This is a genomic window from Acidovorax sp. LjRoot74, from assembly GCF_964254355.1.
In the GTDB taxonomy this organism is placed as follows: domain Bacteria; phylum Pseudomonadota; class Gammaproteobacteria; order Burkholderiales; family Burkholderiaceae_C; genus Acidovorax.
Map to the genome: position 1 here is coordinate 3294775 of NZ_CAXUTI020000001.1, position 112414 is coordinate 3407188.

The window sequence follows — 112414 nt, forward strand, 5'->3', positions numbered from 1 at the left end:
GCCGCCGACCCGCGCTGCTCGGTGTTCATCACCATGGGCAAGACCGACCCCGAAGCGCCTCGTCACTCGCAGCAGAGCATGGTGCTGGTGCCAGCTGACGCCAAGGGCATCACCATCATCCGCCCGCTGAACGTGCTGGGCTATGACGACGCACCGCACGGCCACGTCGAGATGACCTTCGAGAACGTGCGCGTGCCCGTCTCCAACATCCTGCTGGGCGAAGGCCGTGGCTTCGAGATCGCACAAGGGCGCCTTGGCCCCGGCCGCATCCACCACTGCATGCGCCTCATCGGCCTGGCCGAACGCGCGCTGGAACTGATGTGCAAGCGCGCCTCCTCGCGCACCGCCTTCGGCAAGACCGTGGCCCAGCAAACCGTAACGCAAGAGCGCATCGCTGAAGCCCGCTGCAAGATTGACATGGCCCGCTTGCTCACGCTCAAGGCCGCCTGGCTGATGGACGTGGCCGGCAACAAGGTCGCCAAGACCGAGATCGCCATGATCAAGGTGGTGGCGCCCAGCATGGCCTGCCAGGTGATCGACTGGGCCATGCAGGTACATGGCGGCGGCGGCATGAGCGACGACTTCCCGCTGGCCTACGCCTACGCCGGCGCGCGCACCCTGCGCTTTGCCGACGGCCCGGACGAAGTGCACCGCAACGCAATCGCCAAGTGGGAGCTGGGCAAGTACGGCACCTACGGCCGCGATGCGGGTGTGCCTATCACGCGCGGGGCTTGATCAGAGGCACTCTCTGCCTGAGGCCCTGCGGGCCTCCCTTCCCCGCTCTTGCGTCACCACGCGCTGCGAGCGGGGAACGCCGCCCTCGCTGCTGGGCGGCTTTTGCTCGGTGGCGCTGGCAGAAGTCGCGTGAGGTTCCAACGGTGTGTTGCCGCAATACACCGTGAATTTCCGCTTGGGGCCCGAAGCAGACGCCCCACGGCAGGCTCTGAGGTCTCGATCAAATCTTCTTGAGAGCTTCATTTCTCCGCGAAATAGCCACCTCGTAGGCCCCCCAGAGCGTGAGCACCAAGCCAATCAAACCGAAGCCGACTGCGACCCCGTGGGGGCCCAAGTGCGCGTACATAAACTCTTTGAGCCAGCCCCATCTACCCGTGAAAGGCCCCACGGACGGCTGGAGGTATTCAAGCCAGGCCAACAAACCTGCGCACATGCCCAATCCAACCTCTACCCAGCCTCTCTCCTTAGCGCTGAAGGGCCGCTGCAGGTGCTTACTCACCAGATCGTTGTCAGCACTCATCTAGGCCCTTTCTAAGTGGCTGCTCTTGGCCGGATTCTGCCCCATGGCGAGGGGCGCTAGCGGGCTGAGGGCTATCCTTCAGCCAAGGCACGAAAGCAGTTTTATGATGAGCTAAGAACCATGCGATGGCCCAACTCCGTGCGCAAGCTATGGTGTTTGTAACGAATTCGCTCACGGACTTGATCCAGTACCAGATATGGCGTGCGGGTTGGTGCCGTCTAAATTACCTTCAGTGTCATGAGTCTTGGCCTTTGGACTGCTTTGTGGGTGCTCAATACATGCTTTACATGGTGGGTCGTGTGGGGTGGAGGCGCGTCTTGGTTTGAGGGTTGGCGCGCATGGCTGATCATCGATTGGTTCTTGGCTAATTGGTGGATTGCCGAGCAGATCGCGCTCTACACGCTCATCTGCTGGGTTGGTCACACAATTTGGTTTCTTGTTGGGTTGTTTGTGCCGGAAGCGCGAGGGTTCCATTGGTAACGGCTCGAGCTAATGTGCCTTGCGCAAGCCGTGTACGTTGAGCGTCCGCTTCACCCAAACATCACTGGCTGGTTATGGCCGAGAGCAGATATGGTCTTTTCGAATCTGCGATCAGCCTGCAACCTTAGACGAGGACTGCAAAGTCCAGTCGTTGCTAAGTCTGTTGCTTCACCCCCCTACCGCTCCACATTCGGCAAATCATCCGGCCCCGCCACCGACATGGGCGGCAGGTTCTGCATGGCGGCCTGGGCGCCTATCAGCAGCATCTGGGTGGCGTGTGCGATCTCGGGCAGGCTGCGCTGTGTGTGCTCCATGCGCAGGTAGACCTTGCCGCGCACCAGCATCAGCACCAGGGGGGACTGCGCACTGGCAGCGCTGTGTTCGCCTTCCAGAAAGTTGAGCAGCTGCGACACCACGGGCGCGTGGATCCAGCGCTGGGCAACTTCGATGCGCTCGGCAATAACCGCGAAATGCTGGCAGAAGGATGCGGGCAGGCCGGGCCAGGTCATCTCTTCGTACATGGCCAGCCAGCGCATCTCTTCGGGCAAGTTGGCGTTCACCGTGGTCTGCAGCGTGTCGGTGATCGCGTTGTAGGCGCTGCCCTCCAGGGCCTCATGCAAGGAGCGGTTGAGCACCATCACGGCGGCATCCGGGTCGGCGCCTACGTCGGCGCGACCGCGCAGCTCCAGGCCACGCACGTAGTCGCGTGTGGGGGCGCCGCATTCCAGCCGCCAGGGGTGGCCGCCCACATCGCCGCCGAGGTCGAAGTGCCCCTCGGTGGCGGACGGCACGATGGCCAGCTGCTGCGAGGCAGCCCAGCGGGCCACCTCCTTGTTGGTGATGGGCCGGGTGGCGGAGCCGCCGGACGGACTGAAGGCTTTGCGCAGGCGATCGAACATGGCCAGGGGGGAAGCGAATGCTTCGCAAGAGTCGCGGGTACAGGCATTATTGGGGGCATTGGCTGCTGGAGATAGCCCCCGAGGGTCAAAAGCCCCCTGAGTTGCCCGCAGAGCCTTACCCCGAAGGGGGGGCACGCACTAGGCGGCCTGGCGAAGCCAGATTCACGGGTGCGCTGGCCCTGCGCAGCGCCGGTTTTGTCAGCTTTGGGGGCGCAGCATTTTGCCAATTTGCATGTTTTCGCAATGAACCGCCGCCTTGTCCTTTCTGCCCTGGGTTGCACTCTGGCCTTCGCTCCACTGGCCGCCCTTGCGCTGCCCGCCGATGCCTCGGCCACGGCCCGCCAGCTGGTGCGCTGGGCCACGGCCACGGGCGACCACCAGGGGCTGCCTTTTGCGGTGATCGATAAGCCCTGGGCCCGCATCCATGTGTTTTCAGCCCAGGGGCAGTGGCTGGGCAGCGCGCCGGTGCTGCTGGGCGCGGCGCGGGGCGACCGGTCGGCGCCCGACCTGGGCACGCGCCCACTGGCGCAGATCCGGCCGGAGGAGCGCACCACCCCCGCAGGCCGCTTTGTGGCCGAGCCAGGCCGCAACCTGCGCGGGGAAGACATTGTGTGGATCGACTACGACTCGGCCGTGTCGCTGCACCGGGTGCGCAGCGTCAGCGCCTCAGAGCGCCGCCACCAGCGCCTGGCCAGCGGCAGCGCGCGCGACAAGCGCATCAGCTATGGCTGTGTGAATGCGCCCGAAGCGTTCTACAACCAGTTCATCGCCCCGCTGTTCGGGCAGGGCCCCGGGGTGATCTATGTGCTACCGGACACGGAGCCACTTGCTACATTTTTCATAGCTGCCAGCGCTTATCCATAGCGCGGAGACGGCACTTTTTATTCAAATTTTCCGCCTGAGAAGACCCTGGCGGCTCAGCCCGCCCGTTGCAGCCGGAACACCGCACGGCGCCCACCCACCGCGAGCCCCCGGGCGTTGACGATGTGCGCCGAGCGCCGCCGCGCCAGCGCCTCGCGCTGGCCAGCGTCCAGCCAGCCGAGCTGGTCCATCACCTCGACGGCGGCAGCCACCTGGGCCACCATGTTGCCGTCCATGATCTTGAGCGCAAAGGCCTCGCCCCGGCTGCGGCTGCCCACCACCTGCACGCCGTCGGCGCCGGTCTTGGACACCCAGTCGCCCTGCCCCACCTGCATGAAGTCCAGGTCGTGCCGACCCGTGCCCGAGCCCAGCTCGGGCCGCGCCACCATGGCGTCGGCCAGTGTGGTCAGGCTTTCGTACAGGTCGGTGTCAGGCGCGCCACCGGCCAGCCGGGCATAGCCCCGGGCCAGGTGCGCAAGCGGCATGGCGTAGTTGGGCGCCGAGCAGCCGTCGATGCCCATGGCCAGCTGATCGGGGGCAAGCCCCACCGCCTGCGCCACATGGTTGCGGATGGCCACCTGCAGCGGGTGGGCTGGATCGAGGTGGCCCTCCAGCGGCAGCCCCTGCCGCGCGCAATGCGCCACAAAACCCGCGTGTTTGCCGCTGCAGTTGTTGTGGCGTTCGTCGGGCACAAAACTCTGGGGCAGCGTGCCCAGGCCCAGCTCGGCAAACAAGGGACGGTGGCAGCCGCAGCGCAGCGCGCGGTAGTCTTGCCCCACGCTGGCCAACATGCGGTCGGCCTGCTCCACATGCATGGGCTCGCCGTTGTGGCTGGCGCACAGCAGCGCCAACTCGCCCTGCCCCCAGCCCAGCGCGCGTGCACCGCCCGACTGCATGAAAGGCAGCGCCTGGAACGCCTTGATGGTGGAGCGGGTGAAGGTGACGGTGTACGGGTCGCCCACCTGCGCCAGCACCTGCCCCTGGCGGTTGGCAACGGCCACCGCGCCCCAGTGCTGGCACTCGGGCAGGCCACCCCGGGTGACTTCGATCAACGGTACAAAACCCATGGCGATGCGTCCTTGCAGCGGCCTCAGCGCGCGGTGGTGGGAAGGGTTGCAGGGGCCAGCGTGAGGCTGTGCACCCAGCGCGCGGGCTGGCGCTGCAGGGCGCGGTAGCCGGTGTCGGCCCAGGTGGTGCTCATGTCGCGGTAGCGCGGCGAAAACACCAGGCCGCTCTGGCCCGTCTGGTAGATGAAGCGCGACTGTTCCAGGTCGGCCAGGTCGTATACCGCGCGCAGCGAGGCGGCATGGCGGTTCACATACGGGCCCTTGGCCTCGCCCGCGTTGTACTGGCCCACGTTCACGGTGTACGAGTCTCCGTGCGATGGCACGCTCACGTCAAAGAAACGCGCCAGCGCGGGCACATTGCCAAAGGGCCGGTGCACGCTGAGCGCAGGGTGCGCGGTGCCCCAGCGCCACTGCGCGGGGTCTGCACCGTATGCAGCCTGCAGGCGATCGAGCGCGCGGCCCAAAGCGGCGGCGGATTGCTCCGCGCAGGTCGCAGGCTGGCACCACCAGGTGTCGTCGCGCTCCAGGATGCCCTCCAGCGCCGCACGGTAGTCGCGCTTGCCGTAGGTGGCCTTGAAGCGGTCGTCACCAATCCGCGGGGTGATGAGGCCACGCGCCAGTTCGTCCGTCCAGGCCACGAAGATCAACGGAGCAGCCCGGCCCGCGTCCATCACGCCGTCAAAGCCCTGCAGCTCTTTCTGCGCAGCGGCGGCCAGCGTGTGCGTGGACTGCGCCTGCTGCAGGTGCGGCAACAAGCGCCGCGTGGCGAGCGAGGCCACGTCGCGGTGGATGGCCTGCATGCTGGCTGCGTCGTGCTTGGGGGTCGCCTCGATGAGCTGAGCGATACGGTCGTAGCGGTAGGGCAAGGCCCAGTCCTGCGTGAGGAAATGCGGGTAGCCAGGGGCCGTCACGCGTTGGTTGGCAGTAGCCACCCAGCCCTTGCCACCATCGTCCTGCGGGGTTTGTTCATAGGGCAGCCAGCCCTTCCAGTCGTAGCGCGCATCCCAGCCGGGCGATGGCGCCACGCCCCGAATGTCGTTGGCCGCATCGCGCACCGGCACCCGGCCAGCGGCCTTGAAGCGGATGTTGCCTTGATCGTCGGCGGCCACCACGCTCTGCATGGGCGAATGGTAGTGGGCCAGCCCCGCAAAGAGTTCATCCACGCTCTGGGACTGGTTGGTCTGGAAGCCCGCCAGCACGGTCTGGTTATCGTCATCCAGCGCGCTCCAGCGCAGCGCCAGCACGTATTTGCCCAGGTCCAGCACCTCGGCGTGCGACTTCTGCACATCGCTCAGCACCGGCCCGTGGCGGGTGCTGCGCAGCTGCAGCACCACGTCGGCGGCGCCCTTGACGCGGATGGTCTCCTTGCGCACGGTGAACGGCGCCCAGCCCTCGGGCGTGCGGTACTGCGTGGCGTCGGCGGGGTTGATCTGCTCCAGGTACAGGTCCTGCACATCCGGGCCGGTGTTGGTGAAGCCCCAGGCCACCTTGTCGGTGCGGCCCAGCACCACAAAGGGCAGGCCCGGCAAGGTGGCGCCCACCGCGTCGATGGCAGCGATGGGCGTGCCGTCCGAGGCCTGCCCTGCGGGCGCCTGCAGCCCGGCAAAGTACCAGATGGCCGGGGCCGACAGGCCCAGGTGCGGGTCGTTGGCAAGCAATGGTTTGCCGCTCACGGTGCGCGAGCCCGCCAGCACCCAGTTGTTGCTGCCCTTGCCTTCGTTGGTGCCCGCGTTGCGGGTCAACTCGTCGGCCCAGGCCAGCATGCCAGCGCTGATCTGGCGCGCCAGCGGGCCGCCTGCTGCATGGTTGGAGGCTTGGGCCGTGCGGTCTTGCGCTGCTGCGGTGGAGCCCGCATCTGCAGCGCGGTACACACCCAGTTGCCGGTACAGCGCTGCCAGGTCGGCCGACGCCGCAGGCTTTTCGCCCGGATAGGGTGGCATCAGCTGCCAGAGGCGATCGGTATCGAGCGTGCGCGCCACCGACAGGCGCGCAAACTCGGTACCCCAGTTGCCGCCCAGGTCCAGCGCCATCATCAGCGCCCAGCCCACGCTGTCTTCGGGCTCCCACACCGCCCCCTGCGCGCCGCCAGGCTGCACGCCCAGCACATGGAATTCGGGCGGCAGCGCCTGTGGGCGATTTTTATGGAAGGCGTGGATGCCCTGGCTGTAGGCCTGCAGCGCGTCCTTGGCGTACTGGGGCAGGCCTGCGTACTGGCGTTTGGCCACGCCTGCGATGTCGAGCGCGCGCATGAGCTTGTCAGTTTCGACTGTGGCGGAACCAAACACCTCGGACAGCTCGCCATGCATGACGCGGCGGTTGAATTCCAACTGCCAGGTGCGTTCTTGGGCATGCACATAGCCCATGGCAAACCAGGCGTCCTGCGGGGTCTGTGCGCGCAGATGGGTCACGTCCGACGGATCGCGCTGCACATGCACGGCGCCGCGCAGCCCAGCTACCTGCAGCGTGCCATCCACCACCGCAAAGCTGCGCTGCACATACACCGCCGCCCCCGCGCCCGCCAGCAAGGCCGCCACCACCAGCCCAACGGCCGTCCGCTTCATCCACGCCATGTGTTGTGTCTCCTGTAAATGTGTTGACTGCCAGGGGGACCCGGTGCGCAGCACGCGCGGGCTGCGGCACACCGCTTGCGCCCCCTTGTACCCCCTTATGCCCGGCGTTCAGCCCAGGTGCACGCTGGTGCCCACCACCTGGAAGCTCATGACCGGCGCGCTGGGCTCGGTGAAAGGTACCCCCAGCGCTATCTGCCCCGTGCCGTGCAGGATGCAGGCATCACGGCGCAGCCGCACGGGCGAGGCGCTGCCTTCAAAACGCACCCAGGTGCCAAAGCTGCTCATGTCGGTGAGCACAAAACCGCTGTTACGCCAGTCGATGCGCGCATGCAGGCGTGACACCCGGGGGTCGTTGATGCACAGCTGCGCGTGGTTGGCGCGCCCCACATGCACCGGGGCGTCCGACGAGGTAAACGACATGCTCACGCCATGCCACGAGAACTGGATCTGCCCCAGGATCGAATCCACCGGGGCAAAGCTGCTGACCAGCGCGGCCTGCATGGTGAGGGAGTCTGGCGCCTCGTCCTCGCGCCACTCGACGTGGTAGAGCATGAGCGCCTCGGCCTTGCCACGGATTTCCATGAGGCCCAGCTTGCGGTACCAGGCATCGGGGGCGGTGCCTGCGAGCAGCACCGTGGTCTCGGTGGCCCAGATCTCGGCGGGCCCGGCCCGTTCGCAGAGGCGGGAGGCCACGTTGACGGCATCTCCATAGCAGTCGCCATCCACATCCAGCACCTCTCCACTGGCCACACCCACGCGGATGTCCATACGCAGCGGCTGTGGCCAGCGGCCCAGCCGCTCGTTGTGCTGGCGAAGCATGGTGGAGGTGGCCGATACCGCAGCGGCTGCATCGCCAAAAATGCACAACACGCCATCCCCCAGCTTTTTGACGACCCGACCGCCATGGGTTTCTATGGTGTCGGCAATCCACTGGGTGACCTGGGTCACGGCTTCCGTGGCGCGCTCGTTGCCCAGCGTTTCATACAACGAGGTGCTGCCCGAGATGTCCGCGAAGACCACCGTTGACAGCACACTCATGAACGATGGCCTATTAGTAACATCATGTGAATCAGTTTAGTGCAAGCTCAACGAAGACGCACCCACCGAAGCGTTAACAATCCTGCACAGCTTGTTGTGACCCTGCCCAGGCATCCCAGCCCACCAGCGACCAGACAGACACCAAGCAGCCGGACACGAATGCAACCCGCCTGGTGGCCTCCCCGTCCAGTCAAAACACAGGCGTCGCCATGCGGCGTCAGGGAGCTGCAAGCCATCGCGCCAAATACGTAAAAATTCGCAACAAACAGGACTGACGTGTTGTCTTTATGCAAAAACAGGAGCACGACCCTTGCGTCAATCCTCGCCCCCGCTTAACTTGACCGACCCTGTTACAAAAACCGTTGTGCGCCCTGCCCATGCGCTGGAACAAACCCAATCTCCGCAACAACCTGCACGACCTGCTGGGCCGTGACAAGCCGTCTTCGACGGCCTGGGTGCGCGACCAGGGGCTGGAGGAAGTCCGCCAGGCCATGCTGCAGGGCCTGATGGGTTTGTCGGGCTGCGAGGTGGCCCGCATGAACATGCGGCTGCGGTATGCAGGCGACATCGAGGCGTTGTGGTATCTGCGCACCGACCTGTTTGAAACCCTCGTGCCCTTGCGGGGGCAGGCCGTTGCACAAAAGGTGCTGGACCACATCACCCCCTTCTTCCAGGGGCAACTGCCCCTGTCCCTGCGCACACCCCAGGTGCCGCAGGAGCCGCGCTTCCGCAACTACTAAGCCCGGCCGTCAGGTGACCCTGCAGCGCAGCAGGGCTCAACCCCCAGTCTCAGTGCTGGTGTCCCCAGTAGATCAGCGCATCCCGCGCCTCGACCGACAGCGACACCGTTGCCCCCACCGGCAGCAGCACCTTGGTCTCGACATGCCCGAACGGCAGGTTGGTCAGCACCGGGGCCTTGATCTGGCTGCGCAGCCAGTCCACCACCGACTGCAGCTTGTAGCCCTTGTCGTGCGGCGCCAGCTTGAAGTTGGTGAACTGCCCCAGCACCACGGCCTTTTGCTGGGCCAGCACACCGGCGTGCAGCAGCTGGGTGAGCATGCGCTCGATGCGGTAGGGATGCTCGTGCACGTCCTCCAAGAACAGCAGCCCGCCCTTGATCTGCGGCAGATACGGCGTGCCCACCAGCGAGGCCAGCACCGACAGGTTGCCGCCCCACAGGGTGGCGCTTTTCACGTACATGTTGGGCACGGCGGGCTTGCCCGTGGTGGCGTGGGGCTTCTCGTTGTGCATGCGCCAGCCCGTGCCTTCACCGTGGCCGGTGAGCAGGTCGTCAAAGCAGGCTTCCATGATGTCGTCGGGCTCGCCCGCCACGCCAAAATCCGCCCCCAGCGAGGGGCCCGCCCAGGTGGTGGCGCCGGTCTTGGCCAGCACTGCCAGCTGAAAGGCGGTGAAGTCGCTCACACCCACAAAGTGCGTGCCCTTTTCGATGGCTTTGGCCACCGCCTTGTAGCGGATGCCTGGCAGGATGCGCGTGAGGCCATAGCCCCCACGCGAGATCAGCGCCACATCGGCACCACTGGTAGCAGCGCGGTGGATGGCCGCCAGCCGCGTCTCGTCGTCGCCCGCAAAACGCGTGTGGGTGGCCAGCGCATCGGTGTCCACCTCGACCTCATGGCCCAGGGCCTTCAGGCGGGCCAGGCCGCGCTTGAAAGCCGCTTTGTCGCGCACGGCGCTGGAGGGTGAATAGATGTAGATGTGCTTGGGACCGTGGTCGTGGTGGCACTGCGAATGGTCGTGATCGTGGTCGTGCAAAGCGCTCAGGCCCGCCGGGGGCCTGCTCCGTCAAAAAAAGGGGGCCGGTGCCATGTCAGCCGCTGAGGCGGCTGGCACCGGGAAACGAGAAGTATTCCACAGCCCGTGCAGCGATCGCCTCGCCGTGCTCCTGCACAAAGTGCCCCGCATCTGGCAGCACCACGGGTTCAGGACAGCCCTGGATGGTTTGCTGCAGAGCGCGCATGGTGGACAGGCCCAGCACCGGGTCTTGGGCGCCCACCACCATCAGGCTCTGGCCCCGCCATTGGTGTTGCCAGAATTCGCGGGCCGTGCGCGACAGGGCTGCGCCCGGATCTTCGGTGGCGGCGGGTACGCGCTCCGGGAACGCGCGCAGCGCAGCGCGGTAGCCTTTGTCGGGAAACGGTGCGTCGTAGGCCGCACATTCGGCAGACGTCAGGTGCGGGTTGCCACGCGCCAGCAGGCGCCCTACCCCATACAGCGGCTTGTCGCGGCACATCGCACGCCAGTCCACAAAACCCTTGGGCAGGGGCACGTCGCCCGTGGCCAGCAAGGTGTTCATCACCAGCAAACCGCTGAACCGCTCGGGCATCGCCATGGGCAGGGTCAGGCCCAGAATGCCGCCCCAGTCCTGCACCACCAGCACCACATTGCGCAGGTCCAGCCGCTCCACCAGCTCCATCAGCACCTGGCGGTGCCATTCGAACTGGTGGGCGCCCTCTTTCTTGGGTTTGTCGCTTTTGCCAAAGCCGATCAGGTCGGGCGCCACCACGCGGTCGCCTGCAGCCAGAAAGGCAGGCAGCATGCGGCGGTACAGGTAACTCCAGGCCGGGTTGCCATGCAGGCACAGCCAGGTGCGGGGCGCAATCATCGGGTCTGGCGGGCCCTCGTCCAGATAGTGCAAACGCAGGCCCGCCAGGCTGGGCAGGTCGCTGACATATTGCGGCGCCCAGGGGTAGCCCGGCAAGTCTGCAAACGCCGCATCGGGCGTGCGCAGGGCATCGTCGCGCAGCGGGTGGCGGGCCAGCGCTTCGGTGCGCCGCTGGCGGCGGCGCTGCACAAAAAAGCTGCTGAGCAGGCCGCCACATTCTTCGGCCAGCACGCCGCCCAGCACCTCGGTCTGGTGGTTGATCTCGGCATGGCCAAACAGGTTGAGCACCGAGCCCGCCGCACCCGTCTTGGGCTCTGTGGCGCCATACACCACCCGCGCCAGGCGCGCATGCAGCATGGCGCCGCTGCACATGGCGCAGGGCTCCAGCGTCACATACAAACTGCAGCCGTCCAGGCGGTAATTGGCGAGGCGCTGGGCCGCTGCGCGCATTGCCACGATCTCGGCGTGGGCCGTGGGGTCGTGGCCCTGCACGGGGGCATTGCGACCCGTGGCGATCACCTGGCCGTCCTTCACCACGATGGCGCCCACAGGCACCTCGCCCGCCTGCGCGGCTGCCTGCGCCTCGGCCAGGGCCAGGCGCATCCAGTGGGTGTCGTCGGGTTTTTCGCCCATCATTTCAATATTGATAGCAATAAAATGAATACAGCCGAGCGGAAGCGGCCATTTTTATTCATTATTTGGCGGCGTCCTCGGGCATGGGGCGGGCCTGCTGCATCAGGCTTTCCATTTGCTGCTTGACCTGTTGCTGCACCTGCTGGCTTTGCTCGCGCACGGTGGCCGGGGGTGCCGATGCGGGAGCGGCCCCGGGCGCCACGGTCTGCAGCGCGGGCACCGGCGCACGCGTGGCAGACAACTGCTTCTTGGCCAGCAGGCCCACGATGGCCAGCACCACGACCAGCCCGACCAATCCAAACACTGCACGCATAAGCCTGCTCCTTGTTGGGCAACAACAGCCCCTTTGCTACGCGCCCGACTGTAAAGGCAAACCCCGCACGCAAAAAAGGCCGCTCGCGGCGGCCGTCAGGTGCAGCGCAAAGGCCGCAGAGGGAGTGAACTTTTGTAGCGAGCGGCTGCCAGGCCAGGCGGACGGAGCGCAGGAACCGGAGCGTACTGCCTGTACGTGAGGATTCCGAGCACCGCCCAACGACGCATGGCGGCCTCGCAGTAGAAAGGTCTCCCCCTCTCAGTTCAGCGCCACGCGGCTGCCGTCCTTAAAGGTGTAGAGCGTCACGGCGGGTGTCGTCAACTCGCCCTTGCTGGTGAACGCGATGTTGGCAGTCACGCCCTTGTATTCGGTCTTGGCCAGGAACGGTGTGAACACCTTGGGGTCCACCGAGTTGGCGCGCTTCATCGCGTCGGCCAGCACCATGGCGGCGTCATACGCGTAGGGGCTGTAGATCTGGAACTGGCCAGGGAACTTGGCATCGTAGCGCTTCTTCCAGTCCGAACCGCCCTGCATCTTGTCCACCGATGCACCTCCGGTGGCGCAGGTCACGTTCTTCAGGGCCGGGGTCTTGCCCGACAGCTCGGGCAGCTTTTCGGTGCACAGCGCGTCGCCACCAAAGTACTTCACGTTGCCCAGGCCCAGCTGCTCCATCTGGCGCAGCATGGGGCCGGCCTGGGCGTCCAGGCCACCGTAGAAGATCGCGTCGGGCTTCTTGTTCTTGATGGCGGTGAGGATGGCCATGAAGTCGGTGGCCTTGTCGTTGGTGAACTCCTCGGCCACCACTTTCAGGCCCTTTTGTTGCGCCGTGGCTTTGAAGACCGAGGCCACGCCCTGGCCGTAGGCCGTGCGGTCGTCGATGATGGCCACGCTCTTGAGCTTCTGGTGGTCTGCGCCAAACAGCGCCAGCGCTGCGCCCAGCGCGTTGTCGTTGGCGATCAGGCGGAAGGTGGTCTTGTGGCCGGGCTTGGTCAGGTCGGGGTTGGAAGCCGAGGCCGTGATGTGCGGCAGATCGCACTTGGCGTAGACGGCCGATGCAGGAATGGACGTGCCCGACTGCAGGTGGCCCACCACGCCTGCGACCTTCTGGTCGCACAGCTTCTGCGCCACGGCAGTGGCCTGGCGCGGGTCGCCCGCGTCGTCTTCGGCCGCAATTTCAAACTTGATCTTCTTGCCGCCGATGACGAGGTTCTGGGCGTTCAGGTCGTCAATGGCCAGACGCACACCGTTTTCGGTGTCTTTGCCGATGTGGGCAATGCCGCCCGACACGGGGCCCGCGTGGGCGATCTTGACGGTTTGCACGTCCTGAGCAGAAGCCAAGTTGGCGGCCAGCGCGATGGCGGTCAGCGCAGAAATGCGGAACAGGGGCGAGGAAGCAAAAGCAGGACGAAGCACGGTACGAGGTCTCCAGAATCAGTCAAAGCAGGCATGTTGTGCACCGATCTTGTACACAACAAGTCCAGCATCCTAGCCATGCCAGCGGTCATTCGCTGCACTTGCTATGCAAACTTAGCAATTTGCTCCGGCATTAACCACGCTAATGGGCAGACCTCCCCCAGGCATATTGCGGGGCACGCTGGGATAATCACGCCCCATGTCTCTCCTGCCCCACCAGCTCGAACTGCTCTCCCCCGCCCGCGATGCCGACATTGGCATCGAAGCCATCAACCACGGCGCCGATGCCGTCTACATCGGCGGCCCGGCCTTTGGCGCACGCGCGAGCGCGGGTAACGACATCCGGGACATCGAGCGCCTGGTGAAACACGCGCACCGCTTCAACAGCCGCATCTTCATCACACTCAACACCATCCTGCGCGACGATGAACTGGAGGCCGCGCGCCAGATGGCCTGGCAGGTGTACGAGGCGGGCGCTGACGCACTGATCATCCAGGACATGGGCCTGCTCGAAATCGACCTGCCCCCCATCCAGCTGCACGCGAGCACCCAGACCGATATCCGCACGCCCGAAAAGGCCCGCTTTCTGCAGGACGCAGGCCTGTCGCAGATCGTGCTGGCGCGCGAGTTGACGGTGCAGCAAATTGCGGCCGTGCACAAGGCCCTAGGCCCAGTGGATGCGCCCGGCCGCGCCAACATCGAGTTCTTCATCCACGGCGCGCTGTGCGTGGCCTACAGCGGCCAGTGCAACATCAGCCATGCGCAAACCGGCCGCAGCGCCAACCGCGGCGACTGCAGCCAGGCCTGCCGCCTGCCCTACCAGGTGACCGACGCGCAGGGCCGCTTCATTGCGCACGACAAGCATGTGCTCTCGATGAAGGACAACAACCAGAGCGACAACCTGCGCGCCCTCATCGACGCGGGCGTGCGCAGCTTCAAGATCGAGGGGCGCTACAAGGACATGGGCTATGTGAAGAACATCACCGCCCACTACCGCACGCTGATCGACGAGATCCTGGAAGAGCGCGAGAGCGCCGGCCGTCCGCTGTCGCGCTCGTCCAGCGGCGCCACCACCTTCACCTTCACGCCCGACCCGCTGCAGAACTTCAACCGCGAGTTCACTGACTACTTCGTGACCGGCCGCAAGGAAGACATCGGCGCCTTCGACACCCCCAAGAACCCCGGCCAGGCCATCGGCTGGGTGACCAAGGTGGGCCCCGACTTTGTGGAGCTGGAAGTGAGCGACCCCGCCACCGTGCTGCACAACGGCGACGGCCTGTGCTACTACGACCTGCACAAGGAACTGGTGGGCATGGCCATCAACGTGGCCGAGCCCGTGTCGGCACGGTCCGTGGGCCAGTGGCGCGTGTACCCCAAGGACCCGATGGACGGCTTCAGGGACCTGCGCAAGGGCACCGAAGTCAACCGGAACCGCGACATGGATTGGGTGCGCACGCTGGAGAAAAAATCCAGCGACCGCCGCATCGGCCTGTGGGCGCACCTGAGCGAAACGCCTTCGGGTTTCAGCCTGATGCTGACCGACGAGGACGGCAACGTGGGCTGTGCCGACGTGCAGCAGCCCCACCAGCCAGCCACCGATACCGGCAAGGCCGAGGCCAGCCTGCGCGAGCAACTGGGCCGCTTTGGCGCAACGGTGTTTGCGGTGCACGACATTGCGCTGCAGCTCTCGCAGCCCTGGTTTGTGCCCGCATCGGTGCTCAACGCCCTGCGCCGCGATGCGGTGGCCGACCTGGAGGCGAACCGTGCCCGCAACTTTGCCCGCCTGCCGCGTGCCACACCGGTGGAGCCCCCTGCGCCCTACCCTGAGGACACGCTCTCGTTTCTCGGCAACGTGTTCAACCACAAGGCGCATGACTTTTACGTGCGCCACGGCGTGAAGGTGATCGATGCGGCCTACGAGGCGCACGAAGAGGAAGGCGAAGTCAGCCTCATGATCACCAAGCACTGCGTGCGCTTCAGCATGAGCCTGTGCCCCAAGCAGGCCAAGGGCGTGACCGGCGTGCAGGGCACCGTCAAGGCCGAGCCGCTGATGCTCATCAACGGCAAAGAAAAGCTCACACTGCGCTTTGACTGCAAGCCCTGCGAGATGCACGTGGTGGGCAAGATGAAGAAATCGGTGCTCAACCAGCACGCCAAGGAGACGGAGGCGCTGGCCGTGCCGCTGCAGTTCTACCGCACACGGCCTGACTCCACAGCAGTATCAAAGGCGTAGCTGTTTGCGCTTGTTGCATAAGCGCCAGAGGCCAAAAAGACCCCGAATGCGCGTGCAGGCGCCGCGCATAAGCTCATAGCCAACGATTCGACCCACGCGCACCGCTCCGGTGCAAGAATGGCTGCCGCCGCCCTGCCACGCAGGCAGAGGCGGTCCCGCACAGCGCCCGCTGTCCCCCATTCTTGCCACCAGGAGAAACGTCCGCATGAAGATCGAAACCCTTGCCGTCCACGCTGGCTACAGCCCCGACCCCACCACCAAGGCCGTGGCCGTGCCGATCTACCAGACGGTGGCTTACGCGTTTGACAGCGCCCAGCATGGCGCGGACTTGTTCGATCTGAAGGTGCCGGGCAACATCTACACCCGCATCATGAACCCCACGACCGACGTGCTCGAAAAGCGTGTCGCGGCGCTCGAAGGCGGCATCGCCGCGCTGGCCGTGGCCTCGGGCATGGCGGCCATCACCTACGCCATCCAGACTATTGCCGAGGCGGGCGACAACATCGTGTCGGCCAGCACGCTGTATGGCGGCACCTACAACCTGTTTGCCCACACCCTGCCGCAGCAAGGCATCATCACCCGGTTTGCCGACCCGCGCGATCCGGCCAGCTTCGCGCAGCACATCGACGCGCGCACCAAGGCTATCTTTATCGAGTCCATCGGCAACCCGCTGGGCAACGTGACCGACATCCGCGCGCTGGCCGATGTGGCCCATGCGCACGGCATCCCGCTGATTGTGGACAACACGGTGCCCAGCCCCTACCTGCTGCGCCCCATCGAGCACGGCGCCGACATCGTGGTGCATTCGCTCACCAAGTACCTGGGCGGCCACGGCAACAGCGTGGGCGGCGCCATCGTGGACAGCGGCAAGTTCCCGTGGGCCGAACACAAGGCCCGCTTCCCGCGCCTGAACGAGCCCGACGTGAGCTACCACGGCGTGGTCTACACCGAGGCACTGGGCCCCGCCGCCTTCATCGGCCGCGCGCGCGTGGTGCCGCTGCGCAACACGGGTGCGGCGCTGTCGCCGCAAAGTGCATTCCTGATCCTGCAAGGCATTGAGACCCTGGCCCTGCGCATGGACCGCATCTGCGACAACACACTGGCGCTCGCAAAGTACCTGCAAAGCCACCCCAAGGTGGAATGGGTGCGCTACGCGGGCCTGCCCGACCACCCGGACCACGCGCTGGTGCAGCGGCAGTCGGGCGGCAAGGCATCGGGCATTTTGAGCTTTGGCCTCAAGAGCTCTGATGCGAACCCGCGCGCAGCCGGGGCGCGCTTCCTCGATGCGCTGCAGCTCTTCACGCGCTTGGTGAACATCGGCGATGCGAAGTCGCTGGCGACGCACCCGGCGTCCACCACCCACCGCCAGCTCAACCCCGAAGAGCTGGCCAAGGCGGGCGTGAGCGAAAGCATGGTGCGCCTGTCGGTGGGCATTGAGCACATCGATGACCTGCAGGCTGACCTGGTGCAGGCACTCGACGCTGTCTGAACCATCGGCAACCGCCGACCCCGGTTGCGGGATACTGGAGGGCCTGCCCCGCAGATCGCGGGGTGCCCTGATTCAAGATCGCCATGTCCCACCTATCCCCTCTTGCACCGATCACTCTCGGCCTGCTGCTACTGACCGGCTGCAGCTCCACCCCATCCATTCCGCCGCGCGGAGCGGATGTGACCGATTCCCACGTCGCCAGTTTCCGCCAGAAGCAAGACGAGCAACTGTTGCAAAAGCAGGTGTCGCCTCCGCTGGATGCGCCTTTGACGCTGCTGGAGGCGCCGCCACCGCGCTACCCGTCCTTCCTGCTGAATGACACCTCGCTCCAAGCACGCGGCGATGTGACGGTGTCGTTCGAAATCATGCCCAGCGGGCTGGTCGGCACTGTTCGCGTGCTGTCGGGCACGGGGGATGATGCCCTGCACAAGCCAGCGATCGACGCGGTGCGCCGCTGGAAATTTGCCCCACTGCTACGCAACGGGGAACCTGCCCGTCTCATCCTGCAGCACACCTTCCGCATGGACCCTGAGCGCGTCAGATAGCGCGGTAACGCCACTCATGCGTCACACGTCACGCGCAAGGCGCAGGCCACTGTATTGCCAGCGTGCCGTGGCAGGGAAGAAATTGCGGTAGGTGCCGCGTGCGTGCCCCGGCGGCGTGGCGCAGGAGCTGCCGCGCAGCACGTACTGGTTGACCATGAACTTGCCGTTGTACTCGCCCACGGCGCCGTCGGCCGCGCGAAAGCCGGGGTAGGCGGCGTAGCTCGACTGCGTCCATTGCCAGGCGCTGCCGAAGAGCTGCTCCAGGGCCTGCCCATCTGCGCCATCCACCCCACCGGCCCCGCAGGCTTGCACCGCGTGCTCCCATTCGGCTTCGGTGGGCAAGCGTGCACCCACCCAGCGCGCATAGGCGTCCGCCTCGTAGTAAGACAGATGGACTGCCGGCAGCCCACCGTCCAAGGGCTGCAAACCGGCCAGGGTGAACTGGTGCCAGACGCCATCGCCCGACCGGTGCCAGTACAAGGGTTGGTCCAGGCCCCGCGCCACACGCCAGTCCCAGCCTTCGGCCAGCCAATGGACAGGGTTGCCATAGCCCCCGCCCTCCACGAACGCCATCCATTCCGCGTTGGTCACCAGCCGCGAAGCCAGCGCGTACGGGGCCAGGTAGGTGCGGTGGCGGGGCGCTTCGTTGTCGAAGGCAAAGCCATCACCGCGATGGCCGATGTCCACCAATCCGCCCTCCAGCATCAACCACCCAAAAGGTGCTTGCGCTGGCGCCAGGGTAAGGTCCCCGGCCTTGTCGGCATCGGTTCCGTACGCCGGATGTGTGGGGTTGCACGACAGCAGGTGCTTGATGTCCGTCACCAGCAGTTCCTGGTGCTGCTGCTCGTGCTGCAGGCCCAGCTCGATCAGCGCGCACAGCGCTGCGTTGTCCAGCACGGAGGGCAGCAGACGCCCCATGCGCTGGTCCACGTCGGCACGGTAGGCCAGCACTTCATCCAGTAGAGGGCGGGTGAGCAGCCCCCGGTGCGGGCGCGGGTGCTTGGCACCCACACCGTTGTAGTAGGAGTTGAACAGCACGCGGAAAGCCGGGTTGAACGGCGCAAAGCCCGGCTCGTTGGGCTCCAGCACAAAGGTCTCGAAGAACCAGGTGGTGTGCGCGAGGTGCCATTTGGCGGGGCTGGCGTCCGGCATGGACTGCGCACCGCAGTCCTCGGCCGACAGGGGCGCGACCAGCGCGCGGGTGTGCCCCCGCACGGCGGCATAGCGCGACAGCAGCACGGTGAGCGAGGCGCCAAAATCCATATTAGTCATACAAAAAACCTTCAGGGCCTAGCGTGCACCACCGCAAACCAGCCACGGTCGTCGGTCCACGCCTGGGCTTGCGAGAACCCAGCGCGCTCCAGCATGTCTGTGAATACGCGCAAGGGGTACTTGTAGCTGTTCTCGGTGTGGATGCGCTCGCCCTGGTCAAACCGGCGGCCCCCACCGGGCCAGCGCACCTCAAAGTCCGCCATGGCCTCCAGGTGCATCTCGATGCGCGACTCGCCCTGATTGAAGAAAGCGCGGTGCTGCCACTGCTCTACATCGAAGTTGCTGCCGATGAGCCGGTTCACATGCCGAAGCACGTTGCGGTTGAAGGCTGCCGTCACGCCCGCCGCGTCATCGTACGCGGCTTCCAGCACGTCCACGTCCTTGGGCAGGTCGATGCCAATCAGCAGGCCGCCGTCGTCGTCGATCAGCTCGCGCATGTGGGCCAGCAGGTCCAGCGCATGGGGCGGGTCAAAGTTGCCGATGGACGAGCCCGGGTAAAACACCAGCCGCCCGGTGCGCGGAATGTCGTCAGGCAGGGCCACGCCCTGCGTCATGTCGCCGCCCACGGCCCGCGCATCGAGGCCAGGGAAGTCGTCGCGCAGGCCCTGCACCGCCGCCTGCAGAAAGTCGGCCGAAATGTCCACCCCCACAAAACAGGCGGGCTGCACCAGCCGGCACAGCGTGCGGGCCTTCTGGCAGTTGCCCGCGCCCAGCTCGACCAGCGTGCGCCCCACGCCCACGGCGCGGGCGATGTCGGCCGCGTGCTGCTGCATGAGCGCGGTTTCGGTGCGGGTGGGGTAGTACTCGGGCAGGCGGGTGATTTCCTCGAACAAGCGGGAGCCATGCTGGTCGTAGAAATACTTGGGCGAAATGCTCGCGGGCCGCTGGTTCAGGCCACGTGTGATGTCGTCTGTGGGGCTGGGCAAAGGCATGGGTTGTGTCGAGGTGTCTCGCGCGGCGCATATGCACCGCTGGTTCATCCAACGGGACCGCCCTGGAGCCCTGTGCGCTCGCCCGCAGACCATCCCGCACCCGGGCGGGGGCATGCAACAACCCTACCGCCAGTCGGCCATTGTGCGCCGCCTCCATGACATTGTGTGCACACCATAAGCGGGCAGCGCCCGCGCGCCAGTCGGCAAGGCCAGGCGCTGCACCCCACAATGGACCAGCAAATGGGCAAATGGCCGGGCACTTTCGCCCGGCGCCTTGCTCCAACGCCGCTGTGTCTCCCCCTCAGCAGGAGTGCCCCATGCCTATCCGCCCGAGTCTCTGGTCATCCAGCCCGCTTTCTGCCCCCGCGACACACGCTGGCCGGGCCACAGGGCCCACGCGGCGGCGCCTGCTGCGGCAGGGACTGTGGGGCAGTGCCCTGGTGGTGGCCCCGGCCCTGGTGCCTGCGGCCATGGCGCAAGGGGCCCTGGCCCCCACGCCCCGCCAGACCGAGGGGCCGTACTACCCGGTCCGGCTCCCTGCGGACAGCGACGGCGACCTGCTGCGCAACGGCCTGATGCGCTATGTGGACGGCCAGCCCGTGTGGGTGGAAGGCCGGGTCACCGACACGCAGGGCGTGCCCCTGGCAGGTGGCACGGTCGAGATCTGGCAGTGCGATGCAGACGGCCACTACCACCACCCCGGCGATGGCAACAAGGCCGCCCCCGCATTCCAGGGCTTTGGCCGCGTGGTGCTGGGCCGCGACGGGCGCTACCGCTTTCGCACCATCCGGCCCGCGCCCTACACGGGGCGCACGCCCCACATCCACTTCAAGGTGCGCCTGCCCGAACGCGAGTTGCTGACCACACAGATGTATGTGGCGGGCGAGCCAGGCAATGCCAGCGACTTCCTCTGGCGCCGCTTGAGCGCAGCAGAGCGTGCGGCACTGACGGTACCGTTCGCCCCGTCGGCCGATGGCATGCGGGCCGAGTTTGCGCTGGTGGTGCAGGCCTGATCGGCTGCCAACCACCACAATCCAGAACCCCTTCTGTTCAACCCGCTCCACCGCATGGACTCCGTCACCCAACTTGTCCTGGGCTCTGCTGTCAGCATCGCCACCCTGGGCCGCCGTACCGCCGTGTGGAAGGCCGCGCTCTGGGGCGGCATTGCCGGCACGCTGCCCGACCTGGACGCGCTCATCGACCATGGCGACGCCATTCTCAACATGGTGCTGCACCGCTCGGAAAGCCATGCCCTGCTGTACCTCACCTTGCTGTCCGCGCCGCTGGCCTGGCTGGTGTCGCGCCTGCACCGGGAGCCCAGCCTCTTCACCCGCTGGTGGCTGGCGTTGTGGCTGGCGCTGGTCACCCACCCCTTGCTCGACTGGATGACGGTGTACGGTACACAGCTGCTGCTGCCCTTGACCAGCACGCCCTATGCCGTGGGCAGCGTTTTCATCATCGACCCGCTGTACACCCTGCCGCTGCTATTGGGCGTGCTGCTGGCGCTGCTGATGCGCCACGGGCGCGGCATTGCCTGGGCGCGCATGGGGCTGGTGCTGAGCACGGCCTACCTGGGCTGGAGTGTGGCTGCACAGCAGATGGCTACCCAGCGCTTCATAGCGGCCGCCCCCGTGCCACAGCTGGCGCCTGGGCGGTTGCTTGTCACGCCCGCGCCCTTCAACACCCTGCTGTGGCGCGCCGTGGCCGTAACGCCCTCGCACTACTACGAGGGCTACTACGGGCTGCTGGACGGCGACCGCCCCGTGCGCTGGACGGCCCATGAACGGGGCGCAGATCTGTATGCGCGCTACCAGGGCAACGCCCTGGTGGACCGTATCGCCCGGTTCAGCCACGGTTTCTTCAAGATGAGCGAGGCCGGGGGCGAAGTCTTCATCACCGACCTGCGCATGGGCAACGAGCCCACCTACACCTTTCACTTCAACCTGGGCACCCCTGCAGAGATGGCGGGCGGCCAGCGCCCCACCACCCAGCAGTGGCAACGGCCCGACCTGGCCGCCGCCCTGCCCTGGCTGTGGGCGCGCACGTGGGGGGCCGATGTGGTGCTGGCACCGCCGCAGGCAGCGCGCGGGCAGCCGTAGGAGCCCGCGCACTCAAGCACAGGTGTACTGCCCAAAGCAGCGGCATCTGTGCCTTGTGAAGAGGCTGCCTGCAGCCTACGCTGGACCTCTTCGCTATCGCAAAACCACGCCATGCCCCACCACCGCACAGGCTTCCATAAGAATCGACCGCCCAATGCCGCCGAAGCAATGATCAGCGCCGTAGCGCCACAGCCCTGCCAAGGCAGTGGGGTGGCCGTATGACACCCACCACCCTGCTGGTGTTCTCGTTGGTGGCGCTGGTGGCCATTGCCACGCCGGGCCCTACGGTGCTGCTGGCGCTGGCCAATGGCGCGCGCTATGGCGTGCGCCGCGCCTTGCCGGGCATGCTCGGCGCGGTGGTGTCCGACTTCGTGCTCGTGGGCGCCGTGGCGCTGGGGCTGGGCGCGTTGCTGGCCGCGTCGGAGTTCTGGTTCTCGGTGGTGAAGTGGCTGGGCGCTGCCTATCTGGCCTGGCTGGGGTGGCGGCTGCTGCGCTCCCAAGGCGGCCTGGACCTTGCATCCGCAGGGGACTCCCCGGGCGCCGCAGGGGCGGTAGCCACGCCGGGCGGCATCTTCCTGCGCTCGTTTCTGGTGGCGGTCACCAATCCCAAGGGCTATCTTTTCTGCTCGGCGCTGTTGCCGCAGTTCATCAATGCCAACGCACCACAGTGGCCACAGTACGCGGCCATTGCGGTGGTGTTTGCCAGCCTCGACTGTGTGGTGATGCTGGCCTATGCGCTGATCGGAGCGCGTGCCATCCGGCTGCTGCAACGCCGTGCAGTGCGGTGGCTGGACCGCTGCTGCGGGGGCGCGTTGCTGGCACTGGCCGCCTCACTGGCGTTGTACCGCCGCAGTGTGGGCTGACCAGCGCCGCCGCAAAGGCGCTTGCCGGGCGATGCCCGCCACCACCGGGGTGATGGCGAACGGCGCCTCAGAAGCGCCAACCCAGACCCACGCCCACCAGAACAGGGTCTACCTTGAAGGTGCCCAGCTTGGCACCACCCGCAGTCACATCGGTTTTGATGAAAACCTTCTTCACGTCAAAGTTGAGGTACAGGTTCTTGGCCAGCGGGATGTCCACGCCCACTTGCAGGGCGGGGCCGAAGCTGTTGCGGTCGATGTCCACACCGGCGGGCAGGTTCACGCTGGAGAAGCGCGTGTAGTTGAGGCCCGCACCCACATAAGGCTTGAAGCCAGAGACATCAAAGTGGTACTGCGCCAGCAGTGTCGGAGGCAGGTGCTTGAGCGTGCCGATGGCTGCGCCACCCGCGCTGAGCGTGTGCTTTTGCGGCACCGTGAGGATCAGCTCTGCCGCGATGTTCTTGTTGAAGAAGTACGTGATATCGACTTCAGGAATCGCCCTGTTGTTGACCGTGAGGCCCAGGGGCGTGCTGTCCTTGTTGGCGCTGTCCAGGTGCACCGCACGTGCACGGACCATCCAGGGGCCTTCAGCCTGTTGCGCCAGGGCAGCGCCAGAGGACAGGACACACAAGGCAGCTACAGCCAGCAGGTTCTTTTTCATGGTGATTTCGCATCGGTTAGACGGGGACGACCCCCGTGCATGTATTGAACCGCTGCACCTGCTCACCGGCCTTGCCCTAACTCAAGACCTCCGTACTAACCCTTAGACTTACATCAAGGCATACCCATTTTCACGCTGTGGACTTGCCGCGCAGGCGCTGCACCAGCATCACCCCGGCCAGCACCAGGCCACCGGCCACAATGCCCACCACCGCGTTGAGCAGGTTCTCTGCCACCACCTTCCACACCGCACCTGCGGGCCATTGGCCTGCAGCAGCAGCGGCGGCCTCGACGGCATGGTGAAGTGCGGGCACGCCGTGCACCAGAATGCCGCCGCCCACCAGGAACATCGCCGCCGTGCCCGCCACAGACAGGCCCTTCATCAACCAGGGCGCTGCACGCAGAATGCCCCTGCCCACGGCGCGCGCAGCGCTGCTGGCCTTGTTGCTGAGCCACAGGCCCAGGTCATCCAGCTTGACGATGCCCGCTACCAGGCCATACACGCCGATGGTCATGATCACCGCGATGCCCGACAGCACGGCCACCTGCTGCGCAAAGGGTGCAGCAGCCACGGTGCCGAGCGTGATGGCAATGATTTCGGCGGACAGGATGAAGTCAGTGCGCACCGCGCCCTTGATCTTGTCTTTTTCGAACGCCACCAGGTCCACCGCCGGGTTGGCATTGGCCTTGGCATGGCTTTCGTGTTCGGCAGCGTCCTCATGCTCAGCATGCAGCAGCTTGTGGGCCACCTTTTCAAAGCCCTCAAAACACAAGAATGCCCCGCCAACCATGAGCAGCGGGGTCACGGCCCAGGGCGCAAATGCGCTGATGAGCAGCGCGGCAGGCACCAGGATGATCTTGTTGATCATCGAACCCTTGGCAACGGCCCACACCACCGGAATCTCACGCTCGGCGCGCACCCCGGTCACCTGCTGGGCATTGAGCGCCAGATCATCCCCTAGCACCCCCGCCGTCTTTTGCGCAGCCACCTTGGTCATCACAGACACATCGTCTGCCATGGCCGCACTCTTCTTGGCCGCCACTTTGGTCATCACGGCCACGTCGTCCAGAATCGTGGCGATATCGTCAAGCAGGGCAAGCAGGCTGCCAGAGGCCATGGGAGGTCCTTGGAATGGATGAAAAGCGCCGACTATAGCAATGACCCACATCAATCCTGCGGATATCAACGCCCCATGAAAAACGGGGCCGCAGCCCCGTTCCCAATCACGCTTTCTGCCTCAACGGCAGGCGGGGTCAGCCTACCCACTTGCGCGCATTGCGCCAGATGCGCATCCAGCCGCTGTACTCGGCCTTGTCCTCGCTGGTCCAGCTCGTCTGCACGTTGCGGAACACACGCTCGGGGTGCGGCATCATGGCTGTAAAGCGGCCGTCGGCCGTGGTCACGGCCGTGAGACCGCCCGCGCTGCCGTTGGGGTTGAACGGGTACTGCTCGGTGGCGCGGCCGTGGTTGTCCACGTAGCGCATGGCGGCGATGGCCTTGCCGGCGCTGCCCCGGTACTTGAAGTTGGCATAGCCCTCGCCGTGCGCCACCGCAATCGGCAGGCGGCTGCCCGCCATGCCTTGCAGGAACAGGCTGGGCGATTCGAGCACCTCCACCAGCGACAGACGAGCCTCGAAGCGCTCGCTCTGGTTGGTGGTGAAGCGCGGCCAGTCTTGCGCGCCGGGGATGATGTCGGCCAGCTCGGCAAACATCTGGCAGCCGTTGCACACACCCAGGCCGAAGGTGTCCGCGCGGCCGAAGAAGCCCTGGAACTGTGCAGCCAACACCGGGTTGAACGTGATGGAGCGCGCCCAGCCAATGCCCGCGCCCAGCGTGTCGCCATAGCTGAAGCCGCCGCAGGCCACCACGCCCTTGAAGTCTTCGAGCTTGACGCGGCCAGTCTGCAGGTCGGTCATGTGCACGTCGTAGGCCTCGAAGCCCGCTTCGGTGAAGGCATAGGCCATTTCGATGTGCGAGTTCACGCCCTGCTCGCGCAGGATGGCGACCTTGGGCTTGGCGAGGTTCAGGTACGGCGCGGCCACGTTGTCGGCGGCATCGAAGGTGAGGTGCACATGCAAACCCGGGTCGGTGGGCTCGCCCGCTGCGGCGTGCTCGGCATCGGCATTGGCAGGGTTGTCGCGCTGCTGGCAGATCTTCCAGCTCACGGCGTCCCACACCTGGTGCAAATCGGCCAGCTTGGCGCTGAACACGGCCTTGGCATCGCGCCAGACCTGCAGTTCGCCCTTGCCGGCGTCGATTTCTGACGATACGGGGCGCGTCTTGCCGACGAAGTGGCTGAACTTGGACAGGCCATGCTCACGCAGGGTCTGCATCACGTCATTGCGCTCGCTGGTCTTGACCTGCAGCAGCACCCCCAGTTCTTCATTGAACAGCGCCTTGAGCGTGAGTTCTTCGCGGCGCGCGCTCACCTGCTGTGCCCAGTTCTTGGCGTCGCCGGTTTCCATACGGCTGTCGCTGATGCCGTCACCTTCAGTGACCAGCAGGTCCACGTTCAGCGCCACACCCACATGGCCCGCAAAGGCCATTTCGGCGGCTGCCGCCAACAGGCCGCCATCGCTGCGGTCGTGGTACGCCAGAATCTGGCCCTTGGCGCGCAGCGCGTTCACGGCGTTGACCAGGTTGACCAGGTCTTTGGGGTCGTCCACATCGGGCACCACGTCGCCGCTTTGGTCCAGAGTCTGGCCCAGGATGCTGCCGCCCATGCGGTTCTGGCCCTTGCCCAGGTCGATCAGCACCAGCGTGGTGTCGGCCTCGGTGGCGTCGAGCTGGGGGGTGAGCGTGCCGCGCACGTCGGACAGCGAGGCGAAGGCGCTCACGATCAGGCTGACGGGCGAGGTGACCTTCTTCTTGTCCGAACCTTCGCTCCACTGCGTGCGCATGGACAGGCTGTCCTTGCCCACAGGGATGGAGACGCCCAGCGCGGGGCACAGCTCCATGCCCACGGCCTTCACGGTTTCGTACAGCGCGGCGTCTTCGCCGGGCTCGCCGCAGGCAGCCATCCAGTTGGCCGACAGCTTCACGCGCGGCAGCTCGATGGGCGCGGCCAGCAAGTTGGTGATGGCTTCGGCCACCGCCATGCGGCCCGAGGCGGGCGCGTTGATGGCGGCCAGCGGCGTGCGCTCGCCCATGCTCATCGCCTCACCCGCAAAGCCCTTGTAATCGGCCAGCGTCACAGCGCAATCGGCCACGGGCACCTGCCAGGGGCCGACCATCTGATCACGGTGGCTGAGGCCGCCCACGGTGCGATCGCCAATGGTGATGAGGAAGCGCTTGGACGCCACCGTGGGGTGGGCCAGCACGTCGATGACGGCTTTTTGCAGCGGCACGCCGGTCAGGTCCATCGGTGCGAATTCGCGCTCCACGGTGGTCACGTCGCGGTGCATCTTGGGCGGCTTGCCCAAGAGCACGTTCATGGGCATGTCCACGGGCAGTTTTTGGTCATCGGCTGTGGCGGCGGGGTCGTGCAGCACCAGCTGGCGCTCTTCGGTGGCGGTGCCGATCACGGCGAATGGGCAACGCTCACGTTCGCAGAAGGCTTTGAACTGTTCCAGCGACTCGGGCGCAATCGCCAGCACGTAGCGCTCTTGCGACTCGTTGCTCCAGATTTCCTTGGGCGCCATGCCGGACTCTTCGAGCTGCACGGCGCGCAAATCGAAACGTGCGCCACGGCCTGCGTCGTTGGTCAGCTCGGGGAACGCGTTGGACAAGCCACCCGCGCCCACGTCGTGGATGGCCAGGATGGGATTGGCCGCGCCCTGCGCCCAGCAATGGTTGATGACCTCTTGCGCACGGCGCTCAATCTCGGGGTTGCCGCGCTGCACGGAGTCAAAATCCAGCTCGGCGGCGTTGGTGCCGGTGGCCATGGAGCTGGCAGCACTGCCGCCCATGCCGATGCGCATGCCAGGGCCACCCAGCTGGATCAGCAGCGAACCGGCGGGGAATTCGATTTTCTTGGTCAGCTCGGCGTCGATCACGCCCACGCCGCCCGCGATCATGATGGGCTTGTGGTAGCCGCGCTGCACACCGCCAACGTTCTGCTCGTACTCGCGGAAGTAGCCGTTCAGGTTGGGGCGGCCGAATTCATTGTTGAACGCCGCGCCGCCCAAGGGCCCTTCGACCATGATCTGCAGCGGGCTGGCAATGTGCTCGGGCTTGCCCACGGCGCTGCCCCAGAGCTTGGACACGGTGAAACCCGTGAGGCCCGCCTTGGGCTTGGAGCCCCGGCCGGTGGCGCCTTCGTCGCGGATCTCGCCGCCCGCGCCGGTGGATGCGCCCGGGAAGGGCGAGATGGCCGTGGGGTGGTTGTGGGTTTCCACCTTCATCAGCACATGCTGGGTAACGCTACTCTTTTGATAGCTATTAGCGCTTGATGGTTGCGCGGCAGCGGCCATTTTTGCCACAAATCGCTCGACCTGATGGCCTTCCATGACCGAGGCGTTGTCCGAATACGCAATCACCGTGTGCTGGGGTGCCAGCTGGTGGGTGTTGCGGATCATGCCGAACAGGCTCTTGTCCTGCGCCACGCCATCGATGGTGAACTGGGCGTTGAAGATCTTGTGGCGGCAGTGCTCGCTGTTGGCCTGCGCGAACATCATCAGCTCCACGTCGGTGGGGTTGCGCTTCAGCCCATTGAAGGCGTTGACGAGGTAGTCGATTTCATCGTCGGCCAGGGCCAAGCCAAAGCGGGTGTTGGCGGCTTCGAGTGCAACGCGGCCACCGGCCAGCACGTCCACATGCTCCATGGGTGCGGGCTGCAGTTCGGTGAACAGCGCGGCGGCGGCGCTGCGGTCGGCCACCACCGATTCGGTCATGCGGTCGTGCAGCAAGGCGGCGACTTGGCCCAGTTGCTCGGCGGTCAGCTCGGGCGTCTTGCCCAGCAGGCCCGATTTCAGGCTGATGCGGTATTCGGTGATGCGCTCCACGCGGCGGATGGCGATGCCGCAGTTGCGCGCAATGTCGGTGGCCTTGGAGGCCCAGGGCGAGAGCGTGCCCAGGCGGGGCGTGACGATGAGGGCGGCGCCGTCCTCGGGGCCTGCGTAAGGGTCGCCGTAGGTCAGCAGCGCAGCCAGACGTTCTTGTTCAGCGGGCGTGGGGGCCGCATCGGTGGCGACCAGGTGCACGAAACGCGCTGCAATGCCACTGATCTTGGGGTGGATCGCCTCCAGGGCGGGTTGAAGTTGCTGGGCGCGGAAGGAGCTGAGGGCGTTGCCGCCCGCCAGCGTGGTCATGTGCAAGGTCACGGTAGCGGCCTGTTGGGGGGTGTCAGGGGTAGAGGGTGGCTCCGGGCGCCAGCGTGCAACCAGCACCGGAGCCCTCCATTTTACCGGGCATGGCCCGCCCGCCTGCGCAGCCGAGGGGCGAATGGGATAATCGGGGGATGAGCATCACCATCAAAAGCGCCGAGGACATCGAGGGCATGCGTCTGGCCTGCCGCCTGGCCTCCGAAGTGCTGGACTACATCGCCCCCCACATCAAGCCCGGCATCACCACCAAGGAAATCGACCGCCTGGGTGCCGAATGCATGGCACAGCAGGGCACCATCTCGGCCACCGTGGGTTACCAGCCCCCCGGCTACCCGCCCTACCCGGCTTCGCTGTGCACTTCGGTCAACCATGTGGTGTGCCACGGCATCCCCAACGACAAGCCGCTCAAGAAGGGCGATATCGTCAACGTGGACGTGACCGTGATCACCAAGGATGGCTGGTACGGCGACAACAGCCGCATGTACATGATCGGCGAGTGCTCGATTGCCGCCAAGCGGCTCACCGCCATCACGTTCGATGCCATGTGGCACGGCATCGTGCAGGTCAAGCCCGGCGCCCACCTGGGCGATATCGGCCACGCGATCCAGAAGTTCGCAGAAGCGCAGGGCTTCTCCATCGTGCGCGAGTTCTGCGGCCATGGCATCGGCAAGAAGTTCCACGAAGAACCCCAGGTGCTGCACTACGGCCGCCCCGGCACACTCGAAAAGCTGGAGCCCGGCATGGTCTTCACCATCGAGCCCATGATCAACGCGGGCCGCCGCGAGGTGAAGGAACACGGCAACGACGGCTGGACCATCGTGACCAAGGACCACAGCCTGTCGGCCCAGTGGGAGCACACGGTGCTGGTCACGGAGACGGGGTACGAGGTGATGACGCTGTCAGCGGGCTCGCCCCCGCTGCCACCCTTTGTGACAGCCACCAAGACCTGAGGCGACTGCGGGGCCCCCCGCTCCCGCGCACCAGGCAGCCGCTTGCATAACTCTTGCATGGCTTTTTCATGGCCTCCCACGATACTTACCGACCATGACTGAACTCCATGCCCTGCGCGACGCCTACCGCAGCGACAAGGCCGCCCTGCTGGCGGCCATGAAAGCCACCGGCGCATCGACACGCGGCATCCGCGTGCTGCTGCGCAAGCTGTCATCACTGGCGGGCAACCTGCTGCAGACCCTGTGGCAACGCGCCCAGCTCCCCGACGACATGGCCCTGGTGGCAGTGGGCGGCTTTGGGCGCGACCAGCTGTTCCCCTATTCCGATGTCGATGTCCTGCTGCTGCTGCCCGACGGCGCGGCGCCCGAGGCCGGCAGCGCCTTGCGTGCAAAGCTGGAAGGCTTCATTGGCAGTTGCTGGGACACGGGCCTGGAGATCGGGTCGAGCGTGCGCACGGTGGCCGAGTGCCTGGCCGAAAGCGCGGGCGATGTCACCGTACAGACCTCGCTGCTCGAATCTCGGCTGGTGTGCGGCAATGCTGCGCTGTTTGCCGAATTCCAGCGCCAGTACCGCGCGCAAATGAACCCCCAGGCCTTCCTGGTCGCCAAGACCCTGGAAATGCGCCAGCGCCACAACAAATACGAGAACACGCCCTACTCGCTGGAGCCCAACTGCAAGGAGTCGCCCGGCGGACTGCGCGACCTGCAGATGATCCTGTGGGTGGCACAGGGCGCGGGGCTGGGTCGCAACTGGAAGGAACTGGCCGCCAGCGGCATGGCCACCGCCTTTGAAGTGCGCCAGATCGAGCGCAACGAGGCGCTGCTGTGCCTGATCCGGGCCCGCCTGCATGCGGCGGCCGGGAGGCACGAAGACCGCCTGGTGTTCGACCTGCAGACGGCCGTGGCCGAATCGTTCGGCTACCGCTCGCAGGCGCCCGATGGCTCGCGCCTGCCCATGCGGGCCAGCGAAAGCCTGATGCGCCGCTATTACTGGGCGGCCAAGGCCGTATCGCAGCTCAGCCAGATCCTGCTGCTGAACATCGAAGAGCGCCTGAACCCATCGACGCACGAGCCGCGCCCCATCAACGAGAGATTCTTCGAGAAGGCGGGCCTCATCGAAGTGGCCAGCGACGACCTGTATACCCGCGACCCGCACACGATCCTGGAGACCTTCCTGCTCTACCAGACCACCGTGGGGCTCAAGGACCTGTCGGCGCGCACCTTGCGTGCGCTGTACAACGCACGCGGCGTGATGGACAGCGCCTTCCGCCGCGACCCGGTCAACCGCGATGCCTTCATGCGCATCCTGCAGCAGCCCTCGGGCATCACCCACGCCATGCGGCTGATGAACCAGACCTCGGTGCTGGGGCGCTACCTGTGGCCGTTCCGCCGCATCGTGGGGCAGATGCAGCACGACTTGTTCCACGTCTACACGGTGGACCAGCACATCCTGATGGTGCTGCGCAATGTGCGTCGTTTCTTCATGGCCGAGCATGCGCACGAGTACCCGTTCTGCTCGCAGCTGGCTGCAGGCTGGGACAAGCCCTGGATCCTGTATGTAGCGGCGCTGTTCCATGACATTGGCAAGGGGCGCGGCGGCGACCATTCGCAGATCGGCGCCGAAGAAGTGCGGCGCTTTTGCCGCCAGCATGGTGTGGACCGCGAAGACGCCCGGCTCATCGAGTTTCTGGTGCGCGAACACCTGACCATGAGCACCGTAGCGCAAAAGCAGGACCTGAGCGACCCGGATGTGATCGCCGCATTTGCACGCCGCGTGGGCAATGAGCGCAACCTCACAGCCATGTACCTGCTCACCGTGGCGGACATCCGAGGCACCAGCCCCAAGGTCTGGAACGCCTGGAAGGGCAAGCTGCTGGAAGACCTGTACCGCGCCACGCTGCGCACCCTGGGCGGCCGCGCCCCCGATGCAGCCGCCGAGATCGAGGCCCGCAAGCGCGAGGCATTGGTGCTGCTGGCGCTCAACGCGCTGCCGTTCGAGGCCCACAAGGCCCTGTGGGCAACGCTCGACGTGAGCTACTTCATGCGCCACGACGCGGCCGACATTGCCTGGCACACACGCCATCTGTCGCGCCACGTGGGCACCGCCAAACCAGTGGTGCGCGCCCGCCAGTCGCTGGCAGGTGACGGGCTGCAGGTGATGGTCTACGCCGCCGACCAGGCCGACCTGTTTGCACGCATCTGTGGCTACTTCGACCGCGTGGGCTTCAGCATCCTCGATGCACGCGTGCACACCGCCAACAACGGCTATGCGCTGGACACCTTCCAGGTCGTGGCCTCTTCCGCGTCTGAACAGCCCGGGCACTACCGCGAGCTGACCCACATGGTCGAGAGCGACCTGATGCGTGTGATCGAGGAAGGCGGACCGCTGCCGGAGCCCGCGCGCAAGCGGGTCTCGCGCCGGGTCAAGAGCTTCCCGGTCGCCCCCCGCGTGACCCTGCGGCCCGACGAAAAAGCGCAGCGCTGGCTGCTGGCCATCTCGGCCAGCGACCGGGCGGGCCTGCTGTATCTGGTGGCACGCATCCTGGCGCAGCACCACCTGAGCGTGCAATTGGCCAAGGTCAGCACCTTGGGTGAGCGGGTGGAGGACACCTTCCTTATCCAGGGCCCCGAGCTGCAGAACAACGCGCGCCAGATCCAGATCGAGACCGAACTGCTGCGCGAGCTATCGTCCTGACGGACTCCATGGGTGCCACTGTCCGCTGACGCGCGGCACCGCACAGCCGGTCGCGTCAGTCGTCCTCTGCGGCGCCAATGTCGGGAAACAGCACCTCGGTGAACCCGAACTGCGCGAAGTCCCGCACCCGCATCGGGTACAGCTTGCCGGTGAGGTGGTCGCATTCATGCTGCACCACGCGGGCATGGAAACCTTCCACCGTGCGGTCGATGGGGTCTCCATAGGGGTCAAAGCCTGTGTAGCGGATACGTGACCAGCGCGGTACCTTGCCACGCAGACCCGGCACGGACAGGCAGCCTTCCCAGTCCTCCTCCTCTTCATCACCCAAAGGGGTGATGACAGGGTTCAGCAGCACGGTCGGGGGCACCAGTGGCCGGTCCGGGTAGCGCGGATTGCGGTCATTGGAGCCAAAAATCACCAGCTGCAAGTCCACACCAATCTGGGGCGCCGCCAGGCCTGCCCCGTTGACGGATCGCATGGTGTCGAACATGTCCCGCACGAGAAGATGCAGGGCGTCGGTGTCAAACTCGGTCACGGGCTGGGCAATGCGCAGTAAGCGCGGGTCGCCCATCTTCAGGATGGTGTGGATGGTCATCGGATGAAAAATCTCTGCAAAAGCGGGCGCGCAGATGCGCGCTGGCGTATAGGGCGCATGCAGCATAGCGCGCGGGCGGCCATTGCGCAGCAGGGCAACCTGCAAGCCCGTTCACAATATGCCCATGGCTACGACGCCTCCTGAAGATCCCTTGGTCGAGCCCCCCGAACCCTCGCCACGCCCCCTGCCCTGGCCCGTGCGCTGGCTGCTACAGGCCTTCGCCGTGTTGTGCCTGGTGATGGGGGCCATCGGCGTGGTTGTTCCCGGCCTGCCCACCACCGTGTTCATCCTCATGGCGGCATGGGCGGCTGCCCGCAGCTCGCCACGGCTGTACCGCTGGCTCTGGCACCACCGGCTGTTTGGCCCACTGCTGCGCAACTGGGCCCAGGGTGGCAAGGTCAGCCGCCGCGCCAAGTGGAGCGCAGCCCTCATGATGTCCTTGAGTGCCGTGGTCCTGCTGCTCACGGTGTCACGCCCATGGATCGTGGCAATGGCCATCGGGTGCATGGCCTGCGTGCTGGCATGGCTGTGGCGCCGGCCCGAGCCATCATGAAAGAACAAGGGTCGTACCCGCGCCGCGCGACAAAGAAAATCAGGCCGATTACACAAACCCACTGCAAACGAGTTTTGAGCTGATTTTTGTGTATATAATCTAAGTCTTGTTCCTCGATAGCTCAGTCGGTAGAGCGCCGGACTGTTAATCCGTAGGTCCCTGGTTCGAGCCCAGGTCGAGGAGCCAAGAATTTGCAGGCCCTGCATGAGTGAAGCGGGGCCTTTTACATACCGAGTTTACGTACCGATTATTCCTCGATAGCTCAGTCGGTAGAGCGCCGGACTGTTAATCCGTAGGTCCCTGGTTCGAGCCCAGGTCGAGGAGCCACTCAAAAATCCCTGCACCGCCATCCGGTGCAGGGATTTTTTTTGCCCTCGGCACCCCAGTTCATCGCCGATCACATGCCAGACAATGGTGTCTTTGCGTTTTGCCACCATGCCCCCGCAATTGCCCTGGCTGGAAACCGAAGACTCCTTCCCTGCACCGGCCACCGCCTGGGGGCCTGATGACCCCGCGCCCGGCCTGCTGGCCGCTGGGGGCTCCCTGGATGTCCTCCGCCTGCGCGCCGCATACGCACAAGGCACCTTTCCCTGGTACGGACCGGGGCAACCCATCCTGTGGTGGGCACCAGATCCGCGCATGGTGCTGCCTGTCTCGGAGTTCCGGCTGCACCGATCCCTGCGCAAGACACTGCAGGCCTTCCGCACACAAGACCACTGCGAAATCCGGTTGGACCACGCATTCAAGGAGGTCATCACCGCATGCGCAACTAAGGAGCGCGAAGGGCAAGCAGGGACCTGGATCGTGCCGGAGATGGTCGAGGCCTACACCCGGTTGCATGCAGCAGGCTATGCCCATAGTGTTGAGACCTGGATCCATGGCGAGCTGGTCGGCGGCCTGTATTGCGTGGCGCTGGGCCGGGCTGTGTTTGGCGAATCCATGTTTGCCCACGCCACCGATGCATCCAAGATCGCCCTCTCCGCCCTGGTGGCGCTGTGCCGCCACCACGGTGTGAGCATGATCGATTGCCAGCAAAACACCGGGCACCTGGCATTCCTCGGAGGGCGCGAAATCGCCCGCACCGAGTTCCTTGCACACGTCGAGAGGGCTCGTAACGAACCCCCTCTTACCTGGGCATTCGACCCCGTATACTGGAACGCGCTGCTGCCCACTCTGGCCCCCAAGGCATGACGCAACTCAACGACCTCCCACTGCAAACCCTGCAGTTCTACGCGACAGCCCCTTACCCCTGCAGTTACCTGCCGGACAGGCAGGCGCGATCGCAGGTCGCCACACCCAGCCACCTGATCCAGAGCGACCTGTACTCTGACCTGGTCGCCAAGGGCTTTCGCCGCAGCGGGATGTTTACCTACCGGCCCTACTGCGACGGGTGCCAGGCCTGCACGCCGCTGCGGGTGGTGGCTGACGAATTCACACCCGATCGCAGCCAACGGCGTGCCGCCGCCCGCCATGCGAAATTGCAAGCCCGCGTGCTGCGTCTGTGTTTCGTGCCAGAGCACTACCAGCTCTACCTGCGCTATCAGAATGGGCGCCATGCAGGCGGGGGCATGGACCATGACAGCATCGACCAGTACACCCAGTTTCTCCTGCAAAGCCGCGTCAACTCGCGGCTGGTGGAGTTTCGGGAGACCGACGCGTCAGGGGAGCCCGGCGCACTGAAGATGGTCTCCATCCTGGATGTGCTCGATGACGGTTTGTCTGCGGTCTACACCTTCTATGAGCCCGAGCCTCATTGCAGCTACGGCACCTACAACGTTCTCTGGCAAATCGAACAGGCGCGTTCGCTGGGCCTGCCCCATGTGTACCTGGGCTACTGGATCGAGGCCAGCCCCAAAATGAACTACAAGGCCCGCTTTCATCCGCACGAGATCCGCACGGAGGGCCAGTGGCACCGCACAGATGCGCCCCCACCCCGCAGCGCCTGAACACCTGGCAACATTTCACAAGGTAAGATGCAGCGGCTTTTGCTTCACTGCCGCCCATGAAAAAAATCGATCCCAGCATTCCCGTCAAACCCAGCGTCCAGGTGCTGGAGCGTATGTTTACGCTGATCGATGTGCTGGCTTCCCGTGAAGATGCAATCTCACTGAAAGAGATCAGTGAAAAGACAGGCCTGCATCCGTCCACCACCCACCGCATCCTGAACGACCTGACCATCGGGCGGTTCGTAGACCGCCCGGAGTCAGGCAGCTACCGGCTGGGCATGCGGCTGCTGGAGCTGGGCAACCTGGTCAAGGCGCGGCTGAGCGTGCGCGATGCGGCCCTGACCCCCATGCGCAACCTGCACAAGCTGATCCAGCAGCCCGTCAACCTGAGCATGCGCCAAGGGGACGAGATTGTGTATGTAGAGCGCGCCTACAGCGAACGCTCGGGCATGCAGGTGGTGCGCGCCATCGGGGGCCGAGCCCCTTTGCACCTCACATCCACCGGCAAGCTTTTTCTGGCGCTGGACGACCCCCAGCGTGTTCGCGCCTATGCCACGCGCACCGGCCTGGCGGGCCACACCCGCAACAGCATCACCCAGTTGCCGGTTCTGGAGCGAGAACTGGCCAAAGCACGCCAGTACGGCATTGCCCGAGACAACGAAGAGCTGGAGCTTGGAGTGCGCTGCATGGCTGCAGGGGTGTATGACGACCAGGGCAAGCTCGTGGCCGGCTTGTCCATTTCCGCCCCCGCTGATCGGCTGGACGAAGGCTGGATGCCCAAGCTGCAGGCCACCGCCAACGAAATATCCCTGGCACTGGGGCATGTGTCCGCTGCCGACACCAGCCATGATGCGGCAAGCAGTGGCGGTCAAACCGACTTCCGCTAGTCTTCGCGGTTTGAAGGCAGCCGCTCCACCCGCTGGAGCCAAAACAAAAAACACCCGATAAGCCGTTCGTCTATCGGGTGTTTTTTCAAGCTTGGGGGCTCGCCAGATTTTCAGCCGTTACCACCCCGGGCAGAATGCAAGGGCGCAGCCAGTGTCGGTGTGGACTCGACCCATTGGCGCACACGTTCTGCGTCTCCCAACCGGCTGAACTTGCCTGCCGAATCCAGGAACACCATGATCAGCTTGCGCCCAGCCACCTGGGCCTGCATGACAAGGCAACGCCCCGCCTCGGAGATATAGCCGGTTTTTTGCAGGCCAATATCCCAGGTGGGATTCTTCACAAGACCGTTGGTGTTGTTGTATTGCAGAGTTTTGCGCCCCACAGCCACCTCATAACCCGGAGAAGTGGATAGCTCCCGCAGCAAGGGGTCGCCGTGGGCCACGTTCACCAAGGTTGCCAGATCGCGCGCGCTGGACTGGTTGCGGCTGGACAAACCGGTGGGCTCCACATACCGCGTATCAGTCATTCCCAGCAGACGGGCCTTGGCATTCATCTGAGCGACAAAAACCTCCAGCCCGCCCGGATACGTGCGGCCCAACGCATGCGCCGCGCGGTTCTCGCTGGACATGAGTGCCAGGTGCAGCATTTCACCGCGCGTGAGGGTGGTCCCGACCGTCAAGCGAGAACGGCTGCCTTTTTCAGTATCCACATCATCCTGGGTGATCGTCAAAGGCTCATCCATGGGCAACTTGGCCTGGGAAATGAGCATGCCGGTCATGAGCTTGGTCAGGGATGCAATGGGCAACACGGCATGGTCGTTTTTGCTGAGCAAAACCTCGTGCGTGTCCTGATCCATCACCAGCGCCACGCTGGATTTGAGATCCAGCGGGTCATTGACTTCATGCAGGCCCGCGATTTGGCCAAACGACTGCTTGGCTGGCACAAACGCGACCCGGGTGGGTGCCTTTGCCGTCTTGGCGGTAACCCGCACGGCCTTGGCATTGGTGCTGGCCGCTACCTTGCGTGGCGCCACCGCACGCTTGGTGTTTGCCGAACTCACCTGCTGCTTTTTAGGTACAGCCTTTTTCTGCTCACCCGCATGTACGAGGGGGCTGACGAGGGCCGCACTCACAACGGCAAAGCCCAAAAACTGGAAAAAACGGGTCACTGCAGAGCGGTGGCGATGGTGCATCAAAGTGCTCCAAACGGTAATAAGTGTTGAGCAGTGTACAGAATCAAAAAAAGTCGCGCAAGATCAATACCTTGCGCGACTTTCCCAGAAAGTGAGTGAAATTATAAATCGATCACTCAGCCCTGGGCGGCCACCCGGTCGGCTTTACTTTGTAACTTGTTCAGGGCGCTCAGGTAGGCCTTGGCGGAAGCGACAACGATATCAGGATCTGCTCCCACGCCATTCACAACCCGGCCGCTGTTCTGCAAGCGCACCGTCACCTCGCCCTGGCTCTCGGTCGAGCCGCTGATCGCATTCACCGAATAGAGCACCATCTCGGCACCGCTCTTGACATGCGACTCGATGGCCTTGAGCGAAGCATCCACAGGACCATTGCCCTCGGATTCGCTGCGCACCTCTTGCCCATCGACGGTGAAAACAATCCGTGCACGGGGCTGCTCGCCGGTTTCGCTCTGCTGGAACAGCGAGACAAAGCCGTACTGCTCTTTTTCGGCCGTCACGCTCTCATCGCTGACCAGGGCCAGGATGTCCTCATCAAAAATCTCGCTCTTGCGATCGGCCAGCTCCTTGAACTTGGCGAAGGCGACGTTGATTTCGGTTTCGCTGTCGAGCTGCACACCCAGCTCCTGCAGACGCTGCTTGAAGGCGTTGCGGCCGCTGAGCTTGCCCAGCACGATCTTGTTGGCACTCCAGCCCACATCCTCGGCGCGCATGATCTCGTAGGTATCGCGGGCCTTGAGCACGCCATCCTGGTGAATGCCGCTGGCATGCGCAAACGCATTGGCGCCCACCACGGCCTTGTTGGGCTGCACCACAAAACCCGTGGTCTGGCTCACCATGCGGCTGGCGGCAACAATGTGCTGGGTCTCGATACCCAGATCGAGGCCAAAATAATCCTTCCGGGTCTTCACGGCCATCACGATCTCTTCAAGCGAGCAGTTGCCAGCGCGCTCGCCCAGGCCGTTGATCGTGCATTCCACTTGGCGCGCACCGCCGATCTTCACACCCGCCAGCGAGTTCGCCACGGCCATGCCCAAGTCGTTGTGGCAATGCACGGACCAGATCGCCTTGTCGCTGTTAGGAATGCGTTCGCGCAGCGTCTTGATGAAGTTGCCGTACAGCTCGGGCACGGCATAGCCCACGGTGTCAGGCACATTGATGGTAGTGGCGCCTTCAGCGATCACGGCTTCCAGCACGCGGCAGAGGAAGTCCGGGTCGCTGCGGTAGCCGTCTTCGGGGCTGAACTCGATGTCGGCCACAAGATTGCGCGCAAAACGCACAGATTGTTTGGCCTGCTCCAGCACCTGCTCGGGCGTCATGCGCAGCTTCTTTTCCATGTGCAACGCGCTGGTGGCGATGAACGTGTGGATGCGCGCGCTGTTGGCGCCCTTGAGTGCTTCAGCCGCACGCGAGATGTCGCGGTCGTTGGCGCGTGAGAGCGAGCAGATGGTCGAGTCCTTGATGGCGTTGGCAATGGCTTGCACCGCCTCGAAATCGCCGTTGGAGCTGGCGGCAAAACCGGCCTCGATCACATCCACCTTCAGGCGTTCGAGCTGACGCGCGATGCGCAGCTTCTCGTCCTTGGTCATCGAAGCGCCGGGGGACTGCTCACCATCGCGCAAGGTGGTATCAAAAATGATCAGTTTGTCAGCCATGTTGTTCTCCTGGTATCAGTGGGTGGGGCCCGCAACGTCAAAAATCTGGCGCCCAAAACAAAAGGCCCGTTGCGGGTGCATACGGGCCTTTGTGGAAAAAGTGTGCGCGTGCGCCTACCGTCTCCGCCCGTGGGGAGGTAGCAGTAGAGCCAGCGCAAACGTGTTCATGCAACGCAATGTAGCACAACTGCGCCGCAGCGGCGGCGATGCTCACTTGTGCAACCCGCGTTCGTCGGGCTCATCCGTGGAGGTGCTGATCACGCTGCTGTGCTGGCCCTTGGCCTTGCGCCAGGCATACACCGCGTAGCCAGACAGGCCATAAAAAACGAACACGCCAAACAGCACGATGGGCGGGTGGATGTTGATGACGGCAATGCCCAGCGCAATCAGCACGATGGCGGCAAAGGGCACGCTCTTTTTCATCTGCACATCTTTGAAGCTGTAGAACGGCACATTGGTGACCATGGTCAACCCCGAATACAGCGTGAAGGCGAACATGATCCACGTGATTTGCGACCAGGTGAGCCAAGAATCCTCACCTGGGCGCACGCCCAGCTCCGTCATCAGCCAGATGAAGCCAGCCACCAGTGCAGCGGCTGCAGGCGAAGGCAGGCCCTGAAAGTAGCGCTTGTCCACCACGCCGGTGTTCACATTGAAGCGTGCCAGTCGCAGCGCCGCGCAAGCACAGTACACAAAAGCGGCAATCCAGCCCCAGCGCCCAAGGCCTTGCAGCGACCACTCGTAGGCAATCAGTGCGGGCGCGGCACCAAACGACACCATGTCGGACAACGAGTCCATCTGCTCACCAAACGCACTTTGGGTGTTGGTCATGCGGGCCACTCGCCCGTCGAGGCTGTCGAGCACCATCGCACAGAACACACCCACCGCCGCCATGTCGAAACGGCCATTCATGGCCATGACGATGGAATAAAACCCCCCGAACAAGGCCGCCAGCGTGAACAGGTTGGGCAGGATGTAGATGCCCTTGCGCCGTTTGCGCACCATCACACCAGGGTTCTCGGTGGATTCATTGCCGTCATGCATCAAAAAAGACCTCCAGCGCTCGCCCATCAAGCGCAAGCCGCTACTGAATTTATAGTATGCCCCGTCAGCCTGCGGCGCACAAAGGCCCCCACACGCACACAAGGCGAAGGCCGCAGTGTAGCGCCTGCACACCGGCGCACCCGGCAACAAAAAAGGCCACCGAAGTGGCCTTGGGGATGCTTCGCTCGGAAGTATCAGTTGCGGGTCTGGTCCACCAGCTTGTTCTTGGCGATCCAGGGCATCATGGCGCGCAGCTGGCTGCCCACCTTCTCGATGCTATGGTCGGCCGTGTTGCGGCGGCGGGCCGTCATCGATGGGTAGTTCAGGCGGCCTTCCTGGATGAACATCTTGGCGTAGTCACCGTTCTGGATGCGCTTCAGGGCGTTGCGCATGGCGGCGCGCGACTGCTCGTTGATCACCTCAGGGCCCGTCACGTACTCGCCGTACTCGGCGTTGTTCGAGATCGAGTAGTTCATGTTGGCAATGCCGCCTTCGTAGATCAGGTCCACGATGAGCTTGAGCTCGTGCAAGCACTCGAAATAAGCCATTTCAGGAGCGTAGCCAGCTTCGACCAGGGTTTCGTAACCCATCTTGATCAGCTCGACGGCACCGCCGCAAAGCACGGCTTGTTCGCCGAACAGGTCGGTCTCGGTTTCTTCCTTGAAGTTGGTCTCGATGATGCCAGCCTTGCCGCCGCCGTTGGCAGCCGCGTAGCTCAAGGCCAGGTCACGGGCCTTGCCGGACTTGTCCTGGTGCACAGCGACCAGGTGGGGCACGCCTCCGCCCTGGGTGTAGGTGTTGCGCACGGTGTGGCCTGGGGCCTTGGGGGCAACCATCCACACGTCCAGGTCAGCGCGGGGCACGACCTGGTTGTAGTGCACGTTGAAGCCGTGGGCAAAGGCCAGCGAAGCGCCTTGCTTGATGTTGGGTTCCACGTTGTTCTTGTACACCGCTGCGATGTCTTCATCAGGCAGCAGGATCATGACCACGTCGGCGGCCTTCACCGCATCGTTGACTTCCAGCACGTTCAGGCCGGCCTTGCCAACCTTGTCCCACGATGCACCGCCCTTGCGCAGGCCGACCACGACCTTCACGCCGCTGTCGTTCAGGTTTTGTGCGTGGGCATGGCCCTGCGAGCCGTAGCCGATGATGGCCACGGTCTTGCCCTTGATCAGGCTCAGGTCGGTGTCTTTGTCGTAGAAAACTTTCATGGGTCGCTCCGGTTGAAATGCGTTGTTGGGGGGTTGAAATAGGAAAAACGGGGTGAATTGTCTTACACGCGCAAAATGCGCTCGCCGCGGCCGATGCCGCTGGCACCCGTGCGCACGGTTTCCAGAATGGCCGTGCGGTCAATAGCTTGCAGGAACGCATCGTTCTTGGACTGGTCGCCCGTGAGCTCGATGGTGTAGCTCTTCTCGGTCACGTCGATGATGCGGCCACGGAAGATGTCGGCCATGCGCTTCATCTCCTCGCGCTCCTTGCCCACAGCGCGCACCTTCACCATCATGAGCTCGCGCTCGGTGTAGGCGCCTTCGGTAAGGTCCACCACTTTCACGACCTCGATGAGGCGGTTCAGGTGCTTGGTGATCTGTTCGATCACGTCGTCGGAGCCCGTGGTTTGGATGGTCATGCGCGACAGCGATGCATCCTCGGTGGGCGCCACGGTGAGCGATTCGATGTTGTAGCCACGGGCAGAGAACAGGCCCACGACACGGGAAAGAGCACCAGGCTCGTTTTCCAGCAAGACAGCAATGATGTGTTTCATGATGAAGAGATTCCTCTTTTCGCTGCCCTCCCCTGCGCACGGTAATGCGCAAGCTTGGCAGGCAATAGATTCGTCAAAAAGTGAAAGCTACCAAATTGATAGCTACCAGCGCTTGATAGACAGGCGCAGAAGGCCGATTTAGCTTGTCAAAGGTCTTCCGACCCCAGCAACATTTCGGTGATGCCCTTGCCGGCCTGCACCATCGGGAACACGTTCTCGGTGGGGTCGGTGCGGAAGTCCATGAACACCGTGCGGTCCTTGAGCTTGCGGGCCTCGCGCAGCGCGGGCTCCACATCCTGAGGACGCTCGATCAGCATGCCCACATGGCCATAGGCCTCGGCCAGCTTCACGAAGTTGGGCAAAGCGTCCATGTAGCTGTGGCTGTATCGGCCGGAGTACTCGATCTCCTGCCACTGGCGCACCATGCCCAGGTAGCGGTTGTTCAGCGAGCAGATCTTGATCGGCGTGTTGTACTGCAGACAGGTGGACAGTTCCTGGATATTCATCTGCACAGAGCCTTCGCCGGTGATGCAGAACACCTCGGACTGCGGCTTGGCCAGCTTGATGCCCATGGCGTAGGGGATGCCCACGCCCATGGTGCCCAAGCCACCGGAGTTGATCCAGCGGCGCGGCTCGTCAAAACGGTAGTACTGCGCGGCCCACATCTGGTGCTGGCCCACGTCGGACGTGATGTAGGTGTCAGCGTCCTTGGTCATGTTCCACAGCGTTTCGACCACGTACTGGGGCTTGATGACGTCGGGGCTGCCCATGCTGTACTTCAGGCACTCACGCTTGCGCCAGCCTTCGATGGTGTCCCACCAAGCGGCCAGAGCGCCCGAATCGGGCTTTGTGCTGCTCTCGCGGATCATGGAGATCAGCTCGGTGAGCACGTCCTTCACGTCGCCGACGATCGGGATGTCCACCTTCACGCGCTTGGAGATGCTCGACGGGTCGATATCGACGTGGATGATCTTGCGGTCGTTCTGTGCAAAGTGCTTGGGGTTGCCGATCACGCGGTCGTCAAACCGAGCGCCCACGGCCAGCAGCACGTCGCAGTTCTGCATCGCGTTGTTGGCTTCGATGGTGCCGTGCATGCCCAGCATGCCCAGGAACTTGCGGTCCGACGCGGGGTAGGCACCCAGGCCCATCAGCGTGTTGGTGACCGGATAGCCCAGCATGTCCACCAGCGTGCGCAGCTCGTTGGTAGCGTTGCCCAGCAATACGCCGCCACCGGTGTAGATATAGGGACGCTTGGCCGCCAGCAGCAACTGCAGTGCCTTGCGGATCTGGCCACCATGGCCCTTGCGCACCGGGTTGTACGAGCGCATTTCCACACTCGTGGGGTAGCCGGTGTAAGGCACTTTCTTGAAAGACACGTCCTTGGGCACATCCACCACCACGGGACCGGGGCGGCCGGTGCGGGCAATGTGGAAGGCCTTTTTCATCGTCGCGGCCAGATCACGCGGATCCTTGACGAGGAAGTTGTGCTTGACGATGGGGCGGGTGATACCGACCGTATCGCACTCCTGGAAGGCATCTAGCCCGATCGCAGGCGTAGGCACCTGGCCGGAAATGATCACCATCGGAATGCTGTCCATGTACGCCGTGGCAATGCCCGTCACCGCGTTGGTGAGGCCTGGGCCAGACGTGACAAGCGCAACACCCACTTCACCCGTGGCGCGTGCGTAGCCGTCGGCAGCGTGCACGGCGGCCTGTTCGTGACGCACCAGCACGTGTTGAATGGTGTCTTGCTTGTAGAGCGCGTCGTAGATGTAGAGAACGGCGCCACCAGGGTAGCCCCAAATGTACTGGACGTTCTCGGCCTGGAGCGACTTGATGAGGATCTCAGACCCCATGAGGTCTTGCGAGCCGGAAGCGTGGGATGTGTTGCCCTGCGTTGCAGCGGCTGCGGAGCTGAGCTCAGCCTTGGAGATTTCCATGATCGATGAACCTTTGTGAATTTCTCTGACGAAAAACCTTGGGTGCTCCTCGCACGCGCTCTTGTGAAGCCAGCTTGGAACTTGAGGCCAAGGACATGAGCGAGATGAGTGCCCGCCGGACCGTGACCCGTTTGCCTTTTGAATTGCAACGCTCATTATCGCACTGCAACACACTCGAAAGCCACCCCAGCCCAAAAAAACCCCTGCAGATGCGATAATCACAGGCTTTACGGTGCCAGACAGCCACAATTTGCGGCGTTTCCTGCACCCCCACCCCGGACCGCCCCGTCTCTTGGCCACCGAACAAGAACTCTCCGACTTCCTCAAAAGTGTAGAAAAGCGCGCCTTCAAGCGCTCGCTCTACCATGTTCGCAATGAGGAAGCGGCGCTGGACATCGTGCAGGACAGCATGCTCAAGCTGGCCGAGCACTACGGGGACAAGCCTGCGGCCGAGCTGCCCATGCTGTACCAGCGCATACTGTCTAACTGCACGCTGGACTGGTTTCGGCGCCAGAAGACACGCAATGCACTGTTTTCGAGCATGAGTGACTTCGAAGGGCCGGGCGAAGATGGCATGGATTTTGATTTGCTGGAAGCCTATTCCGGCCCAGATGACGGAGACAGGGCCGAAAGTGCTGAAGACCTCACCCGCAGGGCCCAGATATTTCATGGGATCGAAGCCGAAATCGCCGAATTGCCGCCACGTCAACGGGAAGCATTCCTCATGCGTTACTGGGAAGAAATGGATGTAGCAGAAACGGCAGCCGCCATGGGCTGCTCGGAGGGCAGTGTCAAAACACATTGCTTTCGCGCCATCCAAACCCTCAGCAAGGCACTGAAGGCCAAAGGAATCGAGCCATGAAAAACACCACACAGCAACCAACGACCTCCGCCGAAGCAGCCGCCGAGCGTTTTGCGCTGCGCGTGACGGCCCGCTTGTCCAGCGGCACGGCCGAATTGCCCTACGACATCACTGAGCGCTTGCGCGCCTCGCGCATGCAGGCTCTGGCCAAACGCAAGGTCACCGCCCCCGTCCGGCGCACGGCGCCAGCTGCGGTGGTGCTGGGTGCTGGCAACACAGCCACCCTGGGCCGTGGTGGCGAGGGCGGCGGATGGTGGAATGCCCTGGTGTCAGCAATTCCCCTGCTGGCTCTGGTGGTGGGCCTCGTGGTCATCAACACTGCCCAGGACGAGCGCAGCGCCAATGATGTGGCAGAGGTGGATGCCGCCCTGCTGACCGACGACCTGCCACCGGCAGCCTATGCCGATCCAGGCTTCGTACAATTCCTCAAGACCTCTGCGCAGTCCAACTGAACTGCCCAAACCCGGACTGCATGCCCCCACACCCCCCCGACGCTCCCACCCCTTTGCCAGCCTATGTGCTGGCCTTGGCGCTTCTGGGCGCGTTCGCAGCCGCAGGAGGCCAGGTGTGGATGCAGATGCGCATGGCCCCCGGCACTTTATTGCCTGCCGGCGCAGAAGCTGCCGTCGCCAGCCCCAACAACGCGCGCACGCCGGTAGCTTTTGGCACTGCGCTGCAGCCCCAGATCGAATCGGGCCCGGGCTGGGAAACCCTGAACACATCCCAGAAGCTGGCCCTGTATCCGCTGGCCGAGCGGTGGGCATTGATCAGTGAAGCACAAAAACGCCGGTGGCTGACCCTGGCGTCCAACTATTCCAGCCTGTCGGAAGAGGAGCAAAAAAAGTTCCACGACCGCATCACTGACTGGGCCAGCCTGAGTGCCCAGCAGCGCAACCAGGCGCGGCTCAACTACGCCGTCACCAACCGGCTGGCGCGGGATGACAAGCGCGCGCAGTGGGAGGCCTACCAGGCCCTGTCGGAGGAAGAGCGCAGTGCACTGGCCGCTCGGGCCGTTCCCAAACCCGCTGGCGCGGCCACGGCGCTACGCCCCGTGTCACCCAAGAAGCTGGCTCAGGTGCCTGCAGCCACCGAGGCCAACCCCAGCCGCCCGAATGCGCCCAAGATTCCGCCCGTCGCCGAACACACGCCCCGGGTGGCCGCCCCCGTGACGCCCATGCCCTCCCCGGCGGCGGCCCCGTCGCCATCGCCCGCCAGCGCTGCCTCCACCCCCACCGGGGTGGAAACCGCGCCCGTGGCCGTGCCGGTAGCGGTGCCCGCCGCGCTGCCCCCGCTGGGCACAGGCCCGGCCGAACCGCCAGCCACCGCCGCGCCCCAACCTGTCACCCCCGACACCTCAGGCCTGTATCCTCAGTAGGTTTGCAACCTGCCCGGCCCCGACGGGCCTGACACCTGGAATGTCCGCATCGCCCTCCCCCCACTCTTCGCAGGCTGACGCCCGCACCACCCCTGCCCCCCTGGCCGAAGCCCCGGCACCCAACCTGTGGCGGCGCATGGCCTGCTGGCTCTATGAGGGCATGCTGATGTTCGGCGTGGTGTTCATCGCGGGCTACCTGTTTGGCACGCTCAGCCAGACCCGCAATGCCATGGACAACCGCCATGCGCTGCAGGCATTCCTGTTTGTAGTTTTTGGCATCTACTTCACCTGGTTCTGGGCCAAGGGCCAGACCCTGGCCCAGAAGACCTGGCACATCCGCGTGGTGGGCCAGGACGGCCAGCCCATCACCCAGCCGCGCGCGCTACTACGCTATGTGCTGAGCTGGCTATGGTTCCTGCCTCCCCTGGCCGCCTACATGTTCGGCGTGCCCGCACTGGAAGTGCTGGTGCTGCTGGGCGGCTGGGTCGCCATCTGGGCCATCCTGAGCCGCTTTCACCCCACACGGCAGTTCTGGCACGACGCCCTGGCAGGCACCCGGCTGGTGCACTACGAACTCCCCAAAAAATAAGCCCATGTCTGCACCCCCCTCCCCCTCGTCAGCCCCTGCCAACCCCCAAAAAGCCCGCACAGGCCTGAACCGCATCTGGCACGCCGCAGGCTATTCCATCGAAGGCCTGCGGGCGGGCTGGAACGAAAAAGCCTTCCGCCAGGAAGCCATCGCCGCCATGGTGCTGCTGCCGCTGTCGCTCTGGCTGGGGCGCAGCTGGGTCGAAGTGGCGCTGCTCGCCGGCTCGGTCGTGATCGTGATGATTGTGGAGCTGCTCAACACGGGCATCGAGACCGCCATCGACCGCATCGGCCCCGAATGGCATGACCTGTCCAAGCGCGCCAAGGACATGGGCAGCGCGGCCGTGCTGCTGGCGCTGCTGCTGTGCATAGGCATCTGGGCCGCGGCTGTTTTTCAGAGGTTTTTCCATGGCTGAGCCCGCTTTTTCCGTCTGTGTGTACTGCGGCTCGCGCCCCGGCGAGAACCCCGCCTTTGCCGAAGCCGCAACGGCCGTGGGCACCTGGATCGGCCGCCATGGTGGCCAGCTCGTCTATGGCGGGGGCCGCAGCGGGCTCATGGGCACCGTGGCCGAGGCCACGCGCCAGGCCGGTGGCCGTGTGGTGGGCGTGATCCCCCAGGCCCTGGTGGACAAGGAACTGGCCAACCGCCTGTGCGACGAGCTGCACATCGTGCAGACCATGCACGAGCGCAAGGCCATGATGGCCGAGCGCAGCGATGCGTTCATCGCCCTGCCCGGCGGCATCGGCACCTTCGAGGAACTGTTCGAGGTCTGGACCTGGCGCCAGCTGGGCTACCACGACAAGCCCCTGGGCCTGCTCAATGTGGCGGGCTACTACGACGGACTGATGGGCTTCCTGAACCACTGCGTGGCCAGCGGCTTCATGGGCGAATGGCAGATGGGCCTGCTGCACGCCTCTGCCGACGCCGAGGGCCTGCTGCGCACCCTGGTGCAGTCGGCAGGACCCGACCACGCCCCTGTACCACTGCGTGACGTGATCTGACACTGCAGGCAAGGCGGTCACCCATCAAAAAAGAAAAGGGCGGATGAGGAATCCGCCCTTTTTGCATTCTCGATGGCTTGTGGCCCTGGCCCCTTCAGGCCAGACCCAGCACCCGCCATTCTCGGTCCCTCAGACCGCTGCGTCGTCCAAGTCTCCGGTGCGGATACGCACCACGCGCTCCACGGCGGTCACAAAAATCTTGCCGTCACCGATCTTGCCGGTGCGCGCCACGTTCACGATGGCGTCCACGCAGCGGTCCACATCCTCGGTCTTCACCACGACCTCGACCTTCACCTTGGGCAGGAAGTCCACCACGTACTCGGCGCCCCGATACAGCTCGGTGTGGCCCTTCTGGCGGCCAAAACCCTTCACCTCGGTCACGGTGAGGCCGGTCACGCCGCACTCGGCCAGGGCTTCGCGGACTTCTTCGAGCTTGAAGGGCTTGATGACGGCGGTGATCATTTTCATGGCGGGTCTCCTGAAGGATGTGAAAGATAGAAAAATGCAGGCGGCGCGACGGCGGAACGGTCAGAAAACCGCCGTCAGGCGCGGAATTTATTGGTGATAGGGTAACGCCAGTCCTTGCCGAAGCTGCGGCGTGTCACTCTAATCCCTACGGGCGCCTGGCGGCGCTTGTACTCATTGAGCTTGATGAGCCGCGTAACCCGCTCCACATCGGCGCGCGCAAAGCCGCTGGCGATGATGGATTCGATGGGCTCGTCGTTCTCCATGTAGCGCGCCACGATGGCGTCGAGCACTTCATACGGCGGCAGGCTGTCCTGGTCCTTCTGGTCCGGCCGCAGTTCGGCGCTGGGCGGGCGGGTGATGATGCGCTCGGGAATCGGGTTGGCGCCCGTGCCGTACGGGTCGTTCGCGTTGCGCCAGCGCGCCAGGTCGAACACCCGCGTCTTGGCCACGTCCTTGATCACCGCAAAGCCACCCGCCATGTCGCCGTACAGGGTGCAGTAACCCGTGGACATCTCGCTCTTGTTGCCCGTGGTGAGCACGATGGCGCCGAACTTGTTGGACAAGGCCATGAGCAGCGTGCCGCGGATGCGCGCCTGCAGGTTCTCTTCGGTCGTGTCCTCGGGCAGGCCCGCGAAGTCGCCGGCCAGCGCGGCCTTGAAGGCCTCGAACTGCGGCTTGATGGAAATCTCGTCGTAACGCACGCCCAGGCGCTCGGCCATGTCGCGCGCATCGATCCAGCTGATGTCGGCCGTGTAGGGCGACGGCATCATCACCGTGCGCACCTTGTCGGCGCCCAGCGCATCGACCGCGACGGCCAACACCAGGGCCGAGTCGATGCCGCCGGACAGGCCCAGCAACGCGCCGGGGAAGCCGTTTTTGTCCACATAGTCGCGCACGCCCAGCACCAGTGCGTCCCACAGATCCGCCTCCAGGCTTTTCTCGGGGGCAATGTCCGCTTCAATTTTGATAGCTGCTTGCGCTTGATGGACGCGCGCGAACACCAGTTTTTCTTCAAAACCTGGCGCCCGCCCGGCCACCGATCCATCGGCGTTCAACGCGAACGAGCGGCCCTCGAACACCACCTCGTCCTGCCCGCCCACCAGATGGGCATAGACCAGCGGCAGGCAGGTCTCGGCCACACGCTCGCGCATGGTGGCCTCGCGCTCGGCGCTTTTGCCCAGATGGAAAGGCGATGCGTTGATGACCGCCAGCAGCTGCGCGCCCGCCGCTGCCGTGCTGCGCGCGGGTTCGGCAAACCATGCGTCTTCGCAGACCAGCACGCCCACGCGCACGCCCTCCACCTCGAAAACACAGGGTTCTGCACCCGCCACGAAATAGCGGCGCTCGTCGAACACCTGGTAATTGGGCAGCTCGCGCTTGGCGTAAGTCTGTTCGATGCGGCCGTCACGCAGCACGCTGGCCGCGTTGTGGCATGCGCTGAAGGCCGGGGCATCGGGCGTCAGGGCCTGCGGGTGGCCCAGCACGATGGCCAGGCCCTTCAACCCTGCGGTCTCGCGGGCCACGGTTTTCACGGCATCATCACAGGCCGCGATGAAGGCGGGGCGCAGGAACAGGTCTTCGGCCGCATAGCCGCAGATCGCCAGCTCGGGCGTGAGCAACAGCCGCGCGCCCTGGGCATAGGCTTCGCGCGCAGCGGCAATGATCTTCTGCGCATTCCCGGGCATGTCGCCCACGACAAAGTTGAGCTGCGCAGTGCAAATGGAGAGCGTCATGGAACTGGAGTCGGCCGTTTTGGCCGGGTTGGATACCGCCCATGCAGCCCCGGGCTGCGGTGGGCAGCGCGGGGGAGCGCATGGCTGAGGAAGCTGCCATTATCGCCCGCGTCCTCGCGTCCCCGCTGGAGGTGGACGCTGCGACCTGGAACGCCCTGCTCGCGCAGCAAAGCCACCCCACGCCCTTCCTGCGGCACGAGTACCTGGCCGCCCTGCACGAAAGCGGCAGCGCCACGCCCCGCACCGGCTGGACGCCGCGCTTCATGACCCTGTGGGAGGGCGACACCCTGGTGGCCGCCTGCCCGCTGTACCTCAAGAACCACTCGTACGGCGAGTACGTCTTTGACTGGGCCTGGGCCAGCGCCTATGAGCAGCACGGCGTGCCCTACTACCCCAAGGCCGTGGTGGCCGTGCCCTTCACGCCCGTGCCCGGCACAAGGCTGCTAGCGCGCGACGAGGCCATGCGGGCGCTGCTGGTGCAGGCCGTGTGCCAGTGGTGCGAGCAAGAGGGGGTGTCGTCCGTGCATGTGCTGTTTGCGAGCGGTGACGATGTGCAGACCAGCGCCGAGCGGGGCCTGATGCTGCGGCACACCGTGCAGTTCCACTGGAAGAATGTGGCCCCCACGCTCGGCACTGGCGTGTCCTCGCTGCCCCAGGCTGGGGAAGGGCCCCCGGCTTCGCCGGGCCGTGGGGCGCTCGCCGCCTTGGGGCGGCCCGGCGGCGGTGAAAGCGTGACCCCCACGCTCGGCACTGGCGTGTCCTCGCTGCCCCCCGAGGGGGCGCTCGCCGCCTTGGGGCGGCCCGGCGGCGGCTCGAACCAGTTCACCGATTTCGACCACTTCCTCGCCAGCCTCTCCCAGGACAAGCGCAAGAAGATCCGCCAGGAGCGCCGCCGCGTGGCGGAGGCCGGGGTCCGCTTCCGCTGGTCGCGGGGGGCCGAGATCAGCGCAGCCGACTGGGATTTTTTCTACCGCTGCTACGAGCGCACCTACCTCGAACACGGCAACCCGCCCTACCTCACGCGCGACTTTTTTGCCCGCATGGCGGCCCACATGCCCGAGGCCTGGCTCCTGTTCGTGGCAGAGCGTGATGGGCGCCCCATTGCTACCAGTTTGATAGCTATCGGGGCAATACCATCAGGCGGTAGCGGCCAAAAAGACTCTAACCTGGTGGCCTATGGCCGCTACTGGGGCGCATTGGAGCGGGTGGATTGCCTGCACTTCGAGGCCTGCTACTACCAGCCGCTGCAGTGGTGCATCGCCCACGGCGTGCAGCGCTTTGAAGGTGGAGCCCAGGGTGAACACAAGATGGCCCGCGCGCTGCTGCCCGTGCAGGCCACCAGCGCGCACTGGCTGGCCCACCCGGCCTTTGCCGAGGCCGTGGAGCGTTTTCTGGAGCGCGAGGGCGCGGGGGTCGAAGGCTATCTGCAGGAGCTGCAGGCACGCAGCCCGTTCAAGACGATGGCCTGAGAAGATGTGAACACAACCTTCGCTGACGCCCCCGGCGGGCAACCAGCGCCATCGCCCACCGGGCGCCTCAGAAGCTTTCCCAATCGGTGTCGTTGCCTTCGGCCTGACGGGGTGCTCGGGCAGTGGCAGGCGCAGCCAGGGGTTTGCTGGCTGGTGAAGCCTTGGGCAGCGCAGCACGGGGCTTGGCCAGTGGTACCCGATGGGCAGAGGCCGTGGACGCAACGGCCCTGCCGTTGTTGGCGCCCGACGCCGCAGCCCCAGGGGCCCCCAGGGGCGCGGGGGCTGCTTTCACCGCCATGGCCTGACCCGCCGACAGCTTGAAAAATGCCACCGTGCTCACCAGGTCCTGCGCCTGGTTGTTGAGGCTGCTGGCAGCTGCTGCCATTTCCTCGACCAGGGCGGCGTTCTGCTGGGTGACCTGGTCCATTTGTGTCACAGCTTCGCCCACCTGGGCCACGCCCTGGCTCTGTTCGGAGCTGGCGGCGCTGATCTCGCCCATCAGGTCCGTGACCCGCTTGATCGCACCGACCACCTCGGTCATCGTCGCACCCGCCTGATCGACCAGCGTGGTGCCTGCGGTCACGCGTTCCACACTGTCATTGATCAAGGTCTTGATCTGCTTGGCCGCGTCGGCCGAGCGGCCTGCCAGGCTGCGCACCTCGGACGCCACCACCGCAAAGCCCCGGCCTTGCTCGCCCGCGCGTGCCGCTTCCACGGCCGCGTTGAGCGCGAGGATGTTGGTCTGGAAGGCAATGCCATCGATCACACCGATGATGTCGGCGATCTTGCTGCTGCTGTCGTGGATACCCTTCATGGTGCCCACCACCTGGCTCACCACCTCGCCGCCATGCACAGCCACCGACGACGCACTCTGCGCAAGCTGGTTGGCCTGACGGGCGTTGTCGGCGTTCTGTCGCACGGTCGAGTTGAGCTGCTCCATGGATGCAGCCGTCTCCTGCAAGGCACTGGCCTGCTGTTCGGTGCGCGCACTCAGGTCGTTGTTGCCCTGGGCGATCTCGGACGACGCTGTGGCCACGTTCTCGGAGCCCGAGCGCACGTGCCCCACGATGCGCGACAGGTTCTGCTGCATTTCGTCCAGCGAACGCAGCAGCTGGGCCATCTCATTGCGGCCATGGCCCACATCGGAAATCTGAACCGACAAGTTGCCGTGGCTGATTTCATCGGCCGCGCGCACAGCCTGCTGAACCGGCCCCACGATGGAACGCGTGGTCCACAGCGCAAACAATGCGCCCAGCACCACCGACACTACCGCGCCCAGCGCCAGCACCCACTGGCTGGTCCCGGCGTCCTGGATGATGCTGTCTTCAAACTGATCGAGTTGCTTGTGCGTGTTGTCTGCCACATCGGCCAGTGACTGCAGGTAGGCGGTGGCCAGGGGCTTGAGGTCGCTGTCCACCGACGCAAATACATCCTCGCCCGCCTTCTTGCGGTCCAGCAGCTTGGCACGCGCATCCACATAGGCCTTGCGGGTGACTGCCACGCGCTCCATCAACGACTTTTCGACGGGGTCATCCACCAGCGCCTCCAGCTTTTTTTGCGCCTCGCTGGCGCGCTGCGACGTGGCCGCCATGTCGGCCGTCAGCGACTGGATATAGCCCGCGTCCGTGGCCTTGAGCGATGCCGACGCCCGCACCCAATTCAGGTCAATGGCCGCCTTCCATTCCTGCGCCAGGGCGTTGCGCTCCATCTCCACCGTGGCAATGCGACTGCTGGCCTCTTTGAGCACCGCCAGTCGCCAGACGCCGGTGGCGGCAATGGCCGCAGTGATCAACAGGATGAGGCCAAAGGCCAGACTGAGGCGTGCTCCGATTTTGAGGTTGTTCATGGACTCTTTCGTGGTTTTATAAATTTTTGCCATCCGTTGACCGCCGTTGTCTCGCTGGGCATGGATTTCCGTGCACTGCCGAATACCGCTGCCAGGCCTGGAATTTCGAAAATTTTATCACAATTTTGATAAATATGATTTTATCATTTCATCCAAAAGGATGGATGAGGACATCACATCGCGAACTAACACAAGGTTTTTTGGGGATACAGCTCGCACAGACGAAAAAAAACACGCAGTGCCCTCTGCGTGTTGTCGGTCGTCAACAGGCCTGAAATACTAAAAATGACAGAGCCGCTCTGGAGCGGCTCTGCGCACTGTCAAGCAGTCTATGCCCCCAAAAGGTGCAAAACGCTTACAAACGGTGCGCTTTCCTGACGCAGGTCAAAAACTCTCCCACTCATCCTCCGCACCTGCGGCGACCGGCTGGGCGGCCTTGGGGCTTGCGCTCGCTGCCCTGGGAGTGGCAGAGCCAGTAGCAGGCGCCTTTTTGGCTGTGGCGGCAGAGGCGTATGCGGGGCGCAGCGCCAGTGTGGCCTTGCCTGCCGCACCGTGGCTGGTCGCCTTGGGCATGCCAACGGGGGGCACGGAGATCGGCACGGAAGCCGTGGCGCCGCTGGGCCGCGCCACCCGCGCCTGGTCTGCTGACAGTTTGAACACCGCCACGGCCCCCACCAGGGCCTGGGCCTGATGGCTCAGGCTGCTGGCGGCAGCGGCCATTTCTTCGACCAGGGCGGCGTTTTGCTGCGTGACCTGGTCCATCTGCGTCACGGCCTCGCCCACCTGCGATACACCGGTGCTCTGCTCGCTGCTGGCGGCGCTGATCTCGCCCATGATGTCGGTCACGCGGCGAATGGCGCCCACCACCTCGGTCATGGTGGTGCCGGCCTTGTCCACCAGCAGGGTGCCCTGCTCCACGCGCTCCACACTGGCGGTAATGAGCGACTTGATCTCCTTGGCGGCCTCGGCGCTGCGCTGCGCGAGGTTGCGCACCTCGCCCGCCACCACGGCAAAGCCACGGCCCTGCTCACCCGCACGGGCGGCCTCCACGGCCGCGTTCAGCGCGAGGATGTTGGTCTGGAAGGCAATGCCGTCGATCACACTGATGATGTCGGCGATCTTCTTGCTGCTGTCGTTGATGCCCTTCATCGTGGTCACCACCTCGGCCACCACGTCGCCCCCCTGCCCCGCCACCGTGGATGCGCTCATGGCGAGCTGATTGGCCTGGCGGGCGTTGTCGGCGTTCTGCTTGACGGTGGAACTCAGCTCCTCCATTGACGCTGCCGTCTCCTGCAGCGCGCTGGCCTGCTGTTCGGTGCGGATCGACAGGTCGTTATTGCCCGAGGCGATCTCGGCACTGGCCGAGGCCACGCCCTGCGCATTGCCGCGCACGCCTGACACCACATGCGCCAGGTTGTCGCGCATGGTCGTCAGGCCGCCCAGCAACTGGGCGATCTCGTCCTTGCCACGCGCCTGGATGGGCACCGTGAGGTCGCCCTGCGCGACCGAGTCGGTGATCTGCACGGCGTTGTCCAGCGAGCGCGAGATCTGCCGGATCATCGCCCCGCCCATCAGCACCGCCAGCAAGATGCCCAGCACCACGGCCGCGAGCGCCAGCGCCCGGATGGTCTGAAAACTCGCCGCCGCGCGGTCGTATTCGGCCTTGGCGTAGTCCAGCTGCACCTGCATCAGCTGGCCCAGCACCTCTTGCAGCGGGTCGATGGCGGGATACATCTCCTTGGCCGCGTAGGTGGTCAGCGCAGCCATGTCGCCCCCCTTGAAGAGCCCTGCCAGGGTGTCGGTGGCCGCATCGGCCTTGGCTTGCAGGGGTTTGAAGCGCGCCACCAGCTGGGTTTCCTCCGGCGCCAGTTGGGTGGCCAGGTAGGCCTTCCAGTTGGTGTCGATGGCCTTGCGCGCATCGGCCACCGACTGCAGGCCCTGCGCTGGGGTCATGGCACCGTCGCGCACCTTGTGGGCAGTGTCCACCACGTTGACGGCGTACATGTCCGCCACCACCTTGATCTGCTTGAGCGGCACCACCCGGTCGTCGTACACCGACTTGAGACCGGCGTTGGACTGCCCCATGCCAAAGAGCCCGGCCCCGCCCACCAGCAGCACCAGCAGGCACAGGGCAGCGAGCAATCCAGCAAGGCGGGTGGAGATCTTGAACTGGCTCATGGCAATTCTCCTGGTAGGGATGCCGTGCGCCCAGTCAACCCATCGACCGGGCAACGGGGCCAGCATAGCGCTTTATGTTACGTTTGAATACAACCGGTATGGCCAGACGGCAACGCGCACCTGCAGAGCCAAGCGCCTGGCCAGCACCAGGGCAAGGCCCGGTCAGGCCGCTGGCGCTGGCGGGCTGCACCTTGAAGGACCCACAAAAAAGCACGCAGAAGGGATGCCCCCTCTGCGTGCTTTTTGTTGTGCAGTGCTGCGCGCGTTGTGCTGCGTTGCTCTGCCTCGTCTTGGTGATGCTCTACTTTCGATAGCTAGCAAGGCATGCCTGTTGCGCGGGAACGGCCATTTTTATTGAGGTTTCTGCGTCTCCCCCAGCCCGCGCCGCTCAGAAGCTCTCCCAGTCGTCGTCGCTGCCCCCCGCCTTGGGCGCCGGGGCCGGGCTGTGGGCTTTGGCTGCGGGAGCTGCTGGTGCAGTGCTGGTGGCTGCCGCCTTGGGTGCAGCCAGGCTGACTGCTGGTTTGGTGGCGGGCTTGCGGGTCCCCAGGCTGGCGGTCTTGGCCGGGGTGTTGCGCGGGGCGTTGTAGCTGGGGGCTGCGATGGGGGGGCGCGCTGTTGTCGCTGTGCTGTGGCTGCTGCTGCGCTGGGCGCTGGTGGCGTGGGCGTCCAGCTTGAACACGGCCACGGCGTTGACCAGTTCGCCTGCCTGGGCGTTCAGCGCGCTGGCTGCCGCTGCCATTTCTTCCACCAGGGCGGCGTTTTGCTGGGTGGCCTGGTCCATCTGGGTGACGGCTTCTCCCACCTGGCCTACGCCTGCGCTTTGTTCGCTGCTGGCGGCGCTGATCTCTCCCATGATGTCGGTCACGCGCCGGATGGAGGCAACGACTTCGGTCATGGTGGCGCCAGCCTTGTCCACCAGCGCGGTGCCTTGTTCCACGCGTTCGACGCTGGCGGTGATGAGGCTTTTGATTTCCTTGGCGGCTTCTGCGCTGCGCCCTGCCAGGTTGCGTACTTCTCCGGCCACCACGGCAAAGCCCCGACCTTGTTCGCCGGCTCGGGCGGCTTCCACTGCGGCGTTGAGTGCCAGGATGTTGGTCTGGAACGCGATGCCGTCGATGACGCTGATGATGTCTGCAATCTTGTTGCTGCTGGCGTTGATGCCTTTCATGGTCTCGACGACTTCGGCCACCACGTCGCCGCCTTGGACGGCCACAGTGCTGGCGCTCACGGCCAACTGGTTGGCCTGGCGCGCGTTGTCTGCGTTCTGGCGCACGGTGGAGCCCAGTTCTTCCATCGAGGCTGCGGTTTCTTCCAGCGCAGAGGCCTGCTGTTCCGTGCGCGCGCTCAGGTCGTTGTTGCCCGAGGCTATCTGCGAGCTCGCCGAGGCTACGCCTTCGGCGTTCTGCCGCACCGAGGCCACGGTGTTCACCAGGCTTTGCTGCATGCGCTGCAGGGCCGCCAGCAGCTGGCCGGTTTCATCCTTGGACTGCACGAGGATCTGGCCGCTCAGGTCGCCAGCGGCCACACGGTCGGCGACCTCTACGGCCTGGGCCAGCGGACGGGTGATGGAGCGAATCAACCACAGGGCAGCCCCCAAGGCCACAGCGATAGCCACGACCGAAAAGACGAACATGATGGATCGCGCCATGGAGTATGTGTCCGCAGAAGCCTTCGACGCTGCGGCGGCTCCATCCGCATTGAGCTTGATAAGTTTGGCCAAAATGGCCTTGATGGCCAGATACTGCGGCCGCGAAACGTTGCTCATGATGTCGGTTGCACCGGCGTTATCGCTGTTGCGGGACAAATCGAGCGCACGATTGTTGACCTCAATGTACTTGGCCCAGCTGGCCCCGAACTCCTCGTAGAGCTTCTTCTCCTCAGGGCTGCTGATGAGCGACTCGTAATGCTTTCGCATCTCGCCAAGCTTGTTGCGCTCGTCTGCGATCTGCTTGTCCAGCGCCCCCTTGGTCGCAGAGTCTGTGGTCAGCATATGCGCCAGGATGGCCAGCCGCAGGCTTGCCACTTGAGAGTCCAAGGCTCCCACGGCCTGCACACTCGGCAGCCAGTTCTCGGAGATTTCTTCAGAGCTGCCGCGTAACTCCTTGAGTTCCAGCAGTGCCAGTCCCGCCATAGCCAACAGCAAAAACACCAGCAGTCCGAAAGCGCCGCTCAAGCGGGTGGAGATTTTCATCTGGTTCATGTTGCTACCCCTCGTGACGTGAATTTTTTTAAACTCTGTGTGACCAACAACGCCTGCAAATCGTGAAGCCTCCACCTTAGCGCGGACCGACAGAGCCCACCAACCCTATTTCGTCACTACTGAGCAGCGCCTCGATATCCATCACGATCAGCATGCGCTCACCCAGGCTGGCGATGCCGGTAACAAAGGCCGGATCCACATGGCCCTGGCGCTCGAATTGCGGCGTGGGCTTGATCGCATCGGGGGTGAGCGTGACCACGTCTGCCACGGCATCCACCACGGCACCAATCACGGTGGCGCCGATGTCCAGGATGATGACCACCGTGAAATCGGTGTAGCTGGCCTCGGGGCACTGCAGCTTCACGCGCAGGTCCAGGATGGGCACGATGCGGCCGCGCAGGTCGATCACCCCCTTGATGAAATCGGGCGAATGCGCCAGGCGCGTGGGCCGCTCGTACGAGCGGATTTCCTGCACCCTCAGGATGTCGATGCCGTACTCCTCGGCACCCAGGCGAAATGTCAGGTACTCCCCGCCCGGGGCAGTGCCTGCGGCAGCAGCGCGCTGAGGGGTGGGAGCAGAAGCCGACGGGGAAGAAGAGGACAGTGCGGGGGAAGGAGCGGGGGCGAATTCGACGGTCATGGGCGCGGTCTTTCGGGGTCGGGGGCGTTCGGCAAGGCACGCGGTCTGTCAAACCCAAGCCCGCGCGGGCGTTCACAAAGCATAGCAGCGAAAGGTTGCAATCAATAACAAATTGTGTCCAAACGCCCCCCTGCCAAAGCCCTTTTTTCTGCTGCCTCGCAGTCACATTTCTGCTACATCTTCAGCCCCTGCCCCAGGCAGGAATTGGAGAGCTAGCTCCATTTCCACCCCCGGCCATCTGCCGAAAAAATGCTACCGTCGCTGCAAGCCACACACCGATGTGCGCAACCTGCTTTGGAACGATGAATTGATGGCCCTGTTCAACAAGAAAGAATCCGACCCCACCCACATGCCGCCACCCGGCCTGCCCCTGCTGGCGCTGGAGTTGCGTGCCCCCTGGGAGTTTGGCGCGGTGCTGCCTGCCTGGCCGGTGCTGCAGCGTGCCCCGCTGGGTGACGGGCACACCGTGATCGTGTTCCCCGGGCTCACGGCGGGCGACGCCACCACCATGCCGCTGCGCCGCTATCTCGAATCGCGCAACTACGACACCCTGGGCTGGGGCCAGGGCCTGAACCTGGGTCCGCGCGAGGGTGTGCTGGAAACCGCCAAGCGCCAGCTGCAGCAGGCGGCCGATGCCAGCGGCAACAGGGTCAGCCTGGTGGGCTGGAGCCTGGGCGGCATCTACGCCCGCGAACTGGCCAAGGAGATGCCCGACCTGGTGCGCTGCGTGATCACGCTGGGCACCCCGTTCGCCGGGCACCACACCTCCACCAACGCCTGGCGCATCTACCAGTTCGCCAGCGGCCGCAGCATCGAACGCGAGACCGAGAGCTACAACCTGCCGGAGGCGCCCCCCGTGCCCACCACCAGCATCTTCTCGCGCAGCGATGGTGTGGTGGCCTGGCGTGGCAGCATCCAGGCGCCTGCCGACCACAACCCGCACACCGAGAACATCGAGGTGGTGGCCAGCCACTTTGGCATTGGCCTGAACCCCAGCGCCTGGTGGGCCGTGGCCGACCGGCTGGGCCAGCCCCAGGGCCCCGGAGTGGTGTGGCAGCCCTTCCAGCGCCCCCAGTTGCCGGGGCTGCAGCTGCTGTACCCCGACCCGCACCGCTGATGCGCCGGGGGCCGCCCCATAAAAGCCCACAAAAAAGCACGCAGAAGGGATGCCCCCTCTGCGTGCTTTTTGTTGTGCAGTGCTGCGCGCGTTGTGCTGCGTTGCTCTGCCTCGTCTTGGTGATGCTCTACTTTCGATAGCTAGCAAGGCATGCCTGTTGCGCGGGAACGGCCATTTTTATTGAGGTTTCTGCGTCTCCCCCAGCCCGCGCCGCTCAGAAGCTCTCCCAGTCGTCGTCGCTGCCCCCCGCCTTGGGCGCCGGGGCCGGGCTGTGGGCTTTGGCTGCGGGAGCTGCTGGTGCAGTGCTGGTGGCTGCCGCCTTGGGTGCAGCCAGGCTGACTGCTGGTTTGGTGGCGGGCTTGCGGGTCCCCAGGCTGGCGGTCTTGGCCGGGGTGTTGCGCGGGGCGTTGTAGCTGGGGGCTGCGATGGGGGGGCGCGCTGTTGTCGCTGTGCTGTGGCTGCTGCTGCGCTGGGCGCTGGTGGCGTGGGCGTCCAGCTTGAACACGGCCACGGCGTTGACCAGTTCGCCTGCCTGGGCGTTCAGCGCGCTGGCTGCCGCTGCCATTTCTTCCACCAGGGCGGCGTTTTGCTGGGTGGCCTGGTCCATCTGGGTGACGGCTTCTCCCACCTGGCCTACGCCTGCGCTTTGTTCGCTGCTGGCGGCGCTGATCTCTCCCATGATGTCGGTCACGCGCCGGATGGAGGCAACGACTTCGGTCATGGTGGCGCCAGCCTTGTCCACCAGCGCGGTGCCTTGTTCCACGCGTTCGACGCTGGCGGTGATGAGGCTTTTGATTTCCTTGGCGGCTTCTGCGCTGCGCCCTGCCAGGTTGCGTACTTCTCCGGCCACCACGGCAAAGCCCCGACCTTGTTCGCCGGCTCGGGCGGCTTCCACTGCGGCGTTGAGTGCCAGGATGTTGGTCTGGAACGCGATGCCGTCGATGACGCTGATGATGTCTGCAATCTTGTTGCTGCTGGCGTTGATGCCTTTCATGGTCTCGACGACTTCGGCCACCACGTCGCCGCCTTGGACGGCCACAGTGCTGGCGCTCACGGCCAACTGGTTGGCCTGGCGCGCGTTGTCTGCGTTCTGGCGCACGGTGGAGCCCAGTTCTTCCATCGAGGCTGCGGTTTCTTCCAGCGCAGAGGCCTGCTGTTCCGTGCGCGCGCTCAGGTCGTTGTTGCCTGAGGCTATCTGTGAGCTCGCAGAGGCTACGCCTTCGGCGTTGCTGCGCACGCCCGATACCACCCGCGCCAGGTTCGCCCGCATGTCGCCCAATGCGCTGAGCAGCTGGCCCATTTCATCCTTGCCGCCCAAAGGCACCTCGGTCGCCAGATCACCATCGGCAATGGCGCGGGCAGCCTGCACCGCATGGTGGGCGGGGCGGGTGACGGCACGGGTGATGGCCACGCCCAGCACGGCGGCCAGTGCCACGCACAGCGCGAGGGTGCCCAGCACCCATGCGCGCGCCACATTGAACACCGTCTTCGCATCCTCGTTGGCCTGCAAGGCTGCGTCCGCATTGATTTTCTGCAGCTCGCCCAGCGTCTCGGCCGTGGTCACAAAGGCCGACTCCGACTCGCCCGCATACAGCATGCTCAAGGCGTCAGCGGTCAGCTCCATGGTCTCGGCCGTGCTGAAGTCCACGCCCTTGGCAATGTCTGCCAGCTTGTCCTGCAAGGCCACATACGCCGCCTTGCGGGTCTTGTAGGCGTTGAACACCTCACGTTCCTTGGGCATGTCGATGAGCGACTCGTAGACCGCCTCGACCCGGCTGAGGTCCTTGTGGCGCGCCGCGACCTGCTCGGCAAACGCCTTGACCTCGGCCGCACTGCGCGCCGTGACCATGCCCGCCTCCGCTCGGCGCATGCGGTTGAGCAGCACGCGCAGCTCGCCGGTTTGCGTGACGCTGGGCAGCAGGTTGGTGGCGATCTCCTCGGCATTGGCGTGGATGCGGGACATCTGCACCAGTGAAATGGCGCCGAGCAAGGCGGTGAGCAACACCACCGCCAGGAAACCCGCCGCCAGCTTGACGCCAATGCGCAGATCAGAAATTTTCATGAATCACCTCAAAGTACCTCGAACTACCGGGACAGCCGCAGCCGTGTAACAAAATGCAGTCTATCAGCGCTCCCCGGCGCACATGGCACGGCTTTTCCCTACCCTGCCAGAGCGCCGCCCACAAAAAAACACGCCACCCAGGGCGGGTGGCGTGTTTTTATTTTGATAGCAGCCGACGCATACGGCACCGGCGCCAGGGCGCTGAAAGCGCCCGAAGGGCTATCAGGCCTGCGACTTCTTGTAGCTCTCGATGCCGTCAGTGACTTCCTTCTTGGCGGACTCGATGCCTTCCCAGCCCAGCACCTTGACCCACTTGCCCTTTTCCAGGTCCTTGTAGTGCTCGAAGAAGTGGGCGATGGCGTTGCGGCGCATAGCGTTCACGTCGTCGATGTCCTTCCAGTGGTCATACATGGGCAGGATCTTGGAGGTGGGCACGGCGATGACCTTGCCGTCCACGCCCGCTTCGTCTTCCATCATCAGGATGCCCAGGGGACGGCAGGGCACCACCACGCCGGGGTGCAACGGGTAGGGGGTGATCACCAGCACGTCCACCGGGTCGCCGTCACCCGACAGGGTCTGCGGCACATAGCCGTAGTTGGTCGGGTAGTGCATGGCCGTGGTCATGAAACGGTCCACAAAAATCGCGCCGGATTCCTTGTCCACTTCGTACTTGATCGGGTCCGCGTTCATCGGGATCTCGATGACCACGTTGAAGGCTTCAGGAATGTTCTTGCCAGGGGTGACGTTGTTGAGGGACATGTCTTTGAATAGTGGTTTGGATAACGGCAACCCGCGATGCACAGAGCGCTGACGCAACGCAAACAAGCGCCATGAAGCGTCGGGATTAACCCTGATTTTAGGCGCAGGTCCCTTTCTACCCGCTTGCAAACCATGGTTTGGCTGTAAATTGGGCCCGTTGGCCAATCGACTCCCAGCCCTTTTCAAACGGCCCAGGAGCACGAGGAAGCAACGCAGCGGAAGCACCACCGACCTGCGTTGTGATGTTTCCTTCCGTGCAACTGCGAAGATTGAAAGGAGTGACGAATGGCTGGAACTACAGCGCTGACTGCCCCCCTGATACTGGCTCTGGTTTGCGGATTGATTGCGGTGGCCTACGGGATCTGGGCGCGGGGATGGATCCTCGCCAAAGACCCGGGCAATGCCCGCATGCAGGAAATCGCCGCAGCCATTCAGGCCGGTGCCGCTGCCTACCTCGCGCGCCAGTACAAGACCATCGCCATCGTCGGCGTGGTGCTGGCGGTCCTCATCGGTATTTTTCTGGATGGCACCACGGCGGTGGGCTTTGTGGTGGGCGCGGTCCTCTCGGGCGCCTGCGGCTTCATCGGCATGAATGTGTCGGTGCGGGCCAATGTGCGCACGGCGCAGGCCGCCACGCAGGGCATCGGCCCGGCGCTGGATGTGGCGTTTCGCGGCGGGGCCATCACCGGCATGCTGGTGGTGGGGCTGGGGCTGCTGGGCGTCACGGCGTTCTACTGGTTCCTGGCGGGCAACGGCAACCTCACGCCCAACGCCAAGCTGGCCACGCTGCTCAACCCACTGATCGGCTTTGCCTTCGGCTCCTCGCTGATCTCGATCTTTGCGCGCCTGGGTGGCGGCATCTTCACCAAGGGCGCCGATGTGGGCGCCGACCTGGTGGGCAAGGTCGAGGCGGGCATCCCTGAAGACGACCCGCGCAACCCCGCCGTGATTGCCGACAACGTGGGCGACAACGTGGGCGACTGCGCAGGCATGGCGGCCGACCTGTTCGAGACCTATGCCGTGACGCTGATCGCCACCATGGTGCTGGGCGCGCTGCTGGTGACCACCGCGCCGGTCAACGCCGTGGTGTACCCGCTGGCGCTGGGGGCCGTGTCGATCATCGCGTCCATCATCGGTTGCTTCTTTGTGAAGGCCTCGCCGGGCATGAAGAATGTGATGCCCGCGCTGTACAAGGGCCTGGCGATTGCGGGTGTGCTGTCGCTCATCGCTTTCTACTTCGTGACGGTGTGGATCATGCCGGACAACGCCGTCACTGCCACGGGCAGCCAGATGCGGTTGTTCGGCGCCTGCGCCACGGGGCTGGTGCTCACCGCCGCGCTGGTGTGGATCACCGAGTTCTACACAGGCACGCAGTACTCGCCCGTGCAACACATCGCGCAGGCGTCCACCACGGGCCACGGCACCAACATCATCGCGGGCCTGGGGGTATCGATGCGGTCCACGGCCTGGCCAGTGATCTTCGTCTGCCTTGCCATCCTGGCGGCCTACCAGCTAGCAGGCCTGTTTGGCATTGCCGTGGCGGCCATGTCGATGCTGTCCATGGCGGGCATCGTGGTGGCGCTGGATGCCTACGGCCCCATCACCGACAACGCAGGCGGCATCGCCGAAATGGCCGAGTTGCCCAGCAGCGTGCGCGACATCACCGACCCGCTGGACGCCGTGGGCAACACCACCAAGGCCGTCACCAAGGGCTACGCCATCGGCTCGGCGGGCCTTGCGGCGCTGGTGCTGTTTGCCGACTACACGCACAAGCTGGAAAGCTACGGCAAGGCCATCTCGTTTGATCTGTCGGACCCGCTGGTCATCATCGGGCTCTTCATCGGCGGCCTCATCCCCTACCTGTTCGGCGCCATGGCCATGGAGGCCGTGGGCCGCGCTGCGGGCGCCGTGGTGGTGGAAGTGCGCCGCCAGTTCAACACCATCCCCGGCATCATGGACGGCAGCGGCAAACCTGAATACGGCAAGGCCGTGGACATGCTCACCAGCGCCGCCATCAAGGAAATGGTGGTGCCAAGCCTTCTGCCCGTGGTCGTGCCCGTCGTGGTGGGCCTGGCCCTGGGGCCCAAGGCGCTGGGCGGTTTGCTGATGGGCACCATCGTCACAGGCCTCTTTGTAGCGATCAGCATGTGCACCGGCGGCGGCGCCTGGGACAACGCCAAGAAGTACATCGAGGACGGCCACCACGGCGGCAAGGGCAGCGAGGCGCACAAGGCGGCCGTGACCGGCGACACCGTGGGCGACCCCTACAAGGACACCGCAGGCCCGGCCATCAACCCGCTGATCAAGATCATCAACATCGTGGCGCTGCTCATCGTGCCGCTGGTGGTCAAGTTCCACGGCGGGTAAACCCGTTCTCACCACCATCAAAAAGGGGCTTCGGCCCCTTTTTTGCGGCTTACCATCCGGGGCAACGGTTTTTCTCCAGAAAAGATGGCTTTGAAACACACCGCACCGTCTGCTGCCCCCGCTCCCTCCGCGCCCCCCGCCCCGCTGTACGAGCACATTGTCGAGGACGTGATCGCAGGGGCCCGCCCGCTGATGGAGCGCATTGCCGAAGCCACGCGCATGTCCCTGCAGCAGCGCCTGGACCAGGCCCGCACGCCGGGCGAGCACCACGCCATGCTCGAAGCCCGCCAGCAGCTCATGCGGCTGACCCCGGTGATGTGCGAGCGCTACCCCGAGGCACTGCGCAAGGCACTCAGCCAGCAATCCGCACACAAGGAAGAAAAAGCCACGCGTTCGCTGTTCAGCGTGCACTTCGACGAGCTGGAGCTGATGGACGAAACCCAGATCAGCGACAGCGTGGAGCGCGCCCGCGCCCGCCAGGTGCTGGCATCGGCCGTGGAAGGGCCGCTGGCCGACCTCGACGCCCTGGTGTGCGCGGCACTGGGCCTGCCGCAGGTGCAGCCCGAGCACAACCCGCTGCGCCCCGACGCGTTTCTGCAGGCGCTGCAGGCCGTGGTGTCGCAGATGCAGGTCACCGAGCAGGTACGGCACGATTGGATGGGGCAGATGGCCCAGGCGCTGGGCAAGGAGTTGCGCGCGCTGTATGTCGCGCAGACCGAGCGGCTCCAGCAAAGTGGCGTGCAGCCCGTGGGCTACGCCATGCGCCAGGCCAACGGCCAGTACGTGTATGTGGCGCCCACCGAGGGCGGCGCGTCGCCCGGCTTTGGCTTTGAGTCAGGCCCTGCCCACGATGTGGGCCCCATCGACCCCATCAACCATACCGCCCCGGCCACCGCCGACCCCCTGCTCACGCTGGGCCGCCTGCGCCGCCTGCTGCTGGGCGAGCTGGATGAGCCCGCCGCCCCCGAGCAGCACCCGGCGGCCCCCGAGACTTTTGCGGAGCGCTTCTCCCGCGAATTCGAGCACCCGGACCAACTCCCCCACATCGACCCGCCCGCCACCGACTTCGCCATGACCGTGCCCGCCGCCTTCGAGGCGCTGCAGGAGATGAACCAGGTCGGCCAGATGATGGAGCGCCTGGGCAGCCAGCGGGCGCAGGCCACTGGCACCCCCACCGGGGATGTCCCCGCCAACCTGCCCCGCCAGCACAGTGGCGGGCTGGCGCAGGCTCTGAGCACCGAGGTGGTCGCGCTGATGGTGGACAACATCGCACGCGACAACCGGCTGCTGTGGCCCGTGCAGCAGTTCATCCGCGCACTGGAGCCCGCGCTGATGCAGCTGGCGCTGACCGACACGCGCTTCTTCAGCCACAAGGAACACGCGGCGCGGTGCCTGCTGCAAGACATCACCGACCGCAGCCTGGCGTTTGACAGCACCGAGGCCCCGGGCTTTCAGAGCTTCATGCGCTCGCTCATGAACATCGCCGGGCCGCTGTCCACCGCCACCATCGAGGGGCCGGAGGATTTCGAGCAGGTGCTGCAGCAGTTGCACGCCAAGTGGGAGCAAAAGGAACAGGCCCGCAAGCAGGAGCGCCAGCGCGCCATCGAGGCGCTGGAACATGCCGAGCGGCGCCACCTGCTGGCCGCGCAGATCTCGCGCGAGATCTGGCTGTTGCCCGACATTGGCAAGGTGCCCGACGCCGTCTCCCGCTTTTTGCTCGGCCCCTGGGCCCAGGTGATGGCCGAGGCGCGCCTGGCCGACACCACCCACAGCACCGACCCCGGCCGCTACCACGAGCTGGTGGAGGCCCTGATCTGGAGCACCCAGCCCGAGCTGACCCGCAAGAACACCGGCCAGCTCGCGCGCCTGCTGCCCAAACTGCTGGCCAAGCTGCGCGAGGGCCTGGCTTCCATCGACTACCCCGCAGAGCGGACCGACGCGGTTTTCGAGCTGCTGATGCAGTTGCACCAGCAGGCCTTCAAACCCGGCCCGCGCGCGGCCACCCCGGCAGCGCCCACCGCAGCCCCCCGTGCCGCCGCACCCCGCACCGGGCCGCCAGCCCCTGCCGTGCCGCAGCCAGCCCCCCTGGACGACGACGACCCCTGGGTCGCGCCCTCCGAGGCCAAGGAGTCGGGCTACATGGACTCCTCCCAGGCCCCCGAGTCCGAGAGCCCGGAACCCGCGCATGCGCACCCCACCCCGGGCGAGGCCCACGCCCTGCCCCCGCTGGCCATTGGCAGCTGGGTCAACCTGCTGGTGGCCGGCCGGTGGGAGCGCACCCAGCTGTCCTGGATCGGATCACACGGCAACCTCTTCCTCTTCACCAGCGCATCGGGCCGCACCCAGTCAATGACGCTGCGCCTGGTGGACCGACTGATCCAGCAAGGCGCCCTGCACGTGATCGCCCAGCAAACCGTGGTGGACGGCGCCCTGGACGCCGTGGCCGAGGCCGCCATGCGCAACAGCGTGGACAGCCGGATGTAGATTGCTATTTTATTGATAGCTATAAACTGAATACAGTCGCGCGCAAACGGCCATTTTTTCTTCTAATTTATGCCAGTCTGCGTGGTCTGCGTCTCGGGAGCAAGCATGTAGGCACGCAGGCAGGCAGCCTCGTCGTCATTGCGGCGGGGTTTGCAGGGCAGCGGGCAACGTGAGTGCGGCCCGCAGCCCCCCCAGTTCCGAAGATTGCAGATCCAGGCTCCCTGCATACAGGGCCGCCAGGTCCTGCACGATGGCCAAGCCCAGCCCGGTGCCCGGCACCGTTTCGTCCAGCCGCACGCCGCGCCCCAGGGCAAGCGCGCGCTGCGCAGCGCCGATGCCCGGGCCATCGTCTTCCACCGTGATCACCAACTGGGGCGGCAGCCCGTCGGCCCGCTCCATGGGCCCCTGCGCCGCCAGCCGCACGGTGGAGCGCGCCCATTTGCAGGCGTTGTCCAGCAGGTTGCCCAGCATCTCCTGCAAGTCCTGCGCCTCGCCCACAAAAAACAGCGGTGTCTCGGGCAGCACAACGGCAATCTCCACACCCCGCTCGGCATGCACCTTGTGCATGACCCGCACCAGCCCCGCCACCACCGGCTCCAGGTCGGTGCGCTGGCCGGGCAGATGCGCCGTCGCTGCGGCGCGCGAGCGGGCCAGGTGCCAGTCGATGTGCCGGCGCGACACCTGGACCTGATCGCGCACCAGATCGGCGAGCGCAGCGCTGCCGTCGGGGAAGGCGGGGGGGGCCGTCGCCTGGGCCGCGTTCTCCAGCACCGCCAGCGGCGTTTTCAAGGCATGGGCCAGGTTGCCTGCCTGGGTGCGCGCGCGCTCCACCACCTCGGCATTGCGGGCCAGCACGGCGTTGAAGTCATCCACCAGCGGCTGCACCTCGGCGGGGAATACGCCTTGCAACCGGGTGGTGCGTGCCTGCTGCACATCCTGCAAGCCCCGCTGCAGCGCCTGCAAGGGTTTCAGCCCTACCGCCACCTGGGCCCAGGCGGCCGCAGTCAACAGCACCAGCAGCACCAACAGCGACAAGCCCAGCACGCGCGTGAACTGCGCAGTGGCCGCCTGCGTAGCCTGCAGATCGGCCGCCACGATCAGGCGCCAGCGCGCAGCATCCACGCCTTCGGCACGCACGGTGCGCTCCAGCACCAGCAAGGGCGCGCCCTGCGGGCCCACCACTTCGTGCACATGCACCGCCCCATCGGCCAGCGCATCCGCCTGCAAGGCCAGGCTGGTATCCCACAAGGAGCGCGAGCGCAACACCCCCGCCCGGCTGCGCCCGTCGGGCGCCATGGCATCCACCTGCCAGTACAGGCCCGAGTACGGCTTGAGCCAGCGCGGGTCCGACAGCGCCTGGGCTGCCACCACCGGCTGGCCCTGGGCATCAAACTCCAGCCGCGCCGTGACCTGGTCCAGCTGCTGCAACAGGGCGGCCTCGAACTGCCGCTGCACATGCTCGCGGAAGAGCCCGCTCAGCACCAGCCCCGCCAGGACCACGGCCACGGCCACGCCCACCACCGTGGCAGCCAGCAGCCGGAACCGCAGCGACCGCGCCCAGCTCCAGTCCGCCGCAAGAAGCCCGCCCCGGCTCATGGCGGCACCAGCCGGTAGCCCATGCCGCGCACGGTTTCGATGCAGGTGCCGGGCAGCTTCTTGCGCAGCCGCCCCACAAACACTTCGATGGTGTTGGAGTCACGGTCAAAGTCCTGCGCATAGATGTGTTCGACCAGCTCTGCGCGCGGCACCAGCACACCGGGGCGGTGCATGAAATAGTTCAGCACCTTGTATTCATGCGCGGTGAGCGCCACGGGCTGGCCCGCGCTGGTCACGCGGCCGCTGCGGGTGTCCAGTTGCAGGTCGCCGCACTGCAGCACAGCCGACGCCTGCCCGCTGGCGCGGCGGATCAGGGCCCGCAGGCGCGCCAGCAGTTCTTCCATGTGAAAGGGCTTGGTCAGGTAGTCATCGGCCCCGGCATCAATGCCTGCGACCTTTTCATGCCAGTTGTCGCGCGCAGTCAGGATGAGCACCGGCATGTTGCGCCCCTGGGCACGCCAGCGCTTGAGCACCGAGATCCCATCCACCACCGGCAGGCCCAGGTCCAGCACCACGGCATCCACCGGCTCCGTCTCTCCCACAAACTGGGCATCCCGCCCGTTGTCGGCCTCGTCCACGGTGTAGCCCGCACCGTGCAGCGCGGCGCGCAGCTGGGTGCGCAGCAGTGCGTCGTCTTCTACCAGGAGGATGCGCATGGGCAGTGAATCACGGGGCTGGCCTTGGCCGTGTTATCGGCCGGTGCGCTGATCGTCGCGCGATTTGATGCGCAGCACCTCGGCCGTGCGCGCATCGAGCTTGACCTTGGTCAACTGCCCGGCAGGCGTCAGCAGCTTGATCTCGTAAATCCAGCGCTCGCGCTCCTGCTCCAGCTCCACTTCCAGCACCTGGCCCGGCACCTCGCGCTGCAGGCGCTCCAGCACCGTGGGCAGCGGCAGCACCTGGCCCGCCTGCACGGCCTGCCGCGCGCGGTCATGGTCGTCCTTGCCGCTGGCCCTGGCAGATGGCACGGCCAGCACAGCAGCGCACAGCACACAGGCCGCCAGACGCCAGCGCTTGCCATGGTCGCCGGTAGCTACAGGAGGGTAGGAGGAGTGCATGCGCCGATTGTCCCGCTCGGTATCTGAACGGCGGATGAACAGCCCTTTCACACGCCGTTCAGGCAGGGATTTCAACAATAGCTCCACAAGACAAAACCCACGAGGACCATGGCATGACCTCCCTTCGCACACTGACCTTGGCCACGCTCTGCGCACTGGCAGCCGCTGGCGCGAGCCACGCCGCCGACACCACGACTGCCCAACAGCTTGCCCACTGGAGCGCGCAGGCCGGCAGCCCGGGCAACGCCGACAAGGGCAAAGTGTTCTTCACCACGCGCCATGGCGGCGAGTGGTCTTGCGCATCCTGCCACGGCACACCGCCCACCGCGCAGGGCAAACATGCCAGCACCGGCAAGTCGATCGCCCCCCTGGCCCCGGCCTTCAACCCCAAGGCCTTTACCGACACCGCCAAGGTGGACAAGTGGTTCCGCCGCAACTGCAACGACGTGCTGAGCCGCGAATGCACGGCGGTGGAAAAGGCTGACGTGCTGGCCTACCTCAACGCCCTCAAGCACTGAGACCGACACCATGAAAAAACCTGCCCCCCTGCGACCTGCAACCCTGGCCGCCGCTGCTTGCGCGCTGACCCTGCTGTCCCTCTCCAGCGCCCATGCAGACAGCGGGCGCGCCATGCCCCGCAATGTGCCCAACGCCTACACGCAGGAATGCGCTGCCTGCCACACCGCCTACCCACCCGGCCTGCTGCCCGCAGCGTCGTGGAACCGTGTGATGACGGGCCTGAACAAGCACTACGGCACCGATGCATCGCTGGACGCGGCCACCGTGCGCCAGCTCAACCAGTGGTTGCAGGCCCACGCCGGCACCTACAAGCGCGTGAACGAAGAGCCCCCCGAGGACCGCATCACCCGCTCGGCATGGTTTGAACGCAAGCACCGAAAGATCGAACCCACCACCTGGAAGCTCGCCAGCGTGAAAAGCGCTGCCAACTGCGCGGCCTGCCACACAGGCGCAGACCAGGGGCAGTTTGACGAACACAACCTGCGCATGCCCGCAGGGCTGGATGCCCGCTCACGCCGCACTTGGAACGACTGAGAGCAGTGAATCTGAACTGCCCCATCAAGGAACACACTATGAATAACGTCCCCACCCTCCATCCCGCCGATGCCACGGCGCAGCCCGCCCCCGCGAAGGCCCCCAGCCGCCGGGTGACCGATGCGCCCACCCGCCTGTTCCACTGGCTGTTTGCACTGTGCTTTGCCGGGGCCTACGCCACGGCCGACGGCGAGCACTGGCGGCTGCTGCACGTCACGCTGGGCTACACCATGGCGGGGCTGCTGGGCTTTCGCCTGCTGTACGGCATCTTCGGGCCGCGCACCTCGGGCCTGGGCCTGCTGTGGCGCAAGCTGGCGGGGGCGCCCGCATGGCTGCGCGCCCTGCCCCAGGCCTCTTCCGTCACGCAAATCAACTGGCGCCAAGGCCAGAACCTGCTGATGGCGCTGGCCATCGTGTTGCTGCTCGCGCTGGTGCTGCCCCTCACACTCAGTGGCTACGCCACGTACAACGACTGGGGCGCCGCGCTGGGCGGTCACTGGATGGGCGAGGCGATGGAAGAAGTGCACGAGTTCTTCGGCAACGCCCTGCTGTTGGTGGTGCTGGCCCACATTGCGCTGATTGCGGGCTTGAGCGTGCTGCGCCGCAAGAACCATGCCCTGCCCATGCTCACCGGCCGGGTGGAGGGCAAGGGGCCCGACCTGGTCCCCAAGAACCGCACCTGGCTCGCCGCGCTGCTGCTGATCGCCACACTGGCCTTTGGTGCCTGGCAGTGGCAGCAGTCGCCCAGCGGCTGGGTGGCCAACGGCACATCCACCGAACGCCAGCGACACCACGATGACGACTGACGCACAGCCCCATACCGAAGGAACCACCCCATGAAAATCTACATGTGTGCCGTTTGCGGCTGGATCTACGACGAGGCTGCCGGCCTGCCCGACCATGGGATCGCGCCCGGCACCCGCTGGGCCGACGTGCCCGACGACTGGCGCTGCCCCGAATGCAATGTTGGCAAGGCAGACTTTGTGATGTGCGAGGTGTGAAGGAGAGGTATCGGGTGCGGCCCACTGCGCTGCGTCAGGGCTGCAGACATCGGTGCGCGATATAACCGTTACACCATTGCATCCTCTGTGCAACGCAGCCTCACACACCCCATGCCACCTACCGACTCCCCCACCGGGCTCGACCCGGCCCTGGCCGCCCAGCGCCTCCGCGACGAGGGACCCAACGAACTGGGCATCGGCCAGCGCCGCACGCTGCGCGACATGGCCTGGGACGTGGTCACCGAGCCCATGTTCCTGCTGTTGCTGGGTGCGGGTGCCATCTACCTCGCCATGGGCGATGCGCACGAGGCGCTGATCCTGCTGGGCTTTGTGGTCATCATCATGGCGATCACGGTGCTGCAGGAGCGGCGCACCGACAACGCGCTGAACGCCCTGCGCGACCTCTCCAGCCCCCGCGCGCTGGCGTTGCGCGGCGGCACCCTGGTGCGCATTGCAGGCCGCGACGTGGTACGCGAAGACCTGCTGATGATTGCCGAGGGCGACCGCATCCCGGCAGACGGCACGCTGCTGCAGGCGCACGAGCTGGCCGCCAACGAGTCGATGCTGACCGGCGAGTCCGAGCCAGTGGCCAAGCAACCCGCCGACAAGGTGTTTGCAGGCACGCTGGTGGTCAGCGGCCAGGGCCTGCTGCAGGTGACCGCCGTGGGCCGCCACACCGAGCTGGGCCGCATTGGCCAGTCGCTCGACACCATCGCCCTGCAGGCCTCGCCGCTGCGCGAGGAAATGGCGCGGCTCACCCGCAAGCTGGTGGTCATAGGCCTGTCGCTGTGCGGACTGCTGGTGGCCCTGTTCTGGGCACTGCGGGGCGATTGGCTGCAGGCCGTGCTGGCGGGCATCACGCTGGCCATGGGCGTGTTGCCGCAAGAGCTGCCGGTGATCATGATCATCTTCCTGGCCCTGGCCGCACGGCGGCTGGCGGCGCAGCAGGTGCTCACGCGGCGGCTCAACGCCATTGAGACGCTAGGACAAACCACCGTGCTGTGCGTGGACAAGACCGGCACCCTGACGCAAAACCGCATGGCCGTGGCGGCGCTTTGCATTGCGGGCCAGGAGCTGGATGTGCAGAACCTGCCCGCCGCAGCGGATGGCAGCGCGCTGCCCGAGGCCTTCCACGAGCTGCTCGAATACGCCGTGCTGGCCAGCGAGATCGAACCGCACGACCCCATGGAGCAGGCCTTTCACCGCATGGCGGCGGACCACCTGGTGAACACCGAGCACCTGCACCCCGCATGGTCACTGGCGCGCGAGTACGAGCTATCGCCCCAACTGCTGGCCATGAGCCACCTGTGGCGCGACGGCACCTCGGCGCACGACACCGTGGCCACCAAGGGCGCGCCCGAAGCCGTGGCCGACCTTTGCCACCTGCCCGACGCCGAGCGCGCCGCCGTCAGTGCCCAGGCCGCACGCCTGGCCGACCGGGGCCTGCGGGTGCTGGGCGTAGCCAAGGCCCGGCACCGCACGCAAGACACCTGGCCCGACGCCCAGCACGGATTTGACTTTGCATGGCTGGGCCTGGTGGCCCTGGCCGACCCGCTGCGCTCCGAAGTGCCCCAGGCCGTCGCGCAGTGCCGCCAGGCAGGCATTCGCGTGGTGATGATCACCGGCGACCACCCCCGCACCGCGCGCGCGATTGCAGCCCAGGCGGGCATCGCCAACGACCGCGTGATCACTGGCGACGAACTGGTCCACATGCCGCCCCAGGAGCTGGCCGACCAGGTCCGGCAGGTCAGCGTGTTTGCACGCATCAAGCCGCACCAGAAGCTGGCACTGGTCGAAGCCCTCAAGGCCCAGGGCGAGGTGGTGGCCATGACCGGTGACGGCGTGAACGACGCCCCCGCCCTCAAGGCCGCCCACATCGGCATCGCCATGGGCCAACGCGGCACCGACGTGGCGCGCGAGGCTGCGGCCCTGGTGCTGCTGCACGACGACTTCGCGGCCATCGTGCTGGCGATTCACCGGGGACGGCAGACCTTTGCCAACCTGCGCCAGGCCATGGTCTACACCCTGGCAGTGCACGTGCCCATCATCGGGCTGGCGCTGCTGCCGGTGCTGTTCGGGCTGCCGCTGGTGCTGGCGCCGCTGCACATCGCGTTTCTGGAACTGGTCATCGACCCCGCCTGCTCCATCGTGTTCGAGGCCGAAAAAGGCGCTGCCGACCTCATGCAGCAGCCGCCACGCGCGGCCGACGAACCGCTGCTGTCCGCTCGCCACATCCTGCTGAGCGTGCTGCAGGGCAGCGTGGTGACCGCCGCCGTGGTGGGCCTGTACGCCTGGCTGCTGAGCCAGCCCGCGCACGCCGCCACCGCCAGCACCGCCGCGTTTGTGGTGCTGGTGGCCGCCAACGCCGCACTCATCCTGCCCAGCCGCAGCAGCCAGACGGGCTGGCAAAGCCTGTGGGCAGGCCTCACCCCGGTCAGCCTGTGGGTGGCAGGCGGCACGCTGGCCGCGCTGGCGGCCATCACCACCGTGCCGTGGCTGGCCAAAGCTTTCCGATTTGTGCCGCTGTCGCCCCTGCACTGGTTCATGGCCTTGCTGGCCGTGCTGCTGCTCACGGTGGTGTTTGCTGCCAACAAGCGGTGGCTGCAGCCCACGGCACCGGCGCACAATCCCCCACCTGCTTGACCACACCGCGCACACCATGCCCATCGTTCTGGATTCACTCGACCACGTCGTCCTCACCGTCGCCAGCATCGACCAAACCATTGCGTTTTATGAGCGCGTACTGGGCATGACCGCAAGGGAGTTCAAGCCCCAGCGGTACGCGCTGCACTTTGGCACGCAAAAGATCAACCTGCACGAAGTGGGCACGGTGGTGGACCCCAATGTGCGCCATGCCACGGCGGGCTCGGGCGACCTGTGCTTTCTCACCCAAATGCCGCTGGACGACGTCATCGCCCACCTGCAGGCCGAAGGCGTCGCCATCGTGCAAGGCCCGGTGGGCGCAACGGGCGCGCGCCACCGGCTGCGCTCGGTCTATATCTACGACCCGGACGACAACCTGATCGAGATTGCCAACGAGGTGTGAACGGTCCGCCGCGCGGCGGCGGCAGGTGTGCCCACAACAGGTTCAGAACTCCGCCGAGATCGCCGCCCGCAGCAATGTGGAGGCGGGTTCCACCAGCTCCAGCAACTGCCCGGCCCGGTCCTGTTCAATGGCCTGCAGCACCATTTCGTTGATGCCCCCCACCACCGCCATCGCCATGGTGGGCTGCAGCGGCGTCTTGCGCAGGCGTTCGCCGGGGCGGTTGTTGACCACGTCCAGCATCAGGTCGGCCAGCTGCTGGTTGGCGCGCCTGCGCGCTGCCAGGCCCGGCGCGCCCAGGCCCAGGATGTCGATGAACAAGGTGCGCAGCAGCACCGGGTTGCGCGCCAGAACGCCAAAGTAGGCGCCCATGGCCTGCTCCACCTGGGCCTGCCAGTCGCTGTGCGGGTCGATAGCGCCGCGCAGCACTGCAATGGCGTTGCCGCTGGCCACTTCGTACAGCGCAATCAGGCATTCGGCCTTGTCGGCAAAGTTTTCATAAAAGGTGCGGCGCGACACGCTGGCCTCGCGCACGATGTCGGCAATCGTGGTGTCGGCATAGCCCTTGGCGGCAACGGCGCGGGCCATGCCTTCGAGCAGGCGGGCGCGGTGTTCATTGCCTGGGGTGGGGGTGTCGGCAGCGGCAGTCATGGCAAAAAAATCCCTCGAAATCGGGTTAGGTACTTGACAGTACCACAGTTGACCTGCATCATACAAACCACTCGGTACTACAACGTACCAATCTTTCCCTCCTGCCCCTGACGGAGATCGCCCATGACCGAACTTGTGGTTCGCCGCCTGCTGATTGACCTGGAAACGCCGTTTGCGCGCCACTGGTGCGGCGGTGATGCGTTTCGCTCGGCGCTGTTCAACGCGCTGTCGATGAGCTTCCCCGTGGGCGAGCAGTTTTTCATCGACGCAGTGCGGGACGGCCACAAGGCCCTGCCCCCCGACAAACAGGCGCAGTTTGCCGACGAGGTGCGCGGCTTCATCGGGCAGGAGGCCACCCACCGCCGCATCCACGCGCTGTTCAACGGCCACCTCGAAAAGCAGGGTCTGGTCAACGACTGGGCCCCGCGCGCGGCAGAGCGCATGAAGCTATTTGCCGGTGCCGACCCGCGCCACCCCCTGGCCGTGACGGCCGCCAACGAGCACTTCACCGCCCTGCTGGCCGAATGGCTGCTGGCCCACCCCGAGGTGCTGCAAGGCGCCGAGCCCCGCCTGGCCACGATGTGGCAATGGCACTGCGCCGAAGAGGCCGAGCACAAGAACACCGCCTTCGACCTGTACCAGGCACTGGGCGGCAACCAGGAATGGCGCATCACCTGGTTCCGCCGCATCACCTGGGTTTTTCTGGGCGATGTGCTGCGCCAGACCGTGAACAACCTGCGCCAGAGCGGCATGCTGTGGAAGTGGAGCACCTGGGCCAGCGCTGCACGCACCTTGTTTGGCCAAGGCGGCCTGGTGCGCGAAAGCTGGAAGCCCTGGCGCCAGTACCTGCGGCCCGACTTTCACCCCAACCAGCACGGCAGCGACCTCTCGGAGCGCTGGCTGGCCGAACACAGCAACGCCTACACGCCCGTGGGCGCGCGCTGACAACGACGACCTGACACCATGACGACGATCCCCACGCCCCGGCGCACCGGCCGGGCAGGCGAAGCTTTGCTGTGCCTGATTGCCTCTGCGCCGCTGGCGCTCTGCGCCCTGCCCGCCCAGGCAGAACCCCTGGCCTTTGACGCCGCGCAGCAGCAGCTGTTGCAGCGCTCGGACCAGCTCGCCGCATCACGCCACACGGTGGAAAGCGCCCAGTTGCGCCGCGACGCCCTGCAGCGCCTGGGCGGCCCGGTGGTCCACCTCAGCGGCGCGGCCTATGCCTACAACGCCAACTTGGACGTGGACCTGAACCCACTCAACCGCGTGCTGCCCGGCGTGCTGTCGCAGCTGCCGCCGCAGCTGGCAGCGCCACTGGCCCAACTGCCGCACCTGCCATCGAGCTACACGCTCAACCGCAGCAAAAGCGACACCACCTCGTCCGTCTCGGCGGTGTGGCCTATCTACATGGGCGGCGCCAGCAACGCTGCGCGTGGCCTGCTGGACGCACAAACCCAAGAGGCGCAGGCCGACGCCGCCAAGACCGGCCACGAAGCCACCACGCTGCTGGTGCAGCGCTACTTTGGCGCCCAGCTGGCCCAGCGCGCCGCTGTGCTGCGCGAGGCCGCCCTGGCCACCATCGAGCAGCACGATGCCGCCGCGCAGAAGATGCTGGATGCAGGCGTGATTGCCCGTGTGGAGCGCCTGCAGGCCCGCTCGGCCCTGGAAGAAGCCCGCCGCAACGCCCGCAAGGCCCGCGACGATGCCGAGCTGACCACCACCGCGCTCACCCGCACGCTCAAGGCCGCCGAGCAGGTCACGCCCACCAGCCCGCTGTTTGTGCTGGCTCAGCCGGTGGAACCCCTGCCCCACTTCATCGACACCGCACTGGCCCGCCACCCCGGGTTGGACAAGGTGGCCGCCAAGAAGGAACAGGCCACCCAGCTGCACGCCGCACAAGAGGCGCTGCGCAAGCCGCAGGTGTTCGCCTTCGGCCAGCGCCAGCTCAAGACGGGCAAGGAGGCCGACTGGGTGGCCGGCGTGGGGGTGCGCTGGACGCTGTGGGACGCCATCGACCGCAACACCCTCGCCGAGTCGTCCCAGCGCCAGATCGCGCAGGCCGAGCGCACCGGCGCCCAGGCGCAGAACGACATCGCCCTGCTGGTGGAAAAACGCTGGCTGGCCCTGGACCAGGCGCGCCGCGCCTACCTGGCGCTGCAGCCCGGCCTGGAGCTGGCCGATGAAGTGCTGCGCCTGCGCACGGCAGGCCTCAAGGCCGGCACCAGCACCACGCTGGACCTGATCGACGCGCAGGTGAACCAGGCCAAGGCCCAGACCGAACGCGCCCAGGCCGCACACGACTACGTGAAGGCACTGGCCGAGCTGCTGGAGAGCTGCGGCCTGTCGGAAGACTTTGGCAAATACATGGCGCGCGCCGATGCGGTGCGCGTGGAATGAATAGAGGCGGAATGAACATGAGCAAGAACAACAGCAAAAAGGCGGCCGTGATCGGCACCGTGGCCTTCGTGGCCGTGGCAGGCTTTGTGGGCTTTGGCCTGTGGAAGGCATCCCAGCCCGCGCCCGAGGTCTTCCAGGGCCAGATGGAGGCGCAAGAAGCCGACATCGCCCCCAAGGTCACGGCGCGCATCGCGCAGATCCTGGTGAAGGAAGGCGACCAGATCGCCGTGGGCGCGCCCCTGATCCGCATGGACAGCCCCGAGGTCAAGGCCAAGCTGGCACAGGCCACCGCCGCCCAGGAGGCCGCTCAGGCCGTGGCTGCCAAGGCCGAACATGGCGCCCGCCCGCAAGAGGTGGAGATGGCCCGCCTGAACTGGCAGCGCGCCGTGGCGGCGGCCGACCTGGCCGAAAGCTCCTTCAAGCGCGTGGATGGCCTGGCGCGCGACGGCCTGGTGGCCGCACAAAAACGCGATGAGGCCGAGGCCAACTTCAAGGCATCCCGCGACCAGGCGCTGGCCGCCAAGGCGCAGTACGAGCTGGCCCGCGCCGGTGCCCGCACCGAAGACCGCTCGGCCGCCAGCGCCCAGGCGCGCCAGGTGGCTGGCGTCGTGGCCGAGGTGCAGGCCGCGCAGGCCGAAACCGAACTCAAGAGCCCCGTGGCAGGCGAAGTGGCCAAGGTGCTGGCCCGCACCGGCGAGCTGTCGCCGCAGGGTGTGGCCGTGGTCACGGTGGTGGACCTGAAGGACCAGTGGGTGGTGCTGAACGTGCGCGAAGACCGCCTGCAGCGCTTTGCCATCGGCAATGAATTTGAAGCCACCTTGCCCGCCCTTCACGGAAAGGACGGCAACCAAGCAGTGAAGTTCAAGGTCTACCACACGGGGGCCCTGCCCGACTTCGCCACCTGGCGCGCCACGCGTGCGGGCCAGGGCTTTGACGCCCGCACCTTCGAAGTGCGCGCCCGGCCCGCCGCCCCCATCGAGGGTGCGCGCCCCGGCATGACGGTGCTTGTGCGCTGAAATTTTGAATAAAAAGTGCCTTCTGCGCGCGACCATCAAGCGCAAGTAGCTATGAATTCAATAGTAAACAGCTTCCGCCGCGAAGTGCACCGCCTGCGGGCCGACCCGTGGGACCTCGCCATGGTCACCTGGGTGCCCTTGCTGGCCGTGGCGCTTTTGTGGTGGATCTTCTCGGCCGGGTTGCCGCGCCACCTGGCCGTGGGCGTGGTCGATGAAGACCACTCCAGCCTGTCGCGCCAGCTGGTGCGCATGCTGGACGCCACACCCGGCGTGCAGATCACCCAGCACTACGCCAACACCGCCGAGGCCGAGCATGCCTTGCGCACCGTGCAGGTCTACGCAGTGGTCACCATCCCCCGCGACTTTGCGCGCACTGTGAAGCAGGGCCGCGCAGCCCAGGTCACACTGCTGCACAACGCCCAGCTGGGCACCCATTCGGGCCTGCTGCAGCGCGACGTGCGCACCGCTGTGGGCACGCTGTCCGCAGGTATCGAGATGGCCGCGCGTAACAAGCGCGGCGAAAGCGCGCAGGCCGTGCACGTGAGCATGGAGCCCATCCACTCGCAGATGGTGGCGCTGTTCAATGTGTCGAGCAACTACGAGCAGTTTCTGGGCGCGGCGCTTATCCCCGCGCTGCTGCACATCCTGGCCATGACGGCGGGCGCCTGGACGGTGGGCCGCGAGCTGCGCGACCGCACGCTGGGCGAGTGGCTGGGCGCGGGGGGCCTGCGCCCCACGGCGGGATCACTCATTGGCAAGCTGGCCGGGCCCTGGCTGTCGCTCACACTCGTCGGCCTGCTGGCGCTGGTGGGCATCACCTGGGGCCGGGGCTGGCACCCGCCGGGCAACCTGGCCTGGGTGGCCGGTGCGCTGGCGCTGCTGATGGCCGTGTCGCTCACAGCGGGCGCGGCCCTGGCGGCGCTCACACGCTCGCTGCGCACCGCGCTCTCGGGCGCGGGCTTTTTCGCGGCGCCCGCGTTTGCCTTCAGCGGCGTGGCGTTTCCGCTGGCAGGCATGCCCGCCAGCGCCCGCGCCTGGGCCGAGGCCATGCCCTTCACGCACTACATCCGCCTGCAGATCGAGCAGTTGCAGATGGGTGCACCGCTGGCCACCAGCGTGCCCACCATGGTGGGCCTGCTGGCGGCCACCGGCATGCTCTGGCTGGTGGCGGCCGTGGGCCTGCACCTGGCCGCCCGCCAACCTGCAACCTGGGGAAGCCGCTGATATGGACACCCACATGAAACCGGCCCCGCGCGGCCTGCTGCACGCCTGGCTGCTCGCTCTTGCCACCGTCGCCCGCGACAAGGGGGTGCTGCTGCTGTTGGTCGGCGCCCCCGTGCTTTACGGCTTCTTTTACCCGTGGTTCTATGCCGACGAGGTGCTCACCCGCGTGCCCGTGGCCGTGGTGGACATGGACCACAGCAGCCTCTCGCGCCAGATCACCCGCTTTGCCGACGCCGACCCGCGCATCGAGGTGCGCCTGGTCACGGGCAGCGAACATGAAGCGCAGCAGGCCCTGTGGCGCGGCGAGATCGAGGGCTATGCGGTGATCCCCGCGAACCTCAAACGCAGCGTGGTGCGCGGCGAAAACGCCGTGGTCAGCATCCAGGCCAACGGCGCCTATGCGCTGCTCAACAAGGCGGTTCAGTTCGGCTTTGCCGAGGCGGTGGGCACCGTGTCCGCCGGGGTCGAGATCAAGAAGCTGCAGGCCAGTGGCCAAAGCGCGCAGCAAGCCCACGCGAGCCGTGCCCCGGTGCAGTTGCAGATGGTGGCGCTGTTCAACCCCATCGAGGGCTATGGCAGCTTTGTGGTGCCCGCCGTGGCGCTCCTGATCCTGCAGCAGACACTGCTCATGGGCGCAGCCCTGCTCGCGGGCACCTGGGTGGAGGCCGGCCAGCACCGCGCCAGCGCCACCACCTGGCTGGGCCGTCTGCTGGCACTGAGCACGCTGGGCTGGGCCAGCGGCCTGTTCTACTTCGGCTGGATTTTTGTGCTGCACGACTACCCGCGCGGCGGCAACCCACTGGGCGCGCTGGCCCTGCTGGCCTGCTACGTGCCCACCATCGCCGCGCTGGGCTCGCTGCTGGGCCTGTGGTTCGGCAACCGCGAACGCGCGCTGCAGGTGCTGCTGTTCACCACCCTGCCCATCGCGTTTGTGGCCGGTTTCTCCTGGCCCGTAGAGGCCCTGCCCGAGCCCCTGCAGTGGCTGCGCTGGCTGCTCCCCAGCACCTCGGGCGTACAGGCGTCGCTGCGGCTCAACCAGTTGGGGGCACCGCTGGATGCGGCCCTGTCCTACCTGTGGACGCTCGTGGCCCTGGGCGCCGTGTGCACGGCGGCCGTGTTGTACAAGGCTCGGCCACTGGCCCGCGCGCAGACGTCCTGAGAATCCAGCGCCGCCCAGCCCCATTCACCGGCGCGCAGGCAGCCCGGCCCACACATCCATGGCCTGCCATTCCAGCGGCAAGCGCACGTCCACGCCTTCGCGTGCGCCACGGTCGCGCAGGTAGGCCATCGATGCGTCAAAGTCGTCGAGCGGTGGTGGCATGGGCACCATGGGCTGGCCCGGGGATTGCCAGAAGTCGTCCCAGTGGATGGGAATGACACGCCGGGCCCCCACGGCGGCGACCACTTCGGTCCACAGCGCATCGCGGTAGCTCTCGGGCCGGGGGCCCAGGGCGCCGATGCCCTGCAGCACCACCTCGGCCTGCACACCGCGCAGGGCGCCGGGCTCGAAGCCTGCGCTGCCCACGATGAGCAGCGTGCGGCCGCCATGCGCCACATGCAGCGCGTAGCTCTGGCCTTCCTTGTACTCGCTGGCGCGCACGGGCGGGCGCAGCGGTGCGGTGATCTCGCCGCCCGTAAAACCCGTGGGCGCATGGCGGCTGGGGTACAGCGTGACTGTGAAGCGGCCAAACTGCTGCGGCTCGCCGAGCCGTGCCACGCGGATCTGCGACTCGGCCAGGCCCGCGCCGCGCCCCACGTTGGCGGTGGACTCGGAGCCCAGCAGCAGTGCCCCCGTGCGGCGGGCGACCTCGGGGGCGTCCATCGCATGGTCGTAGTGCGAATGCACCGGGATCACCGCTGCCAGCTTGCCTACCCCACCCGGAACACCCGCGCGCTGCAACCCCTGGGTGATGGCCTGAATGTCCGGCTCCACCTGGCCCAGAAAGGTCTGCAGCTTGCCGGGGCGCGAGAAGAACCCGTCCGTCATCAGCGCTGTCTCGCCATCGTCCAGCAGCACGGTGGACACGCCGAGAAACGTCACCTTGAGGCTCGATGCCGCCTCACCACCGCCGGGAGCCTGCCACCGCAGATCGGCATAGGGCTGCAGCGAAGGGTGCTGCTGCAGGGCCCAGGCCAGCGCGCCCAGCGCCAATAGCACCAGCAGGGCCAGCGCCCACAACGCCCTCTTCACCCCCACGGCGCGCCGCATCACGCGACCCGGGCTTCGTCCACGCCCTTGCGGCGCAGCACCAGCGTGCCAAACAGCGTGGCCATGAGGTACATGCTGACGGAGTAGATGGCTGCGGGCAGCGCCAGCTGGAAGTTGTCCAGCACCGACAGCGCGATGAAGATGGCGAGCGTGGAGTTGTGGATACCGATCTCGAAGCTGATGGCGGTGGCCATGGACTTGTCCAGCCCCGCCGCCCGCGAAAGGTAATAGCCCGATGCCAGGCTGATGGCGTTGAACAGCAGCACCGCCGGGCCGATGCCCGCGAAGGATTCGACCAGCGCCGTCCATTCCTTGGCAATCGCGATCAGTGCAAAAGCCGCCAGCACCACGGCGCTGAAGATCTTCATGGGCTTTTCCATGCGCGCGCTGAACGAAGGCACGCGGCGGTGCACCCCCATGCCCAGCACCACGGGCACCAGCACGATGACGATCACCTCCACCACCTTGCCAAACTGTAGCGGCACCACCTGGCCCGTGTGCGCAAAGGTGCTGATGGCCCAGTTGGTGATGAGCGGCAGGCTGATGATCGACAGCACCGTGTTGATGGCGGTGAGCGAGATGTTCATCGCCACATTGCCGCCAAACAGGTGGCTGAACAGATTGGCCGACACCCCGCCGGGCGAGGCCGCCAGCAGCATCAGCCCCACGGCATACAGCGGCGCCACACCCAGCAGCGCGATGAGCGCATAGCAGGCCGCGGGCAGCACCAGCACCTGCAGCACCAGGGCCAGCACCACCGCGCGCGGGTGCTGCAGCAGGCGCGTGAAATCACCCACCGTGAGCGACAGGCCCAGGCCAAACATGACAAGGCCCAGCGCAATGAACAGCAGCGTGGGCAGGATGGATACAAAACTCATGGGACATCACACGCGGCCTCGGCAGCCGCGCTCCGTTATAGGGGTAAGGACGGCAGAGCCAGGGGCTGCCGCGCAGCGAGGGACCAGGCGGCGCAGATCCACCGCAGCGGCAAGGGCAGAAAGAAGGGCGTAAGGCCCTGAGCGCTCAGGCAGCAGCCTGGCCTGTGCGCAAGCGCACCGGGCCGCTGCGCGCTTCGATGGCGGCCTGCACCTCCTTGCGCAGGCCCAGCGCAAAGGCCCACTCGGCCACCACAAACAGCGGGCCGACGATAAGGCCCACCAGGTCGTCCACAAACGCGGGCTTGCGGCCTTCGTAGTAGTGGCCCACAAACTGGATCACCCAGCCCACGGCAAACAGGCCGATGCCCGTGGCCAGCCACACGGTCAGGGTCTGTGCGGCCACCCATTGCCCGCCCACCAGCATGGCGGCCAGCAGCGCCGCCATGGCCAGGCCAAAACGCGTGTCCAGCCGGAAGTAGAAAACGCTGGCGGCCAGCGCAGCCAGCAGCGCCGGGGTCAGCGGCAGCTCGCCCACCATCCAGGTCGGGCGCGACAGCAGGATGACCACCGCAAACATGATCATCGGCACACCCACAAAATGGGTGTGGATGTTGCGTGGATCGCGGTGGTAGTCGGCGTACTGCGCCAGATGGTCGATCAGGGTTTTCATGGGTGTCTCCGGCTATTGTTTTGAGCAGCATCAATACTCGCCCCGGGGCCCTGCCAGCGTCTGTCGTGCAGACGACAAAAAGACACACTCCTGCCCCCACGCCCGGGTGCTTCGCCCCCACGCTCGACACTTCACCCGCGCCGCTCCTCACCGCATGACCGACCCCACTGCCTACCTGCCCGTCCTCCAGTCCGGCCGCTGGTTTGCCCACCTGCCGCCCGACTTTGCCCAGCCGCTGATCGCCATGGCCCACCTGCGCCAGTTGCAGGCGGGTGAAGTGCTTTTCTTGCGCGGCGATGCGCCCTGTGGGCTGTATGCAGTGGTGCGCGGGGCGATCAGCATCTCGGGCACAGGCGGGCGGGCCCAGGAGGCGCGCTCGGCACTGCTCACGCGGCTGGAGCCGCCGCACTGGTTTGGCGAGATCTCGGTATTTGACGGCTCAGCCCGCACACACGATGCCCATGCGGCGGAGGCCAGCACGCTGGTGCAGGTGCCCCATGAGCGGCTGCAGGCCTGGCTGCAGGCGCACCCGACACACTGGCATGCGCTGGCGCTGCTGTTGACCGACAAGCTGCGCACCGCCTTCGTGGCCATCGAGGAGCTGGCCCTGCTGCCCGCGCCGCAGCGCCTGGCGCGCCGCCTGGTGATGATGGCCGAGGGTTATGGCCAGTGGAATGCCGAGGGCCAGTCGCGCCGCGTGATCGGCATCTCGCAGGAACAGCTGTCGCTGATGCTGGCCATCTCGCGCCAGACCACCAACCAGATCCTCAAAGACCTGGAGGCGCGTCACCTGGTGCGGGTGCAGCGCGGCGAGGTCGAAATCCTGGACCTGGCGGCCCTGCGCGCGTCCTGCTACTGAAAACACTATCAAAACAATAGCTATATTCGCTTGATGGTCGCGCGGAAACGGCACTTTTCATTCAAATACTAAGCACACATTCCATTTCCGGGCACAATCACGACCATGCAACTGAACTACATCGCCAACGCCTCGGTGCCGTCCGCCTCGGGCCGCACGATCCCCGTGATCGATCCGTCGGACGGCCAACCCTTCGACGAGATCCAGCGCAGCAACGCCGACGACATCGACGCGGCAGTGCATGCGGCCCGCCAGTGCTACAACGCGGTGTGGCAAAAGCTGGCCCCGGTGGAGCGCGGCCGCCTGCTGCAAAAGCTCTCGGCCAAGATCCTGGAGCATGCGGACGAGCTGACGGCACTGGAGCAGCGCGACTGCGGCAAGCCCACCAAGCAGGCGCGGGCCGACGCGATCGCGCTGGCGCGCTACTTCGAGTTCTATGCCGGTGCGTGCGACAAGTTCCACGGCGAGACCATCCCCTACCCCGACGGCTACAGCGTGCTGACCTGGCGCGAGCCCCATGGCGTCACGGGCCACGTCATCCCCTGGAACTACCCCATGCAGATCTTTGGCCGCAGCGTAGGCGGCGCGCTGGCGGCGGGTAATGTGTGCGTGGTCAAGCCGGCCGAAGACGCCTGCCTGTCGCTGATCCGCGTGGCGCAGCTGGCGGCCGAGGTGGGCTTCCCGTCCGGCGCGCTGAACATCGTCACCGGCTACGGCCACGAGGTGGGCGATGCGCTGGCGCGCCACCCCGGCATCGACCACATCAGCTTCACCGGCAGCCCCAAGATCGGCACGCTGATCCAGCAGGTGGCCGCAGAGCGCCACTGCCCCGTGACGCTGGAACTGGGCGGCAAAAGCCCGCAGATCATCTTTGCCGACGCCGACCTGGACGCCGCCATCCCCGTGGTCATCAACGCCATCGTGCAGAACGCGGGGCAGACCTGCTCGGCCGGCTCGCGCGTGCTGATCGATTCGCTGATTTACGAACCGCTGCTGGAGCGCCTGGGCAAGGCGTTTGAACAGCTGCGCGTCGGCCCTGCGGCCATGGACCTGGATGTGGGTCCGCTGATCCGCCAGACGCAGCAGCAGCGCGTGTGGGACTTCCTCTCCGACGCGCAAGTGGCGGGCATCCCCATGGTGGCCCAGGGCATCGTGGTGCCCGATGCCCCCGACACCGGCTACTACCAGGCGCCCGTGCTGCTGCGCGACGTGCCGGTGAACCACCGCCTGGCCCAGGAAGAGGTCTTCGGCCCCGTGCTGTCGGCCATGGCCTTTCAGGACGAAGACCACGCGGTGGAGCTGGCCAACGCCACACAGTTCGGCCTGGTCGCGGGCATCTGGACGCGCGACGGCGCGCGTCAGTTCCGCATGGCCAAGCGGGTGCACAGTGGGCAGGTGTTCATCAACAACTATGGCGCGGCCGGTGGTGTGGAGCTGCCGTTTGGCGGCGTCAAGTCGAGCGGCTACGGGCGCGAAAAGGGCTTTGAGGCGCTGTACGGCTTCACCACCTTGAAGACGGTGGCCATCAAGTACGGTTGAAGAAGCATTGCAGGGTGTCTCGCCCGCGCGCGACGGCGCGGGCGGCCCCCGCTAACCTTGGCTGCTTCTGCACGACGATTTTTCTTTTGCCATGCCCCTGAGTCCTCCCGCCCCCCGCACCCTGAAGCATGTTCGCCGGGTCAACTACCAGGGCTTTGAACGCGACGACGGCCTGTGGGACATCGAAGGCGAGCTGCATGACAGCAAGGCCTACGACGCCACCTCCTTTCGCGACCCCGACAAGCAGCGCCTGGCGGGCGAGGCCATCCACCACATGTGGCTGCGCGTGACCGTGAACCGCCAGCTGGTGGTGCAGGCGGTGGATGTGTCCATGGACTCGCACCCACTCAAGGGCTGCAATGAGGCCCAGGCCGCACTGCAGCACATGGTGGGCTGCAGCATGGCGCGCGGCTGGCGCCAGGCCATCCAGAAGCACCTGGGCGGGGTGGCCAGTTGCACCCATTTGCGCGAGCTGCTGTTCAACCTGGCGACAGCGGCCTTCCAGTCGGTGCCTGCAGTGTTTTCGTCTACCAACCCGGATGAGCCGCCGCGCCACCTGGGCCAGTGCACGGGCTGGGACTTCAACGGCAACGGCGTGAAGGAATACTTTCCGCAGTTTTATGGCCGGGAGCCCAAAGCCCCCGTGTCACCGTCGGCCACCGCGTCTGAAAATCAAGCCCCATTGGGCTCTGGCGCCTGATAGGCAAGCGCTAGCAGCTATCATTTTTGAAAAATCTCACCTCAACCTATCGGAGACCCCTCATGCGCGTGCAGAACAAATCCATCATCGTCACCGGCGCAGGCAACGGCATCGGCGAGGGCATTGCCAAGCGCCTGGCGGCCGAGGGCGGCCAGGTCATCGTGAACGACATCAACGAAGCCGGTGGCCAACGCGTGGTGGCCGAGATCACCGCCGCTGGCGGCAAAGCCGCCTTCTTCAAGGCCGACGTGACGAATTCCGCCCAGGTCAAGGCGATGGTGGATGAGGCCGTGCGCCTGTACGGCCGCCTGGACGTGGTGGTGAACAACGCGGGCTGGACGCACCGCAACCGCCCCATGCTCGAAGTGAGCGAGGAAGAGTTCGACAAGGTCTATGCCATCAACATGAAGAGCATCTACCTGAGCGCCATCCACGCCGTGCCTGCATTGCGCCAGGCCGGTGGCGGCAGCATCATCAACATCGCCTCCACCGCCGGGTTGCGCCCCCGCCCGGGCCTCACCTGGTACAACGGCTCCAAGGGCGCCGTCATCATCACCAGCAAGTCCATGGCCGCCGAGCTGGGCCCCGACAACATCCGCGTGAACTGCATCAACCCCGTGTTCAACCCTGACACGGGCTTGGCTGCCGAGTTTGCAGGCGGCCCAGTGGACGATGCGCGCCGCGCCAAGTTCCTGGCCACCATTCCGCTGGGCCGCTTCTCCACCGCGCTCGACGTGGCCAACGCGGCGCTGTACCTGGCGAGCGACGAGGCATCGTTCATCAGCGGCGTGTGCATCGAGGTGGATGGCGGGCGCTGCGTGTAAGCAAGCGCCCCGGCGCGCTGGCAAGCCACCACCACATCTCGTTGCGCCCCAATCCGCACCAAGGTAGTGCGGATTGATTTGACGGTCTTGGCCCTGCTGCCTATAGTGCCGCCGATGTTTGCGAGCCAGCCCCACACCACAGCCGCCAGCGCCACCGCGCCGCTGCGCCGTGGCGCGCGCTCGCAGGCCACGCTCCAGGCCGGTGACCGCGCTCTCTGCACCCTTGCTGCAGATTCCTGAGCCCGGCGACCCCCCCTCCTCTCCGCATTCTTTTCGCGCACCTCCTGTCGCCGGGCCCCTCGCCCAGCGCCAGCTTGCGCCTTGGCCACGGCCGGGGCGCGGAAGTCAGGAGTGTCCATGCCCCCGTTCCCTTCGGGCGAGATTTCGCTCGCCCCGTGCGCGCCCGCGCACCCACTTGCTGCCCCTGCGCTCGCGCGCGAGGGTTCTGTCGATCAGGCCGTGGCCCAAGCAGCCGCCACCGCCGACATCACCCGGCAATTCATCCGTGCCAAGCAGCCCTGCACCGACGGCTACCGCTGGTACCTGCGCCGCCAGGAAGGCGCCAGCAACTACCAGGCGCTGCTGGACGACCTGGTGCGCGAGGGCCGCGTGGAAGACGCGTGCTGGATGCTGGACCAGTTCGGCCCCACCAACGATGTGCTGGAGGTGGACCACCTGGAGGCCGACGCACTGGTGTTCGCAGGCAGCGTGCACTGCCGGGGCAGCGCGGACGTGGACGGTGTGCTGCGCACCGGCCGCAGCCTCAGTGTGCAGGGCGGCCTGCGGGTGGGCGGTGCACTGCGCGTGGGCGAAGACCTGCGCGTGGCGGGCGCGGTGCGCTGCGAGGGAAGCGCGCGGCTGCAGGGCGATGTGCGCGTGGGCTGGTCGCTGACCGTGGCGCAGCGCCTGCAATGCACGGGCAGCCTGCGCGTGGGCGGAGAGCTGGACTGCGGCGCCGCCGCCCAGATCGGCGGCCACTGCCGGGTGGCCCAGGATCTGCGCGTGGTGGGCGACCTCGGCTGCGAAGGCGGCATCAAGGTGGGTGGCCACCTGCACGCAGACGCTGCCCTGCAGGCCGCCCGGGGCCTGTGGGTGATGGGCGGCGTGGACTGCAAGGGCCACCTGCAGGTGGGCTGGGGGGTGCGGGCCGGTGGGCACATCCACGCCGGTGGCGCCATCCGCGCGGGCGAGAGCCTGTGGGCAGGCGACACGATTGCCGCGGGCGAGGCTTATGGGGTGTATGCGGGCCTGGTTGTGCCCTTGCCCGACTGGCCCCACAGTGCCCAGGTCTGCGCCCGCGAACAACCCGCGCGCCTATTGAGCGGCTGCTGGGCTGGCGGCCTGGGGAACACGCCATGACGGCCAGCACCTTCTGCCTGCACCTGCCGGGCCATGCCACCGCCACCACCAAGGCACAGGCCAGCCCAGGCCTGTTGGGCCGCTGGGCCCAGTGGCTGACCGAGCTGCGCATCGACTTGGACCTGTCGGGCCGCGACATCCAGCGCGAGTTCGATGCACTGCACGACCGCATCCGCACCAACCACCGCACACGCGATGCGATGCAGCCACTGCCCTTGCATCTGCACGGGCTGGTGTTTCGCCTGCGCGAGGCCGATGGCGAATATTTTGTGTATGCCATCGACCCGCAACGCAACCGCATCGTGGCCTACACCGTGTTCAACCGGCTGGTAGAGGTGGACCGGCGCACCGACCGCCACCTGCGCGCCCCCCACACCAAGGTGGCGCACGGCTACCGGCGCATGGGCATCGCGTCGGCCATCTACCGCTGGTGGCTGGACTCGGGCCGTTGCCTCATGACCGGGGCACGCCAGTCTGCCGGTGCCCACGGCCTGTGGATGGCCCTGGCGCGCGACTACGAGCTGGCAGCGGTGCGCATCGATGCAAACAAGCGTGTGCAGCAGTTGCAAATGCCCCCGCCGCCAGGATTTTTTGACGCGCTGGACACGCGGCTGGTGCTGGTGGGGCGCGATTGCCGCTTGGCGGACTTCACGCAGCCCGCTGCCTGCAACGTCCGGTGACCCGATGGGCAGAACCGCGAGCAGCCGATCAGCCCAGCACCTCGCGCAGGGCGACTTCGTACAGGTTGGTGAGCTTGTCCATCACACCCAGCAGGCGTTCACTGGTCGTTGCCACCGCGTTGAGCCCTGCGTCATCGGCCGGGCGGCGCAGCGCCGAGTCAAAGAACAGCCACTGCGAGTCGGCCAGCTCCAGCTCGCTGCGGATGGCGGGCGTGGACACGGGCGCGGCCTTGAGCGTCTGCAGCGCCTGGCGAAAGTCGGCCGCGTCGGCCGCCAGCTGCGCCTGCACCACCTTGGAATCCACCTTGGCAGCGCTCAAGAAGTAGTTTTTGGCCAGGCGCTGCGATAGCATGCGCTGGCGGCCCGCCAGGTTCACCAGCCGAGCGCTGGGCGCCTGCGCCAGTTTCTCGATCGATTCGGTCACGGTCTGGGCGATCAGCAGGGTGCGGTCGGCCTGGTCGGAGGCGGCCACCACCAGCGCGGTCTGGGTGGGCGGTGTGGCCGTCAGCTGGTTGAGCAAGGCAAACTGCTTTTGCACTTCTTCCAGCTGGCGCCCCACATCGGCGGGCCAGCGCCCGGTCTGCATGCCCCGGGCGAGCTCGCTGTTGCCGGTCAGCACCATCTTGCGCGCCAGCCCCAGCACATCCACCGCCGCGCCGGGCAGCACCTGCAGGTACTGCTGGCAATAGGCCTTGGCCATGCGCTGCGACAGCGCCCGGAACCAGCCCGCGTAGTTGATGGCGCCCGACAGCCCCATCTGCGCCTGGGCCCCAGTCGCCCATGTGGCCCAAGTGGGCAACAACACCCCTGCCGCCACCCACTGAACCACCGCCCGGCGCTGGCATGGCATGGCTTCGGCAACACATTCGCGCGTCAACAGCATGGAAGTCCCCTTGAAATCGGATGGGCGAATTGTTGCAACGCAACATCCAGAACGCCCTGCGCCATGTCAAAGGTGTGCCACACCGCCGCCCTGGCAAAACTTGACCGCGATCAACTCCACGCGCAGGGGCTTGCCCCCGGCGCCGGGGCCCATGCGGCAAAATCACGCCATGGCCGAACGTGTGATTCCTCTGGTGGACCAACGCATCGCCGCTCTGGCGGCGCGGGTGCCCGCACACCCCGTGGCCCCCACCGGCCAGCTCACCGACACCCGGGGCCGTCCGCTGCGCGACCTGCGCATCAGCGTGACGGACCGCTGCAACTTCCGCTGCAACTACTGCATGCCCAAGGAGGTGTTCGACAAGGACTACCCCTACCTGCCCCACGGCGCGCTCTTGAGCTTTGAGGAAATCACCCGGCTGGCCCGGCTGTTTCTGGCGCATGGGGTGCGCAAGATCCGCCTCACGGGCGGCGAGCCCCTGCTGCGCAAGAACCTGGAAGACCTGGTGGCACAACTGGCCCAGCTGCGCACGGTGGACGGCTTGGCGCCCGACCTCACCCTGACCACCAACGGATCGCTGCTGGCGCGCAAGGCCCAGGCCCTGAAGGACGCGGGCCTGAACCGCGTGACCGTGAGCCTGGACGGCCTGGATGACGCCGTGTTCCGCCGCATGAACGATGTGGATTTTCCGGTGGCCGACGTGCTGGCGGGCATCGAGGCCGCGCACGCTGCCGGGCTGTCGCAGATCAAGGTGAACATGGTGGTCAAGCGCGGCACCAACGAACACGAAATTTTGCCCATGGCCCGCCACTTTCGGGGCACGGGCACCACGCTGCGCTTCATCGAATACATGGACGTGGGCGCCACCAACGGCTGGCGCATGGACGAGGTGCTGCCTTCGGCCGAACTGATTGAACGCCTGCGCGCCGAGCTGCCCCTGGTGCAGCTCAGCCCCAGCAGTCCCGGCGAAACCGCCGAGCGCTGGGGCTATGCCAACGCAGCGGGCCGGCACGACCCCAACCTGGGCGAGGTCGGCGTGATCAGCAGCGTGACCCAGGCCTTCTGCCACGACTGCAATCGCGCGCGGCTCTCTACCGAAGGCAAGCTCTACCTGTGCCTGTTTGCGTCCGAAGGCTACGACCTGCGCACCCTGCTGCGCGGCGGCGCGAGCGACGAAGCCATTGCCTCGGCCATCGCACCCATCTGGCAGCAGCGCACGGACCGCTATTCCGAGCTGCGAAGCAGCCTGCCTGCAGACACGGGCCAAGGCGGACGGCGGGTGGAGATGAGCTACATCGGTGGATGAAGTGAAGCACTCCCTGAGTCACCTGCGGTGCCTTCAACCTCTCTCGCCACGCGGGAAGGCAACGCACCCGGTGGCCTGGCAAAGCCAGTTCCATGGGTGCACTCACCCAGTGCTGCACCGGTTCCAAGGCAGCAGCAAGCATGCGCCACAGCCACAGATACCCCTCGAAGCTATTACATGATTGATACCCAAGACATCACCGGCCTGGTCCTCGCCGGTGGCCGGGGCTCCCGCATGGGCGGGGTCGATAAAGGCCTGCAGAACTTTCGCGGCCTGCCGCTGGCGTTGCACACGCTGATGCGGCTGCAGATGCAGACCGGCAATGTGATGGTCAACGCCAACCGCAACCTGGCCGCCTACGAAGCCTTTGGCGCCCCCGTGTGGCCCGATGTACTGGCCGACTACGCAGGCCCGCTGGCGGGCTTTCTGACGGGACTGGAACGCTGCGAGACACCGTGGCTGCTGACGGTGCCCTGCGACACGCCCCTCTTCCCGCTGGACCTGGCCCAGCGTCTGGCCGCCGCAGCCGATGCGCAAGGCGCCGACATCGCCATGGCCGCCGCCCCCGAGGACGATGGCCGGGGCCACATCCAGGTGCGCCCCCAGCCCGTGTTCTGCCTGCTGCGCGTGGACCTGCTCGAAAGCCTGGTCGCCTTCACCCAGGCCGGGGGCCGCAAGATCGACGCCTGGACGGGCCAGCACCGCTGCGCCATCGTGCCGTTTGACCAACCAGGCGATGACCCGCAGGCCTTCTTCAACGCCAACACGCTGGCCGAACTGCATGCGCTGGAAAGCGCCAGCCCACCCCAGCCCTGAAGGCAAACCCAGGCCAGCCACATCCCTTCATGACCAACCCTCTGCCGCCCGCCACCGCCTTTGCAGCCGCTGCAGCCGCCGCCAACGCCATCCATATCCGCCCCCTGGTGGCCGCCGACGCCGTGGCCTACAAGGCCCTGCGGGATGAGGCGCTGCGCACCGCACCGGACGCCTTCACATCCGACTACGCCGCATCGGTGGGCCGCCCGGCCAAGGAGTACGCGGTGCGTTTTGGCCCGCTGGAGTCGGGCGTGTTCTTTCTGGGCGCCTTCAATGCGGCAGGCCAGTTGCTGGGGTGCGTGGGCTGCGAGCGCGAGCAGCGCACCAAGCAGCGCCACTGCGCCACCGTGGTGGGCATGATGGTGGCGCCCACCGCGCAGCGCCGGGGCGTCGGCCAGCAGCTGGTGGCCGCCTGCGTGCAAGCCGCGCGCAATGTGCCGGGGCTCACGCAGCTGGTGCTCACGGTCACGGCCTCCAACACCCATGTGGTGCGGCTGTATGAGCAGGCGGGCTTTACCGCCTGGGGCCTGCTGCCGCGCGCCGTGTTGGTAGACAACGTGGCCTACGACAAGCTGCACATGCTGCTGTTGCTCACCGCCGACCCTTTTCCTGCCTGCCGCTCCAAGTGACGCGCCACTGGCCGCACGGCACCCCTGAATGTTGTTGACCCCATGAAAACCATTGCCCAGATCGCCGCTGAACTGCAGGGCTACGACCCCCAGGCCCTGAAAGCCGCGGACGTCAACGCCTTCCTGGACCTCCTGGTCACGCCCGTAGCCGAGACCGAGGAACTGCCCCTTTTCAGCGCCCTGGGCCGGGTGCTGGCGCAGGACGTGATCTCGCCCATCAGCGTGCCGCCACACGACAACTCGGCCATGGACGGCTATGCATTTGCGGGCGCCCAGTTGGCCAAGGGCCAGCCCCTCACGCTGCGCGTGGTGGGCACAGCGCTGGCGGGCAAGGCCTGGGCAGGCACCGTGGCAGCAGGCGAATGCGTGAAGATCATGACCGGCGCGATCATGCCTGCGGGCCTGGACACCGTCGTGCCGCAGGAGTTCACCACCCCGACCACCTCGGGCGGCACCGACCACATCACCATCGCGGCCGACGTGCTGCAACTGGGTGACAACCGCCGCTTCAAGGGCGAAGACCTGATGGAAGGCGGCGTGGCCCTGGCGCGCGGCGAGCCGCTCACGCCCGCCGCGCTGGGCCTGGTGGCCAGCCTGGGTCTGCCCACGGTGACCGTGGTGCGCCGCCTGCGCGTGGCGTATTTCTCGACCGGCGACGAGATCCTGAGCCTGGGCGAGCCCCCCCGTGAGGGCGCCGTGTACGACAGCAACCGCTACACCGTGTTCGGCCTGCTCACGCGCCTGGGCGTGGAGGTGATCGACCTGGGCGTGGTGCGCGACGAGCCCGCACTGCTCGAAGCCGCCTTTCGCCAGGCGGCCCAGCAGGCCGACGCCATCATCACCAGTGGCGGCGTGAGCGTGGGCGAGGCCGACCACACCCGCACCATGATGAAAAAGCTGGGCGACGTCGCCTTCTGGCGCATCGCCATGCGCCCGGGCCGCCCCATGGCCGTGGGGCGCATTACTGCTGCTGGATTTGAAGAAAAAACAGCCTCTCCCGCGCAACCATCAAGCGCAGATAGCTATCAAAATAGTAGCAAATCACATTCTGGCTCTGGCGCTGTGCTTTTTGGCCTGCCCGGCAACCCGGTGGCGGTGATGGTGACCTTTCTGGCCTTTGTGCGCCCGGCCCTGCTGCGCATGATGGGCAGCACCCGCACAGCGCCCCCGCTGCTGCGCGCCACCTGCACCGAGCCCCTGCGCAAAAAACCCGGCCGCACCGAATACCAGCGCGGCCTGGTCACCACCGCCGCAGACGGCACGCTGCAAGTGCGCACCACCGGCAACCAGGGCTCGGGCGTACTCAGCTCGATGGTGCAGGCCAATGGGCTGATTGTTCTGCACCACGGGCAAGGCAATGTGGCGGTCGGTGATCCAGTCGATGTCATGGTCTTTGACGGCGTGATCTGATACAGGACCGCAATGAGCGGCTGGTCGGTGCACAGGCCAGAGCACGGAGCACCTGCCGCTGGGATCGCCTGCAACCCACTTGCTGAACCATCTGGCCACAAACTACCGCCATATGCCCTACGCCGCCCAGCACCTAGCCCAACCCCCATCCCGTGACGATGTAGACCGTCTGACAGGCGCCACCGTGGTGGAATTCGGCACCCCCTGGTGTGGCCACTGCCAACGCGCCCAGCCGCTGATCGAGCAGGCCCTGAAAGAGCAGGCAGACTTTTCGCACATCAAGGTGGAAGACGGCCCGGGCAAGCGCCTGGGCCGCACGTTTGGCGTGAAGCTCTGGCCCACGCTGGTGTTCTTGAAAGACGGCAAGGAAGTGGCCCGGCTGGTGCGGCCCCAGGCGCTGCAGGAGATTTCAGACGCCGTGCAGGCCACTGTGGCGCAGCCCTGAGACACCAAAAAAAGAAGGCCCGGCGGGGCTTCTTTTTATTGGCACTGCCCAGGGCCCTGCGCACCAGGCCCGGGGCTACTTCGCCACATAGTCGTGCGGGTGCAGCGGATGCTCAGGCTCTTCGGCCGCCACCGCCGTGTTGGCACCCGGCACGGCCTTGCGCGCGAACAGGGTGTACATGGTGGGCACCACAAAAATCGTGAGCAAGGTGCCCAGCGACATGCCGCCCACAATCACCCAGCCGATCTGCATGCGCGTCTCGGCCCCGGCGCCCTTGGCCAGGGCCAGGGGGATGGCGCCCAGCACCATGGCGCCTGTAGTCATCAGGATGGGGCGCAGGCGCTGGGCCGAGGCCTTGACCAGCGCATCCACCATCTCCATGCCCTCTTCGCGCAGTTGGTTGGTGAACTCCACGATCAGGATCCCGTGTTTGGTGATCAGGCCCACCAGCGTAATCAGCCCGATCTGCGAATACACGTTGAGCGAACCTCCGCTCCACTTGAGTGCCAGCAGCGCGCCAATCATCGACAGCGGCACCGACACCATGATGACCAGCGGGTCGATGAAGCTCTCGAACTGCGCGGCCAGCACCAGGAAGATGAACACCAGCGCCAGCACAAACACCACGCCCAGCGCACCCTGCGAGTTCTTGAACTCGCGCGAGGTGTCGTTCAGGTCGGTGGTGTAGCCGGGCTTGAGCACCTTGGCGGCCGTCTCGTTCATGAAGGTGAGGGCCTGGCCCAGCGAATAGTCGGACGACAGGTTGGCCGTGATGGTGGCCGAGCGGCGCTGCCCGAAGTGGTTCAGCTCGCGCGGGCTCACGCTTTCGCGCACGTTGACCAGGCTGGACAGCGGGATCATCGCGTCATTGCGGCCACGCACATAGATGGTGTCGATGTTCTCGGGCGTGGTGCGGCCCCGGGCCTCGGTCTGCACGATGACGTCGTACTGCTCGGCATCGCGCTTGTAGCGCGTCACGGTGCGGCCGCCCAGCATGGTTTCGATGGCCTTGGCCACCACTTCCACGCTCACGCCCAGGTCAGCAGCACGCTCGCGGTTGACCTCGATGCGCAGCTCGGGTTTGTTCAGGCGCAGGTCCACGTCGGGGCCCACGATGCCGGGGTTCTGCGCAATCTCGGCCATGAAGGCGGCCACCACCTTGCTCAGGTTCTCGTAGCTGTCCGAGGTCTGGATCACGTAGGTGAGCGGGCGCGAACGGAAGCCCTGGCCCAGCGAGGGCGGCGTGATCAAAAAGGCGTTCACGCCCGGCAGGCCTGCCACCTTGGGCTGCAGTTCCTTGGCCAGGTCGAGCGTGGTGCGGTTGCGGCTTTCCCAGTCCACCGTGCGGTAGATGACGCTGCCCTGCGCCACCGTGGGGTTGCCGATGTTGGCAAACACGCGGTCAAACTCGGGGTAGGTGGTGCCGATCTTTTCCAGCTCCAGGGCATAGCGGTTGGTGTAGTCCAGCGTGGCACCGTCGGGTGCCGTCACGCTGGCCAGAATGGTGCCCCGGTCTTCCAGCGGCGACAGCTCCTGCCGCATGGTGGGGAACACCAGCGCCAGCGCCAGCCCGCTCAGGGCCATGACACCGATCACAATCCAGCGGGCCTGGAAGATGGCGCCACGCACGCCACCGCCCTTTGCAGCACCCTCGCCGCCGCCCCAGCGCGCCGTAACGATCCAGCGCAGCAGGCGGCCGTAGGCGTCCGACAGCGCGGTGAGCCAGCGCTCCATCGAGCGGTCGAACCAGTTGGGTTTGGGGTTGTGCTTGAGCAGCAGCGAACACATCATGGGCGAGAGCGTGAGTGCCACAAAACCCGACACCACCACCGCCCCGGCCAGCGCCAGCGCGAACTCCACAAACAAACGCCCTGTGCGCCCCGGAGTGAAGGCCAGCGGCGCATACACCGCAACGAGCGTGAGCGTCATGGCGACGATGGCAAAGCCGATTTCGCGCGCGCCCTTGATGGCGGCAGAAAACGGGTCGAGCCCCTCTTCGATGTGGCGGTAGATGTTCTCCAGCATCACGATGGCGTCATCCACCACGAGGCCGATGGCCAGCACCAGCGCCAGCAGCGTGAGCGTGTTGATGGAAAAGCCCGCCAGCGACATCAGCGCAAAACTGCCCACCAGGCTCACCGGAATGGTGACGATGGGGATGATGGAGGCGCGCAGCGTGCGCAGGAACACGAAGATGACCAGCGCCACCAGAACCACCGCTTCGATGATGGTGGAGTACACGCTCTTGATGGAGCGGTCGATGAACAGCGAGTTGTCGTTGGCCACATCGATGCCGATGTCGGCGGGAAGGTCGGCCTTGAGCAAAGGCATCATGGCGCGCACGCCCTTGGCCAGCTCCAGCGGGTTGGCGGTGGCCTGGCGGATCACGCCCACCGAGATCGCATCGCGGCCGTTCAGACGCACACGGCTGCGGTCGCTGGCGGCAGCCTCCTCCACCCGCGCCACGTCGAGGATGCGCACGGGAAAGCCGTTGACCGTGCGAATCACGATGTTGGAGAACTGCGCGGGGGTCTTCAGGTCGGTCTGCGAGGTCACGCTGAACTCGCGCTGCTGCGACTCGATGCGGCCGGCGGGCAGCTCCAGGTTGTTGCGGCGAATCGCGTCTTCCACGTCCTGCGTGGTCAGGCGGTAGCCTGCCATGCGCTCCGGGTCCAGCCACACGCGCATGGCGTATTTGCGCTCACCGTAGATGGGCACATCGGCCACGCCGGTCACGGTCTGCAGGCGGGGCTTGACGATGCGGTTGACCAGGTCGTTGATCTCCAGCGGGCTGCGCGTGTCGCTGCTGAAGGCCAGCCACATCACGGGCGAGGCGTCGGCCTCTACCTTGGCGATCACGGGTTCGTCCACGGCCGTGGGCAGGCGGTTGCGCACGCGTGCGGTGCGGTCACGCACCTCGGCGGCGGCGTTGTCGGCGTCTTTCTCCAGCCGGAATCGCACGCTGATCTGGCTTTGCTCGGCGCGGCTGATGGAGGTGATCACATCGACTGCATCGATCCCGGCAATCGAGTCTTCAAGGGGCTTGGTGACCTGCGATTCAATCACCTCGGCCGAGGCGCCCGCATAGCGCACGCTGACGGTGACCACGGGTTCGTCGATCTTGGGATATTCGCGCACCGACAGGCGCGTGAAGCTCACCGCACCAATCAGCAGCACCAGCAGCGACAGCACGGTGGCAAACACCGGCCGGCGGATGGAGATTTCAGCGAGTTGCATGGCAGTCCAGGGGCGTCAGAAAGGGGCTTTAACCAGGCAGCAGAACCCGCCCTCAGGCGGGAGACCGCTTGCTGGGAGATGTTGGCTGGCCAGGGTTGGCCGCCATCTGGCAGGGGTTGGGGCCTGGCAGCGGGGCCGCCAGTGCGCTCGCAGGGGTTGTCACGGCAACCGCTGCGGGTACAGCAGGGGCAGGTGGAGCCACCGGGGCCACGGCCACAGCAGCCGCGCCCGATGCGTTGAGCGCTGGCGCATCGGCCACACCCGCAGCATTGCCCCCCCGTGGGCCCGATGCAGGGCGTGCAGAGGAAGGCGCAGCACCCGAGCCCGGCTTGCCCAACTCGACCACACGCACCTCGGTACCGTCCTTGCGGATGCGCTGCTGGCCGGCCGTGACCACCAGGTCCCCGGCGTTCAACCCCTCCACCACCTCTACCAGGCCGGGCGCACGGGCACCCAGTTGCACGGGAACGCGGCGCGTCACACGGGTGCCGGGCTCCTTGCCCTCCACAATCTTGAGCACATAGGGGCTGTTGCCATCCGGCACGATGGCTTCTTCGGGCACCACACGCGCATCGCTGCGCTCTGCAAACACGGCGGTCACGCGCGCGAACATGCCGGGGCGCAGTTGCAGGCGGCGGTTGTCGATGCAGCCACGCACTGCAATGGCCCGGCCATCGGCATCAATCTGCGGGCTGATGGCCTGCACCACGGCGGCGTAGCGCACGCCCGGCAGCGCATCAAACGCCACCTGGGCCGTCTGCCCGGTGCGTGCCTTGCTCTGCAGCCGCTCTGGCAGGCGGAAGTCCACGTACACGGCGTCCAGGTCTTCGATGTTGACGATGTCGGCGCCGTCCTTGAGGTAGTCGCCCACGTTCACCCCCCGGATGCCCGCAATGCCATCGAAGGGCGCCACGATCTTGAGCCGCTGGGCCGTGGCCTGCGCCAGGGCCAGCTTAGCCTGCGCGACCTCCAGGTTGGCGGCACTTTCATCCACCGAACGCTGGCTGATGAAGCCCTGGGCCACCAGTTCCTGGTTGCGTTTGTGGTTGGCTTGGGCAATGGAAAGCTCCGCCTGGCTTTGCTGGATCTGCGCGCGGGGCAGCTGGTCGTCAAACTGCACCAGCACCTGCCCGCGCCGCACGCGCTGGCCGTCGCTGAAGTTGAGCTGGGTGATGCGCCCGCCCACCTCGGGCCGGAGCATCACGCTCTGGCGCGAGCGCAGGCTGCCAACGGCCTCGGCGTCGTCGCGCAGCGCCATCTGCCGAACGGCCACAGCCTCCACCGCCACGGGGCGGCCCGCGCCCCCTGGCGCACTGGCACCCCGCGCGGGCCCGCCCGCAGGCGCTCCCCCACTGCCTCCGGCTGCAGACACATCCGTGCGCGCGGACTGCGCGGGTTTCTGGAACCACCATGCGGCACCCGAGGCGGCGGCAATGCCGATGACTGCGAAAACGATGTATTTGTTCTTGGACGCCATGGGTCAGTGAAACCAGGTGATGTGGGGAATGCAATCAAACAATGTATCAGTGCGTGTCTTGTGCTGCAGCAAACTTTGGCAAGACCCCAAGGGCAATTGCGCCGGTTTTACGCAGGCTTTACACGCCCCAAAACAAAAAAGCCCCCGAAGGGGCTGGTGTCAGCGTCCGCGCACGCTGTCGGTGCCAGGGCATGCGCCTGCAAGCGGTCAGTTGCGCCCCAGGGCCTTGTCCACGCCCCGGTTGGCCAGCGCGTCGGCGCGCTCGTTGCCGGGGTCGCCCGAATGCCCCTTCACCCAGCGCCACTCGATGCGGTGGCCGCCGGTGCTGACCAGCGCATCCAGCCGCTGCCACAACTCGACATTCTTGACGGGCTGCTTGGACGCCGTGCGCCAGCCCTTTGCCTTCCAGCCATGGATCCATTCGGTGATGCCCTTACGCACGTACTCGCTGTCCAGGAACAGTGTTACGGCGCAGGGGCGCTTGAGGGCCGAAAGCGCCTCGATCACGGCCAGCAGCTCCATGCGGTTGTTGGTGGTGCCCAGCTCGCCGCCGAACAGCTCCTTCTCGACCTGCCCGGCGCGCAGCAGCACACCCCATCCGCCAGGGCCCGGGTTGCCCTTGCAGGCGCCATCTGTGTATATCTCTACCTGGTTCAAACTGTGTTCCTGCTCTGGTGATTCATGGATGGCCGCCCTGGCCCGGGCAAAGGCGCTGTGGCGGCCGATGGGATGGATTGTCTACGCCGGTTCGCGCTGTGCCGGGGCGGCATGGGCCGTGGGCACCCTGGCGCCCGCGCGGTTGGCCACGGGCACGGTGGCGGCAGACCGCTGGCGCTGGTTGCGCCAGGCGGGCTCCAGCAGGCGCATGCCATGCACCCGCTTGACCGCCACCAGGAAGTAGGCCGCGCCCAGAATGGGCCACCAGCGCTCTCCCAGGGGGTCCATCCAGCCAAAACGGTCCAGCCACTGGGCACTGCGCACTGCTGGACGATAACAGCCAAACCGGGCCGATTCGACCTCGAAGCTCAAAAGCCGCAGCCAGTCCCGCAGGCGCCGGTAGCCAATGAATTCGCCCACATCGGGCAGATACAGGGTGCCCCGCCCCAGGCGCTGGTACAGCCGCGCGCGCCGCTGGCGCAGGCCCCACAGGCTGGCGGGATTGAGCCCGCTGATGACCACGCGGCCCTCCGGCACCAGCACCCGCTCGACCTCGCGCAGGGTGGCATGGGGGTCGATGCTCAGCTCCAGGGTGTGGGGCAGCACGATGAGGTCCAGGCTCGCATCGGCAAACGGCAGAGCCACGGACTCGGCGAGCAAGTCCACGGTGTGTACCCGCAAGGGGATGTCGCACCCATCTCCCCCGTCGTCCGCTTGCCCGTACGCCATGGGCCCCAGCACCGCCTCCTGCCCCAGCGCCAGCCATTGGTGCTGCATGCGGTTGGCACGCAGGCCGTCGAGCAGGGGCATGCCCAGCTGCAGGCTGTGGTAGCCAAAGATGTCGGCCACGGCCTCGTCGAAGCGCGCCTGCTCCCATGCCAGCAGGTACCGGCCCGGCGGGGAATCGAACCAGTGGTGCAAACCTATAATTTCCATGACAGCGCGGAACCATTCGGCACGATTGAGCACTTTCCAATATAAATCAACGCATTACGACCATTCTGCGGTGTGACAACCGACACTATTCGGCACCATTTGGCACATTAAAGCACCGTCCGGTGTGACAATCGGTGTGCCAAAACTCATTTGTCACACCGCCATGCCAACTTTCCGTATCCGCAACGGCCGCCACCAGGTCCAAGTCCGCATCAAAGAGGGCGGGGTCATTGTCCACCAGGAAAGTGCCACGTTTGATACCCATGCCCAGGCCAAGGCATGGGGGCTTGCTTTGGAAAAGCGCATCGCCAAGGATGGCGTGGCTGCGCGCAAGCAAGGTCAGGTGTCACTGGCAGCCCTGATGGACACGCATGTGAAGATGCTCAAGAAGATCGGGCGGGAGTACGCGGCCATCGAGCACCGCTTCAAGAACATCAAGGCATACCCCTTCACCGAAAAGCCGGTGGAGTCCATCACATCGGCCGACTTCATCGACTGGGCGGTTCAGCACGCGCCCGGCAGATCCCCTGCCACACTGCTCAACCACATGATGGCCGTTCGCGCAGCCTATCGGGCCGCACCGGTGGCCCACGGCATCCCGCTGGATATGTCCGTGGTCACGAATGCCATGGATCACCTGCGGCGCATGCAGGTGGTGGCACCCAGCCAGCGCCGTGACCGCCGGGTGTCGGATCAGGAACTGGATCAGATCGAGGCGTGGTGGCGCAAGCTGGAAGGCACGGTGATTCCGGCGCCCACCATCCTGCGATTCCTGGTCGCCCTCCCCCGCCGCCGCGAGGAAGTCATGAACGCCATGTGGGAGGACTACAACCCCGAAACCCACACGCTGCTGCTGCGCGACACGAAGCACCCGACCATGCCCCGGGATGAGGTGGTGCCCGTGCCGCCCGCTGCGCAGAAGATCCTGGCGGGCCTGCCACGCACCAAGGGCCGCATCTTTCCGTACCGTGGCGCCTCGGTCAGCGCGACATTCCAGCGCGCGGCCAAGTTCCTGGAGCTGGATGACATCACGCTACACGACCTTCGGCACGAAGGCATCAGCCGACTTTTTGAGGCAGGGCTGACCATCCCCGAGGTGTCGCTGATTTCTGGGCACACCAGCTGGGAATCGCTCAAGCGGTACACCCACATCCAGCCAAAGCATGTGCTGGAGAAGCTGGGTTCAGCCAGTAAAAAGAGCCGCGGCTGACTGCGACACGGCACACCACCAAACACAAAGCCCCGCTCGCATCACTGCGGCGGGGCTTTTCTATTGACGCTGGCAATTCAGCAGATCAGATCGACGGACACATGCGCCAGGAGGGGTGCACCGTGGGTCGTCGCTTGAGCACGCGCAGCACGAAGGCCTTGGCCGCTACCAGCACCACGCGCGGCTTCTCCTGGCCCGGGGCTTTGGCCTGCAGCTGAAAGGGCTCCACCCAGGCACTGAGCACGCGGTCGATGCCATAGCTCACAGCGGACACCACACGGTCAACGGCGGCCGACATGGCAGAGGCTGCGGCCATGCAAGCCATGGCGATCAGGGAAACGAAGCGGGACGAGCGGTACATGGTGAATCTCCAGATGGGTGGTGCCGTGGCTACCGGCGGGGGCCCCTTGCCGTTGCGGGGAATGGGTGTCGGCCTGGCTGGGCGAACCACTTGGCCACCCCGGCGCACCGGGGCGGGCCTTGCCGACGTGATCAGGAGGGGCGCGGCATGCCAGCCAGGTCGGCGGCAGCATCCGCTTCGGTGAGCACCGGGCGGGCCAGCTCGTCGCGCAGGCGGAAGCCCAGCAGTACCCAGACCATTTCGACGGCCGCCGCCCGGGCAGATTCCCGGCCCTTTGCAGCGTCATGCTGCGCACGGTCGATTGCGCCGTAGTTCACGCCCAGAACCTTTGCACCATTGCGCAGCACCAGCGTGCAGATAGTGACTTGATCCAGATTCGTCCAGGCGGCGGGCCGTGTTCCCATTTCCGACTGGCCGAGCACGCCATCGGCTGCGGTGAAATAGAACTCAGCAGCAATCTCGGCTTCAATGTCCGCCGGCGTCACGCGCGGGCCGTTGGCGGCCTTGGCCTGGATCTCGCGCTCCAGGGAGTCGGGGCCGGGGTCCACCACGGGGATGCCTACGGCGCCCAGCTTGAGTTCAAAGACAATTCGCTCGAAAGAAATGACCACTGCAGACGCGGCCAGAACAATGAAGCAAAGAATCATGCCCACAAAGCCGTAGGCGCTCTGGCGGTCATGAAAGGCGTAAGCGCACGCAATCAGCGAGCCGACAGAGCAGGCGATCAGGAACATTGCAGACTTTGAGGTGTAAGTGAACGGGGTCACAAGAGGCTCCTTTGATGGGATGAGGACTTAGAACGCAGCAATGCGCTCGCCCAGAATCACGGACAACTCGCGCATCACATCGAGCTGGCGACGCAAGCGGGCCTGCTCGTCGGCGGGCAGCGTGGAGAACACGGGATTCGTGTCAATAAAGACGGCGAGGCGCGAGATTTCCCCATCGCGGGCGGCCTTCTCGTCAATCACGCGCTGCTGGTGGGGTGGCACGGTGCTGGCGGCTGGCTCGGGCATATCCAGTGCGCAACGCACAAAGCAGTCCTTGGCTTCCAGCAGCTTGCGCATCCCGGCGCTTTTCTCAGGGCCGTCCGGCAGCAGGGCCTCCAGCTTTTCGGCCATCTCGCCGATGGGCTTGCTCACGGCCTGCAGCTTGGGCGGCAGGTGGGCGAAGGCGAAATACTTGATGGTGGTAGAGGGCATGCGGGTTCTCAGGGTTTGGGCCCGGCAACCGGCCGGGGCGGGATCACTGGCCAGGCTTCGCGGAGGGTTCGGACATCACTCGCGTGCCCTTCAGCTTTTTCGACCATCCCTGCATACGCGGCGCGGCAGTCTTCGAATACGGCTCCGAGGGCAAGGGCGTACTCAAGGACGGCGGCGGGGGGAGCTGCAGCGAGTCGGCGGGCAGCGTCGGCGTTTTGGTCGCGCAGCTCGTCAGAAGCACGGTGCAGGTTGTCAAGCTCAGTGCGCAAAAGCGCTTCGCGTTCACGGGCAGCATTGAGGGCTCCTTGGTAGGTCTTGGTGATGGCGCGCTCGTCGGCGCGGGCCTGGGTCACGGCGCCCAGGCGCTCGTTGCTCTGCTCCAGGCGCACGTCGGCCACGGCAGCATCCATGCGGGCGTCTTGGAAGACCCAGGCGCAAGCGGCTGCGGCCAGGGCCACGACCAGGTGGGTGATGAGGGAGAGGTTCACTTGAGTCTCCAGTCGGTGCAGATCTCGCCGTTCGCATCCCCGCGTAGCTGCAGGCCGGGCAGCACCGTGGACACGCCCTTGACCGTGCCCTTGTTCCAGCGCGGGTTCTCGCGGCACGCCCCCGCCCAGTCCCCGGCATTGGCCTTGCGCAGCATCGTGCTGGTGCCAAAGTTGCCCTCGCCCTTGTTGTGCAGGAAGTCGAGGAACGTGGCTTGCTGGAACGGGTCGTAGCTGCCCCAGTAGGTCAGCAGGCGCTTGGCCGCCACCTCGTAGTAGACGTAGCGGCGCTTCTCCAGGCGGTAGCACTCGGCTGCGGAATAGAAGCGGCCGGCCACCACGTCGGGCCCCGTGAGTCCGTTGCACACCGTGAGCGGCTGGCCCTTGCCCAACTTGTCCACGTAGGGTGTGCCGATGTGGCGATTGCTGGATTCGTAGAAGCTGGCCATCACCATGGCGATGCGGATGGCGTCCGACACCTCGGGGTCAGCGGCCACGGCCTGGATATAGGCGTTCTGCTTGGCTTCGCGCGTGGCCGCCTCGTCCACGTAGATCGCCCCGCCCCCGGCGCCGATCAGCAGCACCAGGGCGGCGAGGCTGGTGCGCAGCTGGGCTGGGACGCGGCTCACTCCTCAGCCCCCAAGGTGCCCAGGTCGGTGTCGCTGTCCATGCCCCGGCGCAAGCGCGCCATGCGTAGCTGGTGCTCATCTGCGTGACGACGATTGGCCTCGCGCTTGTAGTACCAGTTCACGAGGGCGCCAAGCAGCGCTATTCCGATGCCGAGCAGACCAATCGCCTGCGAAGAGGCGATCCAGCCAAGGAATCCAACGACAGCGCCGCCACCGGTGGTGCGACTGCCAGCCGTGGCAAGGGTGTCGATGGTTTCAGTTTTCATGAGCCCGGATGATTCCGGGCCCCCTCGAAACCGTCGAACCCTACAGGGGGGATCAGACTGAGGCCGTGATCTCGTCCACCCGGGTCACTGCCGTGACGCTCGCCTCGAACGTGGCGCAGTGCACCGGGTCGGCCTGGGTCTGCGCGGTCACCTCGTAGGGCAAAGTGATCGCGGATATGTCGTGCACAAACTGCCGCTCCCCAGCCCGCGCGAACTGCCCGTGCACGGTCACACCGGCCAGCACCACCGCGCTCTGGAACACCACGGGGATTTCGAGGCGTGCAACAGATGTCGCGCAGTCCAGCACAACGCTGGAGGCGGCCGTGGTCACAATCTCGTAGGTCGCCGCAGACGTGGCCCCTTCCAGCGCCTGCGCGCTCGCCCCCCGCACCGGCACCGACACCACGAACTGGCCGGTGGCGCCATCGAGCGTGGCGGCCGCCATGGCAAGCACCGGCACGACCGCCGTGGCGGACTGCACCACCCCGCCCAGCACCACCGTGGATGCAGCCGCGACAGGCACCACCGCCGCCGCTGACTGGGCCACGCCCGCGAGGGTCACGGCAGAGGAAAAAATCGACCCGACAAAGATGGTGGACGAGCCCGCCACCCCATCCAGCGCCACCGCCTGGGCGGCCTGCACCGGGTTCTGCGCCTGGGCCGCCTGGGTGACGCCTGCGAGTGTGGTGGACTGCGATGCAGCGACACGCACCGCCGCCGTGCTGGCTTGGCTTGCGCCTTCCAGAATCACCGCCGAAGACAGCTCGGCAGGTGGCGCGGCTTCCACAGTCAGGGTGGCCGACCCCGCAGCGCCCTCCAGCGTGACAGATGAGGCCGCATGGGTGAGCACGGTGCCAGCGGCTGCACCGGACACGCCGCCCAGTGTCACGGTGCTGGCGAAAGCCGCGCCTGCGTCCCCGGTGACAGTGAGGGTGCTGGATTGCGTCACGCCAGCCAGCGTGCGCGCGCTGCTCAGATAGGCGATGCCGGTGGCCCAGTTCGCCCAGGTGAAGTTGACGGCCGTACCAGCCGGGGGCGTGTAGGCGCTGCTGCCAACCCAGGAGAAATTGACGGCATCACCAGGCGGCGGGACATAGTGGCCCACGCCCTCGCCCGTGACAGCACCGACCATGGAGCCAGATGCACCGGCAAGCAGCACTTCCGCGTTGGCCGCGTTGTACTCCCCAAAGAACGGCTCGCGCAGCAGCACCCCCGCCTGCAACGTCTGGCGCTGTGCAGAGCCTGCACGGGCGCGCAGGCCTGTCTGGTGCAGGCGCGGGGCGGCCATGGGTTACCCGTGGACGATCTTGCCCTGGCCGCGCACCGTGCCCGTGGTGGTGGTGCTGCAGATCATGAGCAACATCAAACAGGAGTCGTTGGGGATCTCGGGCATCCCCAGCTGCGCCCAGTCGTAGGACTCGATCTTGTTGGCAATGAGCGAAGACACGGCAGTGCGCGGGCGGGTGGCCGTGATGCCGAAGTTGCCCGCCGTCCCGGTGGTGGCCGACAGGGTGACGCTGTTCACCTGCTTGATGAACTTGCCCGCCACCGCTGGCACCACCGGCATCATGCGCCCGGCGCGCGTGGTCGCGGCCAGCGACACCGCCACGTTGCCGGTGGAGTCATCGTTATAGGTGACAGCCACAGTGGCCGTCACCCCCGTGGCGCCCGTGTCGGTGTACCACTCCAGCCACCATTGCAGGTCGGAGTAGTTGGATGCGCCCAGGCGTTCAGACGACAGGCCGGCCAGCGTGAGCGCACCTTGGGCAGTCGTCACCGTGCCCGACAGCCCGCCCATGTGCGCCAGGCGGTCGTGAATCTCCACACCGGTGGCGGCATTTCCGGTGGCGATGGTCTGCCAGGCGTAGTAGCTGGTGGCCGGGGCGGTCTGGTTGGTGAAGCCGATGGCCCCGGTGAGCGCCGACGTGCAGATCGCCGCAGCGGCGGGAATCGCCCCCTGCCCCGGCACGCCGGTGGCCCGCCAGAGGCTGAACACCTGGCCCGCTGCGGCGTTGGAGAGACTGGCCTTGTCCCAGACCACGCGCGAAGATGAATTACCCAGTGCGCTCAGCAGCTGGTTTTCTGTAGTGATAGTCATGAGTCCTCCAGCGCCGGAAGAATCCGGTCATGGACAAGCGCGTTCAGGTTTTCTCCGCTCGCGGGCAAGGCAATGGCCAGATGCTCATCGCCGGTGGGCGTCTCCAACACGGCATTGCCGGTCACCGCGTCCGTGGTCACCGTCCCGACCAGGGTGAAAGGCGACCGGCGGCAGATCGCCACTTCTCGCGCGACGTTGTTGTTGGCCGCATCCTTCACGTTGATGTGAACGCGGTAGACGGCAGAGCTTCCCGTACCAAACCCATGGTTGTGGCCTGCGGGTGGCGTGTAGGCAAATGCTGATCCACCGAAATTCGCAGTGACGTTGCAGGATGCACTTGCACCGCTTCCCATCATCGCAAAGATGGTTCCAGCGATCCCAGAGAAGGCGGCCCCATAGCTCACGCCGTTGACATAGATGGTCAACGTTCCGGCAGTCATGTCGAGCGCAAAGCCCAGCACATCGCCATCCACCAGCGTGGGCCCATACGCTGCGGCCACATCCTCATGGAACTTGGACCCGTTTGCGCCGTAGTACCCCCAACCATTGGAGTCAACCCCGGGGTACACACCCAGCGAGCCGTGCTCAACAGGAGCACTTGATGTGCCTATGCCCACCATCAAATAGGCCGCGCCACCATCGACCGTTACCTCCCAATACCATTTCCCTGAAGACACCCCAACAACACTTCTGACGGAAGACGTGTAGAAGTTCGAGGCAGCGGTGAGGTCGCCCCCAGACAGAGTGACACCCGCCCCTTTGTCAGCCGGGTTCCAAGTGGTCGGCACCAGAGGCATCAGGCATTGCCTTCGGTGAAGGTCTTGGTGGTCACAGTCACGGTCTGACCGCTGGCGATGCTGGTGTTGTCCACCGTCATATCGCCGCCGCCGCCCGTGGCGGTGATGGTTCCCTGCTCGTGGCAAACCGTGCCAGAGCTGTCCATGATGCGGTAATAGCCCGCAGTGCCCGATGCGCCAGCAGTCGCAGTCCAGGCGCCCGCCAGGGTCTTCTGGCCGCCGGATGCAGCATTCAGCCAGTCGGCTGGGCAGGTCACCTCAACCAGCTGCGTGCCAGTCTGGGCGGCTGCGCAGTCTGCAGGCTTAGCGCCGGTCAGGATGCGCAATTTGGGAGATGCGCCAATGGTCGTTTCGACAACATCGAGGCGCGCGTTGCGCACGGCAACAGAAAATTGAAGGGCCATGGTGGTGCCTCTACTCGGTGGTGGTTACTTGGGTGGTCAGCTCGAAGGAGCCGAACAAGATGGGCGTGACGAAGCCGCCGGGCGCGACCATTTCCAAGTCATAGACGCCGGTGCTCCAGGGGACGGTGTTGGTGTCTGCTGGCTCAAAAACCAGCGTGATGGTCTTCTCGGCGTTGCTGATCAGAATGCTGCTGCTGTCTGAGGTGAGAGACATCAAGATGGTCCCGCCCACGCGGTCCTTGATGTCCATGCGCGCCTTGTAGTCCAGCATGTCGTGAGGCGTGAGCCACTGCAGGAAACCGGTGTTCGCCCGGTGCGCGCCGAACAGCGCAGAGCTGATGTCGTTGAACTCGATCTGCGTGGTGGAACGCACCCGGGCGCGGCGGAAGTCTGCTGGCTTGGGCGGGTTGCTCTTGGCGTTGAGCTGGGTCATGCCCAAGGCATCGACCACGGCGACTTTCCAGCCGTCCGGCAGTCCATGGGGCTGCTGGGTGTTCACCACGGCAGGCGCCCCGCGCGTGATGGAGCTGATAGCCGCAAACAGATAGGGCTCAGTCTCCCAGCGCGCGACGATGCGCACCGAGCTGCCTCGGCGGAAAGAAATGTCGCGTTCGGTTGCCATGGCCGGAAGTCTTCCGGGCCATGGCGTTTTGGTCGAACCCTATACGGGGTCAGCTCCAGTCGGTGGTGTCCCGCTCGGTGCCGCTGAACTGCCCCGACCCACGCACCTGGTTCCACAGCTGGGTGACCATGTTGCCCAGCATGTCCACCAGCTCCTGGCCCGATGCGCTGTTGAGTTTGGCCTTCTGCAGGTCGTAGTCGCTCGCCAGCGCGGCCTTTACCTGGATGTCGTGGCGGCGCTTGGCCGTCTCCAGCACCAGGGCCTGAATGCGCGTCTGCTCGGCCAGCGTGAGCTTTTCCATGCTGCTCACCTGGTCGATCACGGCGTCCTGGTCGCCGATGTGCAGCGCGCGCGCCTGGCGCTTCTTGTTGAACAGGTCGGCCACCTTGCCCGTGAGGTCGCGGATCTTGTTCGCGCGGATGCCGGCCGCAGCCTTGGCCAGTGCCAGCTTCGCCCCGCGCTCTGCATCCAGGCGGGCCTGGAACGCGGCGGCAATGGCGGCATCGTGGGCACGGCCCACGCCAGCGTGCAGCTTGGCCACGGCACCGTGGACCGCGCCGGGCAAGAACCGATGCCCGCCAGCGGCGGCTGCAGCCATCAGGTCAGCCTGCTGGTCGGCCGCCTCCAGGCGCCCGAAGGCCAGCGCGGTGTCTGCCCCAGCACGGTCGAACGCCTCCACGTAGGTCACGCCAGGTGCCCCCGCCTGCAGTGCCGCCCGTGCTGCAGCGTCGGCCGCGTCGCCGGTCGCGCCCAGGCCAGGAAACAGCCGGTCGAAGGCGTCCAGCATGTTGTAGGTCAGCGAGGCCACGGCGGCATCCATCAGATCCCCGGGCAGGCCGGGAACCACGATGTCGTCGGTGTCACCAGGCGACAGTACGCGGTCCAGCGCATTCTGGCTGCTGGTCAGGCTGGAACTCCAGCGCACGCCCGCCGCATCCGGCGCCCCCAGGGCGTTGATGGGCGCGTCCACCGCCTGGGCAGCAATGCCGTTCGCATACTGGTCGGTCGCCGTGGCCAGGTTGGTGATCAGCTCGATGGCCTGCATCACCACGGCGGCGGCCAGGCCCGGCACAAACACGGCCGGGAGGGTCTTGTCGGTATTGACGTTAAAGGGTGGCAGGCTCATATCAGGTGCTTTCCGTCAGGCTCACGGTGTTGCTCTCGCTGGCGGCAGAGGTCACGCTCACGCCAAAGCCATTGAGCGCGGCGGCGGCGCGGTTGGAGTGGCGGCGGATGCGCTTGATGTAGCTGTCCACGAGCAGCCCCACATGCTCGGCATAGCGCTCGTTCACCTGGCCGGTGATCCGCACGTCGTCGCTCGCGGCCTCGTGGTCACCATCGACCCCGATGCGCCAGCGCGCCAGTTCCTCGGCCAGGCGCTCCATGCGCGCGCGCTTGATCTCGTTGGTGCGCCGCAGCTGGGTGAGGTAGTCGTTGTTGCGGCCGAAGACGTCGAACATCAGGTTGATCTGCCCAAACGCATAGTCCATGGCCGCGTCCAGCGCCTGGTCGCGCAGCGCCAGCACGTCAACGATGGCCGCCACCCGCAGCTGCTGCTTGGCGTTGTCGGCGTCGGCCTGCATCTGGGCGGCCAAGCGCCCCCCACTCACCGCCATGCGCCGGGCGGCCTCAGCGGCCAGCGCAGCGCCAGCACCGGCGGGCAACGGCAGTCCATAGGCATTGAGCAGGCCGGGCACCTGCGCGGCGGCCACCTGCGACTGCTGCAGGCGCTGGTGCTGCCCTACCCCGCCCAGCCCATCGCCCCCGGCCATGACCCGGGCGTACCAGTCCAGCGCGGCCCGGAACGAGCCCGACAGCGGAGCCACCGCCTCCATGATCCGGGCGAACTCGCCCGCCCAATCTGCAGCCAGCCGCTGCAGCGCCGCCGCCGCGCCCTGGTCGTTGTCACCCAGCGCCTCGATGATCGCGGCATTGGTGGCGCTGTCGCCCGGCACGAACGCGGGCAGGCTGTCCGCACCTGCCGCGCGCTGCGGCGCCTTGTCGAACACTGGCGCGGCCAGAGACACAGCCGCGTTCGCGCTCAGCTTGGCCTTGTCCCAGGCCAGCCCCAGCAGCCCATCGAAGACGAGCGTGGGGTTCATTGCGTGACCGTTTGGCATCAGATCCTCCGTTTCAGCGGGACCACCTCAAAGCGAACTGTGTCCAGCTCGAAGTCGGCGCCGTTTTCGTTGTAAAGCTCGAAGGAGAAGTAGGACGCGCGCAGGCCCTTGCCCAGGTCGAAGCGCTGCGTGGCCTGCCGGGGGTCGGAGTGCCGCACGCGGTAGAGGTAGGCGTCATTGCCATCACCAACCCGCAGGTACACCGCCCCGCTGGCGCCCACGCCCACGTACACAAAGGGCACGCTCTTGAGTTCCTGCGTGCCGAAGTCGTGCCTCCCGAAGTGCAGATGGGCCTGGATGGGCTCGCCCGCGTCGTCGTCGCCTTCTAGCGTGAAAATTCCCGATTCTTTTGCACCGTAGGCCACGCCACCAATCACCGCATAGCTATTAAATCCATAGCTCGCATAGCGGCTCGATGCGCCGGTTTCCGCGTTCACCGCCCACGTTTCCGAGTCATCGACGCCGTTGGTGGCCTGGGCCTGGTCGCTGACCCACACCGCCTCCATCAGTGCTGCGGCGAACTCGCCCGACAGCGAGGCAATCGTCTCGATGCTCAGGTCTTCGACGGTGGACACGCCAGCCAGGCCCTCCACGGTGATGAGCGCCCCGGCCGTCAGCGTCTCGTTCATGGTGAGCACCACGGATCGCGCCGTGAGGTAGTCGCCCAGAACGAACGGCCGCTCGATCATGTAGACCAGATCCGCCTCGGGCGCGGCCCAGCTGAACGCTTCCATGGGGCGCATGCGCCCACGGCCTTCGGCATAGGGCCGGTCGGCTGCCAGCAGGGACA

Annotated in this window: 102 protein-coding genes and 2 tRNA genes (2 of these 104 running past the window's edge); 50 read left to right on the top strand and 54 right to left on the bottom strand. The window is 66.0% G+C overall.

The window, feature by feature from the left end; translation table 11 throughout:
* On the top strand, positions 1-735 hold the 3' portion of the coding sequence (locus ACSQ3O_RS15370; RefSeq protein ID WP_436139523.1) for an acyl-CoA dehydrogenase family protein. It extends 540 nt beyond the left edge of the window; only the last 735 of its 1275 coding nucleotides appear in the window; its start codon lies off the left edge, out of view; it ends in the stop codon at positions 733-735.
* A 1176-nt stretch (positions 736-1911) separates the two neighbouring features.
* Here the strand turns inward: ACSQ3O_RS15370 and ACSQ3O_RS15375 are convergent.
* Positions 1912-2634 (bottom strand): hypothetical protein, encoded by a 723-nt coding sequence (locus tag ACSQ3O_RS15375; RefSeq protein ID WP_436139524.1) that lies wholly within the window; start codon positions 2632-2634, stop codon positions 1912-1914.
* 243 nt (positions 2635-2877) lie between these two features.
* Here ACSQ3O_RS15375 and ACSQ3O_RS15380 point away from each other — a divergent pair, with 243 nt between their 5' ends.
* Positions 2878-3498, top strand: coding sequence for a hypothetical protein (locus ACSQ3O_RS15380; protein ID WP_436139525.1), 621 nt, complete (start codon positions 2878-2880; stop codon positions 3496-3498).
* Between the two features lie 53 nt (positions 3499-3551).
* Here the strand turns inward: ACSQ3O_RS15380 and ACSQ3O_RS15385 are convergent, their stop codons facing one another.
* From ACSQ3O_RS15385 to ACSQ3O_RS15395, 3 genes are all read right to left on the bottom strand, one after another.
* On the bottom strand, positions 3552-4562 hold the full coding sequence (locus tag ACSQ3O_RS15385; RefSeq protein ID WP_436139526.1) for an asparaginase: 1011 nt from the start codon (positions 4560-4562) through the stop codon (positions 3552-3554).
* A 23-nt stretch (positions 4563-4585) separates the two neighbouring features.
* Positions 4586-7132, bottom strand: a complete 2547-nt coding sequence (locus ACSQ3O_RS15390; RefSeq protein WP_436139527.1) for a penicillin acylase family protein — start codon at positions 7130-7132, stop codon at positions 4586-4588.
* A gap of 108 nt (positions 7133-7240) precedes the next feature.
* Positions 7241-8170, bottom strand: coding sequence for an adenylate/guanylate cyclase domain-containing protein (locus tag ACSQ3O_RS15395; RefSeq protein ID WP_436139528.1), 930 nt, complete (start codon positions 8168-8170; stop codon positions 7241-7243).
* Between the two features lie 377 nt (positions 8171-8547).
* Here ACSQ3O_RS15395 and ACSQ3O_RS15400 point away from each other — a divergent pair, with 377 nt between their 5' ends.
* The gene (locus ACSQ3O_RS15400; protein WP_298457791.1) at positions 8548-8910 is read left to right on the top strand and encodes a hypothetical protein; all 363 of its coding nucleotides are present in this window, start codon (positions 8548-8550) and stop codon (positions 8908-8910) included.
* Positions 8911-8959: 49 nt separating this feature from the next.
* Here the strand turns inward: ACSQ3O_RS15400 and ACSQ3O_RS15405 are convergent, their stop codons facing one another.
* From ACSQ3O_RS15405 to ACSQ3O_RS15420, 4 genes are all read right to left on the bottom strand, one after another.
* Positions 8960-9943: an LD-carboxypeptidase gene (locus ACSQ3O_RS15405; RefSeq protein ID WP_436139529.1), complete on the bottom strand. Its 984-nt coding sequence runs from the start codon at positions 9941-9943 to the stop codon at positions 8960-8962.
* Positions 9944-9998: 55 nt separating this feature from the next.
* On the bottom strand, positions 9999-11426 hold the full coding sequence (gene tadA / locus ACSQ3O_RS15410; RefSeq protein ID WP_436139530.1) for a tRNA adenosine(34) deaminase TadA: 1428 nt from the start codon (positions 11424-11426) through the stop codon (positions 9999-10001).
* 61 nt (positions 11427-11487) lie between these two features.
* Positions 11488-11739, bottom strand: coding sequence for a hypothetical protein (locus ACSQ3O_RS15415; RefSeq protein WP_436139531.1), 252 nt, complete (start codon positions 11737-11739; stop codon positions 11488-11490).
* Between the two features lie 258 nt (positions 11740-11997).
* Complete coding sequence (locus ACSQ3O_RS15420; RefSeq protein ID WP_137748072.1) at positions 11998-13152, bottom strand: branched-chain amino acid ABC transporter substrate-binding protein; 1155 nt, start codon at positions 13150-13152, stop codon at positions 11998-12000.
* Positions 13153-13351: 199 nt separating this feature from the next.
* Here ACSQ3O_RS15420 and ACSQ3O_RS15425 point away from each other — a divergent pair, with 199 nt between their 5' ends.
* The 3 genes from ACSQ3O_RS15425 to ACSQ3O_RS15435 all read left to right on the top strand — a co-directional run bounded on the left by ACSQ3O_RS15425 (position 13352) and on the right by ACSQ3O_RS15435 (position 17419).
* Positions 13352-15385, top strand: a complete 2034-nt coding sequence (locus ACSQ3O_RS15425) for a peptidase U32 family protein (protein ID WP_436139532.1) — start codon at positions 13352-13354, stop codon at positions 15383-15385.
* Between the two features lie 205 nt (positions 15386-15590).
* The gene (locus ACSQ3O_RS15430; protein ID WP_137748074.1) at positions 15591-16874 is read left to right on the top strand and encodes an O-acetylhomoserine aminocarboxypropyltransferase/cysteine synthase family protein; all 1284 of its coding nucleotides are present in this window, start codon (positions 15591-15593) and stop codon (positions 16872-16874) included.
* Positions 16875-16957: 83 nt separating this feature from the next.
* Positions 16958-17419, top strand: coding sequence for an energy transducer TonB (locus ACSQ3O_RS15435; RefSeq protein WP_436139533.1), 462 nt, complete (start codon positions 16958-16960; stop codon positions 17417-17419).
* A 21-nt stretch (positions 17420-17440) separates the two neighbouring features.
* Here ACSQ3O_RS15435 and egtB read toward each other — a convergent pair whose 3' ends face one another.
* Both egtB and egtD read right to left on the bottom strand, forming a co-directional pair.
* Positions 17441-18691 carry an ergothioneine biosynthesis protein EgtB gene (egtB, locus tag ACSQ3O_RS15440; RefSeq protein WP_436139534.1) on the bottom strand — a complete coding sequence of 417 codons (1251 nt, stop codon included), beginning with the start codon at positions 18689-18691 and terminating at the stop codon, positions 17441-17443.
* 11 nt (positions 18692-18702) lie between these two features.
* Positions 18703-19623 carry an L-histidine N(alpha)-methyltransferase gene (gene egtD, locus ACSQ3O_RS15445; protein ID WP_298457809.1) on the bottom strand — a complete coding sequence of 307 codons (921 nt, stop codon included), beginning with the start codon at positions 19621-19623 and terminating at the stop codon, positions 18703-18705.
* A gap of 470 nt (positions 19624-20093) precedes the next feature.
* On the opposite strand from egtD, the gene ACSQ3O_RS15450 reads away from it, so the two are divergent.
* The 3 genes from ACSQ3O_RS15450 to ACSQ3O_RS15460 all read left to right on the top strand — a co-directional run bounded on the left by ACSQ3O_RS15450 (position 20094) and on the right by ACSQ3O_RS15460 (position 22585).
* Entirely contained in the window at positions 20094-20636 is a 543-nt protein-coding gene (locus ACSQ3O_RS15450) for a protocatechuate 3,4-dioxygenase (protein ID WP_249368185.1), read from the top strand.
* Positions 20637-20690: 54 nt separating this feature from the next.
* Positions 20691-21722, top strand: coding sequence for a metal-dependent hydrolase (locus ACSQ3O_RS15455; protein ID WP_436139535.1), 1032 nt, complete (start codon positions 20691-20693; stop codon positions 21720-21722).
* A gap of 218 nt (positions 21723-21940) precedes the next feature.
* Positions 21941-22585, top strand: coding sequence for a LysE family translocator (locus tag ACSQ3O_RS15460; RefSeq protein ID WP_436139536.1), 645 nt, complete (start codon positions 21941-21943; stop codon positions 22583-22585).
* A 67-nt stretch (positions 22586-22652) separates the two neighbouring features.
* On the opposite strand, the gene ACSQ3O_RS15465 is transcribed toward ACSQ3O_RS15460, so the two are convergent.
* The 3 genes from ACSQ3O_RS15465 to purL all read right to left on the bottom strand — a co-directional run bounded on the left by ACSQ3O_RS15465 (position 22653) and on the right by purL (position 28504).
* Positions 22653-23243 carry an OmpW/AlkL family protein gene (locus tag ACSQ3O_RS15465; RefSeq protein WP_436139537.1) on the bottom strand — a complete coding sequence of 197 codons (591 nt, stop codon included), beginning with the start codon at positions 23241-23243 and terminating at the stop codon, positions 22653-22655.
* Positions 23244-23373: 130 nt separating this feature from the next.
* Positions 23374-24360 carry a DUF808 domain-containing protein gene (locus tag ACSQ3O_RS15470; protein WP_436139538.1) on the bottom strand — a complete coding sequence of 329 codons (987 nt, stop codon included), beginning with the start codon at positions 24358-24360 and terminating at the stop codon, positions 23374-23376.
* A 136-nt stretch (positions 24361-24496) separates the two neighbouring features.
* Entirely contained in the window at positions 24497-28504 is a 4008-nt protein-coding gene (purL, locus tag ACSQ3O_RS15475; RefSeq protein ID WP_436141134.1) for a phosphoribosylformylglycinamidine synthase, read from the bottom strand.
* 137 nt (positions 28505-28641) lie between these two features.
* Here purL and map point away from each other — a divergent pair, with 137 nt between their 5' ends.
* Together map and ACSQ3O_RS15485 are read left to right on the top strand one after the other, a co-directional pair.
* Positions 28642-29457 (top strand): type I methionyl aminopeptidase, encoded by an 816-nt coding sequence (map, locus tag ACSQ3O_RS15480; RefSeq protein WP_137748084.1) that lies wholly within the window; start codon positions 28642-28644, stop codon positions 29455-29457.
* A gap of 94 nt (positions 29458-29551) precedes the next feature.
* Entirely contained in the window at positions 29552-32152 is a 2601-nt protein-coding gene (locus tag ACSQ3O_RS15485; protein ID WP_436139539.1) for a [protein-PII] uridylyltransferase, read from the top strand.
* 55 nt (positions 32153-32207) lie between these two features.
* Here ACSQ3O_RS15485 and def read toward each other — a convergent pair whose 3' ends face one another.
* Positions 32208-32747, bottom strand: a complete 540-nt coding sequence (gene def / locus ACSQ3O_RS15490; protein ID WP_436139540.1) for a peptide deformylase — start codon at positions 32745-32747, stop codon at positions 32208-32210.
* Positions 32748-32871: 124 nt separating this feature from the next.
* Between def and ACSQ3O_RS15495 the strand changes: the two genes are divergently transcribed.
* From ACSQ3O_RS15495 to ACSQ3O_RS15520, 6 genes are all read left to right on the top strand, one after another.
* Positions 32872-33300 carry a YbaN family protein gene (locus ACSQ3O_RS15495; RefSeq protein WP_436139541.1) on the top strand — a complete coding sequence of 143 codons (429 nt, stop codon included), beginning with the start codon at positions 32872-32874 and terminating at the stop codon, positions 33298-33300.
* Between the two features lie 110 nt (positions 33301-33410).
* Positions 33411-33486: transfer RNA gene (locus ACSQ3O_RS15500), tRNA-Asn, on the top strand.
* A 65-nt stretch (positions 33487-33551) separates the two neighbouring features.
* A tRNA-Asn gene (locus tag ACSQ3O_RS15505) sits at positions 33552-33627 on the top strand.
* A 108-nt stretch (positions 33628-33735) separates the two neighbouring features.
* On the top strand, positions 33736-34491 hold the full coding sequence (gene aat / locus ACSQ3O_RS15510) for a leucyl/phenylalanyl-tRNA--protein transferase (protein WP_436139542.1): 756 nt from the start codon (positions 33736-33738) through the stop codon (positions 34489-34491).
* Positions 34488-35246, top strand: a complete 759-nt coding sequence (locus tag ACSQ3O_RS15515; RefSeq protein WP_298457837.1) for an arginyltransferase — start codon at positions 34488-34490, stop codon at positions 35244-35246. Before aat ends, ACSQ3O_RS15515 begins: the two co-directional genes overlap by 4 nt.
* Positions 35247-35302: 56 nt before the next feature.
* Complete coding sequence (locus tag ACSQ3O_RS15520; protein ID WP_298457839.1) at positions 35303-36133, top strand: IclR family transcriptional regulator; 831 nt, start codon at positions 35303-35305, stop codon at positions 36131-36133.
* A gap of 110 nt (positions 36134-36243) precedes the next feature.
* On the opposite strand, the gene pbpG is transcribed toward ACSQ3O_RS15520, so the two are convergent.
* From pbpG to ACSQ3O_RS15550, 6 genes are all read right to left on the bottom strand, one after another.
* Positions 36244-37326, bottom strand: coding sequence for a D-alanyl-D-alanine endopeptidase (pbpG, locus tag ACSQ3O_RS15525; protein WP_298457842.1), 1083 nt, complete (start codon positions 37324-37326; stop codon positions 36244-36246).
* A 116-nt stretch (positions 37327-37442) separates the two neighbouring features.
* Positions 37443-38981 (bottom strand): 2-isopropylmalate synthase, encoded by a 1539-nt coding sequence (locus ACSQ3O_RS15530; protein ID WP_298457844.1) that lies wholly within the window; start codon positions 38979-38981, stop codon positions 37443-37445.
* A gap of 210 nt (positions 38982-39191) precedes the next feature.
* The gene (gene pssA / locus ACSQ3O_RS15535) at positions 39192-40025 is read right to left on the bottom strand and encodes a CDP-diacylglycerol--serine O-phosphatidyltransferase (protein ID WP_436139543.1); all 834 of its coding nucleotides are present in this window, start codon (positions 40023-40025) and stop codon (positions 39192-39194) included.
* A gap of 194 nt (positions 40026-40219) precedes the next feature.
* Positions 40220-41236, bottom strand: a complete 1017-nt coding sequence (ilvC, locus tag ACSQ3O_RS15540; RefSeq protein ID WP_056638514.1) for a ketol-acid reductoisomerase — start codon at positions 41234-41236, stop codon at positions 40220-40222.
* Between the two features lie 62 nt (positions 41237-41298).
* Complete coding sequence (gene ilvN, locus ACSQ3O_RS15545; protein WP_015013659.1) at positions 41299-41790, bottom strand: acetolactate synthase small subunit; 492 nt, start codon at positions 41788-41790, stop codon at positions 41299-41301.
* A gap of 146 nt (positions 41791-41936) precedes the next feature.
* The gene (locus ACSQ3O_RS15550) at positions 41937-43730 is read right to left on the bottom strand and encodes an acetolactate synthase 3 catalytic subunit (RefSeq protein WP_137748094.1); all 1794 of its coding nucleotides are present in this window, start codon (positions 43728-43730) and stop codon (positions 41937-41939) included.
* Between the two features lie 292 nt (positions 43731-44022).
* Between ACSQ3O_RS15550 and ACSQ3O_RS15555 the strand changes: the two genes are divergently transcribed.
* From ACSQ3O_RS15555 to ACSQ3O_RS15580, 6 genes are read left to right on the top strand one after another with little or no spacing between them, the layout of a single operon-like run.
* A complete protein-coding gene (locus tag ACSQ3O_RS15555) occupies positions 44023-44592 on the top strand; it encodes an RNA polymerase sigma factor (protein ID WP_298457851.1) in 570 nt (189 codons plus the stop codon).
* Positions 44589-45044: a DUF3619 family protein gene (locus ACSQ3O_RS15560; RefSeq protein WP_436139544.1), complete on the top strand. Its 456-nt coding sequence runs from the start codon at positions 44589-44591 to the stop codon at positions 45042-45044. The genes ACSQ3O_RS15555 and ACSQ3O_RS15560 overlap by 4 nt, the downstream gene beginning before the upstream one ends.
* 20 nt (positions 45045-45064) lie before the next feature.
* Complete coding sequence (locus tag ACSQ3O_RS15565) at positions 45065-45967, top strand: DUF3106 domain-containing protein (RefSeq protein WP_436139545.1); 903 nt, start codon at positions 45065-45067, stop codon at positions 45965-45967.
* Positions 45968-46007: 40 nt separating this feature from the next.
* Entirely contained in the window at positions 46008-46556 is a 549-nt protein-coding gene (locus ACSQ3O_RS15570; protein WP_137748098.1) for an RDD family protein, read from the top strand.
* Positions 46557-46560: 4 nt separating this feature from the next.
* Positions 46561-46971 carry a diacylglycerol kinase gene (locus tag ACSQ3O_RS15575; RefSeq protein ID WP_436139546.1) on the top strand — a complete coding sequence of 137 codons (411 nt, stop codon included), beginning with the start codon at positions 46561-46563 and terminating at the stop codon, positions 46969-46971.
* Complete coding sequence (locus ACSQ3O_RS15580; RefSeq protein WP_436139547.1) at positions 46964-47557, top strand: TIGR00730 family Rossman fold protein; 594 nt, start codon at positions 46964-46966, stop codon at positions 47555-47557. The genes ACSQ3O_RS15575 and ACSQ3O_RS15580 overlap by 8 nt, the downstream gene beginning before the upstream one ends.
* 129 nt (positions 47558-47686) lie before the next feature.
* On the opposite strand, the gene ACSQ3O_RS15585 is transcribed toward ACSQ3O_RS15580, so the two are convergent.
* Positions 47687-48025, bottom strand: a complete 339-nt coding sequence (locus tag ACSQ3O_RS15585) for a P-II family nitrogen regulator (protein ID WP_007857855.1) — start codon at positions 48023-48025, stop codon at positions 47687-47689.
* A 74-nt stretch (positions 48026-48099) separates the two neighbouring features.
* Positions 48100-49758: an NAD+ synthase gene (locus ACSQ3O_RS15590; protein WP_436139548.1), complete on the bottom strand. Its 1659-nt coding sequence runs from the start codon at positions 49756-49758 to the stop codon at positions 48100-48102.
* A gap of 41 nt (positions 49759-49799) precedes the next feature.
* Here ACSQ3O_RS15590 and ACSQ3O_RS15595 point away from each other — a divergent pair, with 41 nt between their 5' ends.
* Positions 49800-51227 (top strand): GNAT family N-acetyltransferase, encoded by a 1428-nt coding sequence (locus ACSQ3O_RS15595; RefSeq protein WP_436139549.1) that lies wholly within the window; start codon positions 49800-49802, stop codon positions 51225-51227.
* Between the two features lie 67 nt (positions 51228-51294).
* On the opposite strand, the gene ACSQ3O_RS15600 is transcribed toward ACSQ3O_RS15595, so the two are convergent.
* The 4 genes from ACSQ3O_RS15600 to ACSQ3O_RS15615 form a co-directional block, all read right to left on the bottom strand.
* Positions 51295-53073 (bottom strand): methyl-accepting chemotaxis protein, encoded by a 1779-nt coding sequence (locus ACSQ3O_RS15600; protein WP_298457874.1) that lies wholly within the window; start codon positions 53071-53073, stop codon positions 51295-51297.
* Positions 53074-53457: 384 nt separating this feature from the next.
* Positions 53458-55251, bottom strand: coding sequence for a methyl-accepting chemotaxis protein (locus ACSQ3O_RS15605; protein WP_436139550.1), 1794 nt, complete (start codon positions 55249-55251; stop codon positions 53458-53460).
* Positions 55252-55639: 388 nt separating this feature from the next.
* On the bottom strand, positions 55640-57451 hold the full coding sequence (locus ACSQ3O_RS15610) for a methyl-accepting chemotaxis protein (protein WP_436139551.1): 1812 nt from the start codon (positions 57449-57451) through the stop codon (positions 55640-55642).
* Between the two features lie 76 nt (positions 57452-57527).
* Entirely contained in the window at positions 57528-58091 is a 564-nt protein-coding gene (locus ACSQ3O_RS15615) for a chemotaxis protein CheW (protein ID WP_436139552.1), read from the bottom strand.
* 310 nt (positions 58092-58401) lie between these two features.
* On the opposite strand from ACSQ3O_RS15615, the gene ACSQ3O_RS15620 reads away from it, so the two are divergent.
* Positions 58402-59208, top strand: coding sequence for an esterase/lipase family protein (locus tag ACSQ3O_RS15620; RefSeq protein ID WP_137748674.1), 807 nt, complete (start codon positions 58402-58404; stop codon positions 59206-59208).
* A 214-nt stretch (positions 59209-59422) separates the two neighbouring features.
* Here the strand turns inward: ACSQ3O_RS15620 and ACSQ3O_RS15625 are convergent, their stop codons facing one another.
* The gene (locus ACSQ3O_RS15625; RefSeq protein ID WP_436139553.1) at positions 59423-61270 is read right to left on the bottom strand and encodes a methyl-accepting chemotaxis protein; all 1848 of its coding nucleotides are present in this window, start codon (positions 61268-61270) and stop codon (positions 59423-59425) included.
* Between the two features lie 222 nt (positions 61271-61492).
* Complete coding sequence (gene ppa, locus ACSQ3O_RS15630) at positions 61493-62029, bottom strand: inorganic diphosphatase (RefSeq protein WP_436139554.1); 537 nt, start codon at positions 62027-62029, stop codon at positions 61493-61495.
* A 285-nt stretch (positions 62030-62314) separates the two neighbouring features.
* Between ppa and ACSQ3O_RS15635 the strand changes: the two genes are divergently transcribed.
* Complete coding sequence (locus tag ACSQ3O_RS15635) at positions 62315-64396, top strand: sodium-translocating pyrophosphatase (RefSeq protein WP_137748248.1); 2082 nt, start codon at positions 62315-62317, stop codon at positions 64394-64396.
* Positions 64397-64480: 84 nt separating this feature from the next.
* The gene (locus tag ACSQ3O_RS15640; protein ID WP_436139555.1) at positions 64481-66880 is read left to right on the top strand and encodes a DUF1631 family protein; all 2400 of its coding nucleotides are present in this window, start codon (positions 64481-64483) and stop codon (positions 66878-66880) included.
* Positions 66881-67015: 135 nt separating this feature from the next.
* Here the strand turns inward: ACSQ3O_RS15640 and ACSQ3O_RS15645 are convergent, their stop codons facing one another.
* Genes ACSQ3O_RS15645 through ACSQ3O_RS15655 form a run of 3 tightly spaced genes read right to left on the bottom strand, consistent with a single transcriptional unit; the run spans position 67016 to position 69534 of the window.
* Positions 67016-68476 carry a sensor histidine kinase gene (locus ACSQ3O_RS15645; protein WP_436139556.1) on the bottom strand — a complete coding sequence of 487 codons (1461 nt, stop codon included), beginning with the start codon at positions 68474-68476 and terminating at the stop codon, positions 67016-67018.
* Positions 68473-69132, bottom strand: coding sequence for a response regulator transcription factor (locus tag ACSQ3O_RS15650; RefSeq protein WP_436139557.1), 660 nt, complete (start codon positions 69130-69132; stop codon positions 68473-68475). The genes ACSQ3O_RS15645 and ACSQ3O_RS15650 overlap by 4 nt, the downstream gene beginning before the upstream one ends.
* 33 nt (positions 69133-69165) lie before the next feature.
* Positions 69166-69534: a PepSY domain-containing protein gene (locus ACSQ3O_RS15655; RefSeq protein ID WP_436139558.1), complete on the bottom strand. Its 369-nt coding sequence runs from the start codon at positions 69532-69534 to the stop codon at positions 69166-69168.
* 113 nt (positions 69535-69647) lie between these two features.
* Between ACSQ3O_RS15655 and ACSQ3O_RS15660 the strand changes: the two genes are divergently transcribed.
* From ACSQ3O_RS15660 to ACSQ3O_RS15685, 6 genes are all read left to right on the top strand, one after another.
* On the top strand, positions 69648-70052 hold the full coding sequence (locus ACSQ3O_RS15660) for a DUF1924 domain-containing protein (RefSeq protein ID WP_436139559.1): 405 nt from the start codon (positions 69648-69650) through the stop codon (positions 70050-70052).
* A gap of 10 nt (positions 70053-70062) precedes the next feature.
* A complete protein-coding gene (locus ACSQ3O_RS15665) occupies positions 70063-70587 on the top strand; it encodes a diheme cytochrome c (protein ID WP_436139560.1) in 525 nt (174 codons plus the stop codon).
* Between the two features lie 38 nt (positions 70588-70625).
* Entirely contained in the window at positions 70626-71393 is a 768-nt protein-coding gene (locus ACSQ3O_RS15670) for a cytochrome b/b6 domain-containing protein (RefSeq protein ID WP_436139561.1), read from the top strand.
* Positions 71394-71423: 30 nt separating this feature from the next.
* Complete coding sequence (locus tag ACSQ3O_RS15675; RefSeq protein ID WP_015013633.1) at positions 71424-71588, top strand: rubredoxin; 165 nt, start codon at positions 71424-71426, stop codon at positions 71586-71588.
* A 111-nt stretch (positions 71589-71699) separates the two neighbouring features.
* Positions 71700-74231: a cation-translocating P-type ATPase gene (locus tag ACSQ3O_RS15680; protein WP_436139562.1), complete on the top strand. Its 2532-nt coding sequence runs from the start codon at positions 71700-71702 to the stop codon at positions 74229-74231.
* A gap of 16 nt (positions 74232-74247) precedes the next feature.
* Complete coding sequence (locus tag ACSQ3O_RS15685) at positions 74248-74634, top strand: VOC family protein (RefSeq protein WP_436139563.1); 387 nt, start codon at positions 74248-74250, stop codon at positions 74632-74634.
* Positions 74635-74676: 42 nt separating this feature from the next.
* Here ACSQ3O_RS15685 and ACSQ3O_RS15690 read toward each other — a convergent pair whose 3' ends face one another.
* Positions 74677-75282 (bottom strand): TetR/AcrR family transcriptional regulator, encoded by a 606-nt coding sequence (locus tag ACSQ3O_RS15690; RefSeq protein WP_298458967.1) that lies wholly within the window; start codon positions 75280-75282, stop codon positions 74677-74679.
* 123 nt (positions 75283-75405) lie between these two features.
* On the opposite strand from ACSQ3O_RS15690, the gene ACSQ3O_RS15695 reads away from it, so the two are divergent.
* The 5 genes from ACSQ3O_RS15695 to ACSQ3O_RS15715 are packed head-to-tail and all read left to right on the top strand — an operon-like array spanning position 75406 to position 81078.
* Positions 75406-76227 (top strand): metal-dependent hydrolase, encoded by an 822-nt coding sequence (locus ACSQ3O_RS15695; protein WP_436139564.1) that lies wholly within the window; start codon positions 75406-75408, stop codon positions 76225-76227.
* Positions 76228-76245: 18 nt separating this feature from the next.
* Positions 76246-77679, top strand: a complete 1434-nt coding sequence (locus tag ACSQ3O_RS15700) for a TolC family protein (protein WP_436139565.1) — start codon at positions 76246-76248, stop codon at positions 77677-77679.
* Positions 77680-77690: 11 nt separating this feature from the next.
* Complete coding sequence (locus ACSQ3O_RS15705; RefSeq protein WP_436139566.1) at positions 77691-78695, top strand: HlyD family secretion protein; 1005 nt, start codon at positions 77691-77693, stop codon at positions 78693-78695.
* Between the two features lie 51 nt (positions 78696-78746).
* A complete protein-coding gene (locus ACSQ3O_RS15710) occupies positions 78747-79919 on the top strand; it encodes an ABC transporter permease (RefSeq protein WP_436139567.1) in 1173 nt (390 codons plus the stop codon).
* 13 nt (positions 79920-79932) lie between these two features.
* Positions 79933-81078, top strand: a complete 1146-nt coding sequence (locus ACSQ3O_RS15715; RefSeq protein WP_436139568.1) for an ABC transporter permease — start codon at positions 79933-79935, stop codon at positions 81076-81078.
* Positions 81079-81102: 24 nt separating this feature from the next.
* Here ACSQ3O_RS15715 and ACSQ3O_RS15720 read toward each other — a convergent pair whose 3' ends face one another.
* From ACSQ3O_RS15720 to ACSQ3O_RS15730, 3 genes are all read right to left on the bottom strand, one after another.
* On the bottom strand, positions 81103-82128 hold the full coding sequence (locus ACSQ3O_RS15720; protein WP_436139569.1) for an MBL fold metallo-hydrolase: 1026 nt from the start codon (positions 82126-82128) through the stop codon (positions 81103-81105).
* Positions 82128-83006: a bile acid:sodium symporter family protein gene (locus ACSQ3O_RS15725; protein WP_436139570.1), complete on the bottom strand. Its 879-nt coding sequence runs from the start codon at positions 83004-83006 to the stop codon at positions 82128-82130. Before ACSQ3O_RS15725 ends, ACSQ3O_RS15720 begins: the two co-directional genes overlap by 1 nt.
* 145 nt (positions 83007-83151) lie before the next feature.
* Positions 83152-83676, bottom strand: a complete 525-nt coding sequence (locus tag ACSQ3O_RS15730) for a DUF962 domain-containing protein (RefSeq protein WP_436139571.1) — start codon at positions 83674-83676, stop codon at positions 83152-83154.
* A 154-nt stretch (positions 83677-83830) separates the two neighbouring features.
* Between ACSQ3O_RS15730 and ACSQ3O_RS15735 the strand changes: the two genes are divergently transcribed.
* From ACSQ3O_RS15735 to ACSQ3O_RS15760, 6 genes are all read left to right on the top strand, one after another.
* Positions 83831-84535 (top strand): Crp/Fnr family transcriptional regulator, encoded by a 705-nt coding sequence (locus tag ACSQ3O_RS15735; protein WP_436139572.1) that lies wholly within the window; start codon positions 83831-83833, stop codon positions 84533-84535.
* Positions 84536-84640: 105 nt separating this feature from the next.
* Positions 84641-86074 (top strand): aldehyde dehydrogenase family protein, encoded by a 1434-nt coding sequence (locus ACSQ3O_RS15740; RefSeq protein WP_436139573.1) that lies wholly within the window; start codon positions 84641-84643, stop codon positions 86072-86074.
* 91 nt (positions 86075-86165) lie between these two features.
* Complete coding sequence (locus ACSQ3O_RS15745; protein ID WP_436139574.1) at positions 86166-86774, top strand: DUF2889 domain-containing protein; 609 nt, start codon at positions 86166-86168, stop codon at positions 86772-86774.
* A 62-nt stretch (positions 86775-86836) separates the two neighbouring features.
* Positions 86837-87598: an SDR family oxidoreductase gene (locus ACSQ3O_RS15750; protein WP_436139575.1), complete on the top strand. Its 762-nt coding sequence runs from the start codon at positions 86837-86839 to the stop codon at positions 87596-87598.
* A 357-nt stretch (positions 87599-87955) separates the two neighbouring features.
* Entirely contained in the window at positions 87956-88957 is a 1002-nt protein-coding gene (locus ACSQ3O_RS15755; protein ID WP_436139576.1) for a hypothetical protein, read from the top strand.
* Positions 88954-89637 (top strand): hypothetical protein, encoded by a 684-nt coding sequence (locus ACSQ3O_RS15760; RefSeq protein ID WP_436139577.1) that lies wholly within the window; start codon positions 88954-88956, stop codon positions 89635-89637. Before ACSQ3O_RS15755 ends, ACSQ3O_RS15760 begins: the two co-directional genes overlap by 4 nt.
* A gap of 28 nt (positions 89638-89665) precedes the next feature.
* Here ACSQ3O_RS15760 and ACSQ3O_RS15765 read toward each other — a convergent pair whose 3' ends face one another.
* Positions 89666-90520 (bottom strand): type IV pili methyl-accepting chemotaxis transducer N-terminal domain-containing protein, encoded by an 855-nt coding sequence (locus tag ACSQ3O_RS15765; protein ID WP_436139578.1) that lies wholly within the window; start codon positions 90518-90520, stop codon positions 89666-89668.
* Between the two features lie 169 nt (positions 90521-90689).
* Between ACSQ3O_RS15765 and moaA the strand changes: the two genes are divergently transcribed.
* From moaA to ACSQ3O_RS15790, 5 genes are all read left to right on the top strand, one after another.
* Positions 90690-91826 carry a GTP 3',8-cyclase MoaA gene (gene moaA, locus ACSQ3O_RS15770; protein WP_436139579.1) on the top strand — a complete coding sequence of 379 codons (1137 nt, stop codon included), beginning with the start codon at positions 90690-90692 and terminating at the stop codon, positions 91824-91826.
* A 177-nt stretch (positions 91827-92003) separates the two neighbouring features.
* Positions 92004-92642, top strand: coding sequence for a molybdenum cofactor guanylyltransferase MobA (mobA, locus tag ACSQ3O_RS15775; protein WP_436139580.1), 639 nt, complete (start codon positions 92004-92006; stop codon positions 92640-92642).
* A 29-nt stretch (positions 92643-92671) separates the two neighbouring features.
* Complete coding sequence (locus ACSQ3O_RS15780; protein ID WP_436139581.1) at positions 92672-93271, top strand: GNAT family N-acetyltransferase; 600 nt, start codon at positions 92672-92674, stop codon at positions 93269-93271.
* Positions 93272-93313: 42 nt separating this feature from the next.
* Entirely contained in the window at positions 93314-94681 is a 1368-nt protein-coding gene (gene moeA / locus ACSQ3O_RS15785) for a molybdopterin molybdotransferase MoeA (RefSeq protein ID WP_436139582.1), read from the top strand.
* A 112-nt stretch (positions 94682-94793) separates the two neighbouring features.
* Entirely contained in the window at positions 94794-95126 is a 333-nt protein-coding gene (locus tag ACSQ3O_RS15790) for a thioredoxin family protein (RefSeq protein WP_137748274.1), read from the top strand.
* 75 nt (positions 95127-95201) lie between these two features.
* On the opposite strand, the gene ACSQ3O_RS15795 is transcribed toward ACSQ3O_RS15790, so the two are convergent.
* The 4 genes from ACSQ3O_RS15795 to ACSQ3O_RS15810 form a co-directional block, all read right to left on the bottom strand.
* Positions 95202-98363: an efflux RND transporter permease subunit gene (locus ACSQ3O_RS15795; protein WP_137748275.1), complete on the bottom strand. Its 3162-nt coding sequence runs from the start codon at positions 98361-98363 to the stop codon at positions 95202-95204.
* A 52-nt stretch (positions 98364-98415) separates the two neighbouring features.
* Positions 98416-99840, bottom strand: coding sequence for an efflux RND transporter periplasmic adaptor subunit (locus tag ACSQ3O_RS15800; RefSeq protein ID WP_436139583.1), 1425 nt, complete (start codon positions 99838-99840; stop codon positions 98416-98418).
* 207 nt (positions 99841-100047) lie between these two features.
* Positions 100048-100497, bottom strand: coding sequence for a ribonuclease HI (gene rnhA / locus ACSQ3O_RS15805; protein WP_137748277.1), 450 nt, complete (start codon positions 100495-100497; stop codon positions 100048-100050).
* Positions 100498-100578: 81 nt separating this feature from the next.
* Positions 100579-101433 carry a class I SAM-dependent methyltransferase gene (locus ACSQ3O_RS15810; RefSeq protein WP_436139584.1) on the bottom strand — a complete coding sequence of 285 codons (855 nt, stop codon included), beginning with the start codon at positions 101431-101433 and terminating at the stop codon, positions 100579-100581.
* Between the two features lie 163 nt (positions 101434-101596).
* Here ACSQ3O_RS15810 and ACSQ3O_RS15815 point away from each other — a divergent pair, with 163 nt between their 5' ends.
* Entirely contained in the window at positions 101597-102643 is a 1047-nt protein-coding gene (locus ACSQ3O_RS15815) for a tyrosine-type recombinase/integrase (protein ID WP_436139585.1), read from the top strand.
* A gap of 85 nt (positions 102644-102728) precedes the next feature.
* On the opposite strand, the gene ACSQ3O_RS15820 is transcribed toward ACSQ3O_RS15815, so the two are convergent.
* From ACSQ3O_RS15820 to ACSQ3O_RS15885, 14 genes are all read right to left on the bottom strand, one after another.
* Positions 102729-103004, bottom strand: a complete 276-nt coding sequence (locus ACSQ3O_RS15820; RefSeq protein ID WP_436139586.1) for a hypothetical protein — start codon at positions 103002-103004, stop codon at positions 102729-102731.
* A gap of 131 nt (positions 103005-103135) precedes the next feature.
* Positions 103136-103771 carry a Gp49 family protein gene (locus ACSQ3O_RS15825; RefSeq protein ID WP_436139587.1) on the bottom strand — a complete coding sequence of 212 codons (636 nt, stop codon included), beginning with the start codon at positions 103769-103771 and terminating at the stop codon, positions 103136-103138.
* Positions 103772-103798: 27 nt separating this feature from the next.
* Positions 103799-104203 (bottom strand): crAss001_48 related protein, encoded by a 405-nt coding sequence (locus tag ACSQ3O_RS15830; RefSeq protein WP_436139588.1) that lies wholly within the window; start codon positions 104201-104203, stop codon positions 103799-103801.
* Positions 104204-104211: 8 nt separating this feature from the next.
* A complete protein-coding gene (locus ACSQ3O_RS15835) occupies positions 104212-104691 on the bottom strand; it encodes a hypothetical protein (protein WP_436139589.1) in 480 nt (159 codons plus the stop codon).
* Complete coding sequence (locus tag ACSQ3O_RS15840; RefSeq protein WP_436139590.1) at positions 104688-105317, bottom strand: glycoside hydrolase family protein; 630 nt, start codon at positions 105315-105317, stop codon at positions 104688-104690. The genes ACSQ3O_RS15835 and ACSQ3O_RS15840 overlap by 4 nt, the downstream gene beginning before the upstream one ends.
* Entirely contained in the window at positions 105314-105583 is a 270-nt protein-coding gene (locus tag ACSQ3O_RS15845; protein WP_436139591.1) for a holin, read from the bottom strand. The genes ACSQ3O_RS15840 and ACSQ3O_RS15845 overlap by 4 nt, the downstream gene beginning before the upstream one ends.
* 52 nt (positions 105584-105635) lie before the next feature.
* Positions 105636-106871, bottom strand: coding sequence for a hypothetical protein (locus ACSQ3O_RS15850; protein WP_436139592.1), 1236 nt, complete (start codon positions 106869-106871; stop codon positions 105636-105638).
* Positions 106872-106874: 3 nt separating this feature from the next.
* The gene (locus ACSQ3O_RS15855) at positions 106875-107681 is read right to left on the bottom strand and encodes a hypothetical protein (protein ID WP_436139593.1); all 807 of its coding nucleotides are present in this window, start codon (positions 107679-107681) and stop codon (positions 106875-106877) included.
* The gene (locus tag ACSQ3O_RS15860) at positions 107678-108478 is read right to left on the bottom strand and encodes an SPRY domain-containing protein (protein WP_436139594.1); all 801 of its coding nucleotides are present in this window, start codon (positions 108476-108478) and stop codon (positions 107678-107680) included. The genes ACSQ3O_RS15855 and ACSQ3O_RS15860 overlap by 4 nt, the downstream gene beginning before the upstream one ends.
* On the bottom strand, positions 108478-108882 hold the full coding sequence (locus ACSQ3O_RS15865; RefSeq protein WP_436139595.1) for a hypothetical protein: 405 nt from the start codon (positions 108880-108882) through the stop codon (positions 108478-108480). The genes ACSQ3O_RS15860 and ACSQ3O_RS15865 overlap by 1 nt, the downstream gene beginning before the upstream one ends.
* Positions 108883-108892: 10 nt before the next feature.
* Positions 108893-109504 (bottom strand): hypothetical protein, encoded by a 612-nt coding sequence (locus ACSQ3O_RS15870; RefSeq protein WP_436139596.1) that lies wholly within the window; start codon positions 109502-109504, stop codon positions 108893-108895.
* Between the two features lie 49 nt (positions 109505-109553).
* Complete coding sequence (locus ACSQ3O_RS15875; RefSeq protein ID WP_436139597.1) at positions 109554-110630, bottom strand: hypothetical protein; 1077 nt, start codon at positions 110628-110630, stop codon at positions 109554-109556.
* Between the two features lies 1 nt (position 110631).
* Positions 110632-111624: a hypothetical protein gene (locus ACSQ3O_RS15880; RefSeq protein WP_436139598.1), complete on the bottom strand. Its 993-nt coding sequence runs from the start codon at positions 111622-111624 to the stop codon at positions 110632-110634.
* Positions 111624-112414: the 3' end of a hypothetical protein gene (locus ACSQ3O_RS15885; RefSeq protein ID WP_436139599.1), read on the bottom strand. The gene runs 832 nt beyond the window's last position; only the last 791 of its 1623 coding nucleotides appear in the window; its start codon lies beyond the right edge, outside the window — the gene reads right to left on this strand; its stop codon occupies positions 111624-111626. The genes ACSQ3O_RS15880 and ACSQ3O_RS15885 overlap by 1 nt, the downstream gene beginning before the upstream one ends.

What these genes read in the sequence shown, in the direction of transcription:
- ilvN (WP_015013659.1), bottom strand. Translation starts at nt 41,790, where the DNA reads ATGAAACACATCATTGCTGTCTTGCTGGAAAACGAGCCTGGTGCTCTT.
- ACSQ3O_RS15725 (WP_436139570.1), bottom strand. Translation starts at nt 83,006, where the DNA reads ATGAGTTTTGTATCCATCCTGCCCACGCTGCTGTTCATTGCGCTGGGC.
- ACSQ3O_RS15520 (WP_298457839.1), top strand. Translation starts at nt 35,303, where the DNA reads ATGAAAAAAATCGATCCCAGCATTCCCGTCAAACCCAGCGTCCAGGTG.
- ACSQ3O_RS15455 (WP_436139535.1), top strand. Translation starts at nt 20,691, where the DNA reads ATGGACTCCGTCACCCAACTTGTCCTGGGCTCTGCTGTCAGCATCGCC.
- ACSQ3O_RS15585 (WP_007857855.1), bottom strand. Translation starts at nt 48,025, where the DNA reads ATGAAAATGATCACCGCCGTCATCAAGCCCTTCAAGCTCGAAGAAGTC.
- ACSQ3O_RS15860 (WP_436139594.1), bottom strand. Translation starts at nt 108,478, where the DNA reads ATGCCTCTGGTGCCGACCACTTGGAACCCGGCTGACAAAGGGGCGGGT.
- ACSQ3O_RS15495 (WP_436139541.1), top strand. Translation starts at nt 32,872, where the DNA reads ATGGCTACGACGCCTCCTGAAGATCCCTTGGTCGAGCCCCCCGAACCC.
- ACSQ3O_RS15830 (WP_436139588.1), bottom strand. Translation starts at nt 104,203, where the DNA reads ATGCCCTCTACCACCATCAAGTATTTCGCCTTCGCCCACCTGCCGCCC.
- ACSQ3O_RS15380 (WP_436139525.1), top strand. Translation starts at nt 2,878, where the DNA reads ATGAACCGCCGCCTTGTCCTTTCTGCCCTGGGTTGCACTCTGGCCTTC.
- ACSQ3O_RS15485 (WP_436139539.1), top strand. Translation starts at nt 29,552, where the DNA reads ATGACTGAACTCCATGCCCTGCGCGACGCCTACCGCAGCGACAAGGCC.
- ACSQ3O_RS15375 (WP_436139524.1), bottom strand. Translation starts at nt 2,634, where the DNA reads ATGTTCGATCGCCTGCGCAAAGCCTTCAGTCCGTCCGGCGGCTCCGCC.
- ACSQ3O_RS15670 (WP_436139561.1), top strand. Translation starts at nt 70,626, where the DNA reads ATGAATAACGTCCCCACCCTCCATCCCGCCGATGCCACGGCGCAGCCC.
- ACSQ3O_RS15810 (WP_436139584.1), bottom strand. Translation starts at nt 101,433, where the DNA reads ATGGAAATTATAGGTTTGCACCACTGGTTCGATTCCCCGCCGGGCCGG.
- ACSQ3O_RS15595 (WP_436139549.1), top strand. Translation starts at nt 49,800, where the DNA reads ATGCAGCCCCGGGCTGCGGTGGGCAGCGCGGGGGAGCGCATGGCTGAG.
- ACSQ3O_RS15715 (WP_436139568.1), top strand. Translation starts at nt 79,933, where the DNA reads ATGAAACCGGCCCCGCGCGGCCTGCTGCACGCCTGGCTGCTCGCTCTT.
- ACSQ3O_RS15590 (WP_436139548.1), bottom strand. Translation starts at nt 49,758, where the DNA reads ATGACGCTCTCCATTTGCACTGCGCAGCTCAACTTTGTCGTGGGCGAC.
- ACSQ3O_RS15720 (WP_436139569.1), bottom strand. Translation starts at nt 82,128, where the DNA reads ATGCGGCGCGCCGTGGGGGTGAAGAGGGCGTTGTGGGCGCTGGCCCTG.
- def (WP_436139540.1), bottom strand. Translation starts at nt 32,747, where the DNA reads ATGACCATCCACACCATCCTGAAGATGGGCGACCCGCGCTTACTGCGC.
- ACSQ3O_RS15550 (WP_137748094.1), bottom strand. Translation starts at nt 43,730, where the DNA reads ATGGAAATCTCCAAGGCTGAGCTCAGCTCCGCAGCCGCTGCAACGCAG.
- moaA (WP_436139579.1), top strand. Translation starts at nt 90,690, where the DNA reads ATGGCCGAACGTGTGATTCCTCTGGTGGACCAACGCATCGCCGCTCTG.
- ACSQ3O_RS15640 (WP_436139555.1), top strand. Translation starts at nt 64,481, where the DNA reads ATGGCTTTGAAACACACCGCACCGTCTGCTGCCCCCGCTCCCTCCGCG.
- ACSQ3O_RS15665 (WP_436139560.1), top strand. Translation starts at nt 70,063, where the DNA reads ATGAAAAAACCTGCCCCCCTGCGACCTGCAACCCTGGCCGCCGCTGCT.
- ACSQ3O_RS15745 (WP_436139574.1), top strand. Translation starts at nt 86,166, where the DNA reads ATGCCCCTGAGTCCTCCCGCCCCCCGCACCCTGAAGCATGTTCGCCGG.
- ilvC (WP_056638514.1), bottom strand. Translation starts at nt 41,236, where the DNA reads ATGAAAGTTTTCTACGACAAAGACACCGACCTGAGCCTGATCAAGGGC.
- ACSQ3O_RS15880 (WP_436139598.1), bottom strand. Translation starts at nt 111,624, where the DNA reads ATGCCAAACGGTCACGCAATGAACCCCACGCTCGTCTTCGATGGGCTG.
- ACSQ3O_RS15395 (WP_436139528.1), bottom strand. Translation starts at nt 8,170, where the DNA reads ATGAGTGTGCTGTCAACGGTGGTCTTCGCGGACATCTCGGGCAGCACC.
- ACSQ3O_RS15560 (WP_436139544.1), top strand. Translation starts at nt 44,589, where the DNA reads ATGAAAAACACCACACAGCAACCAACGACCTCCGCCGAAGCAGCCGCC.
- ACSQ3O_RS15565 (WP_436139545.1), top strand. Translation starts at nt 45,065, where the DNA reads ATGCCCCCACACCCCCCCGACGCTCCCACCCCTTTGCCAGCCTATGTG.
- moeA (WP_436139582.1), top strand. Translation starts at nt 93,314, where the DNA reads ATGAAAACCATTGCCCAGATCGCCGCTGAACTGCAGGGCTACGACCCC.
- ACSQ3O_RS15680 (WP_436139562.1), top strand. Translation starts at nt 71,700, where the DNA reads ATGCCACCTACCGACTCCCCCACCGGGCTCGACCCGGCCCTGGCCGCC.
- ACSQ3O_RS15515 (WP_298457837.1), top strand. Translation starts at nt 34,488, where the DNA reads ATGACGCAACTCAACGACCTCCCACTGCAAACCCTGCAGTTCTACGCG.
- ACSQ3O_RS15530 (WP_298457844.1), bottom strand. Translation starts at nt 38,981, where the DNA reads ATGGCTGACAAACTGATCATTTTTGATACCACCTTGCGCGATGGTGAG.
- pssA (WP_436139543.1), bottom strand. Translation starts at nt 40,025, where the DNA reads ATGCATGACGGCAATGAATCCACCGAGAACCCTGGTGTGATGGTGCGC.
- ACSQ3O_RS15875 (WP_436139597.1), bottom strand. Translation starts at nt 110,630, where the DNA reads ATGAGCCTGCCACCCTTTAACGTCAATACCGACAAGACCCTCCCGGCC.
- ACSQ3O_RS15645 (WP_436139556.1), bottom strand. Translation starts at nt 68,476, where the DNA reads ATGAGCCGGGGCGGGCTTCTTGCGGCGGACTGGAGCTGGGCGCGGTCG.
- ACSQ3O_RS15435 (WP_436139533.1), top strand. Translation starts at nt 16,958, where the DNA reads ATGTCCCACCTATCCCCTCTTGCACCGATCACTCTCGGCCTGCTGCTA.
- ACSQ3O_RS15740 (WP_436139573.1), top strand. Translation starts at nt 84,641, where the DNA reads ATGCAACTGAACTACATCGCCAACGCCTCGGTGCCGTCCGCCTCGGGC.
- ACSQ3O_RS15400 (WP_298457791.1), top strand. Translation starts at nt 8,548, where the DNA reads ATGCGCTGGAACAAACCCAATCTCCGCAACAACCTGCACGACCTGCTG.
- ACSQ3O_RS15425 (WP_436139532.1), top strand. Translation starts at nt 13,352, where the DNA reads ATGTCTCTCCTGCCCCACCAGCTCGAACTGCTCTCCCCCGCCCGCGAT.
- ACSQ3O_RS15800 (WP_436139583.1), bottom strand. Translation starts at nt 99,840, where the DNA reads ATGGCGTCCAAGAACAAATACATCGTTTTCGCAGTCATCGGCATTGCC.
- ACSQ3O_RS15820 (WP_436139586.1), bottom strand. Translation starts at nt 103,004, where the DNA reads ATGTACCGCTCGTCCCGCTTCGTTTCCCTGATCGCCATGGCTTGCATG.
- ACSQ3O_RS15815 (WP_436139585.1), top strand. Translation starts at nt 101,597, where the DNA reads ATGCCAACTTTCCGTATCCGCAACGGCCGCCACCAGGTCCAAGTCCGC.
- ACSQ3O_RS15850 (WP_436139592.1), bottom strand. Translation starts at nt 106,871, where the DNA reads ATGGCCGCCCCGCGCCTGCACCAGACAGGCCTGCGCGCCCGTGCAGGC.
- ACSQ3O_RS15580 (WP_436139547.1), top strand. Translation starts at nt 46,964, where the DNA reads ATGGCTGAGCCCGCTTTTTCCGTCTGTGTGTACTGCGGCTCGCGCCCC.
- ACSQ3O_RS15735 (WP_436139572.1), top strand. Translation starts at nt 83,831, where the DNA reads ATGACCGACCCCACTGCCTACCTGCCCGTCCTCCAGTCCGGCCGCTGG.
- ACSQ3O_RS15845 (WP_436139591.1), bottom strand. Translation starts at nt 105,583, where the DNA reads ATGAAAACTGAAACCATCGACACCCTTGCCACGGCTGGCAGTCGCACC.
- pbpG (WP_298457842.1), bottom strand. Translation starts at nt 37,326, where the DNA reads ATGCACCATCGCCACCGCTCTGCAGTGACCCGTTTTTTCCAGTTTTTG.
- ACSQ3O_RS15450 (WP_249368185.1), top strand. Translation starts at nt 20,094, where the DNA reads ATGGCGCAAGGGGCCCTGGCCCCCACGCCCCGCCAGACCGAGGGGCCG.
- ACSQ3O_RS15430 (WP_137748074.1), top strand. Translation starts at nt 15,591, where the DNA reads ATGAAGATCGAAACCCTTGCCGTCCACGCTGGCTACAGCCCCGACCCC.
- ACSQ3O_RS15855 (WP_436139593.1), bottom strand. Translation starts at nt 107,681, where the DNA reads ATGACTATCACTACAGAAAACCAGCTGCTGAGCGCACTGGGTAATTCA.
- egtB (WP_436139534.1), bottom strand. Translation starts at nt 18,691, where the DNA reads ATGACTAATATGGATTTTGGCGCCTCGCTCACCGTGCTGCTGTCGCGC.
- ACSQ3O_RS15760 (WP_436139577.1), top strand. Translation starts at nt 88,954, where the DNA reads ATGACGGCCAGCACCTTCTGCCTGCACCTGCCGGGCCATGCCACCGCC.
- ACSQ3O_RS15870 (WP_436139596.1), bottom strand. Translation starts at nt 109,504, where the DNA reads ATGGCAACCGAACGCGACATTTCTTTCCGCCGAGGCAGCTCGGTGCGC.
- ACSQ3O_RS15465 (WP_436139537.1), bottom strand. Translation starts at nt 23,243, where the DNA reads ATGAAAAAGAACCTGCTGGCTGTAGCTGCCTTGTGTGTCCTGTCCTCT.
- ACSQ3O_RS15650 (WP_436139557.1), bottom strand. Translation starts at nt 69,132, where the DNA reads ATGCGCATCCTCCTGGTAGAAGACGACGCACTGCTGCGCACCCAGCTG.
- ACSQ3O_RS15675 (WP_015013633.1), top strand. Translation starts at nt 71,424, where the DNA reads ATGAAAATCTACATGTGTGCCGTTTGCGGCTGGATCTACGACGAGGCT.
- ACSQ3O_RS15790 (WP_137748274.1), top strand. Translation starts at nt 94,794, where the DNA reads ATGCCCTACGCCGCCCAGCACCTAGCCCAACCCCCATCCCGTGACGAT.
- ACSQ3O_RS15755 (WP_436139576.1), top strand. Translation starts at nt 87,956, where the DNA reads ATGCCCCCGTTCCCTTCGGGCGAGATTTCGCTCGCCCCGTGCGCGCCC.
- ACSQ3O_RS15865 (WP_436139595.1), bottom strand. Translation starts at nt 108,882, where the DNA reads ATGGCCCTTCAATTTTCTGTTGCCGTGCGCAACGCGCGCCTCGATGTT.
- ACSQ3O_RS15470 (WP_436139538.1), bottom strand. Translation starts at nt 24,360, where the DNA reads ATGGCCTCTGGCAGCCTGCTTGCCCTGCTTGACGATATCGCCACGATT.
- ACSQ3O_RS15710 (WP_436139567.1), top strand. Translation starts at nt 78,747, where the DNA reads ATGAATTCAATAGTAAACAGCTTCCGCCGCGAAGTGCACCGCCTGCGG.
- ACSQ3O_RS15625 (WP_436139553.1), bottom strand. Translation starts at nt 61,270, where the DNA reads ATGAAAATTTCTGATCTGCGCATTGGCGTCAAGCTGGCGGCGGGTTTC.
- tadA (WP_436139530.1), bottom strand. Translation starts at nt 11,426, where the DNA reads ATGGGCGAAAAACCCGACGACACCCACTGGATGCGCCTGGCCCTGGCC.
- ACSQ3O_RS15605 (WP_436139550.1), bottom strand. Translation starts at nt 55,251, where the DNA reads ATGAGCCAGTTCAAGATCTCCACCCGCCTTGCTGGATTGCTCGCTGCC.
- ACSQ3O_RS15460 (WP_436139536.1), top strand. Translation starts at nt 21,941, where the DNA reads ATGACACCCACCACCCTGCTGGTGTTCTCGTTGGTGGCGCTGGTGGCC.
- ACSQ3O_RS15615 (WP_436139552.1), bottom strand. Translation starts at nt 58,091, where the DNA reads ATGACCGTCGAATTCGCCCCCGCTCCTTCCCCCGCACTGTCCTCTTCT.
- ACSQ3O_RS15635 (WP_137748248.1), top strand. Translation starts at nt 62,315, where the DNA reads ATGGCTGGAACTACAGCGCTGACTGCCCCCCTGATACTGGCTCTGGTT.
- ACSQ3O_RS15750 (WP_436139575.1), top strand. Translation starts at nt 86,837, where the DNA reads ATGCGCGTGCAGAACAAATCCATCATCGTCACCGGCGCAGGCAACGGC.
- ACSQ3O_RS15700 (WP_436139565.1), top strand. Translation starts at nt 76,246, where the DNA reads ATGACGACGATCCCCACGCCCCGGCGCACCGGCCGGGCAGGCGAAGCT.
- ppa (WP_436139554.1), bottom strand. Translation starts at nt 62,029, where the DNA reads ATGTCCCTCAACAACGTCACCCCTGGCAAGAACATTCCTGAAGCCTTC.
- ACSQ3O_RS15385 (WP_436139526.1), bottom strand. Translation starts at nt 4,562, where the DNA reads ATGGGTTTTGTACCGTTGATCGAAGTCACCCGGGGTGGCCTGCCCGAG.
- ACSQ3O_RS15570 (WP_137748098.1), top strand. Translation starts at nt 46,008, where the DNA reads ATGTCCGCATCGCCCTCCCCCCACTCTTCGCAGGCTGACGCCCGCACC.
- mobA (WP_436139580.1), top strand. Translation starts at nt 92,004, where the DNA reads ATGATTGATACCCAAGACATCACCGGCCTGGTCCTCGCCGGTGGCCGG.
- ACSQ3O_RS15390 (WP_436139527.1), bottom strand. Translation starts at nt 7,132, where the DNA reads ATGGCGTGGATGAAGCGGACGGCCGTTGGGCTGGTGGTGGCGGCCTTG.
- ACSQ3O_RS15600 (WP_298457874.1), bottom strand. Translation starts at nt 53,073, where the DNA reads ATGAACAACCTCAAAATCGGAGCACGCCTCAGTCTGGCCTTTGGCCTC.
- ACSQ3O_RS15765 (WP_436139578.1), bottom strand. Translation starts at nt 90,520, where the DNA reads ATGCTGTTGACGCGCGAATGTGTTGCCGAAGCCATGCCATGCCAGCGC.
- ACSQ3O_RS15610 (WP_436139551.1), bottom strand. Translation starts at nt 57,451, where the DNA reads ATGAACCAGATGAAAATCTCCACCCGCTTGAGCGGCGCTTTCGGACTG.
- aat (WP_436139542.1), top strand. Translation starts at nt 33,736, where the DNA reads ATGCCCCCGCAATTGCCCTGGCTGGAAACCGAAGACTCCTTCCCTGCA.
- ACSQ3O_RS15660 (WP_436139559.1), top strand. Translation starts at nt 69,648, where the DNA reads ATGACCTCCCTTCGCACACTGACCTTGGCCACGCTCTGCGCACTGGCA.
- map (WP_137748084.1), top strand. Translation starts at nt 28,642, where the DNA reads ATGAGCATCACCATCAAAAGCGCCGAGGACATCGAGGGCATGCGTCTG.
- ACSQ3O_RS15730 (WP_436139571.1), bottom strand. Translation starts at nt 83,676, where the DNA reads ATGAAAACCCTGATCGACCATCTGGCGCAGTACGCCGACTACCACCGC.
- ACSQ3O_RS15415 (WP_436139531.1), bottom strand. Translation starts at nt 11,739, where the DNA reads ATGCGTGCAGTGTTTGGATTGGTCGGGCTGGTCGTGGTGCTGGCCATC.
- ACSQ3O_RS15690 (WP_298458967.1), bottom strand. Translation starts at nt 75,282, where the DNA reads ATGACTGCCGCTGCCGACACCCCCACCCCAGGCAATGAACACCGCGCC.
- ACSQ3O_RS15795 (WP_137748275.1), bottom strand. Translation starts at nt 98,363, where the DNA reads ATGCAACTCGCTGAAATCTCCATCCGCCGGCCGGTGTTTGCCACCGTG.
- ACSQ3O_RS15695 (WP_436139564.1), top strand. Translation starts at nt 75,406, where the DNA reads ATGACCGAACTTGTGGTTCGCCGCCTGCTGATTGACCTGGAAACGCCG.
- ACSQ3O_RS15620 (WP_137748674.1), top strand. Translation starts at nt 58,402, where the DNA reads ATGGCCCTGTTCAACAAGAAAGAATCCGACCCCACCCACATGCCGCCA.
- ACSQ3O_RS15575 (WP_436139546.1), top strand. Translation starts at nt 46,561, where the DNA reads ATGTCTGCACCCCCCTCCCCCTCGTCAGCCCCTGCCAACCCCCAAAAA.
- egtD (WP_298457809.1), bottom strand. Translation starts at nt 19,623, where the DNA reads ATGCCTTTGCCCAGCCCCACAGACGACATCACACGTGGCCTGAACCAG.
- ACSQ3O_RS15780 (WP_436139581.1), top strand. Translation starts at nt 92,672, where the DNA reads ATGACCAACCCTCTGCCGCCCGCCACCGCCTTTGCAGCCGCTGCAGCC.
- ACSQ3O_RS15685 (WP_436139563.1), top strand. Translation starts at nt 74,248, where the DNA reads ATGCCCATCGTTCTGGATTCACTCGACCACGTCGTCCTCACCGTCGCC.
- ACSQ3O_RS15655 (WP_436139558.1), bottom strand. Translation starts at nt 69,534, where the DNA reads ATGCACTCCTCCTACCCTCCTGTAGCTACCGGCGACCATGGCAAGCGC.
- ACSQ3O_RS15705 (WP_436139566.1), top strand. Translation starts at nt 77,691, where the DNA reads ATGAACATGAGCAAGAACAACAGCAAAAAGGCGGCCGTGATCGGCACC.